101 protein-coding genes (1 of these 101 cut by a window edge) are annotated in these 113,389 nt (G+C 74.3%); 56 read left to right on the top strand and 45 right to left on the bottom strand.

Annotated elements, in window-relative coordinates; all coding sequences use genetic code 11:
- The 3 genes in view from AB0I29_RS14235 to AB0I29_RS14225 are tightly spaced (at most 49 nt apart) and all read right to left on the bottom strand, a layout consistent with a single transcriptional unit that may run on beyond the window.
- Positions 1 to 700, bottom strand: the 5' portion of a protein-coding gene (locus AB0I29_RS14235; protein ID WP_357482343.1) for a zf-HC2 domain-containing protein. The gene continues 134 nt to the left of window position 1, outside the view; only the first 700 of its 834 coding nucleotides appear in the window; its start codon is at positions 698 to 700; its stop codon lies off the left edge, out of view.
- On the bottom strand, positions 697 to 1,200 hold the full coding sequence (locus AB0I29_RS14230; RefSeq protein ID WP_285108170.1) for a sigma-70 family RNA polymerase sigma factor: 504 nt from the start codon (positions 1,198 to 1,200) through the stop codon (positions 697 to 699). Before AB0I29_RS14230 ends, AB0I29_RS14235 begins: the two co-directional genes overlap by 4 nt.
- Before the next feature lie 49 nt (positions 1,201 to 1,249).
- The gene (locus AB0I29_RS14225; RefSeq protein ID WP_357482340.1) at positions 1,250 to 1,933 is read right to left on the bottom strand and encodes a YceI family protein; all 684 of its coding nucleotides are present in this window, start codon (positions 1,931 to 1,933) and stop codon (positions 1,250 to 1,252) included.
- 231 nt (positions 1,934 to 2,164) lie between these two features.
- On the opposite strand from AB0I29_RS14225, the gene AB0I29_RS14220 reads away from it, so the two are divergent.
- Positions 2,165 to 2,641, top strand: coding sequence for an SRPBCC domain-containing protein (locus AB0I29_RS14220; protein ID WP_285108168.1), 477 nt, complete (start codon positions 2,165 to 2,167; stop codon positions 2,639 to 2,641).
- 17 nt (positions 2,642 to 2,658) lie between these two features.
- Here the strand turns inward: AB0I29_RS14220 and AB0I29_RS14215 are convergent, their stop codons facing one another.
- The 4 genes from AB0I29_RS14215 to AB0I29_RS14200 all read right to left on the bottom strand — a co-directional run bounded on the left by AB0I29_RS14215 (position 2,659) and on the right by AB0I29_RS14200 (position 5,446).
- Complete coding sequence (locus AB0I29_RS14215) at positions 2,659 to 3,858, bottom strand: MFS transporter (RefSeq protein WP_357482338.1); 1,200 nt, start codon at positions 3,856 to 3,858, stop codon at positions 2,659 to 2,661.
- A gap of 203 nt (positions 3,859 to 4,061) precedes the next feature.
- A complete protein-coding gene (locus AB0I29_RS14210; protein WP_357482336.1) occupies positions 4,062 to 4,607 on the bottom strand; it encodes a cysteine hydrolase family protein in 546 nt (181 codons plus the stop codon).
- A complete protein-coding gene (locus AB0I29_RS14205; protein WP_357482334.1) occupies positions 4,604 to 4,948 on the bottom strand; it encodes a hypothetical protein in 345 nt (114 codons plus the stop codon). The genes AB0I29_RS14210 and AB0I29_RS14205 overlap by 4 nt, the downstream gene beginning before the upstream one ends.
- Positions 4,949 to 5,026: 78 nt before the next feature.
- Positions 5,027 to 5,446: a GNAT family N-acetyltransferase gene (locus tag AB0I29_RS14200; RefSeq protein WP_357482332.1), complete on the bottom strand. Its 420-nt coding sequence runs from the start codon at positions 5,444 to 5,446 to the stop codon at positions 5,027 to 5,029.
- A 56-nt stretch (positions 5,447 to 5,502) separates the two neighbouring features.
- Between AB0I29_RS14200 and AB0I29_RS14195 the strand changes: the two genes are divergently transcribed.
- Positions 5,503 to 6,414 carry an aminoglycoside phosphotransferase family protein gene (locus tag AB0I29_RS14195; protein WP_357482330.1) on the top strand — a complete coding sequence of 304 codons (912 nt, stop codon included), beginning with the start codon at positions 5,503 to 5,505 and terminating at the stop codon, positions 6,412 to 6,414.
- A gap of 70 nt (positions 6,415 to 6,484) precedes the next feature.
- On the opposite strand, the gene AB0I29_RS14190 is transcribed toward AB0I29_RS14195, so the two are convergent.
- Positions 6,485 to 7,060: a shikimate kinase gene (locus tag AB0I29_RS14190; protein WP_285108161.1), complete on the bottom strand. Its 576-nt coding sequence runs from the start codon at positions 7,058 to 7,060 to the stop codon at positions 6,485 to 6,487.
- 128 nt (positions 7,061 to 7,188) lie between these two features.
- Here AB0I29_RS14190 and AB0I29_RS14185 point away from each other — a divergent pair, with 128 nt between their 5' ends.
- Positions 7,189 to 7,866: a DUF429 domain-containing protein gene (locus AB0I29_RS14185; protein ID WP_285108159.1), complete on the top strand. Its 678-nt coding sequence runs from the start codon at positions 7,189 to 7,191 to the stop codon at positions 7,864 to 7,866.
- Positions 7,867 to 7,873: 7 nt separating this feature from the next.
- On the opposite strand, the gene def is transcribed toward AB0I29_RS14185, so the two are convergent.
- A complete protein-coding gene (gene def / locus AB0I29_RS14180; protein WP_357482327.1) occupies positions 7,874 to 8,440 on the bottom strand; it encodes a peptide deformylase in 567 nt (188 codons plus the stop codon).
- 104 nt (positions 8,441 to 8,544) lie between these two features.
- On the opposite strand from def, the gene AB0I29_RS14175 reads away from it, so the two are divergent.
- A complete protein-coding gene (locus tag AB0I29_RS14175) occupies positions 8,545 to 9,375 on the top strand; it encodes a hypothetical protein (RefSeq protein ID WP_357482325.1) in 831 nt (276 codons plus the stop codon).
- Between the two features lie 40 nt (positions 9,376 to 9,415).
- Here AB0I29_RS14175 and AB0I29_RS14170 read toward each other — a convergent pair whose 3' ends face one another.
- Complete coding sequence (locus AB0I29_RS14170; protein ID WP_357482323.1) at positions 9,416 to 10,225, bottom strand: SDR family oxidoreductase; 810 nt, start codon at positions 10,223 to 10,225, stop codon at positions 9,416 to 9,418.
- Between the two features lie 92 nt (positions 10,226 to 10,317).
- Between AB0I29_RS14170 and AB0I29_RS14165 the strand changes: the two genes are divergently transcribed.
- On the top strand, positions 10,318 to 10,770 hold the full coding sequence (locus AB0I29_RS14165; RefSeq protein WP_357482321.1) for a MarR family winged helix-turn-helix transcriptional regulator: 453 nt from the start codon (positions 10,318 to 10,320) through the stop codon (positions 10,768 to 10,770).
- A 29-nt stretch (positions 10,771 to 10,799) separates the two neighbouring features.
- Here the strand turns inward: AB0I29_RS14165 and AB0I29_RS14160 are convergent, their stop codons facing one another.
- On the bottom strand, positions 10,800 to 11,972 hold the full coding sequence (locus AB0I29_RS14160; protein WP_285108151.1) for a UDP-N-acetylglucosamine--N-acetylmuramyl-(pentapeptide) pyrophosphoryl-undecaprenol N-acetylglucosamine transferase: 1,173 nt from the start codon (positions 11,970 to 11,972) through the stop codon (positions 10,800 to 10,802).
- 322 nt (positions 11,973 to 12,294) lie between these two features.
- Here AB0I29_RS14160 and AB0I29_RS14155 point away from each other — a divergent pair, with 322 nt between their 5' ends.
- Positions 12,295 to 12,828 carry a hypothetical protein gene (locus AB0I29_RS14155; RefSeq protein WP_357482318.1) on the top strand — a complete coding sequence of 178 codons (534 nt, stop codon included), beginning with the start codon at positions 12,295 to 12,297 and terminating at the stop codon, positions 12,826 to 12,828.
- On the opposite strand, the gene AB0I29_RS14150 is transcribed toward AB0I29_RS14155, so the two are convergent.
- Entirely contained in the window at positions 12,803 to 13,570 is a 768-nt protein-coding gene (locus AB0I29_RS14150) for an IclR family transcriptional regulator (RefSeq protein ID WP_357482316.1), read from the bottom strand. The genes AB0I29_RS14155 and AB0I29_RS14150 overlap by 26 nt on opposite strands.
- A gap of 90 nt (positions 13,571 to 13,660) precedes the next feature.
- On the opposite strand from AB0I29_RS14150, the gene hutH reads away from it, so the two are divergent.
- From hutH to hutI, 5 genes are all read left to right on the top strand, one after another.
- Entirely contained in the window at positions 13,661 to 15,271 is a 1,611-nt protein-coding gene (gene hutH / locus AB0I29_RS14145; protein WP_357482314.1) for a histidine ammonia-lyase, read from the top strand.
- 40 nt (positions 15,272 to 15,311) lie between these two features.
- Entirely contained in the window at positions 15,312 to 16,988 is a 1,677-nt protein-coding gene (locus tag AB0I29_RS14140; RefSeq protein WP_357482312.1) for a urocanate hydratase, read from the top strand.
- Complete coding sequence (locus AB0I29_RS14135; RefSeq protein WP_357482310.1) at positions 16,985 to 18,505, top strand: allantoate amidohydrolase; 1,521 nt, start codon at positions 16,985 to 16,987, stop codon at positions 18,503 to 18,505. The genes AB0I29_RS14140 and AB0I29_RS14135 overlap by 4 nt, the downstream gene beginning before the upstream one ends.
- Before the next feature lie 135 nt (positions 18,506 to 18,640).
- Positions 18,641 to 20,239, top strand: coding sequence for a formimidoylglutamate deiminase (locus AB0I29_RS14130; protein WP_357482308.1), 1,599 nt, complete (start codon positions 18,641 to 18,643; stop codon positions 20,237 to 20,239).
- The gene (hutI, locus tag AB0I29_RS14125; RefSeq protein ID WP_357482306.1) at positions 20,236 to 21,528 is read left to right on the top strand and encodes an imidazolonepropionase; all 1,293 of its coding nucleotides are present in this window, start codon (positions 20,236 to 20,238) and stop codon (positions 21,526 to 21,528) included. The genes AB0I29_RS14130 and hutI overlap by 4 nt, the downstream gene beginning before the upstream one ends.
- Positions 21,529 to 21,697: 169 nt before the next feature.
- Here hutI and AB0I29_RS14120 read toward each other — a convergent pair whose 3' ends face one another.
- From AB0I29_RS14120 to AB0I29_RS14105, 4 genes are all read right to left on the bottom strand, one after another.
- Positions 21,698 to 23,506, bottom strand: coding sequence for a beta-galactosidase family protein (locus AB0I29_RS14120; RefSeq protein WP_357482304.1), 1,809 nt, complete (start codon positions 23,504 to 23,506; stop codon positions 21,698 to 21,700).
- A 121-nt stretch (positions 23,507 to 23,627) separates the two neighbouring features.
- Complete coding sequence (locus AB0I29_RS14115) at positions 23,628 to 24,968, bottom strand: sugar ABC transporter substrate-binding protein (protein WP_285108134.1); 1,341 nt, start codon at positions 24,966 to 24,968, stop codon at positions 23,628 to 23,630.
- Positions 24,969 to 25,054: 86 nt separating this feature from the next.
- Positions 25,055 to 25,984 carry a carbohydrate ABC transporter permease gene (locus AB0I29_RS14110; RefSeq protein ID WP_285108132.1) on the bottom strand — a complete coding sequence of 310 codons (930 nt, stop codon included), beginning with the start codon at positions 25,982 to 25,984 and terminating at the stop codon, positions 25,055 to 25,057.
- A gap of 3 nt (positions 25,985 to 25,987) precedes the next feature.
- Positions 25,988 to 26,905: a sugar ABC transporter permease gene (locus AB0I29_RS14105; protein ID WP_285108130.1), complete on the bottom strand. Its 918-nt coding sequence runs from the start codon at positions 26,903 to 26,905 to the stop codon at positions 25,988 to 25,990.
- 130 nt (positions 26,906 to 27,035) lie between these two features.
- Between AB0I29_RS14105 and AB0I29_RS14100 the strand changes: the two genes are divergently transcribed.
- Both AB0I29_RS14100 and AB0I29_RS14095 read left to right on the top strand, forming a co-directional pair.
- Positions 27,036 to 28,073: a LacI family DNA-binding transcriptional regulator gene (locus tag AB0I29_RS14100; protein WP_357482301.1), complete on the top strand. Its 1,038-nt coding sequence runs from the start codon at positions 27,036 to 27,038 to the stop codon at positions 28,071 to 28,073.
- Between the two features lie 292 nt (positions 28,074 to 28,365).
- The gene (locus tag AB0I29_RS14095; RefSeq protein ID WP_357482300.1) at positions 28,366 to 29,124 is read left to right on the top strand and encodes a phosphatase PAP2 family protein; all 759 of its coding nucleotides are present in this window, start codon (positions 28,366 to 28,368) and stop codon (positions 29,122 to 29,124) included.
- 44 nt (positions 29,125 to 29,168) lie between these two features.
- Here the strand turns inward: AB0I29_RS14095 and AB0I29_RS14090 are convergent, their stop codons facing one another.
- On the bottom strand, positions 29,169 to 30,785 hold the full coding sequence (locus AB0I29_RS14090; protein WP_357482298.1) for a glycerol-3-phosphate dehydrogenase/oxidase: 1,617 nt from the start codon (positions 30,783 to 30,785) through the stop codon (positions 29,169 to 29,171).
- A 59-nt stretch (positions 30,786 to 30,844) separates the two neighbouring features.
- Complete coding sequence (locus AB0I29_RS14085; protein WP_357482296.1) at positions 30,845 to 31,489, bottom strand: TetR/AcrR family transcriptional regulator; 645 nt, start codon at positions 31,487 to 31,489, stop codon at positions 30,845 to 30,847.
- A gap of 90 nt (positions 31,490 to 31,579) precedes the next feature.
- Between AB0I29_RS14085 and AB0I29_RS14080 the strand changes: the two genes are divergently transcribed.
- The 4 genes from AB0I29_RS14080 to sigJ all read left to right on the top strand — a co-directional run bounded on the left by AB0I29_RS14080 (position 31,580) and on the right by sigJ (position 36,013).
- Positions 31,580 to 33,211 (top strand): FAD-binding oxidoreductase, encoded by a 1,632-nt coding sequence (locus AB0I29_RS14080; RefSeq protein WP_357482294.1) that lies wholly within the window; start codon positions 31,580 to 31,582, stop codon positions 33,209 to 33,211.
- Positions 33,212 to 33,220: 9 nt separating this feature from the next.
- Positions 33,221 to 34,192: a diacylglycerol kinase family protein gene (locus AB0I29_RS14075; RefSeq protein ID WP_357482292.1), complete on the top strand. Its 972-nt coding sequence runs from the start codon at positions 33,221 to 33,223 to the stop codon at positions 34,190 to 34,192.
- Between the two features lie 298 nt (positions 34,193 to 34,490).
- Positions 34,491 to 35,126 (top strand): carboxymuconolactone decarboxylase family protein, encoded by a 636-nt coding sequence (locus AB0I29_RS14070; RefSeq protein WP_357482289.1) that lies wholly within the window; start codon positions 34,491 to 34,493, stop codon positions 35,124 to 35,126.
- A complete protein-coding gene (gene sigJ, locus AB0I29_RS14065) occupies positions 35,126 to 36,013 on the top strand; it encodes an RNA polymerase sigma factor SigJ (RefSeq protein ID WP_357482287.1) in 888 nt (295 codons plus the stop codon). The genes AB0I29_RS14070 and sigJ overlap by 1 nt, the downstream gene beginning before the upstream one ends.
- 15 nt (positions 36,014 to 36,028) lie before the next feature.
- Here sigJ and AB0I29_RS14060 read toward each other — a convergent pair whose 3' ends face one another.
- Positions 36,029 to 36,790, bottom strand: coding sequence for a helix-turn-helix domain-containing protein (locus tag AB0I29_RS14060; RefSeq protein WP_285108112.1), 762 nt, complete (start codon positions 36,788 to 36,790; stop codon positions 36,029 to 36,031).
- A gap of 336 nt (positions 36,791 to 37,126) precedes the next feature.
- Here AB0I29_RS14060 and AB0I29_RS14055 point away from each other — a divergent pair, with 336 nt between their 5' ends.
- From AB0I29_RS14055 to AB0I29_RS14035, 5 genes are all read left to right on the top strand, one after another.
- Entirely contained in the window at positions 37,127 to 38,419 is a 1,293-nt protein-coding gene (locus AB0I29_RS14055; RefSeq protein WP_357482284.1) for a cytochrome P450, read from the top strand.
- A gap of 79 nt (positions 38,420 to 38,498) precedes the next feature.
- Positions 38,499 to 40,094, top strand: a complete 1,596-nt coding sequence (locus AB0I29_RS14050) for a Re/Si-specific NAD(P)(+) transhydrogenase subunit alpha (protein WP_357482282.1) — start codon at positions 38,499 to 38,501, stop codon at positions 40,092 to 40,094.
- A complete protein-coding gene (gene pntB, locus AB0I29_RS14045; RefSeq protein WP_285108107.1) occupies positions 40,091 to 41,527 on the top strand; it encodes a Re/Si-specific NAD(P)(+) transhydrogenase subunit beta in 1,437 nt (478 codons plus the stop codon). Before AB0I29_RS14050 ends, pntB begins: the two co-directional genes overlap by 4 nt.
- Before the next feature lie 174 nt (positions 41,528 to 41,701).
- Complete coding sequence (locus AB0I29_RS14040; protein ID WP_285108105.1) at positions 41,702 to 42,112, top strand: hypothetical protein; 411 nt, start codon at positions 41,702 to 41,704, stop codon at positions 42,110 to 42,112.
- Complete coding sequence (locus tag AB0I29_RS14035; protein ID WP_357482280.1) at positions 42,109 to 43,002, top strand: 2-dehydropantoate 2-reductase N-terminal domain-containing protein; 894 nt, start codon at positions 42,109 to 42,111, stop codon at positions 43,000 to 43,002. Before AB0I29_RS14040 ends, AB0I29_RS14035 begins: the two co-directional genes overlap by 4 nt.
- A gap of 18 nt (positions 43,003 to 43,020) precedes the next feature.
- Here the strand turns inward: AB0I29_RS14035 and AB0I29_RS14030 are convergent, their stop codons facing one another.
- Positions 43,021 to 44,487, bottom strand: coding sequence for a hypothetical protein (locus AB0I29_RS14030; protein WP_357482277.1), 1,467 nt, complete (start codon positions 44,485 to 44,487; stop codon positions 43,021 to 43,023).
- 53 nt (positions 44,488 to 44,540) lie between these two features.
- Between AB0I29_RS14030 and AB0I29_RS14025 the strand changes: the two genes are divergently transcribed.
- On the top strand, positions 44,541 to 45,893 hold the full coding sequence (locus tag AB0I29_RS14025; RefSeq protein ID WP_357482275.1) for a nucleotide disphospho-sugar-binding domain-containing protein: 1,353 nt from the start codon (positions 44,541 to 44,543) through the stop codon (positions 45,891 to 45,893).
- 35 nt (positions 45,894 to 45,928) lie between these two features.
- Here the strand turns inward: AB0I29_RS14025 and AB0I29_RS14020 are convergent, their stop codons facing one another.
- On the bottom strand, positions 45,929 to 47,374 hold the full coding sequence (locus AB0I29_RS14020; RefSeq protein WP_357482273.1) for a hypothetical protein: 1,446 nt from the start codon (positions 47,372 to 47,374) through the stop codon (positions 45,929 to 45,931).
- Between the two features lie 187 nt (positions 47,375 to 47,561).
- Here AB0I29_RS14020 and AB0I29_RS14015 point away from each other — a divergent pair, with 187 nt between their 5' ends.
- The 3 genes from AB0I29_RS14015 to AB0I29_RS14005 are packed head-to-tail and all read left to right on the top strand — an operon-like array spanning position 47,562 to position 52,070.
- Positions 47,562 to 49,064: a hypothetical protein gene (locus AB0I29_RS14015; protein ID WP_357482271.1), complete on the top strand. Its 1,503-nt coding sequence runs from the start codon at positions 47,562 to 47,564 to the stop codon at positions 49,062 to 49,064.
- Positions 49,061 to 50,671: a hypothetical protein gene (locus tag AB0I29_RS14010; protein ID WP_357482269.1), complete on the top strand. Its 1,611-nt coding sequence runs from the start codon at positions 49,061 to 49,063 to the stop codon at positions 50,669 to 50,671. The genes AB0I29_RS14015 and AB0I29_RS14010 overlap by 4 nt, the downstream gene beginning before the upstream one ends.
- The gene (locus AB0I29_RS14005) at positions 50,652 to 52,070 is read left to right on the top strand and encodes a hypothetical protein (protein ID WP_357482267.1); all 1,419 of its coding nucleotides are present in this window, start codon (positions 50,652 to 50,654) and stop codon (positions 52,068 to 52,070) included. Before AB0I29_RS14010 ends, AB0I29_RS14005 begins: the two co-directional genes overlap by 20 nt.
- A gap of 68 nt (positions 52,071 to 52,138) precedes the next feature.
- On the opposite strand, the gene mqo is transcribed toward AB0I29_RS14005, so the two are convergent.
- On the bottom strand, positions 52,139 to 53,632 hold the full coding sequence (gene mqo, locus AB0I29_RS14000; protein WP_357482265.1) for a malate dehydrogenase (quinone): 1,494 nt from the start codon (positions 53,630 to 53,632) through the stop codon (positions 52,139 to 52,141).
- A gap of 119 nt (positions 53,633 to 53,751) precedes the next feature.
- On the bottom strand, positions 53,752 to 54,591 hold the full coding sequence (locus AB0I29_RS13995) for a helix-turn-helix transcriptional regulator (RefSeq protein WP_357482263.1): 840 nt from the start codon (positions 54,589 to 54,591) through the stop codon (positions 53,752 to 53,754).
- Between the two features lie 210 nt (positions 54,592 to 54,801).
- Between AB0I29_RS13995 and AB0I29_RS13990 the strand changes: the two genes are divergently transcribed.
- Positions 54,802 to 55,761 (top strand): SDR family oxidoreductase, encoded by a 960-nt coding sequence (locus tag AB0I29_RS13990; protein WP_357482261.1) that lies wholly within the window; start codon positions 54,802 to 54,804, stop codon positions 55,759 to 55,761.
- An 81-nt stretch (positions 55,762 to 55,842) separates the two neighbouring features.
- Here AB0I29_RS13990 and AB0I29_RS13985 read toward each other — a convergent pair whose 3' ends face one another.
- The 7 genes from AB0I29_RS13985 to AB0I29_RS13955 form a co-directional block, all read right to left on the bottom strand.
- A complete protein-coding gene (locus tag AB0I29_RS13985; RefSeq protein WP_357482259.1) occupies positions 55,843 to 56,556 on the bottom strand; it encodes a maleylpyruvate isomerase family mycothiol-dependent enzyme in 714 nt (237 codons plus the stop codon).
- Between the two features lie 127 nt (positions 56,557 to 56,683).
- Complete coding sequence (locus AB0I29_RS13980) at positions 56,684 to 57,337, bottom strand: pyridoxal 5'-phosphate synthase (RefSeq protein WP_357482257.1); 654 nt, start codon at positions 57,335 to 57,337, stop codon at positions 56,684 to 56,686.
- The gene (locus tag AB0I29_RS13975) at positions 57,334 to 57,942 is read right to left on the bottom strand and encodes a TetR/AcrR family transcriptional regulator (protein WP_357482255.1); all 609 of its coding nucleotides are present in this window, start codon (positions 57,940 to 57,942) and stop codon (positions 57,334 to 57,336) included. Before AB0I29_RS13975 ends, AB0I29_RS13980 begins: the two co-directional genes overlap by 4 nt.
- 113 nt (positions 57,943 to 58,055) lie before the next feature.
- Positions 58,056 to 58,274 carry a hypothetical protein gene (locus AB0I29_RS13970; RefSeq protein ID WP_357482253.1) on the bottom strand — a complete coding sequence of 73 codons (219 nt, stop codon included), beginning with the start codon at positions 58,272 to 58,274 and terminating at the stop codon, positions 58,056 to 58,058.
- A 151-nt stretch (positions 58,275 to 58,425) separates the two neighbouring features.
- Positions 58,426 to 59,631 carry a GNAT family N-acetyltransferase gene (locus AB0I29_RS13965; RefSeq protein WP_357482251.1) on the bottom strand — a complete coding sequence of 402 codons (1,206 nt, stop codon included), beginning with the start codon at positions 59,629 to 59,631 and terminating at the stop codon, positions 58,426 to 58,428.
- A gap of 234 nt (positions 59,632 to 59,865) precedes the next feature.
- A complete protein-coding gene (locus AB0I29_RS13960) occupies positions 59,866 to 60,501 on the bottom strand; it encodes a GNAT family N-acetyltransferase (protein WP_285108475.1) in 636 nt (211 codons plus the stop codon).
- A 76-nt stretch (positions 60,502 to 60,577) separates the two neighbouring features.
- Positions 60,578 to 61,117, bottom strand: coding sequence for an N-acetyltransferase family protein (locus AB0I29_RS13955; RefSeq protein ID WP_357482248.1), 540 nt, complete (start codon positions 61,115 to 61,117; stop codon positions 60,578 to 60,580).
- A gap of 118 nt (positions 61,118 to 61,235) precedes the next feature.
- On the opposite strand from AB0I29_RS13955, the gene AB0I29_RS13950 reads away from it, so the two are divergent.
- From AB0I29_RS13950 to AB0I29_RS13935, 4 genes are all read left to right on the top strand, one after another.
- A complete protein-coding gene (locus tag AB0I29_RS13950; protein WP_357482246.1) occupies positions 61,236 to 62,624 on the top strand; it encodes a DHA2 family efflux MFS transporter permease subunit in 1,389 nt (462 codons plus the stop codon).
- 19 nt (positions 62,625 to 62,643) lie between these two features.
- The gene (locus tag AB0I29_RS13945) at positions 62,644 to 63,495 is read left to right on the top strand and encodes a siderophore-interacting protein (RefSeq protein ID WP_357482244.1); all 852 of its coding nucleotides are present in this window, start codon (positions 62,644 to 62,646) and stop codon (positions 63,493 to 63,495) included.
- A gap of 96 nt (positions 63,496 to 63,591) precedes the next feature.
- Positions 63,592 to 64,026 carry a VOC family protein gene (locus AB0I29_RS13940; RefSeq protein WP_357482242.1) on the top strand — a complete coding sequence of 145 codons (435 nt, stop codon included), beginning with the start codon at positions 63,592 to 63,594 and terminating at the stop codon, positions 64,024 to 64,026.
- The gene (locus tag AB0I29_RS13935; protein ID WP_357482240.1) at positions 64,023 to 64,550 is read left to right on the top strand and encodes an N-acetyltransferase; all 528 of its coding nucleotides are present in this window, start codon (positions 64,023 to 64,025) and stop codon (positions 64,548 to 64,550) included. The genes AB0I29_RS13940 and AB0I29_RS13935 overlap by 4 nt, the downstream gene beginning before the upstream one ends.
- A gap of 101 nt (positions 64,551 to 64,651) precedes the next feature.
- Here the strand turns inward: AB0I29_RS13935 and AB0I29_RS13930 are convergent, their stop codons facing one another.
- Complete coding sequence (locus AB0I29_RS13930) at positions 64,652 to 65,575, bottom strand: NADP-dependent oxidoreductase (RefSeq protein ID WP_285108485.1); 924 nt, start codon at positions 65,573 to 65,575, stop codon at positions 64,652 to 64,654.
- Between the two features lie 233 nt (positions 65,576 to 65,808).
- Entirely contained in the window at positions 65,809 to 68,445 is a 2,637-nt protein-coding gene (locus AB0I29_RS13925) for an ATP-dependent DNA ligase (protein ID WP_357482237.1), read from the bottom strand.
- A 111-nt stretch (positions 68,446 to 68,556) separates the two neighbouring features.
- Between AB0I29_RS13925 and AB0I29_RS13920 the strand changes: the two genes are divergently transcribed.
- From AB0I29_RS13920 to AB0I29_RS13895, 6 genes are all read left to right on the top strand, one after another.
- A complete protein-coding gene (locus AB0I29_RS13920) occupies positions 68,557 to 68,877 on the top strand; it encodes a glutaredoxin family protein (RefSeq protein WP_350224617.1) in 321 nt (106 codons plus the stop codon).
- A 56-nt stretch (positions 68,878 to 68,933) separates the two neighbouring features.
- Positions 68,934 to 69,740 (top strand): Ku protein, encoded by an 807-nt coding sequence (locus AB0I29_RS13915; RefSeq protein WP_357482235.1) that lies wholly within the window; start codon positions 68,934 to 68,936, stop codon positions 69,738 to 69,740.
- A gap of 123 nt (positions 69,741 to 69,863) precedes the next feature.
- Complete coding sequence (locus tag AB0I29_RS13910) at positions 69,864 to 71,531, top strand: metallophosphoesterase (protein ID WP_357482233.1); 1,668 nt, start codon at positions 69,864 to 69,866, stop codon at positions 71,529 to 71,531.
- Between the two features lie 9 nt (positions 71,532 to 71,540).
- Positions 71,541 to 72,281 carry a metal-dependent transcriptional regulator gene (locus AB0I29_RS13905; RefSeq protein WP_285108492.1) on the top strand — a complete coding sequence of 247 codons (741 nt, stop codon included), beginning with the start codon at positions 71,541 to 71,543 and terminating at the stop codon, positions 72,279 to 72,281.
- 78 nt (positions 72,282 to 72,359) lie between these two features.
- Positions 72,360 to 73,589 carry an MFS transporter gene (locus AB0I29_RS13900; protein WP_357482231.1) on the top strand — a complete coding sequence of 410 codons (1,230 nt, stop codon included), beginning with the start codon at positions 72,360 to 72,362 and terminating at the stop codon, positions 73,587 to 73,589.
- Positions 73,590 to 73,635: 46 nt separating this feature from the next.
- The gene (locus AB0I29_RS13895; protein WP_285108495.1) at positions 73,636 to 74,307 is read left to right on the top strand and encodes a vitamin K epoxide reductase family protein; all 672 of its coding nucleotides are present in this window, start codon (positions 73,636 to 73,638) and stop codon (positions 74,305 to 74,307) included.
- 172 nt (positions 74,308 to 74,479) lie between these two features.
- Here AB0I29_RS13895 and AB0I29_RS13890 read toward each other — a convergent pair whose 3' ends face one another.
- Positions 74,480 to 75,802 (bottom strand): alkaline phosphatase family protein, encoded by a 1,323-nt coding sequence (locus AB0I29_RS13890; RefSeq protein WP_357482228.1) that lies wholly within the window; start codon positions 75,800 to 75,802, stop codon positions 74,480 to 74,482.
- 130 nt (positions 75,803 to 75,932) lie between these two features.
- Here AB0I29_RS13890 and leuS point away from each other — a divergent pair, with 130 nt between their 5' ends.
- Together leuS and AB0I29_RS13880 are read left to right on the top strand one after the other, a co-directional pair.
- On the top strand, positions 75,933 to 78,890 hold the full coding sequence (gene leuS, locus AB0I29_RS13885; RefSeq protein WP_357482581.1) for a leucine--tRNA ligase: 2,958 nt from the start codon (positions 75,933 to 75,935) through the stop codon (positions 78,888 to 78,890).
- 152 nt (positions 78,891 to 79,042) lie between these two features.
- Entirely contained in the window at positions 79,043 to 79,921 is an 879-nt protein-coding gene (locus AB0I29_RS13880) for a DUF559 domain-containing protein (protein WP_357482226.1), read from the top strand.
- 63 nt (positions 79,922 to 79,984) lie between these two features.
- Here the strand turns inward: AB0I29_RS13880 and AB0I29_RS13875 are convergent, their stop codons facing one another.
- Positions 79,985 to 81,748, bottom strand: coding sequence for a helicase HerA-like domain-containing protein (locus AB0I29_RS13875; protein WP_357482224.1), 1,764 nt, complete (start codon positions 81,746 to 81,748; stop codon positions 79,985 to 79,987).
- 93 nt (positions 81,749 to 81,841) lie between these two features.
- Here AB0I29_RS13875 and AB0I29_RS13870 point away from each other — a divergent pair, with 93 nt between their 5' ends.
- Positions 81,842 to 82,723: a DegV family protein gene (locus AB0I29_RS13870; RefSeq protein ID WP_357482222.1), complete on the top strand. Its 882-nt coding sequence runs from the start codon at positions 81,842 to 81,844 to the stop codon at positions 82,721 to 82,723.
- 114 nt (positions 82,724 to 82,837) lie between these two features.
- Here the strand turns inward: AB0I29_RS13870 and AB0I29_RS13865 are convergent, their stop codons facing one another.
- A complete protein-coding gene (locus AB0I29_RS13865; protein ID WP_357482220.1) occupies positions 82,838 to 83,701 on the bottom strand; it encodes an alpha/beta fold hydrolase in 864 nt (287 codons plus the stop codon).
- A gap of 259 nt (positions 83,702 to 83,960) precedes the next feature.
- Here AB0I29_RS13865 and AB0I29_RS13860 point away from each other — a divergent pair, with 259 nt between their 5' ends.
- From AB0I29_RS13860 to holA, 6 genes are all read left to right on the top strand, one after another.
- Positions 83,961 to 85,052 (top strand): helix-hairpin-helix domain-containing protein, encoded by a 1,092-nt coding sequence (locus tag AB0I29_RS13860; protein WP_357482218.1) that lies wholly within the window; start codon positions 83,961 to 83,963, stop codon positions 85,050 to 85,052.
- Positions 85,049 to 87,631: a ComEC/Rec2 family competence protein gene (locus AB0I29_RS13855; protein WP_357482216.1), complete on the top strand. Its 2,583-nt coding sequence runs from the start codon at positions 85,049 to 85,051 to the stop codon at positions 87,629 to 87,631. The genes AB0I29_RS13860 and AB0I29_RS13855 overlap by 4 nt, the downstream gene beginning before the upstream one ends.
- Positions 87,632 to 87,920: 289 nt before the next feature.
- The gene (locus AB0I29_RS13850; RefSeq protein ID WP_357482214.1) at positions 87,921 to 88,655 is read left to right on the top strand and encodes a hypothetical protein; all 735 of its coding nucleotides are present in this window, start codon (positions 87,921 to 87,923) and stop codon (positions 88,653 to 88,655) included.
- A gap of 10 nt (positions 88,656 to 88,665) precedes the next feature.
- Positions 88,666 to 89,355 (top strand): hypothetical protein, encoded by a 690-nt coding sequence (locus AB0I29_RS13845; protein WP_357482212.1) that lies wholly within the window; start codon positions 88,666 to 88,668, stop codon positions 89,353 to 89,355.
- A complete protein-coding gene (locus AB0I29_RS13840) occupies positions 89,355 to 90,206 on the top strand; it encodes a neocarzinostatin apoprotein domain-containing protein (protein ID WP_285108602.1) in 852 nt (283 codons plus the stop codon). The genes AB0I29_RS13845 and AB0I29_RS13840 overlap by 1 nt, the downstream gene beginning before the upstream one ends.
- Before the next feature lie 106 nt (positions 90,207 to 90,312).
- On the top strand, positions 90,313 to 91,320 hold the full coding sequence (holA, locus tag AB0I29_RS13835; RefSeq protein WP_357482210.1) for a DNA polymerase III subunit delta: 1,008 nt from the start codon (positions 90,313 to 90,315) through the stop codon (positions 91,318 to 91,320).
- Between the two features lie 228 nt (positions 91,321 to 91,548).
- Here the strand turns inward: holA and rpsT are convergent, their stop codons facing one another.
- Positions 91,549 to 91,809 carry a 30S ribosomal protein S20 gene (gene rpsT / locus AB0I29_RS13830; RefSeq protein ID WP_026365415.1) on the bottom strand — a complete coding sequence of 87 codons (261 nt, stop codon included), beginning with the start codon at positions 91,807 to 91,809 and terminating at the stop codon, positions 91,549 to 91,551.
- Between the two features lie 243 nt (positions 91,810 to 92,052).
- Here rpsT and AB0I29_RS13825 point away from each other — a divergent pair, with 243 nt between their 5' ends.
- The gene (locus tag AB0I29_RS13825; RefSeq protein WP_285108519.1) at positions 92,053 to 93,174 is read left to right on the top strand and encodes an ionic transporter y4hA; all 1,122 of its coding nucleotides are present in this window, start codon (positions 92,053 to 92,055) and stop codon (positions 93,172 to 93,174) included.
- Positions 93,175 to 93,176: 2 nt separating this feature from the next.
- Here the strand turns inward: AB0I29_RS13825 and AB0I29_RS13820 are convergent, their stop codons facing one another.
- The 5 genes from AB0I29_RS13820 to AB0I29_RS13800 form a co-directional block, all read right to left on the bottom strand.
- Entirely contained in the window at positions 93,177 to 93,755 is a 579-nt protein-coding gene (locus AB0I29_RS13820) for a type II toxin-antitoxin system PemK/MazF family toxin (protein WP_357482207.1), read from the bottom strand.
- 117 nt (positions 93,756 to 93,872) lie between these two features.
- Positions 93,873 to 94,304 carry a type II toxin-antitoxin system PemK/MazF family toxin gene (locus tag AB0I29_RS13815; RefSeq protein WP_350224618.1) on the bottom strand — a complete coding sequence of 144 codons (432 nt, stop codon included), beginning with the start codon at positions 94,302 to 94,304 and terminating at the stop codon, positions 93,873 to 93,875.
- Between the two features lie 42 nt (positions 94,305 to 94,346).
- Positions 94,347 to 95,135 (bottom strand): alpha/beta hydrolase, encoded by a 789-nt coding sequence (locus AB0I29_RS13810; RefSeq protein ID WP_357482204.1) that lies wholly within the window; start codon positions 95,133 to 95,135, stop codon positions 94,347 to 94,349.
- Positions 95,136 to 95,254: 119 nt separating this feature from the next.
- A complete protein-coding gene (locus AB0I29_RS13805; protein ID WP_357482202.1) occupies positions 95,255 to 96,142 on the bottom strand; it encodes an aminoglycoside phosphotransferase family protein in 888 nt (295 codons plus the stop codon).
- 87 nt (positions 96,143 to 96,229) lie between these two features.
- Complete coding sequence (locus AB0I29_RS13800; protein ID WP_357482200.1) at positions 96,230 to 96,970, bottom strand: maleylpyruvate isomerase N-terminal domain-containing protein; 741 nt, start codon at positions 96,968 to 96,970, stop codon at positions 96,230 to 96,232.
- Positions 96,971 to 97,231: 261 nt separating this feature from the next.
- On the opposite strand from AB0I29_RS13800, the gene AB0I29_RS13795 reads away from it, so the two are divergent.
- The 6 genes from AB0I29_RS13795 (at position 97,232) to AB0I29_RS13770 (ending at position 105,201) form a co-directional block, all read left to right on the top strand.
- Positions 97,232 to 98,644: a hemolysin family protein gene (locus tag AB0I29_RS13795; RefSeq protein ID WP_357482198.1), complete on the top strand. Its 1,413-nt coding sequence runs from the start codon at positions 97,232 to 97,234 to the stop codon at positions 98,642 to 98,644.
- Positions 98,641 to 99,687 carry a hemolysin family protein gene (locus tag AB0I29_RS13790; RefSeq protein WP_357482195.1) on the top strand — a complete coding sequence of 349 codons (1,047 nt, stop codon included), beginning with the start codon at positions 98,641 to 98,643 and terminating at the stop codon, positions 99,685 to 99,687. The genes AB0I29_RS13795 and AB0I29_RS13790 overlap by 4 nt, the downstream gene beginning before the upstream one ends.
- Before the next feature lie 138 nt (positions 99,688 to 99,825).
- Positions 99,826 to 101,691 (top strand): translation elongation factor 4, encoded by a 1,866-nt coding sequence (gene lepA / locus AB0I29_RS13785; RefSeq protein ID WP_357482193.1) that lies wholly within the window; start codon positions 99,826 to 99,828, stop codon positions 101,689 to 101,691.
- Positions 101,692 to 103,092, top strand: coding sequence for a radical SAM family heme chaperone HemW (hemW, locus tag AB0I29_RS13780; RefSeq protein ID WP_357482191.1), 1,401 nt, complete (start codon positions 101,692 to 101,694; stop codon positions 103,090 to 103,092).
- 127 nt (positions 103,093 to 103,219) lie between these two features.
- Positions 103,220 to 104,164, top strand: coding sequence for a hypothetical protein (locus AB0I29_RS13775; protein ID WP_357482189.1), 945 nt, complete (start codon positions 103,220 to 103,222; stop codon positions 104,162 to 104,164).
- Between the two features lie 92 nt (positions 104,165 to 104,256).
- The gene (locus AB0I29_RS13770) at positions 104,257 to 105,201 is read left to right on the top strand and encodes a hypothetical protein (RefSeq protein ID WP_285108536.1); all 945 of its coding nucleotides are present in this window, start codon (positions 104,257 to 104,259) and stop codon (positions 105,199 to 105,201) included.
- Positions 105,202 to 105,260: 59 nt separating this feature from the next.
- On the opposite strand, the gene AB0I29_RS13765 is transcribed toward AB0I29_RS13770, so the two are convergent.
- From AB0I29_RS13765 to AB0I29_RS13750, 4 genes are all read right to left on the bottom strand, one after another.
- The gene (locus tag AB0I29_RS13765; RefSeq protein WP_285108537.1) at positions 105,261 to 105,770 is read right to left on the bottom strand and encodes a DUF4870 domain-containing protein; all 510 of its coding nucleotides are present in this window, start codon (positions 105,768 to 105,770) and stop codon (positions 105,261 to 105,263) included.
- 24 nt (positions 105,771 to 105,794) lie between these two features.
- On the bottom strand, positions 105,795 to 106,658 hold the full coding sequence (locus AB0I29_RS13760) for a DUF3097 domain-containing protein (RefSeq protein WP_357482187.1): 864 nt from the start codon (positions 106,656 to 106,658) through the stop codon (positions 105,795 to 105,797).
- A gap of 115 nt (positions 106,659 to 106,773) precedes the next feature.
- Positions 106,774 to 109,677 carry an AAA family ATPase gene (locus AB0I29_RS13755; protein WP_357482185.1) on the bottom strand — a complete coding sequence of 968 codons (2,904 nt, stop codon included), beginning with the start codon at positions 109,675 to 109,677 and terminating at the stop codon, positions 106,774 to 106,776.
- Positions 109,678 to 109,786: 109 nt separating this feature from the next.
- On the bottom strand, positions 109,787 to 109,972 hold the full coding sequence (locus tag AB0I29_RS13750; RefSeq protein WP_357482183.1) for a hypothetical protein: 186 nt from the start codon (positions 109,970 to 109,972) through the stop codon (positions 109,787 to 109,789).
- 388 nt (positions 109,973 to 110,360) lie between these two features.
- On the opposite strand from AB0I29_RS13750, the gene hrcA reads away from it, so the two are divergent.
- Genes hrcA through AB0I29_RS13735 form a run of 3 tightly spaced genes read left to right on the top strand, consistent with a single transcriptional unit; the run spans position 110,361 to position 113,314 of the window.
- Positions 110,361 to 111,380, top strand: coding sequence for a heat-inducible transcriptional repressor HrcA (hrcA, locus tag AB0I29_RS13745; protein ID WP_285108558.1), 1,020 nt, complete (start codon positions 110,361 to 110,363; stop codon positions 111,378 to 111,380).
- A gap of 37 nt (positions 111,381 to 111,417) precedes the next feature.
- A complete protein-coding gene (gene dnaJ, locus AB0I29_RS13740; RefSeq protein ID WP_285108560.1) occupies positions 111,418 to 112,539 on the top strand; it encodes a molecular chaperone DnaJ in 1,122 nt (373 codons plus the stop codon).
- 10 nt (positions 112,540 to 112,549) lie between these two features.
- Positions 112,550 to 113,314, top strand: coding sequence for a 16S rRNA (uracil(1498)-N(3))-methyltransferase (locus AB0I29_RS13735; RefSeq protein WP_285108562.1), 765 nt, complete (start codon positions 112,550 to 112,552; stop codon positions 113,312 to 113,314).
- The last annotated feature ends 75 nt before the right edge of the window (positions 113,315 to 113,389 follow it).

Here is a 113,389-nt window from a genome sequence, read left to right as displayed (position 1 = left end):
CGACCGTCCGCGCCCCGTCCCGCCCGACCAGCACCAGCTCGTACCGGATCGGCTCCGGCGGCACGTAGACGCCCTCGGGCGGCTGCTCCCCGGGATCCGGCGGGTAGTGGCAGCTCCACCGGAACTGGGTGCCCCAGGCGGTGGGCGTCGCCACCACCTCGGCGCGCATGTCCGCACCGGCCACGGGCCGCAGCTCGATGGTCCGGGCCGCGGCGGCGGTGGCCGACGGCGGGGCGGTGCCCCCGGCGTCGGGCACCCCGCCGTCCGGCGTGCCGAACAGGCCGCCCGCGGTGAGCACCGAACCGCCCACCGCCCCGGCGACCACGAGGGCGCTCGCGGCCACGGCACCCAGCGCCCGCCGCCGGAACCGGGACCGGCGGGCGGCGCGGGCGAGGCCCGTGAGCGGGACGACGTCCGCCGGCCGCCCGGGGGCGGGCTCGCCGGGCGGCGCTCCGCCGTCGGGCAGCCCGGCCGGCCCGGGTGCCTCGGCGACGAGCGCCTCCGCGTGCGCCGGGCTGATGGTGCCGAGCAGGCCCGGCAGGCCCGCGAGCTCCGCCACCGCCGCGCGGCACGCGGCGCACTCGGCCAGGTGCCGCTCGTAGGTGCGCCGGTCGCTCGGGCTCAGGGCGCCGAGCACGTAGGCCGCGTCCCACTCGGCGTAGCGGTCGCCGCCACCCCCTGACTCTGCCGCGGGGATCATGCCGTGACTCCTTTCTCCTGCAGCGCCAGGCGCAGCGCGCGCAGCCCGTAGTGCAGCCGCGACTTGACCGTCCCGGCGGGGACACCCAGCTCGGTCGAGAGCTCGGCCACCGAGCGGCCCCCGTAGTACGCGCCGACCACCACCGCCCGGTGCGACGGCGAGAGCGACAGCAGCGCGTCGGCCACCAGCCACGAGTCCAGCACGGACTGCGTGGTGTCGCGCTCCTCGCGGTCGGGCAGGTGCCCGGTGGAGCGCTCGCGGGTGCGGCGGGCGCTGCGGAGGTGGTCGACGGAGAGGTTCCGCGCCACCGTGAACAGCCAGGCGCGCACGGAGTCCTCCGAGCGTTCCAGCACCTCGGGGTGGCGCCACGCGCGCAGCAGGGTCTCCTGCACCACGTCGCGCGCCTCCTCCTCGTCGCCCGTGCGGCGCACGACGTACCGGTACAGCGCGTCGGCGTGCGTGTCGTGCACCGCCTCGAGGAGCTCGTCCTCGGCACCCACGAGCGGCTCCTTCCGTGTGTGTCGGCTACCCGGTCCGGTCGTTACCGCATCACTGGCCAGGGGCCAGCTGCAGCGAGAACTCGATGCTGCCCTCATCCTCCACCGTCACGAACCCCAGGTCCGGCGCCTCGACGCCGAAGTCCTCGAACGTGATCGGCACGCTGCCCACCACCTGCACCGGGTCACCGCTGGTCGCGTCACCCGCGACCTCGGCGTCGACCGTGGCCGGCTGCGTGACGCCGTGCACGGTGAGGTCGCCGGTCAGCTCCACCGACGTGGCGCCCTCCTCGATGGGCGCCGGCTCGGTCAGCACGAACGTCGCGGTCGGGAACTGGCCCACCTCCATCGCGGTGTCGCGGAAGTACCCGTCGCGGTTGGCCTCGTCGGTGGCGACGCTCGCGATGTCCACCTCGATGTCGGCGGCGGTGATCGCGCCGTCCGCGACGGTCACCGACCCGGTGACGTCCTCGGTGCGCCCGGTCACGGTCACGTCCTCGCCCTGCAGCACCTCCTCGACGCGGTAGCCGGCGAACGACCCGTCCGTCACGGTCCAGGTCCCGGCCGCCGCCTCGGCGTCGGGCAGCGGTGCCGCCGACGCCGCCAGGCTCGGCGCGTCCGCGGCGGCCTCGTTGGCCCAGTCCGCGTACAGGCCCGGTCCGAAGACCGCCGCCGCCCCGCCGATCACGACCACGGCCGCTCCGACGCCGATGCCTACCTTTGCCCCAGTGCGCACGCTCCGCCCCTCTCGTTCGCAGGCCGACCGGATATCGGCCTCTGCCCCTACTACGGGTGAAAGGGCGTACCGGTTCAATCGGACGGCGAAGAGGGGCACGGGTTCCGATGAGCCTGCGGCCCCGGTCCGGTCGATACTGACGGGATCGTGCGTCGCGCGGTCCGCCCGGGCACATCTCGCCCGAGCACACTCCGCCCGAGCACGCCTTGCCCGAGCAGACCTGGAGGCATCATGACCGACACCTTCGACGTCGACGTGACCCGCGACCTCGACGGACCCGTCGAGGCGGCCTGGGCCGCATGGAGCACCCCTGACGGCCTGCGCGCCTGGTGGGGGCCCGGCCCGTTCACCTGCCCCGCCGCCGAGGTCGACCTCCGGGTGGGCGGCCGCGCGCTGCTCGCGATGCGTGCCCCCGCCGAGTACGGCGGCGGGGATACGTGGTCCACCTGGGACTTCACGGTCGTCGAGCCGGTGCGGCGCATCGAGTACACGTTCCGGTTCAGCGACGCCGACGGCGTGCCGCAGGCCCCGCCGATGGACGACGTGCCTGCCGAGGGGCACCACGAGGTCGAGATCACCGGCCTGGGCGACGGGCGCAGCCGCATCCACATGGTCGAGCACGGGTACACCAGCACCGCGGCCCGCGACATGTCGCGGCAGGGGCTGGAGGCGTGCCTCGACAAGATGGCGCGGTACGTGGCGGGCTGACCCGTCGCGGCCGCCGGTCATGGCTGCACCGGTCGGCGGCGCGGCGCGCGGAGCAGGACCAGGGCGAGGGCCACGAGCAGCAGGCCCGCCGCCGGTGCCTGCGCGAGCGCGGCCGACGCGCCCCAGGTGTCGGCGGCCCGGCCCGCGAGCGACGCCGCCAGCGCTGATCCGGCCGCGCTGGCGGAGTTGTTCCAGGTGAACGCCTGCGTGAGGACAGATGGGCGGACCGAGCGCTCCGTCAGCACGGTGAGCAGCACCAGGGTCGGCGGCACGGCGGCCTCCGTGAGCACCAGGGCGACGCCCAGCCAGACGGCGGACGGCGCGAGCGGCAGCAGCGCGGCGGTCGCCGTCAGCCACCCGGTGGCCAGCACGAGCTGGAGGCGGGCCGGCGTGCGGCGGCGGCGCAGGCCGTAGAGCCAGCCCGACAGGAGGCCGGCCACGCTCCCGGCGGCGATGAGCGGCGTCGCCGCCCCGGGTATCCCGTGGCCGACGGCGAAGGCGGCGACCGCCACCCCCATCGTGCCGAAGTACAGGCCGATGGCCAGGTTCAGCAGCGCCAGGATCAGGAACGCCGGCGCCAGCAGGGCGGGCCGTTCGCCGCGGAACCGCCCGGCGCCCCGCCGCGGCGGAGGTGCGGTGCGGCGCTGCAGGGCCAGGGCCGTGCCGCCGGCGAGGATCAGCCCCGCCGCCAGCAGGCTGGCCGCCGTCGTGCGGCCCGCCGCGCCTAGCGCGGTGACCAGCACCGGCCCGAGCAGAAAGCTGGTGGCGTTGGCCAGCGACTCCAGCGAGAACGCGCTGGGCAGGTCGTCGGCGTCGCCGCGCAGCAGGTGCGCCCAGCGGGCGGCGGACAGGGCGCCGAGCTGGGGGACGGCCGCACCCGCACAGCCCGCGGCGACGACGGCCACGGCGGGCGTCGTCGACACGAGCACGCCCACGACGGCGGCGCCGTGGGCGACGAGGTACAGCGGGAGCACACGGGTCTGGCCGAACCGGTCGACCAGACGGGCGAGCTGCGGGCCGACAACCGCCTCGGCCAGGGCGAAGACCGCGGCGGCGAGGCCGGCCGTGGCGTACGAGCCGGTGCGGGCGTGCAGCAGCCACACCAGGCCGAGGCCCGTCATGGCGATGCCGACACGGCCGGTGGTGGCGGCAAGGAAGAAGGCGGCGGCGCCGGGCGCGCGCAGCAGGGAGCGGTAGCCGGAGGCGGCAGCAGACATGGATGTCCTTCGTCGCCGCCCGGCGGGAGGGGCCACCCGGGGTCGCCGGCGCCTGATGCTGCTTCGGGTGCGACCCGTGGCCCGCCAGGGGACATCCAGGACTGCGGTGGGACGGGACACGCGCCCCTGCCGCCGCCCCCGACACCGGGCGGTACACAACGTGGTGCCCGGGCCGATGCGGACCCGGGCGACTGCCAGGGACGTTAGCAGGCCTGCCTGGTCAGCGGAACCTCGTCGTGCCGGGCCACGCCGAACGTGCTGCCGGGGTATCGCAGACCGGAGAAGTACATGTTGGTGTGGGCCACGATCTGCTCGCCGGTGATCGGCACGCCGTCCCACTCGGTGTCGCGGGTGGTGTGCGCGTCGCTCACGAGGGTCACGTCGTAGCCGAGCGCGGCGGCCCGCTGCGTCGTCGTGCGGACGCAGAAGTCGGACTGCGCGCCCGTGACGACCAGCCGCGTGGCGCCGAGCGCGTCGAGGACGTCGCGGAGGTCGGTGTCGGCGAACGAGTCGCGGTAGGCCTTGTGCACGAGGGCCTCGTCGGGGCGGCGGGACAGGCCGTCCGCGAGGGCCCAGCCCGGTGTGTCCCGCTCCAGTCCCGGCTCGTGGTGCTGCACCCAGACGACGGGCGTCCCGGCGTCGCGGGCCCGCTCCACGAGGGCGGCGGAGCGGGTGACGACGCCGTCGGCGTCGAAGCAACCGTGGACGACGTCGGCCTGGAGGTCGATGACGAGGACGGCGGTGGTCATGAGCAGGCAACCTCGTAGAAGTCGTCGGGATCGGCGAAGGAGAACTGGTAGCAGATGGACTCGACCTCGCCGGTGTAGCCGCCCATCCAGTTCGTGATCTCGCGGGAGTACCTGACCACCACGTGGCCCGACGACTCCTCCACGACCGTCCCGTCCTCGATCGACTCCGGCACGGCCCGCAGGTGCAGCTCGTTGCGGTCCAGGTCGGCGAGGCGCCAGGCCCACCGGTCCTGGGCGGTGTCGAACGCGGCCGTGCCGATCGCGACGAGCAGGACGACGGCCGCGGTGAGCACGGCCGCCACGATCCAGCCCGCGCGGTGGCGGGGCCTCGGGGGCGTCATGGGTCGTATCGTGCCAGGTGAGCGGGCCGGCCAGGGCGAGCACGGTGCCGTTCACGGAGCGCGCGGTCCGACACGGTGCTACCGGGCCAGGCGCATCGCGATGCTCGCGGGCGCCGTCTCGACGAACCCGAGGCTGCGGTACAGCGGCCGGCCGGGCTCGTCCGCGTTGAGCGTGACGTACGGGTCGGCGGGCGCGCGGTCCGCGATCTGGTCCAGGAGCCAGGACATCACCCGGCGGCCGAGGCCTCGGCTCTGGTGCTGGGGCAGCGTCGCGACGTCGGCGATGTGGAAGTACCAGCCGCCGTCGCCGAGCGTGCGGCCCATCGCGACGGCCTGGTCCGTCGCCGCCTCGCGGACGTGGCAGAAGGCCCAGCTCGACGTCAGCGCGGGCGCGGCCTGCTCGGCGTTCTTGGGCGAGAGGCCGGAGGCGGCGCGCAGGTGCAGGTACTCGTCGACGCTGGGCGCGGTGGGGACCAGGAGGTACGGGTCGTCGCTCATGAGAGCACCCTAAGCGCGCGCTGCGGTGACGGGGCCGCCCGCTACCGTGGCTGCGCATGACGCATGCCGACACCGAGATCGACGCCGACCTGATCCGGGAGCTGCTTCGTGAGCAGCACCCCGACCTGGCGGAGCTCCCGCTGGAGCTCGGGGCGCGCGGCTGGGACAACCAGCTCTGGCGCCTCGGGGACGACCTCGCCGTCCGGCTGCCGTGGGCGACGGACTCGGCGGACGAGCTCCTGCGCAAGGAGCACGCCTGGGTGCCCGGCCTGGCGCCGGGACTCCCGCTGCCGGTCCCGGTGCCGCAGCGCCTCGGCGAGCCGGCCGAGCGGTTCCCGCGGCCGTGGATCGTCACCACCTGGGTGCCGGGTGCGCCCGCCGACCGGGCCCCGGTCACGCGGGGTGCCGAGGCGGCGCGGGTGCTGGGCTCGTTCCTGACCGCGCTCCATCGGCCCGCGCCGGAGGGGGCGCCGTCGGGCCGCGGTCGGGGCGGGCCGCTGGCCCAGCACACCGCGGGGTTCGCGGGGCAGCTTGCCGAGGCGGCGGAGCGGGGGCTCGTCGCCGACCCGAACGCCGTCCGCGCCGTCTGGGACGATGCCGTGGCCGCGCCCGAGTGGGCCGGGCCGCCGGTGTGGCTGCACGCTGACCTGCACCCGGCCAACGTGCTGACGGCGGACGGGACGTTCTGCGGAGTCATCGACTTCGGCGACCTGTGCGCCGGTGACCCGGCCTACGACCTCTCCGCGCCGTGGCTGCTCCTGCCCGACGGCGGGGTCGACGCCTTCCATGACTCATACCGGCCGGGTGTCGACGCCGCGACGCTCCGTCGGGCCCGGGGCGTGGCCGCAGCGAAGGCACTCGTCGGGCTGCTCATCGGGGAGGCCGGCGCGCACGGGCGGCCGGGCGGCAAGGCGTCGTGGGGGCCGCCGGGACGCGCGGCGCTGGAGCGGCTGCTGGCGACGGCCTGACGTGGGGCGCCGGCGCGCGGCGCCACCCGGCTGCCGGCCGCCCGCCCCGGCTGCCGGCCGCCCGCCGTCGTCAGGCGGCGAGCTCCGCCAGCAGGCGCTCACGCAGCCGCACGAGCTGGTCGGCCGACTCGGCGGGGCCGACGCCGTCGGTGTAGACGGTGGCGGCGGCGACCTCGCCGGCCAGCGGGTCCGCGACCCAGGCGGCGATCCAGTCGCGCCCCTCGATGATCCAGTCCTTGCCCCGGCCGGCGATCGCGCGCTCGCGCAGCACGGTCACCGACCGCTCGGGGTCGCGGCTGGGCAGCAGGTGGACGACGTCGGGGACCGGTGCCAGCGCCCGCCGCACCTGGTCGGCGTGCTCCGGGCCGGTGAAGCTGGTGTAGCCGGCGCCGAACGCGATGACCGTCTCCGGGTGGTCCTCGACGACGCGCCGCACGGCGTGGGCGCGGGCCGGCTCCCACTCGCGTTCGGCGGCGGCCCAGCCGACGGCGTCGTCCCGTTCGAGCAGGCGGCCCAGGTCCCAGCCGACCTCGGCGCAGTAGGTCCAGGCGATGTCGTCGATGTCCACGAACGGGAGCCCGATCCGCTCGGCGACGAGGGCGCCGAGCGTGGACTTCCCTGCCGCGAGCGGGCCGACCAGGATCATCGAGAGCCTCCCCTCTCTGGGTGAAATATCCCAGTATCACCCATAGGTCGGTCTCAGCTCCTGGAGGCGCTCCGGGGCTCCGGCCGCGTGCTCGTGCCCCGCGGCGCGATGTCGGCGACGATGGAGCGATGGTCCGCGTGCTGGGCGTCGACGTCGCGAAGAAGTACTGGGTCGCGGTCGCGAGCGACCTGCACGTGTACGCGGACCTGACGTTCACCGGCGTGCTCGCACAGGCCGACGTGGACGGTCGGGTCGAGGTGGTGGGCGTCGACATGCCGATCGGCCTGCCCGCCGGCATCGGATACCGCCGTGCCGACGTGCAGGCCCGTCAGGCTGTCGGGCCGCGGTGGCCGTCGGTGTTCATGACGCCGCCGTCCGCGGCACTGACGGCGGACACCTACGCCGCGGCGCTGGAGACGACCCGGCGGGTGACGGGCAGGGGCCTCAGCCGCCAGGCGTGGGCGCTCAGGCCGCGGATCCTCGAGGTGGACGACGTGGTGCGATCGGCCGGCCGGCGCATCGTGGAGGTGCATCCCGAGCTGTCGTTCGCCACCCTGGCCGGGCGTCACCTCTCGGCGCCCAAGTCGACGTGGGCCGGGCTGGAGGACCGGCGGGCCCTGCTCGCCGGGGCCGGGTTCGCGCTGCCGGCCGACCTCGGGCGTCCGGGGCAGGTGTCCGGACCGGACGACGTGCTCGACGCCGCCGTGGCGTGCTGGACCGCTCGCCGCGTGGCCGACGGCATCGCGCGGGTGTATCCCGACCCGCCGGAACGGCTCGACGGGATCGACGCCTGCATCCGGGCCTGACCGGCCGCTAGCTCGATCCGGGCCGGTGGTGGTCGAGGTAGTTCTGCGTGGTCGTGAGGCTGGTCATGTCGGGCATGCGGTCGAGGTACACCAGGCCGTCGAGGTGGTCGATCTCGTGCTGGAAGACGCGCGCCGCGTACCCGCTCACCTCGGTCGTGATCGTCTGCCCGGTCTCGTCGGTGTACCGGACCGTGATGCTCTCGGACCGGGGCACCTGGCCCAGGTACCCGGGAACGCTGAAGCAGCCCTCCCAGTCGAGCACCGTCTCGGCGGAGCGCTCCAGGACGGTCGGGTTCAGGATCTGGATGAGGCCGGTCTCGGGCCGGTCGGGGAAGACGTCGGTCCGGCGTACCTCGACGATCGCGGCCCGCACCGGTACGCCGATCTGCGGGGCGGCCAGCCCGGCACCGTTCAGCTCGCGCAGCCGGGTGGTGAGGGTCGCCAGGAGGTCGCGTGCGTCGTCGTCGGCGTCGATCTCCGACGTGGGGGCCTTCAGCCGGGGGTCGCCGATCGTGACGAGGTCGTCGTCGGCGACACCCTTGATCCAGGTGTCGTCGCTGCGGTGCTGGGTCACTCGATTCCTTCCGGGCCGGGCGTGGTTCCGCGCCACCGTACCCGCGGCATGGTTGCGTGGGGCGCATCCACGTGCGGCTCAGGCCGCATCACCAGGGGAGACACATGTCGGACGCACGCCGGGACCGGCTCGCCGGGCTCCTCGCCGAGGCCGCCACCCGGTTCGGCGTGATCCTCGACGGCGAGCCGGTCCGCGGGGCCTACGACCGGACCCTCGCCGTCCGGACGTCGGGCCCGGCGTGGCTGCGGGTCACGGCGCAGCCGCCCGAATGGGCCCGGGGCGAGATCTGGGACGGCATCGCCACCGCCACGGGCGAGCCGTTCGGCGACATCCCGATGCCCCGGCACCTGCGGTCCGCGGAGTGGGCCGCGCCGTGGGACGACGTCGACCAGGTCGTCCGGGCGGACCTCATGACCTTCGTGGACCAGCCGGCCGTGGGTACCGGCCTGGTGCTGGAGCACCCGGTCGACCTGCCCGACACCTGGTGGGCCGGGCTCCGGGCCGGGCTCGACACCCTGCGCCGGGTCGCGACCGAGCGCCGGGTCCTGGACCCCGACGCCGTCCGGTCCTCGATCCTGGCCCTGTTCGGCGTGGAGATCGACCTCGGCCGCGTCGAGTGGGAGGTCTCCCACGGCGACCTGCACTTCGGCAACCTCACCGCCCCGGGCCTGACGATCCTGGACTGGGAGTACTGGGGCCGGGCGCTCGCCGGGTACGACGCCGCCGTCCTCGCCTGCTCGGCGATCCTCCAGCCCGACGTCGCCGCCCGCGTCCGCGCCGAGTTCGCCGACGTGCTCGACACCTACTCCGGCGCCGTCGCCCAGCTCGCCGCCGCCGACAAGTACCTGCGCCTGGTCGGCATCGGCGCGCACCCGGAGATCGCCGTCCCGGTCCGGCGTCAGGCGGAGGCCGTCATCCGGGACCGGCTCGGCTGACCGGACGCGCGTGTGGGGGCTGGTCGCGCGGTGGGCGCCGTCAGGCTGCGGGCACGGGGCGGACGGCGTCGAGCCCCAGGGTGCGGTTGAGCTTCCCGGTGATCCGTGTGGTCGCGGTGCGCGGGAGGAACCGCGGGAGCCAGGACGCGACCTGGTTCAGCCGCCGGCCCGGGTACGACGAGCTCCTGCCCCGTGCGAAGTCGTCGAGGGTTCGGCGGGCCACGTCCTCGGGGGAGTCGAGGAACCGCGGGTTGACGGTGTGCGAGGTGCCCTCGAAGAACGCGGTGTCCGTCCCGCCGGGGTGCGCCGCCATGACGTGGACGCCCGTACCGCGCAGCTCCTCGGCCACCGCCTCCGTGAACGACAGCACGAACGCCTTGGTCGCGGCGTAGCCGGCCTGGAAGGGCATCGGCTGGAAGGCTGCCGTCGAGGCGACGTTGATGATGCCCCCGTGGCCCCGGGCCGTCATCGGGGTGCCGAGCCCGTGGGTCAGTGCCATGAGCGCCCAGACGTTGAGGTCCACCGCCGTCTGGGCGGGCGCGAACGGGCGGTCCAGGAAGGGGCCGGCCGGCCCCATGCCCGCGTTGTTGACGAGCAGGTCGACGGGTACCGAGTCGAGGTCGCGCAGGAGCGCGGCGACCTGGTCACGGTCCGTCAGGTCCGCCGCGTGGGTGGTCACCGCGACGTCGTGCCCGGCGCGGATCCGGGTGGCCAGCTCGTCGAGCGCCGGAGCCGAGCGTGCGACGAGCACGAGGTCCGAGCCTCGCCGGGCGAGCTCGGTCGCGTAGGCCGCGCCGAGCCCGCGGGAGGCCCCGGTCACGAGGGTGGTGGTGCCGCGGTAGCTGTACATGGTCCGCCTTCGTCCGTGAATGCTTCGAGTCTCGAAGTAGTTCGGACCCTAACACCTTCGAGTCTCGAACTAACAGAGGCTAGGATCGCCGGATGAGCCAGACCGATCTCGAAGCCGTCGTCCGGGCGAACCACGAGCTCTTCATGGTCACGGGCGACCGGGCGGCCGACGTGGTCGCACGGCACCGGCTCACGCTCCAGACGGCGCAGGCGCTGTGGGTCATCGACCCGGAGGAGGCGCCGCCGTCGATGAAGGTGATGAGCGAACGCCTGCACTGCAACGCGCCGAACCTGAGCTTCGTGACCAACCAGCTCGTCGAGCGGGGCCTGGTCGAGCGCGCCACCGACCCGCACGACCGCCGGTCGCGCGTCGTCGTCCTGACCGCGGAGGGCAGGCGCGTGCGCACCGAGATCATCGCCGGGACGCTGGACCGGACCCCGTTCGCCGGCTTGGACGCGGACGACCTGCGGGAGCTGGCGGGGCTCCTGGCGAAGGCGCTCGTGGCGCGGGACGACACGGCCGCCCCCGAGCAGGCCGCGGGCTAGCGTCCGGGCGGCTCAGGAACGCGAGCCGCTCACTTCCGCGGGCCTGCGACCTCCAGCAGCAGGTCCACGAGCCGCTCGGCGGCGTCGGGCACCCCGATCTTGCGGGCGGCGTCGGCCATGCGTTCGCGCCGTCCGGCGTCGTCCAGGAGCCCGGCCAGCGCCCCGCGGAGGTCCGAGAACGTGAGGTCGCCCTCCAGGGCGACGGCCGCGCCCAGGTCCTGCAGCCTGCGGGCGTTGTGCGCCTGCTCGTTCCCGGCGGACGACGCCAGGGGGATCAGCACCGCGGGCTTGCCCAGCGCCGTCAGCTCGGCGATGGTCCCGGCCCCGCTGCGGGAGATGACGACGTCGGCCAGGGCGAGCACGTCCGGCAGCTCCGCCCCGACGAACCCGAGCACGCGGTACCGCGCGGCCAGCTCCGCCGGGAGCGTGGCGGTGCGCTCGAACATCTCCTTGAGGTTGTTCGGGCCGCACTGGTGGATCACGTTCGCGCGCTGGAGCATCCAGGGCAGCGTCTCGGCGACCAGCTCGTTGATCTGCACCGACCCCTGCGCGCCGCCCGTGACGTACAGGACGGGCAGGTCGGGGTCGAACGAGTCGAGGCCCAGCGCGTCGACGGCCTTGAGCGGCTCGCCGGTCAGCACCTCGGCGCGCACCGGGTTGCCCGTCACGACGGCCCGCTCGCGCACGGCCTCCGGCAGCAGCTCGATGGTGGACGGCGACGACACCGCGACGCGTGTGGCCCGCTTGGCCAGCAGGCGGTTGGCCAGCCCGAGCCGCACGGTCTGCTCGTGCACCACGAGCGGACGGCGGGCCAGGCCCGCCGCGATGCCGACCGGGACGGCGACGTAGCCGCCGGTCGACAGGATCACGTCCGGCTTGAACTCGGCCACGATCGACCGGGCCTGCGCCACGCCGAGCGGCACCCGCGCCATGTCCTTCATGTTGCTGGCCGACAGCATGCCCAGCGGGTTGGCCGACCGGCGCAGCTTGCCCGTGGCCACCGGCAGGAACCGGATGCCCTCGGACGCCGTGACCCGGGCCTCCAGCCCGTCGGCCGTGCCCGCCCACAGGACGCTGACGGCGGTGCCCGACTCGGCCAGCCGGGCCTGCAGCGCGCGCAGCGTCGTGAGCGCCGGATACGTGTGGCCGCCGGTCCCGCCACCGGTGACGAGCAGTCGGAACTCGGACGGCTGTGAACTCACGAGACATCTCCCTGGACGGCAGCGGAAGGGGGCGTGATCCCAACTCTAGGGGGTCGACGGCGGTCGTCCGCTTCGCCAGTGAGGTACGGATAGTCGCAGTTCAGCGGCCCTCCTCGAAGGTCAGAGTTTCTCCTCTTTCAGCGCCCGCAAAGCGGAGAAACTCTGGCCTCGAAGGGGAGTGCGGGGAGCCCTCCGACGGCCCGCGGTGAGACGTAGATCACCGCGCCTCCAACCTCCGGCTGGCCGCCCGCGTGGGTCGGCAGGTGCGCCGACGACCGTCCGCACGAGGTGTGGTTCCGCCCGGGCCTCATACGATTCAACTGTGTCGCCGCTTCCGCCTCTTGCGGTCGTTCTGAACGGCGGGCCGTCGGCGGTCGACTGGATGATCGCGATCGGAACCCTCGCCGCTGTGCTCGTCGCGCTCGTGTTCGGCGGGGTCGAGTACTACCGGGGCACGGCCGACCGGAGAGAGCAGGCAACCGAGCGCCGGCGCGCACAGGCCACGCTCGTGAACGCCTGGCTCGAGGTGCACATCGAGCCGGATCCACCCGAGCTGCTCGCGGAGTACAGGATCCACAACGCCTCGGCGGCGCCCGTGTACGAGGTGGTCGTCTCGATCCCGGCGGGCTTCATGGGTGACGCTCCCCGCCTGGAACCGTGGGGCATGCTCACCCCGACGGACAGGCCGCGGGTCGTCGGGGAGCCGGAGGTCGTCCACTTCGCGGACGACCAGGACGTCCAGCTCGAGCTGACGTTCCGCGACGCCGCCGGCCTGTGGTGGAGGCGCGGCACCGACGGGATCCTGCACGAGCTGCCCGGTAACCCGCACGTCACCGCACCCCGAGCCGCCGGCTGACCTCGCGCGCCGCCCGGGTCGCCTGCTCCGCGAGGCCGGCCCGCGCGTCGTCGTCGTACGCCTCCGAGCGGAAGGTGATCGCGAGCCCGGCGACCGGGCGGCCCGTGTGGTCGACGACGGCAGCGGCCACCGACGCGAAGCCCGCCGTCACCTCGCCGTCCTCCACCGCGAAGCCGCGTGCCCGCGCCAGCCGCAGCACGTCGCGCAGCTCGCGCAGGGTGTGCGGTCCGGCGCCGGTCAGGTCGGTGAACGACCCCGGCGTCGGGTACAGGGCGCGCACCTGCGCGGGCGGCAGCAGCGCGAGGACCGCTCGGCCGCTGGCGGTGAGGTGGCTCGGGAGGTGCACGTCGACGTCGGTGACCAGGGGCGGGCGCCCCGCCGCCCGCTGCTCCACCAGGTACAGCACCTCCCGCCCGTTGAGGACGGCGAGGTGCCCGTTCTCGCCCGCGGCCTCCACCAGGCGGGCGACGACGGGCGCGGCCAGGCGGGTGAGCGGCGCCTGCCGGGTGTACGCGCTGCCCAGGCCGAGGGCCGCCACACCCAGGCCGTAGCGGCGCTCGTCGGGGAAGTGCCGCACGAAGCCCTCGTCGCCCAGCACCGACAGCAGGTGGTAGACGCTGGACCGGGGCACCCCGAGGCCGTGCGCGATCGCGCCCGCGGGGACCGGTCCGGGCTGCGCCGCGAGGAACGAGAGCAGCCGCGCTGTGCTCCGCGCGGCGGGAACGGCACTGCTGCCGGCCACTGTTTCCTCCCGGGTGCGTTGTCTCGTATCCCAGACTCTATCGATGCCCCCGCCCGCGCCGGAGGGGCCGGGGCGAGGTTCGATGAGCGCATGAGCACCCTGCACGACGCGGCAACGACGCCCGCCTCCGGCGCGGCCGGCACCGAGGAAACCACGCACGTCGTGCTCGACGGCACCCCGCTGACCGTCGAGCAGGTCGTCGCCGTGGCCCGCCACGGCGCGACCGTCGAGATCCACGCGAGCGCGCTGGCTCGCATGGCGCAGACCCGCGCCGTCATCGACGACCTCGCCCACGACGCCGCGCCACACTACGGCGTCTCCACCGGCTTCGGCGCGCTCGCGCGTCGGCACATCCCCGCCGAGATGCGGGCGCAGCTCCAGGTCAGCCTCGTGCGCTCGCACGCGGCCGGCTCCGGGCCGCAGGTCGAGACCGAGGTGGTACGGGCGCTGCAGCTCCTGCGGCTTGCGACCCTGGTCACCGGCCACACCGGCGCGCGTCCGGTCACGGCGCAGACCTACGCCGGGATGCTGAACGCGGGCATCACGCCCGTCGTGCACGAGTACGGGTCGCTCGGCTGCTCCGGCGACCTCGCGCCGCTCGCGCACGTGGCGCTCGCCGCGATGGGTGAGGGGCGCGTGCGGGTCGGGGCACACGAGGTCGACGCCGCCCGGGCCCTCGCCGACGCCGGGATCGAGCCGCTGGTGCTCGCCGAGAAGGAGGGCCTGGCTCTCATCAACGGCACCGACGGCATGCTCGGCATGCTCTGCCTCGCGCTCCACGACCTGCGGCGCCTGCTCACCACGGCCGACGTCGCGGCGTCCCTGTCCGTCGAGGCCCTGCTCGGGTCGGACGCGCCCTTCGCCGAGGACCTGGTCGGCCTGCGCCCGCACCCCGGGCAGGCGGCGTCCGCGTCGAACATGCGGCGCCTCCTGGCGGGTTCGCCGCTCATGGCGAGCCACCGCGAGCTGGACGACGCCGGAAATCCCGCGTGCACCCGCGTGCAGGACGCCTACTCCCTGCGGTGCGCACCCCAGGTGCACGGCGCCGCCCGCGACACCCTGGACCACGCCGCCACCGTCGCGGGCCGGGAGCTCGCCTCGGCGATCGACAACCCCGTCGTCACGTCGGACGGGCGGGTCGAGTCCAACGGCAACTTCCACGGCGCGCCCGTGGCCTACGTGCTCGACTTCCTCGCCATCGCGGCCGCCGACCTGGCGAGCATGAGCGAGCGGCGCACCGACCGGTTCCTCGACGTCGCGCGCTCCGAGGGGCTGCCCGCGTTCCTCGCGCACGACCCCGGCGTCGACTCCGGGCACATGATCGCCCAGTACACGGCCGCCGGGATCGTCTCCGAGCTCAAGCGCCTCGCGGTGCCCGCGAGCGTGGACTCCATCCCGAGCTCCGCCATGCAGGAGGACCACGTGTCCATGGGCTGGGCCGGCGCCCGTAAGCTGCGCCGCTCCGTGGACGGTCTCACCCGGGTGCTCGCGATCGAGGTGCTCACGGCCACGCGCGCCCTGGACCTGCGGGAAGAAGCCCCCGCGGCGGGTACGGCGGCGGTGCACGACGTCGTCCGCGCCGTCGTGCCCGGTCCCGGACCGGACCGCTACCTCGCCCCCGAGATCGAGCACGTGGTGGGGCTCGTGGCCGGCGGACAGGTCGTGGCGGCCGCCGCGGGCGCCGTCGGACACCTCCACTGAACCCGCCCCGACCTGCCGACCTGAGCCGAAGGAGACCCAAGTGAACCAGCCGTACGACCGGGGGACCCCCGTACCCGTCCGCGCCGCGCGCGGCACCACCCTGACCGCCCGGAGCTGGCAGACCGAGGCGCCGCTGCGCATGCTCATGAACAACCTCGACCCCGAGGTGGCCGAGCGGCCCGACGACCTGGTGGTCTACGGCGGCACCGGCCGGGCGGCGCGGGACTGGCCGAGCTACCACGCGATCGTCCGCTCCCTCACGGACCTGCGCGAGGACGAGACCCTTCTGGTCCAGTCCGGACGGCCCGTGGGCGTGCTGCGTACCCACGAGTGGGCGCCGCGCGTGCTCATCGCCAACTCCAACCTCGTGGGCGACTGGGCCACGTGGCCCGAGCACCGGCGTCTGGAGCAGCTCGGCCTGACCATGTACGGGCAGATGACGGCCGGGTCCTGGATCTACATCGGCACCCAGGGGATCCTCCAGGGCACGTACGAGACGTTCGCCGCGGTGGCCGCCAAGAGGTTCGGCGGCACGCTGGCCGGGACCCTCACCCTGACCGGCGGCTGCGGCGGGATGGGCGGCGCCCAGCCCCTGGCGGTCACGCTCAACGGCGGCGTGTGCCTCGTGGTCGACGTCGACCCGGCCCGCCTGCACCGGCGCGTCGAGACGCGCTACCTCGACGTCGTCGCGTCCTCGCTCGACGAAGGGGTCGAGCTGGCGCTGGCCGCGAAGAAGGACCGGCGCGCGCTGTCGGTGGGCGTGGTCGGCAACTCCGCCGACGTCGTGCCGGAGCTGCTGCGCCGCGGCGTCGAGGTGGACGTCGTGACGGACCAGACCTCGGCGCACGACCCGCTGTCCTACCTGCCGTCGGGGGTGGAGCTGGCGGACTGGGCCGCCGAGGCCGAGAAGGACCCGGAGGGGTTCACCGAGCGGGCGCGCGAGTCGATGGCCCGGCACGTCGAGGGCATGGTGGGCTTCCAGGACGCGGGCGCCGAGGTGTTCGACTACGGCAACTCGATCCGCGACGAGGCGCGCCAGGGCGGCTACGGCCGGGCGTTCGACTTCCCGGGCTTCGTGCCCGCGTACATCCGGCCGCTGTTCGCGGAGGGCAAGGGCCCGTTCCGCTGGGCTGCGCTGTCCGGGGACTCGCGGGACATCGCCGTGACCGACCAGGCCGTGCTCGACCTGTTCCCGGACGACGACCACCTCGGCCGCTGGATCCGCGCCGCCCAGGACCGGGTCGCCTTCCAGGGGCTGCCCGCCCGCATCTGCTGGCTCGGGCACGGGGAGCGCGACGTCGCGGGGCTGCGGTTCAACGAGCTCGTCGCCTCGGGGGAGATCTCCGCACCGCTCGCGATCGGGCGTGACCACCTGGACTCCGGTTCGGTGGCCTCGCCGTACCGGGAGACGGAGTCGATGGCCGACGGCTCCGACGCCATCGCGGACTGGCCGCTGCTGAACGCCCTGGTCAACACCGCGTCGGGTGCGACGTGGGTGTCGCTGCACCACGGCGGCGGCGTGGGCATGGGGCGCTCGATCCACGCCGGGCAGGTGTCCGTCGCGGACGGGACGGCGCTCGCCGCCGAGAAGCTCGCCCGGGTCCTGGCGAACGACCCCGCGACGGGCGTGCTGCGGCACGTAGACGCCGGGTACGACGACGCCGTCGCGGCCGCCGACCGCGGCGGGCTGCGGGTGCCGATGCGGGAGGGGGCGTGACGGGTCCGGGCTTGATCCGCGTCGGCGGGCTGCTGGAGGCGATCGCCGACGTCGGGCGGGCGCCGTCCGGCGGGTACGAGCGGTTCGCCTGGACCGTGCACGACCTGGCCCTGCGCGAGTGGTTCGCCGCCGAGGCCGCGGCGCGGGGGCTGGACGTGACCGTGGACCGGGCCGGGAACCAGTGGGCGTGGTGGGGCGACCCGGACGCCGAGGGGCCCGGCGTCGTGACCGGCAGCCACCTCGACTCGGTGCCCGGCGGCGGCGCGTTCGACGGCCCGCTGGGCGTGGCGAGCGCGTTCGCGGCGCTCGACGCGCTGCGGGCCGACGGCGTCGTGCCCGCTCGGCCGCTCGGGATCGTGAACTTCTCCGACGAGGAGGGCGCCCGGTTCGGGCTCGCCTGCCTCGGCTCGCGGGCGGTCACCGGCACCGTCGGGGCCGACCGGCTGCTCGCGCTGCGGGACCGGGCGGGGGACAGCCTCGCGGACGTGCTCGGACGGGTCGGCCCGACCGGCGGGGTGGGCCGGACGGGCGGGGTGGGCCGGACGAGCGGGGCTTCGGACGGCGGTGCGCGGCTCGACCACTACGGCCGCGACGACGACGCCCTGGCGCGGATCGGCGTCTTCGTCGAGCTGCACGTGGAACAGGGTCGGTACCTCGCCGACCTGCCCGCCGACGAGGCGGCACCGGTCGCCGTCGGCGCCGCGATCTGGCCGCACGGCCGCTGGCGCGTCGACCTCGCGGGCGAGGCCAACCACGCCGGCACCACACCGCTGGCCCACCGGCACGACCCGATGCTCGACCTCGCGCGCCTGATCACCGACGTCCGCGCCGCCGCCGAGCATGCCGGCGCGCTCGCGACGCTGGCCAAGGTCGAGGTCGAGCCGAACGGCGTCAACGCGATCCCGTCGGGGGTGCGTGCCTGGATCGACGCCCGCGCGGAAACGGAACGGGCCGTCCGTTCGGTGATCGGTGATCCGCCGAGCAGCGAACTGTCGGGCGGCGAGCTGTCGGGCAGCGAGCCGCCGGGTGTCGATCCGCCGAACGTCGATCCGCCGAACGTAGGAGTCGTCGGCGCATCAGGGCTCACGGAGCGAGCAACCCTACGTTCGACGGCCGACGGCGGGGCTGGGGTCGGTGAGAGGGGCTGGACCCGCGGCGGCGGGCGGGGGCTGGCCGGGTGGCGGCCCGTCGAGGAGTCCTGGACGCCGGCCACGGTCTTCGACCCGGCGCTCGCGGCGCGGCTCGCCGACGTCGTCGGGCGGCCGGGCCCCGCCCTCCCTGCGCCGGTGATCGGCACGGGCGCCGGGCACGACGCCGGCATCCTCGCGGCGGCTGGCGTACCCACCGCGATGCTGTTCGTGCGCAACCCGTCGGGGGTGTCCCACTCTCCGGCCGAGTACGCCGAGCAGGCCGACTGCGACGCCGGGGTCGAGGCCCTGACCGCCGTCCTGGCGGACCTGCTGACGGACCCGGCCCTGCCGCCGAGCCGAGTCGCCCCGCCGGGCCGACCGGGCTGACCAGGCCGACCGGGCCCGCCATGATCCCCTTCGAGGCCTGAGTTTCTTCGCTTTGACAGGGCCGAAAGCGAAGAAACATAGGCCTCGAAGAGGATCACCGAACAGCGAGAGAGCGTGGAACGTGAGAGGAGAGCCGTGACGAGCTTCTGGTGCGAGCGGGCCTGGCTGCCGGGGCCGGGCGCCTCGCCCGGTGGTGCACCGGGCGGCGCGCCCGGAGGTGCACCGGGCGGCGCGCCCGGCGGTGCGCCCGGCGGCGTCACCGGCGGCGGTCCCGGCGGTGGAACCGGCGCCGTGTCGGCCGGGTCCGGCGCCCCCGGCCACGTCGTCGGGTCCGTCCGGGTCGAGACCGCCGGCGGGCGGATCGTCGCCGTCGAGCCCGGCGTCCCGGCGTCGGACGGCGACGTGCTGCTGCGCGGCATCGTGCTCCCCGGGCTCGCCGACGCCCACTCGCACGCCTTCCACCGCGCGCTGCGCGGCCGCACCCACGCTGACGGCGGATCGTTCTGGACGTGGCGCCAGGGCATGTACGCCCTGGCCGCCGCCCTGACGCCCGACCGGTACGAACGCCTGGCCCGCGCCGTCCTCGCGGAGCTGGTGCTCGGCGGGACCACCGCCGTCGGCGAGTTCCACTACGTGCACCACCGCCCTGACGGGACGCCGTACTCCGCGGCGCAGGGCGGCCCGAACGCCATGGCCGAGGCCCTGCGTCGAGGGGCGCGCGACGCCGGCGTGCACCTCACGCTGCTCGACACCTGCTACCTGCACGGCGGTCTCGGCCCTGGCGGGCACGAACCGCTCGCGCCGGAGCAGGCCCGGTTCGGCGACGGTACGGTCGAGCGGTGGGCGGGGCGCGTGGACGCGCTGCGCGCCGCCTGGGCCGACGACGACCGCGTGCTCGTCGGCGCCGCCGCCCACTCCGTGCGCGCCGTCGCGCCGGCCGAGCTCGCCGCGGTCGCCCGCTGGTCCCGGGACGCCGGCGCGCCGCTGCACGTCCACCTGTCCGAGCAGCCCGGGGAGAACGAGGCGGCGCTCGCGGCCTTCGGCGTCACCCCGACGCGGCTGCTGCACGACGCCGGGGCGCTCGGTCCGGGCACCACCGCGGTGCACGCGGTGCACCTGACCGACGACGACGTCGCGCTGCTCGGCGCCTCGGGCACGGGCGTCTGCCTCTGCCCGACGACGGAGCGCGACCTCGCCGACGGCATCGCACCCGGCCTCCGGCTGCTCCGCGCGGGCAGCCCGCTGTCGGTCGGCACGGACCAGCACGTGGGCGCCGACGTGCTCGCGGAGGCGCGGGGCGTCGAGGAGCACGAGCGCCTCGCGGGCGGCCGGCGCGGCGCGTTCGACCCGGCGACCCTGATCGGGATGGCGACGTCGGCCGGGCACGCGGCGCTCGGCCGGCCCGACGCGGGCCGGATCGCGGTGGGCGCGCCCGCCGACCTCGTCGCGGTGCGCCTCGACACGGCCCGCACGGCCGGGACCGACCCCGCGCAGGTTGCCCTGGTCGCGGGCGCGGCGGACGTGTCGGACGTCGTGGCGGGCGGCGAGCTGGTGGTGCGCGACGGCGTGCACCGGGCCGGCGACGTGGCACGGATGCTCGCCGAGGCGGTCGACGAGATCTGGGCCGCGGCGGCGCGGGAGCGCGGCGCGGGTCGGCCCGCGGGGGCACCCGTACGCGGGCGCGACACCGCGAGGAGCACCGCACACGACATCACCAGGGGGAGCGACGCATGAGCGTGCTGCTGACGAACATCGGCGAGCTGGTCACCAACGACCCGGCGCACGGCGGGTCGGGGCCGGCCGAGGGCGGGACCGTGCCGGGCGGGCGAGGAACCGCGGCCGACGGGATCGGCGTCGTGCCGGACGCCGCCGTGATCGTCGAGGACGGGCGCATCGCGTGGACGGGGCCGGCGGCGTCGGCCCCGGCGGCGGACGACGTCGTCGACCTCGAGGGGCGCTGCGTGCTGCCCGGGTTCGTGGACTCGCACTCGCACACCGTGTTCGCGGGAGACCGGGCCGCCGAGTTCGCCGCGCGCATGACCGGCGAGCCCTACACCGGCGGCGGCATCGCGACGACGGTGGCCGCGACCCGCGCCGCGAGCGAGGACGAGCTCCGGGCGCGCGGCCGGGCGCTCGTGCGCGAGATGCTCGCGCAGGGCACCACGACCGTCGAGATCAAGAGCGGCTACGGCCAGGACGTCGCCACCGAGGCCCGCACGCTGCGGATCGCCCGCGAGCTCACGCCCGAGACGACGTACCTCGGCGCCCACACCGTCCCCGCCGAGTACACCGCCGACCGCGCCGGGTACGTCGACCTCGTGACCGGCCCGATGCTCGCCGCCTGCGCGCCGCACGCCCGCTGGGTCGACGTGTTCTGCGAGCCCGCCGCGCCCACGGCGTTCGACGAGGACGAGGCGCGCGCCGTCCTCCAGGCCGGGCTGCGCGCGGGGCTGGGCGCGCGGGTGCACGGCAACCAGCTCTCGGCCGGCCCGGGGGTGCGGCTCGCGCTCGAGGTCGAGGCGGCGAGCGTGGACCACTGCACCCACCTGACCGACGCCGACGTCGCCGCGCTGGCGGACTCGTGGAGCCCGGCGGACGGCGGGCCGGGCACCGGGCACGGCACCGTCGCGACCCTGCTGCCCGCGATCGAGTTCTCCACCCGGTCCCCGTACCCCGACGCCCGCCGGCTGCTGGCCGCGGGCGTGCCCGTCGCCCTGGCCACGGACTGCAACCCGGGTTCCGGCTACTCGTCGTCCATGCCGTTCGTGGTGGCGCTCGCGGTGCGCGAGATGCGGATGAGCCCGGCAGAAGCCCTCTGGTCGGCGACGGCGGGCGGGGCCCTGGCGCTCCGCCGGGACGACGTCGGACACCTGGGCGTGGGCGCCCGCGCCGACCTGACCGTGCTGGACGCCCCGAGCCACACCTACCTCGCGTACCGCCCGGGCGTCCCGCTGGTGCACCAGGTCTGGCAGGCGGGCGCCCGCGCCGTCGGACGAAGCAGCCAGCCCAGGCCGACCACCTGACGGGCTGACTCGGCCGACTGACTTGTCCGATCTGCCGCGGGGATACTCCCCTTCGAGACCTGAGTTTCTTGGCTTTGGGCGACCCGAAAGCGAAGAAACTTAGGTCTCGAAGAGGATGTCGACCCGCGGGGGCTGGTCGACGCCGGCCGCCGGAACGGCCGGCGGCGGCCTACTGCTCCGTGATGCCCAGGGCCGGCGCCGCCACGAAGCCTGCCCGCGCGTCGGCCGCGCCGTGGAGCTCCAGGAGCACCAGCTCGTTGCCGACGTCGCGCACCACCGGGCCCGGCACGTACAGCGTGTGCGTGGGGCCGAGGCTCCAGTACCGGCCCAGTAGCTCGCCGTTGACCCAGGCCAGGCCCTTGGTCCAGCCGTCGAGCCGGAGGAAGTGGTCGGCCCCGCCGACCGAGTCGAACGTGGCGCGGTAGAGCCCGGCCCCGACCGGCCGCACACCACGAGCCGCGACCGGCAGCGCACGCCCCGGCGCGTCGAGCGCCGCGCGCAGCAGCTCCGGGGCGTCCTCGACGCGCAGCGCGCCGGCCTCCCACTCGTCCAGGGTGCGGGTCGCCGTGCGCACCGGGCCGACGAGGCCCTTGGGCTCGCCGATCCGGGGCCCGTAGTTGACCCGGCCCTGGTCCTCCACCAGGAGCGTGAGGTCGCCCGCGCGGGCGGGCAGCGCGACGGCGAAGGTGTGGGACGCGCGGTCGAGCACCCCCACCTGCTCGTCGTCGACCAGCACGACGGCGCGGTCGCGCACCTCGTTGACGGTCAGCACGAGGTCGTCGGCCTGGATCCGGGTGCGGTAGACGGCGAAACCCGACCACAGCCGCAGGTCGTCGGTGGTGGGCGTCGACGTGAACGCAGCAAGGTCCTCGCGCAGCAGGCTCGGCAGCGCGTGGGCCAGCGGCACCTGGGCGGACAGGTCGACGTCCAGCACCGGCGCCGCGGCCGGCCCGTCGGCATCCGGCGTCCCGGCGTCCGGGACCGGCAGGTGCCGGGCGATGACCTCGCGCATCGCGTGGTACTTGGCGGTGGGCGTGCCGTCCTCGGCGAGCGGCGCGTCGTAGTCGTAGGACGTCGTGATGGGCCGGTAGATGCCCTTGTCGTTGGCGCCGCTGGTCAGCCCGAAGTTGGTGCCGCCGTGGAACATGTAGAGGTTCACGGACCCGCCGGCCGCGAGCAGGTCGTCCAGGTCGGCGGCGTTCGCCTCGGCCGGGGCGATGTGGTGCTCCAGGCCCCAGGAGTCGAACCAGCCGTTCCAGAACTCCATGCACATCAGCGGGCCGGTCGGCTGGTGCCGCCGCAGGATCTCCAGCCGTTCCGTGCTGCGCGAGCCGAACGTCGCGGTCTTGTGCAGCTCCGGCAGGCCGCCGCGGGCGAGCATCTCGTCGTCCGCCTGGTCGCAGGTGAACAGCGGCACGTCGATGCCCTGCTCGCGCGTGAGGTCCACGAGCGCGCGCAGGTACTTCTGGCGCTCCGGCACCGGGTCGTTCCCGTAGGCCCCGTACTCGTTCTCCACCTGCACCATGAGCACGGGCCCGCCGCGCGTCACCTGACGCTCGGCCACCAGCGGCAGCAGGTTGGCGAAGTACGTGCCGATCGCCGCGAGGAACCGCGGCTCGTGCCGGCGCACGCCCACCGCCCGGTCGGCGAACAGCCAGCCGGGCAGCCCGCCGCCGTCCCACTCCGCGCAGATGTAGGGACCCGGCCGCACGATGGCGTGCAGGCCCTCGGCGGCCACCAGGTCGAGGAACCGGCCGAGGTCGCGCCGTCCCGTCAGGTCGAACGTGTCCGGGTCGGGCGCGTGGAAGTTCCACGGCACGTACGTCTCGATGGTGTTCAGGCCCATGAGCCGGGCCTTGCGGATCCGGTCGGCCCACTGGTCGGGGTGCACGCGGAAGTAGTGCAGCGCGCCGCTGACGACCTGCATCCGCTCGCCGTCGAGCAGAAAGTCCTCGGGTCCGATCTCGAACGTGGCCATGTGTGGTTCCTCGGGGGGTGCGGTCGTGCGGCAGAGGCACGAGGCGTGGGGGTTGGGTGGGGACACGGGACGACGGCGGGGGGAAGGCCCCCCGCCGTCGTCCGGTCAGCTCAGCCGCGGCTCACTCGGAGACGGTGAAGCCCTGCTCGTTGCCGTACTTGACGATCGACTCCTGCCAGGCGCCCAGGCCGTCGGTCAGCGGCGTCGAGCCCGTGTAGGCCTGGCCCACGGTGTCGGGGAAGATGCTGTTGGCGTAGACCTGGTAGGGCAGGTACTGCCAGCCGGGGACGACGCCGGTGGCCGACGCCGAGAGCACCTCGTTGATCTTCTGCCCGCCGAAGTACTCGGACTCCTCGGCGAGGAACTTCTCGTCGGTGAGGTCGGCGAGCGTCGCCGGGAAGTTGCCGCCCTCCAGGCGGGTGGCGACGCCGTCACCGGCGTTCGCGTACTGGAGGAACCCGTAGGCCAGCGCCTTCTTCTCGCTCGCCTGGGTGATCGACAGCGCGGAGCCGCCGTTCTCGGCGGTCTCGGTGGCGCCCGCCGTCCACTGCGGCATGGGCGCGACGCGCCAGTCGCCGGACGCCGGGGCGGCGCCGGACTCCAGGTTCGCGGGCATCCAGGCGCCCGTCACCAGGGCCGCGATCTCGCCGCTGCCCAGGCCCTGGAACCACTCGTCGGACCAGGCCGGCACGTCGGCGACGAGGTCGTCGTCGAGCAGCTGCTGCCACATCTCGGCGAACTTGGTCGAGCCCTCGTCGGCCAGGTCCACGGTCACGTCCGTGCCGTCCACCGCGAAGGGGTGGCCGCCGGCCTGCCAGATCATCGACGTCGCGAAGCCGGCGTCGCCGTTGTCCGCGGTGATGTACGTGTTCGGGTCGGACTCGTGGAGCTTCTTGGCGGCGTCGACGAACTCGTCCCACGTGGCCGGCACCTCGACGCCAGCCTTCTCGAACGTCTTCGCGTTGTAGAACAGCGCCATCGGGCCGGAGTCCATCGGCAGGCCGTACACGGCGTCACCGCTGGTCACGGCGCCCCACGGGCCGGGGGAGTAGGTGCCGTCGAGCTCGCTCGCACCGTACGGCGCGAGGTCGGCCAGCGACTCGCCGATGGAGAACTGCGGCAGGGCGTAGTACTCCATCTGCGCGACGTCGGGCACGCCCGAGCCCGCGCTGATCGCGTTCTGCAGGGCCACGTAGTGGTCGTTGCCGGTACCGACGTTAGCCAGTTCGACGTTCACGTTGGGGTACTCGGCCTCGAAGTCCTTGACGACCTGGTCCAGCGTGGGCTCCCAGGCCCAGACCAGCAGGTCGCCGCCCTCCTCGAGGGCCGCGGAGACGTCCTCGGGGGAGACGGTCTCCGCGGCGTCGCCGCCGTCGGACCCCGAACCGCACGCGGTCAGGGTGAGCGCCAGGGCGCTCGCCGCGGCGAGCACGCCCAGGGCGCGGTGGTGGCGGATGGTCATGGTGGTTCCTCTCACTTCATCGTCAGTCGGATCTGTCTGGGGGGAAGGCTCTGGGGAGCCAGGCGGCACGAGCCGCCCGGCTCGGGTCACTCCTTGACGCTGCCGGCGGCCAGACCCGACTGCCAGTAGCGCTGCAGGAGCAGGAAGGCCACGATCAGCGGCAGGATCGTCAGGAGCGAGCCGGCGATGACGAGGTTGAAGATGGCCTCGCCGCCCGCCGTCGTCGCCTGGGCGTTCCACGCGTTCAGGCCCAGCGTCAGCGGGTACCAGTCCGGGTCGCGCAGCATGATCAGCGGCAGGAAGTAGTTGTTCCACGTCGCCACCACGGTGAACAGCAGCACCGTGACGATGCCGGGGGCCATCATCGGCAGGCACACCTGGAAGAAGGTGCGGGCCTCGCTGGCGCCGTCGATCCGGGCGGCCTCCATGATCTCGTCGGGCACGGCGTCGGCCGCGAAGGTCCACATGAGGTAGAGCCCGAACGGCGAGATGAGCGACGGGATGATCACCGACCAGGGCGTGTTGGTCAGGCCGAGGTTGGCGAACATGAGGAACGTGGGCACCGCCAGGGCGGTGCCGGGCACGGCCACGGCGCCGATGACGACGGCGAACACGGCGCGCTTGCCGGGGAAGTCGAACTTGGCCAGGCCGTAGCCCCCGAGCAGGGCCAGCAGCGTGGCACCGCCCGCGCCGACCACCACGTAGAGCAGCGTGTTGAGGAACCAGCGCCCGAAGACGCCGCCGTCGTAGGTCAGGACGCCGGTGATGTTGTCCCACAGGGCGAAGTCGCCGCTGAACCACAGGCCGAACGAGCTGAACAGGTCGGGCTGCGTCTTGGTCGCGTTGATCAGCAGCCACACCAGCGGGATCAGCGCGTACAGGCCGATCAGGGCGGTCAGCACCGTCAGCAGGACGCTGCGCGTGGGCCGGGCGTGCGAGGTGCGGCGGTTGTTGCGCAGGCGCGGAGGGGACTTGCGGGGGCGCACGGTGGGCGCGGTCATCAGGACGTTCGTCATGGCTCAGGCCTCCTTGCGCATGCCGCGCAGCTGCACCACGTAGGCCACGAGCATCGTGAGCACGCCCATGATGATCGCCACGGTGGCCGAGTAGTTGTACTGCTGGCCGGAGAAGGACAGCGAGTAGGCGTACAGGTTCGGGGTGTAGTGCGTCGAGATGTAGTTGGGCGACAGCGGCTGCAGGATGCTCGGCTCGTTGAAGAGCTGGAACGAGCCGATGATCGAGAAGATCGTCGCGACCACCAGGGCGCCGCGGATCGCGGGCAGCTTGATCGCCGAGATCACCCGCCACGGGCCGGCGCCGTCGATCTCCGCGGCCTCGTACAGCGAGGCGGGGACCACGCGCAGCGCCGAGTAGAAGATCAGCATGTTGTAGCCGACGAACTCCCAGGTCACGATGTTGCCGATCGCGGGGAGCACCAGTGCGGACGCCAGCGGGTCGGGGATGCTCGTGCCGAACAGGTCGTTGATGTTGCCGACCAGGCCGAACCGCTCGCCGTACATGAAGCCCCACATCAGGGCGGCGACGACGCCGGGTACGGCGTACGGCAGGAAGATCGTCAGGCGGAAGAAGTCGCGCCCGTACAGGCGGCCGCTGTCGATCGCGAGGGCGACCAGCAGCGAGATGCCGAGCATCACCGGTACCTGGACCAGCAGGAACAGCGTCACGCGGCCGGCGCCGTCCCAGAACTGCGGGTCGCTGAGCACCCGGGCGTAGTTGTCGAATCCTACGAACGACGTGCCGCCCACGAGCTGTGTCTGGAACAGGCTCAACCAGAGCGAGTAGACGATCGGCGCGAGGAAGACCAGGGCGAACACGGCCATGAAGGGTCCGACGAACCCCCATCCGGTCCAGCGGGAGCGGCGTCGTGCACGCCCCAGGGTCTTGGGCACGGCCGGCGGCGATGCGAGCGTGGTCAAGGGAAGTCGCTCCTTCACGAGTGAGGTCAGCATGTCGTCGTGTTGACGTAAACATGGTGACGCGGACTAGGGTGCTCGTGAGTTACCGGAGGTGTCAAGCGCACACCGGTGCGAGGCACATCACGAGGAGGTGGATGCCGTGGAGGGCAGAGGTCCGTCCCTGGGCGATGTCGCGGTGCTGGCGGGAGTGTCGACCCAGACCGTGTCCCGGGTGTCGATGGGGCTCGACAACGTGCGTCCCGCGACGCGGGACAAGGTGCTCGCCGCGATGGCGCAGCTCGGCTACGCCCCGAACACCGCGGCCCGGGCGTTGCGGTACGGGAGCTTCCGGACCATCGGCATGATCGCGCACGGGCTCGCCCGGACCGGCGAGTCGCGCACCATCGAGGCGGTGGTCGAGGCGGCGCGCAACGAGGGCTACACGGTCACGCTGATCGACGTCGAGAACCCGTCGTCCGACGTCGTCTCCGCCGCGGCGACCCGGCTCTCCCACCAGGCCATCGACGGGCTGGTGATCGTCCGGGCCGAGACCGTCACGCCCGACCGGCTCGCGCTGCCGTCCCGGCTGCCCGTGGTGGTGTCGGACTCGCGGTTCGTGGGCCACCACCCCGCCGTCGGCGCGGACCAGGTCGACGGCGCCCGGCAGGCCACCCAGCACCTCCTGGACCTGGGGCACCGCACGGTGCACCACGTGCGCGGGCCGGCCGGGTCCGCTCCCGCGCAGCTCCGTGAGGAGTCCTGGCGCGCCACGCTCGTCGCGGCCGGCCGCCCCGTCCCCGCGGTGGTGCCGGGGGACTGGACGGCGGGTTCCGGGTACGACGCCGGACGCCGCCTCGCCGCGGACCCCGGGGTCACCGCGGTGTTCTGCGCCAACGACGAGATGGCCGCGGGCGTGCTCCGCGCGCTGCACGAGGCCGGCCGCTCGGTGCCGGGCGACGTGTCCGTGGTGGGGTTCGACGGCATCCTGCTGGCCGAGTACCTCTGGCCGCCGCTGACGACGGTGGTGCAGGACTTCGGCGAGATCGGCCGGCGCCTGGTGGCCCGGCTGGTGAGCGAGGTCCGGGCCGGTGCGGGTGGTGCCGACGGTCACGGCGAGGATGCCGACCTGCACGAGGTGGTCCCGGTGGAGCTCAAGATCCGCGAGAGCACGGCGCCGCCGCGGGCGTGAGCCGGGGCCGGCGGGTGAACGTCGAGGTGACGCTGAGCACGTCCGTCGTGTCCGCGACGCGGCGGGACGGGCGGTCGTGACGGGCCCCGGCGGTCCGGCGTCATCGGGCCGCGCGCGCCTGGCCTGGGACGCTGTCCCAGGCGGACGGTATACGGTCACCCCTGGGTCGGTGTGACCGTGCCGGGATCGTTACCCGGAGCCCCTGCCGGACACGTATCCGGCACCGAACATTCACCCCGAAACCCGTAGGATCGGCTCGATGGCGCAATCAGAGGGCAGGGGTGTTACCCGAGTGGAGTCACACACGACAGGGGCTCTGCTCGACCCGTCGACCCGTCCGACCTGGCGCAGCTCCGTGGTCGCCGCCGTCATCGCCGTGCTGGTCTTCGCCCTCTGCATCTGGCAGGTCGTCGTCCGCGGGCCGTTCATCGCCTGGGACTGGCAGTTCCACTACTACGTGGACTCCCACCACCCCGTGGGCTGGGAGAAGATCTTCCTCGACATCGTCGCGAGCATCACGGGCGAGCGCATGTTCACCATCCCGATGGTGGGCGGCACGGCCCTGTACGTGGCCCGCAAGCAGGGCGGCCCGGGCTCGCTCCGGGAGATCTGCACGCGCCGCCCGGTGCTCGCCGTGGTGGCGGGCCTCGCGACCATCGCGCTGATCGGCTACGGCACCAAGTTCGGCCTGGGGCGTACCGGCCCCCACCACAACATGGACGTGCTGCACGCCGGCGGCCAGGCGTTCCCGTCGGGGCACGCGGCGAACACGTTCTTCACCGGCTTCTTCATCCTGTGCCTGCTGTTCACCCAGAACGGCCTGTATCCGAGCGTGTCCCGGCTGCGCAAGATGATCCCCGTGGTCGCCGTGATCGTGATGATCGCGGGCGCCCTCATGTCCTGGCTGGACTACCACTGGCTGAGCGACATCCCGGGCGGCTGGCTGCTCGGGTTCATCGCCTGCATGGTGGCGCTCTCCGTGCTGCGCGCCCCGCGCCGGGAACGAGAACCCGCGCCCGCGCCGCCGGGTGCGCCCGCGCCCCCGGCCTAGGACCGCGCCTGTCCGGCGCGGCCGCGCCTTCACGGCGGGGCGGCTCAGAGCCGCTTCAGTGCGTCCTCGACCAGCTCCCCGACGACGTCGCCCACCGCGGCCCGGTCCGCCGGCACCAGCCCGATCCGGGTCCGACGGTCCAGCACGTCGTCCGCGTCGAGCGCGCCCTCGTGGGTGACCGCCCACTCGATCTCGGCGCGCGTGACGTCCAGGTGCCCGGTGCCCGGGATGCCCTGCCCGACGACGTCCGACGCGCCCGGCAGCGCGGCGGCGGCCAGCACGTCGGGGGCCTCGGCGCCGTAGCGCGCGACGAGGGCGGGGGCGAGGGGCGGGGCCGCGACCTGCGTGGCCCGAGCCCCCGCCCGCGCCAGGGCATCGGCCGGCGGCACCGCCCGCGGCGGCGCGCCGACCAGGGGCAGGTCCGCCGTCCAGCACGGCCCCGCGGTGAGCCCGGCGTGCTTGACGGCCAGGTCGACGGCGTCCTCGGCCATGGTCCGGTAGGTCGTCAGCTTGCCGCCCAGCACGTTCACCGCGCCCGTCGCGGAGGAGACCGCCACGAGGTGCCTGCGGGAGACGTCGGACGAGCCGAGCCCCGGGCCGTCGCCCGGCCCGGCGGAGTCCACGAGGGGCCGCAGCCCGGCGAAGGCGCCCACGACGTCGTCGGGCAGCAGGGGGCGGTCCAGCACGCGGGAGACCGTGGCCAGCAGGAAGTCGATCTCGGGCCGTGTGGGCACGGGCACGTCCGGGACGGGGCCAGGGGCCTCCTCGTCGGTGAGGCCGATGATCACGCGCCCGAGCTGGGCCGGCAGCGCGAACACGAACCGGGAGGCGGACCCGGGCACCGGCACCATGAGGGCGCCCGCCGGGTCGCCCAGCCGCGCGGCGGGCACCACGACGTGCGTGCCGCGGCTCGGCCGCAGGCGCACCGACGGGTCCACGGTCCCGGCCCACACGCCCGTGGCGTTCACGACGACGCGGGCCCGCACCCGCAGACCGGCGCCGGTCAGCGTGTCCTGGAGGGTCGCGCCGTCCCCGTGCAGCTCCGTGGCCCGGACGCGCGTCAGGATCCGCGCCCCGCGCCCGGCGGCAGTGCGCGCCAGGGCGACGACGAGCCGCGCGTCGTCGACGAGCTGGCCGTCGTGCGCCACCCACGCCCCGTGCAGGTGCTCGCGCGCGACCGCCGGCACGAGCCGGGCGGCCTCGCCCGGCCGGGCCAGGCGCGGCGCGGGCAGCACGTCCGACGACGTCCCGGCGTCGCGCCGCAGCAGGTCGCCCAGCCCGAACCCGATGCCCGCCGTGAGGCCCTGCCGCGGCCCCACGCCCTGGGTGAGCGGCAGCACCTGCGGCAGCGCCCGGACCAGGTGCGGCGCGGTGCGGGTCATCAGCACGTGCCGTTCGCGCGCGCTCTCGCGGGCCACGCCGACGTCGCCCGTGGCCAGGTACCGCAGGCCCCCGTGCGCCAGCTTGGAGCTCCACCGGGAGGTGCCCCACGCCAGGTCCCGCGCCTCGACGAGGGCGACCGACAGGCCGCGCGCCGCGGCGTCCAGCGCCACGCCGGCGCCGGTCACCCCGCCGCCGACCACGAGCAGGTCCACCGGCTCGGAGGCGAGCTCGTCGAGCTCGCGCTCGCGGCGCCGGGCGGTGAGGGCGGTGCGCTGCATCGTTCTGCTCCCTGGTCGGGTCGGCTTCTGGGGTGGCGGGCGCCGGGCCGGCGCGCCGGTCAGGGGCGGAGGTACCCGTCCAGGGAGTGCGCGAGCTCGGCCCGCAGGGCGGCGTCGTCGATCACGGTGGTGACGGTCCGGTGCGAGAGCACCGCCGACTGGGAGATCAGCAGGACCATGACCGCCATGTCCGTGGCGGACCCGGCCCGGACCGTGCCGCCCTGCTGGGCCGCCGCGACCGCGGCGGCGAGCCACTCGAGGATCACGCGCTGCGACCGGCCGATCCGCTCGAAGGCGTACCGCGTGAAGACCTCGGGCTCCTCGGTCAGGAGGTGCCCGTAGACCGGGTCGGCCCGCAGCAGCTCGCCGAACCGCACCACCTTGTCGACGATCGTCGCGCGGTCGGCGGCCCGGGGACCGACGGCGGTGATCACGAGCTGGGCGCGGTGCGCGAGCAGGGCGCGCAGCACGTCGTCGGCGGACTCCCACCGGCGGTAGACCGTGGGCCGCGAGACGCCGGCCACGCGGGCGAGCTCCGTGACGGACAGGCCGCGGGTGCCGCGCGTGGCGACGAGCAGGGCGGCGGCCTCCAGCAGGCGCGCCTCGGTGCGGTCGGGGGCGGCGTCGGGGTCGCCGCCCGGGGTGTCGCCGAACGCGTCCGGTGCGGGCGAGATCCCCTCGGGGAGTGCATTACGAATTGTCATCTTGTGTAACACTGTAACGCGACGCCGGTCGGTGGCCAACACCGGACGCCGTCGACCACGACATGGCCGTCGACACGACACGGAGGACGCGTGAGCACGCTGCCGGAGAAGCCGCCGCAGGACGAGCGCATCGACATGCGGTGGGACGGCTGGGGCGACCCGGCGCGCGCCCACGGGCTGCCGGGCGGCGTGAAGCTCCTGCTCACGGCCGTGCTCGGCCGCACGCCCGCGCCGCCGCCCGGCCCGGACCTCGCCGACGTCACGATCAGCACCCCGCCCCTGCCCGGGGACGACGTCGCGGCGCTCGCCGCGGTCGTCGGCGCCGAGCACGTGGACACCGGCCACGACGTACGGCTGCTGCACGCGGGCGGCAAGTCCACGCCGGACCTGCTGCGGCGCCGGCACGCGGAGCAGGCGGCGCCGGGCGCCGTGGTGCGGCCCGGCTCGGAGGACGACGTCGCCGCCGTGCTGGCCGTCGCGGTGGGGCGCGGCCTCGCCGTCGTGCCGTTCGGCGGCGGCACCGCCGTGACCGGCGGCCTGACGCCGGACGCCGGGACGCACCGGGGCGTGGTCAGCCTCGACCTGCGCCGGCTCACCGGCCTGGTCGCCCTGGACGACGTCTCCCACGAGGCGACCTTCCACGCCGGCACGACGGCGCCCGCCGCCGAGGCCGCGCTGGCCCACCGGGGCTTCGAGCTGGGGCACTTTCCGCAGAGCTTCGAGTTCGCGACCCTCGGCGGGTTCGCCGCCATGCGCTCGTCCGGCCAGAACTCCGCCGGGTACGGGCGGTTCGACGCCATGGTGACCGGCCTGCGCGTGGTCACGCCCACGGGCACGCTCGACCTGGGCCGGGCGCCCGGCTCGGCGGCCGGGCCCGACCTGGTGCGCTGGTTCCTCGGCTCGGAGGGCACGTTCGGCGTGATCACCCGGGTGCGCCTGCGGGTGCACCCCGCGCCCGAGGCGCGCCTCTTCGACGCCTGGACCTTCCGCGACTTCGCCGCGGGCGCCGACGGCCTGCGCCGTGTGGCACAGCTCGGCACGGGCCCCACGGTGATCCGCCTGTCCGACGAGGAGGAGACCGCCGTCTCCCTGGCCCAGGTCGGCAACATCGGCAAGGCGCTGACCCGGGGCTGCTCCGCCGTCGTGCTGCACGAGGGGCCCGCCGACCTGGCCGCCGCGCGCCGGGAGGCCACCACGCGCGTGCTGCGCGAGGCGGGCGGCCGGCCCGCCGCCGAGAAGCTCGCCGCGTCCTGGGACCACGGCCGGTTCCGGGCGCCGTACCTGCGCGACGCGCTGCTCGCCGCCGGCGTCTTCTGCGAGACGCTGGAGACCGCCACCACCTGGTCGAACCTGCGCGCGCTCAAGGCGGCCGTCACCACGGCGCTGGCCGAGGGGTTCGACCGGGAGCACGCGAAGCACCGCATCCTGTGCCACATCTCGCACGTCTACCCGACGGGCGCCTCGCTGTACTTCACGGTGATTGCCGGGCTGGGTACCGACCCGCTGGAGCCGTGGGACCGGGTCAAGTCCGGCGTGAACGACGCGATCATGGCGGCGGGCGGCACCATCAGCCACCACCACGGCGTCGGCGCCGACCACGCGCCCTGGCTGGAGCAGGAGATCGGGGCGACGGGCCTGCGCATGCTCCGTGCGGTGCGGGCCGAGCTGGACCCGGCCGGGATCATGAACCCGGGCGCCCTGCTCGGAGACACCCTCGGATAGGTTGCGGCCATGACTGAGCAGGTCGGGCACATCGCGGTGCTCGTGAACCCCGCCTCGGGCCACGGTGTCGGGGCGGACAGCGGGCACGTCGCCGTCGACCGGCTGCGGGCCCGGGGCGCACACGTCAAGGTCTACCAGGGCGCGGACGAGCGCGAGACCGTCGAGCTCGGGCGGCAGGCCGTCGACGAGCGGCCCGACGTCGTCGTCGTGGTCGGCGGCGACGGCACGGTCTCGTCGGTGCTGGGGCCCGTGCTGGCCTCGGGCGTCCCGCTGGCCGTGATCCCCGGCGGCACGGGCAACGACCTGGCCCGCGAGCACGGCATCCCGCTGGACGACGCCGCGGCCGCCGCCGACCTCGCGCTCGACGGCGCCCGCCGCCGCGTCGACACGGGCACCGTCACGGCCGCCGACGGCACGGTGCGGCACTTCGTCACCGTGCTGTGCGCGGGCCTGGACTCGCGCACCAACGAGCGCACCAACCGGATGACGTGGCCCCGGGGGCCCGCCCGGTACCTGGCCGCCGTCTACATCGAGTGGCTGCGGCTGCGGCGGTTCGGGTACCGGCTGGAGCTGACGGGGGAGCCGGGCCCTGGTGCGGCCGCGCCGGACCGGCCCGCGCCGGGCGGGGCACCGGCGTCCGGCCTGCGCGTGCTGGAGCAGGACGGGTACATGCTCGCGATCGGTCTGACCAGGACCTACGGCGGCGGCGTGCCGATCTGCCCCGGCGCGGACCCGGCCGACGGCCTGCTCGACATCACGCTCGTCCAGGCGATGGGCCGGTTCCGGCTCCTCGCGTTCGACTCGCTGATCAAGGCCGGCACGCACGTCGAGCGGCCGGAGGTCACGACGCTGCGCGCGACCGCCGTCCGCCTGACGGCTCCCGAGGGCCTGGTCACGTACGCGGACGGCGAGCCCATGGGCCCGGTCCCGGTGACGGTGGCGGCCCACCGCGAGTCGTTGACCCTCTGCGTCCCGGCCTGACGCGGTGCCGTCCGGCCTGCCCGCCGACGTCGTTCCGGTCGGGCTGCCCTCGCAGCTCCCCTTTGAGGCCTAAGTTTCTTCGCTTTGAGGCAGCTCAAAGCGAAGAAAGTCGGGCCTCGAAGAGCACCTCCGACGGCGGGGCGACGGCGGGGCGACGGCGGGGCCGACAGCGGTCGGCCCGCGGGCCGGCGGCGGGCCGGCGGCGGGCTGTGACCTGGGTCACCGTCCGGCGATGTCACGTCCGCCGCTCGGGCGGTGTCTGGATGGGTCCTAGCCGAGTCGTCGAACGGAGCCGATCATGTCCAGCACGCCGAGGAGCACCGGGCGCAGCGCCGACAGCGCCGGGCGCAGAATCAGTACCCGGGTCGGCGGCGTCCTGCCGCGCACCCTGACCAACCGGGCCATGGCCGCGTTCTCCCGCCTGCGGTACGGCGCGGTGCTCGACCCGCTGGTCGCCGTCGGGCACCACGGCAAGGTGACCCGCACGTACGCCCTGACCGAGCTCGGCGTGGGTGGCTGGAAGGCGCTCGACCCGGGCCTGAAGTCACTGGCCGTCATGGCCACGTCCGTCCAGATCGGCTGCACGTGGTGCGTGGACTTCGGGTACTGGGAGGCGCAGCATCAGCACATGGACCCCTCGAAGCTGCACGACGTCCCCGTCTGGCGGACGAGCGAGCGCTTCACCGACCTGGAGCGCGACGTGCTGGCGCTCGCGGAGGCCGAGACGGCCACGCCGCCCACCGTCGACGACGAGCTGGCCGCGCGCCTGACCGACGCCCTCGGGCAGGAGGCGTTCACCGAGCTCGTCGCGATCGTGGCCGTGGAGAACCTGCGCAGCCGGATCAACGCCGCGATGGGGCTGAGCGCGCAGGGCTTCAGCGACCGGTGCGAGGTGCCGATGGGCGGTCCGCTCGCCCAGGTGGGAGAGGACTAGTGCCGGACGGCGCCACCCTGGCCTTCACCGACAACCGCCGCCTCCTGTTCACCGTCGCCTACGAGATGCTCGGCGCGGCCGCCGACGCCGAGGACGTGGTGCAGGAGGCCTGGCTGCGCTGGTCGGCGAAGGACCGCTCCGACGTCCTCGACCCGCGGGCCTACCTGGTGCGGATCACCACGCGCCTCGCGCTGAACCGGCTGCGCACGCTGCGCCGGGCGCGCGAGACGTACGTGGGGCCGTGGCTGCCCGACCCGATCCTCACCACGCCCGACGCCGCCCTGCCGGTCGAGCGCGCCGAGGAGGTGTCGCTGGCGCTGCTCGTGGTGCTGGAGACGCTGTCGCCCGTGGAGCGCGCGGTGTTCGTGCTGCGCGACGTGTTCGACCTGCCCTACCAGGAGATCGCCGGGGCGCTCGACCGCGAGGTCGCCACCGTGCGGCAGACCGCCCACCGGGCCCGCGAGCACGTGCGCGCCCGGCGGCCGCGGTACACGCCCGCGGGACCCCAGCACGCCGAGGCGACCGAACGGTTTCTCACGGCGTGCTTCACCGGCGACGTCGCGGGCGTGCTCGCGGCGCTCGCCCCCGAGGTGGAGCTCGTGACCGACGGCGGCGGCGTCGTCCGCGCCGCGCGCCGGATCATCCGCGGAGCCGACAAGGTCTCGCGCGCCCTGGTCGCCTTCGCCGGTGACGCGACCGTGGGGCGCATGGAGTGGGTCCCCGTGGAGATCAACGGGGCGTCGGGCATGCTCGCGCTGCTCGACGGCGCGCCCGCCATGGCGACCGTCGCCGAGTACGGCACCGGCGACCAGGACGGCCTGCTGGCGCGCGTCATGGTGTTCCGCAACCCGGAGCGCCTGGCCGGCCTGCGCCGGCAGCCGGGCTGAGGAGCCCCGCGGGGGTCAGGCCCCCGCGAGGTCTCCCGCCACCAGGCTCAGCTCCCGGCGGGCGTGCGGCGGCACCACCTCGCCCGGGATGCTCAGCCCGACGGCCCACGTCGTGTCGTCACCCGCACGGCGGGGGACGAGATGGGCGGCGCAGGCGATGTCGTTGCGGAACTCCCCGTGCTCCTCGACGACGGCGTCGGGGCGCAGGCGGGCGAGCTGGGCGTCGAGCGCCGTCATGTCGGCCGCGGTCCGCGGCGTGAACTTGCGCATCCCGGCGTCGACCACCAGCTCGTGGCGCTCGCGGCGGGACATGCCCAGCAGCAGCGCCTTGCCGAGCGCGGTGGCGTGCGCCGAGACGTCGAGCCCGCGCTCCAGGTCCTCGATGTACGGGGAGCCGGGGGCCTCCGCGTAGTCGACCACGACCACGCGGCCCGCGCTGATGCGGCCCAGGTACGCGCTGTAGCCGCTGCTCTGCGCGAGGTGGCGCAGCACCTCGCGGGTGTCGGGGCCGCGGCCGAGCGAGCCGAGCTGCTCGTAGAACCGGTGGCTCACCTGCTCGCCGACGTCGTAGGTGCCGTCCTTGAGCCGGGTCACGTAGCCCTCGTAGGCGAGCGTGCGCACGAGGTGGTACGTCGTGGAGAGGTTGAGGCCGCTCCGGCGTGCGATCGCCTTGACGGGCAGGCCCGGAAAGCGGGTGACGACCTCGAGGACACGGAAGGCGCGGGCAACGCTCTGTACCAGGTCGTCCGGGCGCTCCCGCTCGGAGTCCAGTGTCACGTGTCCCCCTTGCTCGTCGGAGGAGGCCGACGGTACCTGTGTGACGCTGCCTTTCGACTGTGCGCTGTCGAGGGTGAACGTGGTCCGAGAAGACTCGACAGGGTGGTTCGAGGGTGCGACAGTTTGTCTGCCCTCGCAGACATGGTAGCCACGGGTGTGGCCGAGGTCACGGTACAAGACGGCAACGTGGGTGGGTTCACCCTGGGCGATCGAGGACGACTGCACAGATACGGTGAATCAATGAAAATACACGAACTGGGTGATATCCGACAAGTCCCCCCGAGGCATCCGGGCCCTCCGCGCGGGCCGGAGCCGTCCCGCGAGAGGCCCGCAACCGTGCTCGACGACCTGTCCGACACCCAGGACCACCGCCCCTGGCGAGGCACGCGGCCGCTGCGGCTCGACGCCGTCACGCACCTGACGCCGCTGGTCCGGGCGTCGGGGCTGGCCGACCCGCGCGAGCTCTACGACGAGCTCGAGGCGCAGTGGGGCGAGGTGGCCCCGGTCGAGCTGGAGCCCGGGGTGCCCGCGTGGCTGGTCATGGGGCAGCGGCTCGTCTACGACATCATGCGCAACGAGCACGTGTTCGCCACCGACCCGCAGCTCTGGAACGGGCACGCGCGCGGCGGTCTGTCGCGGACGTCGGGCCTGCGCCCCGTGCTCACGTCGCACCAGCGGTTCTCCGCCAACCACGCCGACGGCGCCCTCCGGCAGCGCCTGCGCGTGCCCCTCGACGACGCGTTCGAGCAGCTCTCCGAGCCGCTCACGGCGGCGAAGGTGCGGTCCTTCTGCAACCTGCTCATCGACCGCTTCGAGGACCGCGGCCGCGCCGACCTGATGCTGGAGTACGCGTCGGTGATCCCGCTCCTCGTGGTCGCCGACATGATCGGCCTCGACCCGGAGGACGGGCAGCGCCTGTTCGACCTGACGCGCCGGATGGCCGGGGGCGGCACCGACTCCGCCGACGCCGTGCACGAGATGGACCGGATGCTCGGCGACCTCGTGGCGGTGCGCCGGCAGCACCCGCGGCGCGACCTGGCGAGCTCGCTGGTGGCCCACCCGAACATGCGGGACGACGTCGAGGTCACCCACACCCTGCTCGCCGTGGCCTACTCGGGCAACCTGACGCTGACCGCCTGGGTGGCGCAGACCCTGCTGCTGACCCTGGCGGACGCGCGGTTCTCGGGGCGGCTGCACGGCGGCCGCATTGACCTGGACAGCGCGATGGACGAGGTGCTGTGGCGCTCCACGCCGACGATCCACAGCCTGCCCCGCTTCGCCCGGCAGGACGTCGTGCTCGACGACAAGCTCGTCGCGGCGGGCGACCCGCTCGTCCTGGCGATCCACGCGGCGAACACGGACCCGCGCATGGACACCGGCGACCCGTGGGACCACGTGGGCAGCCGGGCCCACGTCTCCTTCGGCACCGGCCCGCACGCGTGCCCGGCGCCCCGCACGGCGCGCGTGATCGCGAGGATCGCCGTCGAGACGGTGCTGCGCCGCCTGGAGGTCGTGCTGCGGATCCCCGCCGCCGACGTCACGTGGGACCGGTCGCTGTGGATGCGCCAGCCGGTGAGCATCCCGGTCACCTTCCCGGTGCCGGTCGAGAAGGCCGCCGAGCAGGCATAGCACGCGACCCCTGCGCAGGTGGTAGTGCCCGGGCCGGGCGTCCCGGAGGTAGGTTGCGCCTGTGAGCAAGGAGGGTCACATGCGCATCGGCATACCGGACGACGGCGGGCCGCTCGTGCCCGCCACCCCCGCGACCGCCGGCCGGCTGGTCGGCCTGGGCTACGACGTGGTCGTGGCGGCGGGAGCGGGCGCGGGGGCGGGCTTCCCCGACGCCGCCTACGCGGCCGCGGGAGCCGCCGTGGTGCCCGGCGGCGAGGCGTGGGCCGCCGACGTCGTGGCGGTCACCCGGGCGCCGGAGCACCTCACCGCGCCCGGCCCGGCGGCGCTGCGGCCCGGGGCGGTGCTGATCGCCCAGATCGCGCCCGCCGCCCGGCCGGACCTGGTACGCGAGCTCGCGGCGCGCGGCGTCACCGCCCTGGCGCTCGACGCCGTGCCGCGCATCTCCCGCGCGCAGTCGCTCGACGTGCTGAGCGCGCTGTCGAACGTCGCGGGGTACCGGGCCGTCGTCGAGGCCGCCGCCGAGTTCGGCGGCATGTTCTCCGGCCAGGTCACGGCGGCGGGCACCACCCCGCCCGCGAACGTCTTCGTCATCGGCGCCGGTGTGGCCGGCCTCGCGGCCATCGGCGCGGCCGGCAGCCTCGGCGCGCAGGTGCGCGCCTTCGACGTGCGCCCCGAGGTGGCGGAGCAGATCGAGTCCATGGGCGCCACGGTGGTCCGGGCCGACGACGCCGCGCAGCAGGTCAGCGCCGACGGGTACGCCCAGGCCCTGACCGCCGACCAGGAGGCCGCGGCCCTGCGGGCGTACGCCGTCGAGACGGCACGGGCCGACATCGTCGTCACCACCGCGCTGGTGCGCGGGACCGCGCCCACCACGATCACGGCCGAGATGGTCGCGCGGATGCGGCCCGGCAGCGTGGTCGTCGACCTCGCCGCGCCCGGCGGCGGCAACTGCGAGCTGACCGTGCCGGGGGAGCGCGTGGTCAGCGACAACGGCGTCGTGGTCCTGGGATACACCGACCTGCCCGACCGCATGCCCCGGCACACCTCGGAGCTGCTCGGCACGGCCGTCGCCAACCTCGTCCAGCTCGGCACGCCGGAACGCGACGGCCGCCTCGCGCTCGACCCGGACGACGTCGTCGTGCGCGGCATGACCGTCGCCGCCGGCGGCGAGGTGCTGTGGCCGCCGCCCCCGGTGGCGGTGTCGGCGCCCGCCGCGCCCGTGCCGTCGGCCGAGGAGCCGGGCGAGCCCGCCGGGACCCCGGCCCGGGCGGCGGGCGGGGCTCGGGCGGCCGGCGGGGCGCGCCCCGCGCCGTCGTTCGCGCGCTGGGTGCTGGTCGCCCTCGGCGCCGTGCTGGCGGCGCTGGCCGTGGCGGCCTCCCCGCCGGACCAGGCGGCCCACTTCACCGTGCTGGCGCTGGCCGTGGTGGTCGGGTTCTACGTGATCTCGCACGTCAGCCACGCCCTGCACACCCCGCTCATGTCCCAGACCAACGCGATCTCCGGGATCATCCTCGTGGGCGGGATGCTCCAGATCGGCTCGGCGGACCCGGTGGTGACCACGCTGGCCGTGCTGGCCTCGGCGGTCGCGAGCATCAACATCTTCGGCGGGTTCCTCGTGACCCACCGCATGCTCGGCATGTTCCACCACAGCCCGGGCGAGGGGGACCGCCGATGAGCGTCGAGTCGGTGGTCCAGGCCGTGTACCTGGTCGCGGCGGTGCTGTTCGTGCTGTCGCTCGCCGGGCTGTCGAAGCAGGAGACGGCGCGGCGCGGTGTGCTGCTCGGCATGACCGGCATGGGGCTCGCGCTGGTGGCGACCGTCGCGCTGGCCCTGGACCGGTCCGAGCGGCCGGTGGGCGTGACGGCCGGGCTGATCCTGCTCGTGCTCCTGGTGGGCGCGGCGGTCGGCACCTGGCGGGCGCGGACCGTCGAGATGACCCAGATGCCCGAGCTCATCGCGCTGCTGCACTCGTTCGTCGGCGCGGCAGCCGTGCTGGTGGGTTTCGGCTCCTACCTGACCGACCCCGGGTCGGCCGGGTCCGATGGCACGGCCGGGGCGGACGGCGCCGGGGCCACCGTGCACCTGGTCGAGGTGTTCCTGGGCGTGCTGATCGGCGCCGTGACGTTCACGGGTTCCGTGGTGGCCTTCGGCAAGCTGTCGGCCCGGCTCCGCTCCTCGCCCCTGCTGCTGCCGGGCCGCAACTGGCTCAACCTCGCCGCCCTCCTGGCCTGCGGGGGACTGCTCTGGTGGTTCCTCACGGCGGGGGAGTCCGGCCTGGTGCCGCTGCTGCTCATGACCGTGGTCGCGCTGGCTCTCGGCTGGCACCTGGTGGCGGCGATCGGCGGCGGCGACATGCCGGTCGTCGTCTCGATGCTCAACTCCTACTCCGGGTGGGCGGCCGCCGCGGCGGGGTTCATGCTGGGCAACGACCTGCTCATCATCACGGGCGCGCTGGTCGGGTCCTCGGGTGCGATCCTCAGCTACCTCATGTGCCGCGCGATGAACCGGTCGTTCGTGAGCGTGATCCTGGGCGGGTTCGGCGCCGAGCCCGGCGTCGTCGCGCAGGGCGCCCCGGCCGAGCAGGGCACCTACCGGGAGACGACGGCGCTGGAGGTCGCCGACCGCCTGACCGCCGCCCGGTCGGTGATCGTGGTGCCGGGCTACGGCATGGCGGTGGCGAAGGCCCAGTACCCGGTCGCGGACCTCGTCGCCCGGCTCACGGCGCGCGGCACCACCGTGCGGTTCGGCATCCACCCCGTGGCCGGCCGGCTGCCGGGCCACATGAACGTGCTGCTCGCCGAGGCGAAGGTGCCCTACGACCAGGTGCTGGGCATGGACGAGATCAACGACGACTTCGCCACGACCGACGTCGTGCTGGTGATCGGGGCCAACGACACCGTGAACCCGGCCGCCCAGGACGACCCGGCCTCGCCCATCGCGGGCATGCCCGTCCTGGAGGTGTGGCAGGCTCGGGAGGTGGTGGTCTTCAAGCGGTCGATGGCCACGGGCTACGCGGGCGTGCAGAACCCGTTGTTCTTCCGCGAGAACACCGCGATGCTGTTCGGGGACGCGAAGGACCAGGTGGAGCTGATCGTCCAGGCCCTCTGACGGCGTCGGGCACCCTGGTTCCGGCCTGCGCCTTTTGCATTCCGGTGGTCATGTGTGGGTGAATTGAGGGTGACGCGCTCACACCGCGCGGTAACGAGTTGGTATAAAGGGGCGCGCCAGGAAAGTCCGGCGTAGTTCCCTCAGTGCGGAGGCCGAGTGTTGACACGCTCTCTCGTGACCGGAACGGCCGCGATCGTGGGGTTCCTGGTGCTTGTGGCGACCACCGAGCTCTTCTGGTTCGGGCCTCCGTCCGGCGCGCACAACGCCGGCGAGATCTTCGCCTCCGTCGGCGGTGCCACCCTCACCGTCCTCACCTGGGCGGTCGTCGGCTGGTCCGTCGCCCGGATCGCCCGCGCCCTGCGCCTGGCCCGCATCTCCGTGCTCGTGGGCATGGTGGCCCCGGTCGGCGCGATCATCGCCTTCACCCTCTCGGTCGACCTGGACGCGTGGTCCACCGGCTTCGGTGTGCTGGCGTTCGCGGCGGCGTCCGCCGGCGTGCTGGTGACGATCCGCCGCCGCAAGGCGGCCCGCCCCACCGCGATCCCCGGGTCGAAGGGGCACCCTCCGGTGCGGATGGCCGCGTGAGCGACGCGCCGGTCGCGGTGGTCGGCCCCGGCGCGATCGGCGGTCTCATGGCCGCCCTCATGCAGCGCGCGGGGCACGACGTCACGGTCGTCGCGCGCGAGCGGACCGCCGCGCACATCGCCGAGCACGGGCTCGACGTCGTCTCCGACCTCTTCGGGAGCTGGCACGCGCCCCTGGCGGCGTCCACCACGGTGCCGCCGGGCGCGCGCGTGCTCGTCGCGGTCAAGGCGGACGGCGTGGCCGCCGCGGCGGACCTGCTGCGTGCGGCCGACCCGGTCGAGGTGATCGCGCTGCTCAACGGCGTCGAGCACATGGTGCCGCTGCGCGCGTCGGCCCCCGGGGCGGCCGTGTTCGGCGCGACGATCGCCGGCCAGACGCGGCGCACGCCCGCCGAGGGCCCCGGCCCGGCGACCGTCACCCACTCGTTCGACCTGCTCACGGTCGTGGTGCCCGACGCCGCCGCCGACCTCGGCCTGACCGCCGCCCTCCGGGACACCGGGGCCGTGCTGCAGACCGGCGGCACCGAGGCCGAGGTGCTCTGGAAGAAGCTGCGGTTCCTCGCCGCCCTGTCGCTGCTGACCTCCACGTGGAAGACCGGGATCGCCGACGCGCTGGACCGCGACCCGGCGCTCACCGCCGGGCTCCTGGACGAGATCGCCGCCGTCGCCTCCGCCGAGGGCGTGCCCTCCACGGGTGCGGACCTGCGCGGCCTGCTGGCCGGGATGCCGCCGCTGACCGTCGGCTCGCTGGAGGCCGACCTGTCGGCGGGGCGGCCCGGCGAGCTCGACGCGATCGGGGGAGCGATCCTGCGCGCGGGCGCACGCCGCGGGATCGTGATGCCGGTGCTCACCGCGACGGTGGACAAGCTGGCGGCATCGGTCGGCCGCTAGGCCCGGCCTCGAAAGGGCTCACCAGAACCGGACCGGCAGCCGGTGCCGCGCGTACACGCTCTCGACCGCCGCGCGCACCTGCGCGGGGGTGCCCAGCCGCTCGTCGTCCAGCCCGAGCACCGCGAGCGTCGCGATGCCGTTGTGCTCGGACCACCAGGAGTCCAGGCCACCACGCATCTGCCGCAGCCGCCCGCGCGTGAGCCCCTGCGTCACGCCGCGCATGAGCACGCTGGAGGCGGGCGTGCCGAGCGGCGCGGCGAACGCCGTCGGCAGCCGGCCCAGGTTCGAGGCCAGGCACAGCGGCGCGGTGCCGTCGCGCGCCGCCAGCTTCGCGACGGCGTCCGGCACCATCTGCATGAGCGGCTTGAGCGGGCCCAGGGTGTCCACCCGCGTGCCGGAGGTCAGTGCCGCGAACTCGGCCTTGGAGCGGGCCCGGATCTGCGCCATGTCGGCCACCACTCCGGCCCGCTCGGGTGCGGGCGTCACGGTGGTGTCCACGGCGATGGACACCCCGGACGTCGCGTTGGACCGCAGGTCGCCCGGCTGCCGCAGGCTCACGGGCAGCGACACGCGCACCGGCATGCCCGCGCTCGCGGCGCCCGCGGCGAGCAGGATCTCCGTGCACACCGCGATGAGCAGGCTGTTCGCCGTGCCCCCTGCGGCATGGGCCGCGCGGTGCCAGGTGGAGGCGTCCGTGTCCACGACGACGATCGGTGGGTGGGCGAGCTCGGCGTCGTCGGGCCGCGGGGCGGGCCGGGGCCGGTCCCCGGACTGCTGCGCCATGAGCGGCGGTACCGGTCCCTGCCGCGCCATCCGGCGCAGGCCGCCCACGGCGGCGCGCGCCTGGTAGGTCGCGTCGCGCAAATCGGCCACGAGGCCCGTGCGGATCCGCTCGCCCTCCTTGGGCAGGCGCCGGCTGTCGGACGACGGCGCACCCTCGGCGTACCCGCCCGCGAAGGCACCCCGCGCCGCGGCTGCTGCGACGGCCGCCTCCAGGGCGCCCACGTGCATCCCGCCGTCGGCCACCACGTGCGAGGTGACGAGGCTGAGCAGGCTCCCGCCGCTCGTCGTCGGCGCGGCGGACAGCGCCCAGGTGGGACCGTGCTCCGGGTCCAGGCTCACCTGGGCCTGCTCGTCCGCCCAGGCGAGCACGTAGGCCTCGGGCACCGGCGCGGACCCGATGAGCAGGTCGGGCAGCGTGGTGGACGCCGACCACCGCGCGCGGGCGCCCGGGAGCCGGCCGGGCCGCACCACGCGCTGCAGCGGGCCCTCGGCCAGGCCGCGGTGCAGGGCGCGCAGCGCGTCGAGGTCGAGCGGCGCGGGCAGCCGCCAGACGGTCTGGTTGACCACGGCCACGCCGAGCACCCGGCGGGTGCGCAGGAACAGGTCGTCGTCGTAGGTCAGGCGGTTGCTCGCGGCGGGGGAGCTCGTGGTCGGCGGGATGGCGGGCTGGATGGCGGGCGGGCTGGTCACAGGGCTGGTCACTGGTTCTCCGGTGCCGGGCGGGCGGGTGGTCGGCGGGCGTGTAGGTTGCGCGCGTGCGTCATGTCATGGCCCTGGTGGGCAGTCGAGGAGATGTCCAGCCGGCCCTCGCGGTCGCCCTGGAGCTGCGCCGGCGTGGGCACGAGGTGGTCACCGGCGTGGCGCCGAACCTCGTGCCGCTGGCCGGCCGGCTGGGCCTGGACCCGGTGCCGCTCGGCATCGACTCCGCGGCCCTCCTGGGGTCCGACCTGGTGCGGCGCGACATGCGGTCCGCGCACCCGGTGCGCCGGGTGCGGGCGCTGCGCGCCGTGGCGTCGGCCGGCTGGGACGAGCTCCGCACCGGCCTGCTGGCACTGCTCGACGACGTCGGCGGCGCGGACACCGTGGTGACGGGCCTGCTGGGCCAGGAGGTGGCCGCCGCGGTGGCCGAGCGGCGCGGCCTGGCCATGGCGGCGCTGCACTACTGCCCGGTGCGGGCCAACGGCGTGGTGTCGCCCGTGAGCGGCGTGCGCGGACCGGGCGCGACCCGCGCCGTCTGGGCGCTGGGGGAGCGGGTGCGCTGGGGCCTGACCCGCCGGGCGGAGAACGCCCAGCGCGCCGAGCTCGGGCTTGGCGGCACGCGCGTGCACCTGCCCACCCGGCTGCGCGACGCCGGGGCGGTGGAGGTCCAGGCCTACGACCCGGCGCTCGCGCCCGGGCTGGCCGACGAGTGGGGGCCGGGCCGCCCGCTGACGGGCTTCCTCGCCCTGGACGATGACGCCCGCGCCCGGCTCGGGGAGGCCGGCGCGGGGTCGGGCGGCGGCCTCGACGCGGGGCTCGACGGGTGGCTGGACGACGGCGAGCCGCCCGTCTACGTGGGCTTCGGCTCCATGCCGGTGGCGGACCCGGCCGCGCTGGTCGCCGCCGTCGACGCCGCGTGCGCCGACCTCGGGGTGCGGGCGCTGGTCAGCGCGGGCTGGAACGACTTCTCGGGGGCTGCCGGCCCCGGCGGGCCGGGCGGCGCGGCCGGGCCGGACGGGGCTGCCGGCCCCGGGCCCGACGCGAAGCGCGTGCGCGTGGTCGGCGCCGTCGACCACGCGGCGGTGCTGCCCCGCTGTCGGGCGGCCGTGCACCACGGCGGTGCCGGGACGACGGCGGCGGCGCTGCGCGCGGGCCTGCCCGCCGTCGTCGGCTGGTACTCCGCGGACCAGCCGATGTGGGGCGACCTGCTGCGCGGCGCGGGCGTCGGCGTGGCCCGCCGCGCGAGCACGCTGACGCAGCCCGGTGTGCTCGCCGGCGCGCTGACCGAGGTGCTCGACGACGCCACCGCGGCCCGCGCCGCCGCGCTCGGGGCGCGGCTGGTGCCCGCGGACCGGGCGGTCGCGGCGGCGGCGGACGCGTTGACCCGGCTGTCGGACGACCGGGCCTGAGCCGGCGTCGCCCCCGCAGCGCCACGTGCGGCCTCTCACCACGGGGCCGCCGGCAGCTTCCAGGCCTCGGCCTCGGCCAGCACCAGGCGGCGCAGGGTGTCGGCGTCGGCCACGCGGTCGGGGTCGAGTGCGGCGACGCTGAGCGTCGTCGTGCGGCCCGCCGTGGTGCAGAAGGCGACCAGCCCGCCGCCCGCGGCGCGCAGCTCGGCGGCGGACGCGCCCTGGTAGTGCGACAGCGTGGCGACGGCGCGGACCGGGCCGCCCGCCGCCTGCGTGTAGCCCTCGGGCGGGCGGCCCAGGTTGGACGCCAGCGCGGCGGCGACCGGCGGCTGCGGCAGGCGGCTGACCAGGGTGTCCGGCAGCATCTGCACCAGCTCGAGCGGCACCGGGGCCACCCCGGGCTCCGCCTGCCCGACGGCGGTGTACGCCTCCTTGGCCGCCGCCCGGACCCAGCCGAGGTCGCGGTGGGCCAGCACGTCGGCGGGGATGGTGACGCGTGCGATCTTGGTCGAGTTGGCCCGCGGGTCGTCGGCGCCGCGGGTCGAGACCGGCAGCGCCACGGGCACGGGCTCGCCCGGGAACCGGCCGGTGGCGTGCACCAGGCGGGCGAGGAACGCGACGAACCAGGTGTTGGGCGTGCCGCCGTGGGCGGCGGCGGCCTGGGTCACCTGGTCGGCCGGGAGCTCGACGTGCAGCACGGGCACGCGCCAGCCGGCGTCGTCGGCGGGCGCGGGAGCCGGGCCTGCCGGGTCCGGCACCCCGGCGGGAACGCCGGGAGCGGGCTCGTCCGGCGGGGGCGGCACGGGCTCGTGCCGCGTGCCCGGCGCCCCGGCCTCGACCTGCGGGGCGGCCTCCTGCGCGGCGGCCTGCGCCTTCGCCCGGGCCTTGTCCCGGGCCCAGCGCGCGACGGCGGCGGCCTGCGCCGCGGCGTCGGCGGCGTCCGCGAGCAGCGCCCGCCGGCCGCGCTCGGGTGCGGGGACGACGATGGGCTCGGCGTGCGTCGCGGCGCGCACCACGGCGTCGATCAGCGCGGCGCCGTCGGCGACGGCGTGCGCGCAGGTGAGCGAGACGACCGACCCGACCACGGGCCCGGCGCCGCCGGCGCCCGGGCGGCCCGCGACGTCCGCGGCGGAGATCCGCCAGGAGAGGCCCCGAGCAGGGTCGAGCGGCACGTCGGCCTGGGCCTGCGCCCAGGAGCCCACGCCGCCCTCGGGCACGGGCGCCGTCTGCAGGTCCAGCACGGGCAGGGTGCCGGCGGGCGCCCAGCGGTGCCGCGCGCCGGGTACGCGGGCGCGTACCACGCGCCGGTGCAGCGCCCCGGCGGCGAGGCGTCCGGCCAGGTCACGCAGCCGATCGGCGTCGAAGGGGCCGTCGAGGCGCCACAGCACCTGGTTCACGGCGGGGCTCGTGCCGCCGTCGTGCCGGCGCAGGAACATGTCGTCGGCGAACTGCAGGCGCAGTGCGGGTGGCGGGTCCGTCACGCTCGTCTCCCCGGTCGGTTCCGGTCCCGGAGGGGACCGTGGGCTTCTGAAGCCCGACCATACCGGGCATTACGGGGGGACTAACTTTCACCCGGCGAATCCGGTATAAAGGTCGCCGCAAGGGGACCGCGGAACTCGTCCGACGTCGTGCTGGCCGTGCCCACAGACCGATCGAGGGACCGACCGCATGGAATACACCGAGCTTTCGGCCTACGACCTGCCCGCCGGGGTCGTGACGTCCTGGACGCCGCGGGCCGACGCCGGACGGTGGCAGCAGGACCCGCGCGACCTCTCCCCGGGGCACGAGGCGCACCTGCGCGACTCCGAGCCGGGCTCCTGGATCGGCTCGGTGCTGCGGGTCCCCGGGCCGTACGAGCCGGAGCCGCTGCGCCGCGCCATCCACGCCTGGGTGAGCCGGCACGAGGTGCTGCGCACCACCGTGACCCGCGACGCCGGCTCCGGCTGGCGGCGCGTGACCGCGCCGGCCGAGGCCGTCGCCGTCCGGGACCTCGTGGTGGGCGACCTGACCGCCGCGCAGGTCACGGCCCTGCTGCCCAGCCTGCTCGCCGACGTCTCGCCGACCGCCTGGCCGCACTGCGTCCTGGCCAGCGTCGTGCCGGAGCCGGCGGGCGAGGGCTCCGGGAGCCAGCCCGGCGCCGACGGCTTCGTGCTCGCGTTCGGCGCCGACCACTCGGTCATGGACGCCTACTCCCAGCTCCTCTGGTTCGAGGAGATCGTCTCCCTGTACGACGCCGCCCGCCGGGGCGTGCCCGACGCCGAGCTGCGCGCGCTGGAGGTGGGCTCCCACGTGGACTTCTCCGCCGAGGACCGCAAGCTCGCCATGACGCTCGCCGCCGACGGCGAACCCGTGCACCGCTGGCTCGACTTCCTCGGGCCGGACGCCACCTTCCCGCGCTACGGCGCCGAGGGCGTCACGCACCCGGCCGCCAACGCCGCCGAGGCCGCCCGCCCGCAGGCCTCCCGGTCGGCGTGGCTCGCCACCGCCGACCAGACCGACGACCTCAGCGCCCGCAGCCGGGCCCGCGGCGCGTCCGCCCAGTCCGGCGTGCTGGCCACGTTCGCGCACGCCGCGCGGCGGGTGCACGGGATCGACCGGCTCCGGTTCGTGCTGCCGATGCACACCCGGTACGCGCCGCAGCACGCCGCCGCGGTCGGCTGGTACGTGGGCCTGTGCCCCGTGGACCTCGACCTCGCCGGCGTGGACCCGGTGCTGCGCGAGGTCGACGCGGGCGGGGCCGGCGGGGGCCGTGCCGGTGCGGGCGGGGCCGGTGCGGGCCGGGTGGTCGACGGCAACGCGCTGACCGCCGCCGTCGAGCGTGCGCACGCCGCGGTCGCGGCGGGCAAGCCCCTGGTGCGGTACTCGTTCGCGCGCATCGCCGAGCTGGGCGGCATCACCGACGGCCCGCACCTCGCCGTCTCCTACGTGGACACGCGGTTCGTGCCCGGGGCCGAGCGGTGGAGCGCCTGGGACGCCCGCACCCTGCGCAGCCCCGCGTACGGCACCGACGAGCTCTACCTCTGGTTCCTGCGCACGCACGACGGCCTCAACGTCTCCACCCGCTATCCCGACACCCCGGAGGCGCACGCCGCGACGGACGCCCTGATCGAGGAGCTGCGCTCCTGCTTCCGGGCCTTCGGCACCGCCGGCCTGAGCGAGGCGGTCGCATGATCCTCGGCGCCCTGGGCACCTGGTCCCCGCGCGCCGGGCAGGTGGTGCACGTGCGGCCCACCGCGGCGGCGCTCGACGCGGCCCGGCAGGCTCCGGTGGACCCCGGGCCGCCGTCGTTCCTCCAGGGCGACCACCTGCGCGCCTTCGCGGCGCGCCGGGCCTCCGGCGGCCGGCACCGCGCGTGGACCGGTACCGCGTCCCGCCTCGACGGGCCGTTCGACGGCGCCGCCCTGGCCCGGGCCCTGACCCGGTTCGTGCGGCGGCACGAGGGCCTGCGCACCTGGTTCGACGTCGATGCCTGCGCCGACGGCGGCGACGCGGTGCGCCACCTGGTCCCGGCGGACGGCGTCGCCTTCGCGCCCGTGGACGTCCCCGCGCTCTCGCCCGTGCCCGGCATCCCGTGGGACGAGTGGGTGACCGGACACCTGAACGCGACCTTCGACGCCGCGTGCCGCCCCGACTCCTGGGCCCCGTTCGCGCTCGGCGCCGTCGTGACCGACGACGGGTTCGGGCTGTTCTGGGGCTGCGACCACGCGTTCACGGACGGCGGGTCGCAGCTCATGGTGCTGAGCGAGATCGAGGAGCTGTACGGGCAGGAGCTGGCGGCAGGGGACGCCGGGTCGGGCGACGCCGGGTCGGGCGACGCAGGGTCGGGCGACGGCGGTCCGGCCGCCGACGGCGCGCCCGGACCCGCGCGCCCCGAGCCCACGACCGCAGGGTCCTTCCTGGACCACGCCCGGGCCGAGCACGAGCTCGCCGCGGCGACCCCGGCGGACGCGCCCCAGATCCGCGCCTGGTCCGACGCCGTGACCGCGCACGGCGGCCGCCTGCCGCAGTTCGCGCTGGACCTCGGCCTGCCGCCGGGAGAGACCGCCCCGGTGAGGATCCGCTCCGCGACCCTGCTCGACGCCGCCGGCCTCGCGCGCATCGACGAGCTGGCCGCCGCGCACGGCGCCCGGTTCACCGGCGCGGTGTTCGCCGGGATCGCGCTCACGGACGCCCGGCTGACAGGCGCGGCCGACTGGTTCGGCGTCACCGTGGTCGGCACGCGCGGTCCCGGCTTCGAGACCACGCAGGGCTGGCTGTGCAACTTCGCGCCGGTCACGTTCCCGGTGCCCGAAGGCGGCCCGGCGTCCTTCGCCGCCGTCCTGCCCGCCGCCGACACGGCGTTCCGCCAGGCCCGGAAGGTGGCCGAGGTACCGGTGCACGCGGCGCTCGGCGTCATGCTGGCCGGCGGTGTGCTCGATCCCGCGTCCCTCGGCAGCCCGCAGCTCATCAGCTACCTCGACCTGCGGCGGTTCCCCGGCGTCGGGCGCCCGGCCTACGACAACGGCCTGCACTTCACGGGGGAGGGCCGCACCGCGAACGCGTCCCTGTGGGTCAACCGCGACCACGAGCGGCTGTACGTCGTCACGCAGACGCCGGACACCCCGGCGGCGCAGGCCGCCGTGGACCGCTACCTCGCGGAGCTGACGGCGACGTTCGCCGCTGCCGTCGCCGAGGCCGCCGCCGCGGGTGTCGCTGCGGGTCCTGATGCGGGTGCCGATGCGGGTGCCGCCGTGCGGGACGAGCACCTGGAGGCGACCGGTGCGGGTTCTCTCGGCTGACCTCTGGGAGCCGGCGCCCGGCCGGGTCCTCGCCTGGGACGTCACGCCCGGGGCGGGACGTCGTCCGGCCGCGGCGGCCCTGACCTGGAACCAGCGCAACCACCTCCTCGGCGCCGGCTCCGGCGAGCCGAGCGTGTGGATCACCGCCGCGTTCGACGTCGACGGGCCGATCGACCCCGGAGCGCTGGAGGCCGCCTTCCGCGACCTCGTGGCCGACCACCCAGGGCTGCGGGTCGAGGCGGTCCGGCGGCCCGCGCCCGAGCGGGTGGGCCTCGTGCGGCACGAGGTCGACGGCCTCGTCTGGCGGCGGCACGACGGACCCGTCACCCGCACGGTCGCGGAGACCCGCGAGCACCTGGCGGCCGAGCTCACCCGGCGCTGTGCGCCGTTCGGCTACCCGGCGTTCCTGCCCGCCGCGATCAGCCGTCCCGACCGCTCGACGATCGTGCTCGGGATGGACCACCTGCACACCGACGCCTGGTCCACCACCGTCGTGATCGACGAGCTGGCCGCCCGCTACGCCGAGCGCACGGGTGGCAGGTCCCCCGCGGAGGGGACCGGGCGCCTCGCCGGAGCGCCGTCCGGCGACACGGCCGGACGCCCGCCCGTCGGCGCCGACGACCCGCGCCTCGCGACCTGGCACGGGTTCCTGCGCGACCGCGGCTGGGCGCTGCCCACGTTCCCCCTGCCGCTCGGCGTGCCCGACGGCGAGCGGGTGCCGCAGCGCACCGTCGTGCGCCCGCTCGCCGACGCCGCGACCGCGGACGCCGTCGCGGAGCGCGCTCGGGCGGCCGGCGCGTCGACGTCGGCGGCCGTGCTGGTCACGCTGGCCCGAGCCGTCGCGGACCTCGGCGGCCCCGCCGTCCTGGAGACCCTGCTGCCGGTGCACACCCGCGACGACGCGGCGGCCCGCGGCGCCGTCGGCTGGCACACCACCACGGTGCCGCTGCGCATCGACTCGGGCGCCGGGGGCACTCCCGCGGGGGTTCGGCCCTGGGCCGTGCCTGCGGGCCCCGCCGTCCGGCACACCGTGCCCGACACCGCGCTGGCCGCGACCGGCAAGGCCCTGCGGGCCGCGCGCGAGCTGGCCGCGGTGCCGCTGGAGCAGGTGGTGACGTCGCTGCCCCAGCCGCTGCGGTTCCCGCGGACGGACATCTTCCAGGTGTCCTACCTGGACTACCGGCGCCTGCCGGGGCACGCCGCGGCCGCCGGACGGCGGGCCCACCACGTCTCGGCCGCCACCCGCGCCGACGACCTCCAGGTCTGGGTCTCCCGCTCGGACGACGGCATCGCCGTCCGCGCCCGCATGCCCCGCACCCCCACGGCGACGGAGACGATCGACGCCGTGCTGGACCGCTGGTCGGAGCTGCTGACGGAACACGCCCGAACGGAGGAGTAGTCGCTCTCCCAGGGCTGGGAAAGCGACTACGCCTCCGTTCGATGCTCCGGTGCGACCAGACCCGGCGCTCAGGCGCCCGCGGTGACCTTCTCGGCCGAGGTGAGCTGCGCGGCGTCGTAGTCCACGTCGCCGCCGAGGCTCGGCATCATCGAGGTGAGCTGCGGCTTCCACTCGGCGTACTTCGCGGGGAAGCAGCGCTCCAGCAGGCCGGTCATGGCGGCGACGGCGGTCGAGGCGCCCGGGGACGCGCCCAGCAGGCCGGCGATCGTGCCGTCCTGGGCCGCGACGACCTCGGTGCCGAACTCCAGCACGCCGCCCTTGCCCTTGACCCACTTGATGACCTGGACGCGCTGGCCGGCGGTGATCTTCTCCCAGTCGGCGGGCTGCGCCGTGGGCATGAACCGCTGCAGCTCGTGGAACTTGGTCTCCGGCGCGGCCGCGACCTGCCCGACGAGGTAGCCGGTGAGGTCGAGGTTCTTCACGCCGGCACCCAGCATCGAGAAGACGTTGTGCAGGCGCAGCGACGTGATCAGGCCGAGGTACTTGCCCTTCTTGAGGTACTTGGGGCTGAACCCGGCGTACGGGCCGAACATGAGGTAGCTCTTGCCGTCCACGATGCGCGTGTCCAGGTGGGGCACGGACATGGGCGGGGCGCCGACGTCGGCCTTGCCGTAGACCTTCGCGTGGTGCTGGGCCACGAGCTCGGGGTTCGCGGTGCGCAGGAACTCGCCCGAGATCGGGAAGCCGCCGTACCCGCGCGCCTCCTTGATGCCCGACGCCTGCAGCAGGGGCAGCGCGCCGCCGCCGGCGCCGACGAAGACGAACTTCGCGGTGACGGTGCGACGGCGGGTGCCGGCGTTCCAGGAGCGGTCGTTCAGGGTCAGGCGCCAGCGGCCGTCCCGGAGCTTCTTGAGCCCGCGCACCTCGTGGTTCACGTGCAGCTCGGTGTTGTGCGCGGTGGCGAAGCCGATCAGCTTCCTGGTGAGCGACCCGAAGTCGACGTCGGTGCCCGCGGCGGCGCGCGTGGCGGCGATGGGCTCGTCGGTGTCGCGGTCCAGCGTCATCAGCGGGGCCCACGAGCCGATCACGGCCGGGTCGGAGCTGAACTCCATGTCGCCGAACAGCGGGTGCGCGCTCAGCGCGTCGAAGCGGCGGCGCAGGAAGTCGACGTTCTCGGCGCCGCGCACGAACGTCATGTGCGGCGTGACGTTGATGAAGTCGGTGCCCTCCATCAGGCCCGCGGTGAGCAGGTGGTTCCAGAACTCGCGGGAGGTGTGGAACTGCTCGTTGATCTTCACCGCCTTGGAGATGTCGACGGAGCCGTCCTTGCGCTCCGGCGTGTAGTTCAGCTCGCAGAGGGCGGCGTGGCCGGTGCCCGCGTTGTTCCACGGGTTCGACGACTCGAGTGCCACCTCGTCGAGGCGCTCGTAGATCCCGACACGCCAGGTCGGCTCAAGGATCGTGAGCAGCGCGCCGAGGGTGGCGCTCATGATCCCTCCGCCGATCAGCGCGACGTCGACCTCTTCGGAGGGACGAGGGGCTGTCTGGAGGTAAGAAGTCACGCTCAGAAAGATAGCGCGCTTGTGAAAAGCGGAACGAGCGCTGTGGCATGAATCACGTGATGTGTACCGTGACCTCGCTCACGGTATGAGCGCTGACGGTGATGTCCGCTCTGCGCGAGTCAGCGCACCTCCTGCGGCCCGAGCACGGACAGCAGCCGCAGCTTCTCGTAGCTCTCGCTGCCGGGCAGGGCCGTGTACACGAGCAGCCGGTGCGACTGGTCCGGGTCGAGGAGGGACTGGCAGGTCAGCTCCAGCGCCCCGACCTCGGGGTGCACGAAGTGCTTCACCTCGTGCGGGCGGACGCCGATCTCGTGGGCCTCCCACACCTGGCGGAACTCCTCGCTGCGCTCCAGGAGGATCTCGGCGTACCGCGCGGCGCGCGAGCCCGGCCCGCGGACGGTCGCGATCTCGCGCAGTCCCGAGGCGAACATGCGCGTCAGGAACGGGTGCTCCTCGGGCGCGTAGAGCGCACGCGTGTCCGGGTCGGTGAACCAGCGGAAGCCGATGCTGCGCTCCGGCCCGGTGTAGCCGGTCGTCTCCCCGGTCAGGGCCACGCCTGTCGGCGTCTGCCGCAGGGTCTCGCCGAGCTCGGTGACGATCTCCGCGGGGGTGTCGTCGAGCCGGTCGAGGATGCGCAGCAGCCCGGGGCTGATGTGCTCGCTGGTGGTGCCGCGCACCGGCGGGTGGTGCCCGGCCAGCCGGAACAGGTGGTCGCGCTCGTCCAGCGACAGGTGCAGGCCCTGCGCGATCGACGCGATCATCTGCTCGGACGGTTGGGGTCCGCGCTCCCGCTCCAGCCGGGAGTAGTAGTCGGTCGACATGTTGCACAGCACGGCGACCTCCTCCCGTCGCAGCCCGCTCGTGCGGCGGCGCTGCCCCCGCGGCATCCCGACGTCCTCCGGCTGCAGCAGCTCGCGGCGTCGGCGCAGGAACTCCGCCAGCCCGGTGCGATCGATCACGGTTCCCCCTGTCTCGCGTACGGCTTCTTTCTACCCCGTGCCGGACGGCGGAGCCACGGCCCGCCGATCCCCCCGTACGGGGCGGACCCGTGACCCGGCGAGCCTGTGATCGCCAGGCCCTGGATAGGTCCCCGGCGTCCGCCCAGGATCGAGGTCGACGACGAACCGATCTCGACGAACTGATCTCGACCACACGAGGGAGAAGTGCCCATGTCACGCACACCGATCGACATCACCGTGCCGAGCCTGGCCGGGAAGCGCGCGCTGGTCACCGGAGCGAGCGACGGGATGGGGCTGGGCATGGCGACCCGGCTGGCCGCGGCCGGCGCCGACGTGGTCATGCCCGTGCGCAACCCGCGCAAGGGCGAGGCGGCGGTCGCCACCATCCGGCGCACGGTGCCCGACGCGCGGCTCTCGCTGCGCACGCTCGACCTGTCCTCCCTGGACTCCGTGGCGGCGCTGGGTGACACCCTGCGCGAGGAGGGCCGGCCGATCCACGTGATGATCAACAACGCCGGCGTCATGCGGCCGCCGACCCGCCAGACCACCGCCGACGGGTTCGAGCTGCAGACGGGTACCAACCACCTGGGCCACTTCGCGCTGGTCGGTCATCTGCTCCCGCTGCTGCGCGACGGCGGCGCGCGCGTCACCTCGCAGGTCAGCGTCGCGGCGCGGCGCGGCAGCATCAACTGGGACGACCTGAACTGGGAGCGCTCGTACGACGGCATGGACGCCTACGCGCAGTCCAAGATCGCGTTCGGCCTGTTCGGACTGGAGCTGGAGCGCCGCAGCCGGACCCACGGCTGGGGCATCACCAGCAACCTCTCCCACCCCGGCGTCGCGCCCACCAGCCTCCTGGCCGCGCGTCCCGAGCTCGGCCGGAGCACCGACACGCCCGCGGTCCGGCTGATCCGTGCGCTCTCGGCCCGCGGCATCCTGGTCGGTACCGTCGAGACCGCGAAGCTGCCCGCCCTCATGGCCGCGACCGACCCCGCGGCCAGGCCCGGCGCCCTCTACGGGCCGAGCGGCCCCGGCAACCTCGGCGGCCGGCCCGCCGAGCAGGCGATGTACGGGCCGCTGCGCAGCGCCGAGGAGGCCGCGCGCGTCTGGGAGGCGTCGGAGCGGCTCACGGGGGTCCGGTTCGCGGCGGCGGTGGGCGACAACTCGTGAGCCCGGCCGTCCTGCCGTCGCCGTGCCCGGACCGGTCGGACGCTCAGCTCTCCCGGGTGGCCTGAGCGTCCGACACGGTGCTCAGCGGGCGGGCGTCGACGACGGCCACGGTCCCAGCTCGGGCAGGTCGCCCGGCAGCGGCGTCGCCGGGACCCGTCCGGCCAGCCAGGCGGTGACGTCGCGCGGGTCGCCGGCGACGTCGTCCACGGACACGCCGTCGGGCAGCCGGACGGCCAGGAACTCGCGGAGGTGGGCGCACAGCGCGTCGTCCCACGTCTCGTACCCGACCTCCTGCGTGGTGCCGGCCAGCGCGTCGACCGAGTGGATGCGCACCTCGCGCCACCAGGCGAGCAGGCAGCCCGACAGCGGCCCACCGCGGTACCCGCTCGGGGCCTCCCACAGCGGCGAGCCGGGCTGCGGCCAGGCCTCGGCCAGGCTGTCGCGGAGGTCGCCGAGGACGGTCAGGTGCTCGGCCACGGTGCGTTCGGCACCCGCCTCGATCCCCGCGCTGCGGGCCTCCGGGCTGGCGTAGACCGGCACCACCTCGCCGCGCTCGGCGGCCCGCGCCTGCCCGAGCATCGCCGTGGCCAGGCCCGCGACGTGCGCGAGCACGTGCCCTCGGGTCCAGCCGTCCAGGGTCGACGGCCCGGCGAGGTCGTCGGCGGTCAGCCGCCCGACGGCGGACAGGAGCGCGTCCAGCCCCGCCGCCGCGTCGGCACGGGCGTGGGCGATCGGGCCGGTGCTCGGGCCGGTGCTCGCCGGGGTGGTCGGGGTGGTGCGTGGGAGGGTCGTCACGGGGGTATCCCTTCGTCGGGGCCGATCTGTTCGGCGGCCTGTCAGGCGTGGGCGCGTGTGTCAGACGCACAGGTCACCCGGGTGACCTGTATGTCTGACACGTCGGCTGAGGCGGGCGAGCGGGCGGTCAGGGCCACAGCAGGCCGGTCGACCAGCCGTCGGCCGTCGCCCGGTACAGCAGCCGCGCGTGCGGGCCGTCGTCCGGCGCCTGCCAGAACTCGACCTCGGTCGGCGCGAGCACGTACGCGGTCCAGTCCGGGGCAGCCAGGCCGGGGTCGGCGGTGACCGTGCGCAGCGCCTCGGCGAACGCGTCCGCGTACTCCTCCTGCGACCCGAGCGGCTCGCTCTGGTGGTTCACCAGCCCCGCGGCGCGCGACAGGTCCGGCCGTGCGAGGAAGTCCGCCCGGCTCGCCTCCGCCCCGGCCGACGCCGCCGTGCCCGTCACCTTGACCTGGCGGCCCAGCTCCGGCCAGAAGAACGTCAGCGCGGCGTTCGGGTTCGCCGCCAGGTCGCGCCCCTTGGGCCCCGTGGACTGCGACGCGAACCACCAGCCGTCCGCCGTCACGTCCTTGAGCACCAGCGTGCGGGCGTGGACCCGCCCGGCGGCGTCCGCCGTCGACAGCGTCGCGGCCTGCGGGGCCAGCAGCCCGCCGTCGATCGCCTGCTCGATCCACGTCACGAACAGGTCGTGCGGGGTGGGCGGGGCGGCCGCGGTGTCGAGGACCGGCAGCCCCGGCCGGGCAAAGGTGGGCAGCGCGCGCAGGCGCTCGCGGAGTGTCACGAGTTCTCCTTCTGGTTCAGGGGGTCCTGGTTCGGCGGGTCTTGGTTCGGCGGGTCCTGGTTCAGCAGGCCGACGAAGCCGCGCACCGCGGCGTCGAGCGCGCCGGGATCCCGCGTGGCCCGGGCCAGGACGTACCCGCCCTGGATGATGGCGAGGGCGGCGTGCGCACGGTCGCGGGCGACGTCGTCGGGCAGCCCGGTCTCGCGGAAGATCTGCGTGACGGCGCCGAGCAGCCGCACGAAGTAGGCGGTCACCACGTCGTGCAGGCCGTCGTCGTCCATCACTGCCTGGTCGGCGGTGAGGCGGCCGATCTTGCAGCCGGCCAGCGCCTCGCGCGGCCGTTCGAGGTAGGCGACGAGGCGTTCGACGGCGGGGGAGTCGCCGCCGAGCGTGCGCATCGCGCGCGTCAGCACGTCGTCCACGGTGGCGCCGACGGCGGTCACGGCGAGGTCGTGCTTGGTGGGGAAGTGGTGGTACAGGCTGCCCTGCCCGACGCCGGACGCCGCCAGCACGGCGCGCGGGCTCGTGGGCCCGACCCCCTGGGCGGCGAAGAGATCCTGCGCGGCGCCGACGAGCCGCTCACGTGCGGATGTGCTGCTGCTCATGCCTGCACCATACCTACCTCCAGGTATGGTGCCAACCTCGGACGGCCAGGGCATGCGTCGAGATCTGGTGGCGCACGGTCAGGTCCCGGTGCGGCCACCAGATCTCGACGACGTCAGAAGAGGGTGAGCACGCCCAGCACGCCGACCGCGAGGGCCAGGGCGAGCGAGACCCCGATGAGCACGCTGTGCACGGTGAGGAACGTCGTGGCCCGGCCGTCGGCGTCGCGCGAGCGGGGGTCGGCGACGATGCGCTGCCAGAACCGCGGCCAGATGAGCAGGTTCCACAGCGCGGTGACGATGAGTACGACGGACCAGGCGACAGGAATATCCACCCGCCGATTATCCGCCGCGCCGAACACGGCCCCGACGCGCCCCCCCGAGGGCGCTTGAGCACAGCGGTTGCTGCCAGGTGGACGCCGGTCGTGGCAGGAAATGCTGTGGTCAACACCGTCCCGGCCGGAGGCGGGCGCCGGCCGGCGTGGGTCAGAAGTAGTCGCGGACGTGGACCTGGCGGCCCGCGAACAGCGCGGTCAGGACGGCGTCGTGGTCCGCCGGGCCGGTGAGGTGGCCCGCGATCCGCAGGTTCGCCGCCGACTGCGCGCCCGAGTACAGCAGCGCCAGCCCGTTCGGGCTGAGCACAGGCCGCTCGTGGTGCGCGTCGTCGACGGCGACGTCGTCCCGCTCCAGATGCGTGACGCCGTCCGAGACCGTGAGCGTCCAGGCGCCCGCGAGATCCTCCGCGCCCCGGACGGCGAACGGCACGCGGGCGCCCTCCAGCGGCGTCGCGAGCCCGCCCAGCGCACCGGCCACGTCCAGGACACGCAGCATGTACGGGTGGGCGGAGTGCACGGTCGTGGTCAGGTCGGGCAGCACCAGCCACGCGGGATCCAGGCCCGACGTCGCCACGCGCGCCGTGCCGACCACCGTCGAGAAGCTGCCGAGGGTGCGCCACAGGGCCCGGGCGGCGTCGGGCGTCAGCGCGACGAGGTCGTCGATCTCCATGACCGTCGTGGCCGGTGTGTACCCCTCGCCGCGGGTCCAGCTCGCGAAGCCGACCACCTCGCCCGCGGTGTCGAGGGCCAGCGTGACGCCCGTGTAGTCGGCGAAGAACTTCTCCGGCGGGGTCCAGAACGGCTTCTCCGCCCGCGAGACCGGCCCGTTCTGTGCCGCGGCCCAGCGGCGGTGCACGGCGACGACGGCGTCGAAGTCGGCCGTCGCGGCCCGGCGGGTCACCACGCCGTCGGGCGCCGCCACCCGGTTCAGGTTCTGCAGCGGCACGTCGACGTCGTCGAACGAGCCGACCACCTCGTAGCCCATTCGGCGGTAGATGCCCGGCGCGGACGGGAAGAGCGTGGAGAGGACGTCGCCCTGCTCGCGGGCCTCGTCGAGCGCGGTGCGGAACAGGCGCGCGAGGTGCCCGGAGCCGCGCCGCTCGGGCTCGACGGCGACCCCCGCCACGCCCGCCGTCGGCACGCGCGCGCCGTGGAACCACGACGTGAACCCGTAGACGCGCAGGCGGGCGGCCAGCCCGTCGCCGTCGAACGCACCCCACTCCCGAAAGCCGGAGGCGGCCCACTCCTCTGCCGTCGGGACCGCGCGGCCCCCGGCGGGCACACCGAACGCCTCGCCGCCCAGCCGGGTGTAGTCGGGCTGGTCGGCGTACTCGATCCGGCGCACGGTGAGGGTCATGCAGGCGACCCTAGGCAACGGGTGAGGGAGCGGGCGAGCCCAAAAGAAGGACAGCTCAGGCTCTGCTTGTCTGGCGCCTGAGCCTGCGGCTCCGCTGCGGGCGCTGCCTCGTCCCTCGGCCCGCACCCTCCGCTGCGCCTCCGGCACAGTCTCTACGGATCGCGCCTGAGCCTGCGGCTCCGCTGCGGGCGCGTGCCTCGTTCCTCGGCCCGCACCCTCCGCTGCGCCTCCGGCTCAGTCGCCGAAGTACGCGACCTGGTCCTCCGCCGGGTGCGGGCGCAGCAACGGGGTGCGCGTGACCTCCAGCGGTTCGGGCGTGAGCAGGCCCTGCAGCTCGGCGTCGGCGGTGCGGTTGCCGGGGGCGAGGCCGTCGTCGGCCACGAGGTCGCGCTGGAACAGGACGGCGTCGCGCCAGGCGCCCAGCTTCCAGCCGATCTTCTCGAACGAGCCCGCGCGCTGGAACCCGACCGCCTCGTGCAGCGCGATCGCGGGGTCGTTCGGCAGCACGATGCTCGCGACGACGCGGTGGTAGCCGCGGCGCGCGAGCCGCGCCAGGAGCGCCTCGTACAGGGCGCGGCCTCCGCCGACACGCTGGTGCTCGGTCGCGACGTACACGTTGGTCTCGAGCGTCCACCGGAACGTCGGACGGTCCGCGAACGGCTTGGCGTAGGCGAAGCCCACGACCGTGCCGTGCGACTCCAGCACCAGCCATGTCTCGCGGCCGAAGAAGCGCTCGATGCGGCGCGTCATCTCGCGGGCGTCCGGCGGGCGGGTCTCGAACGTCGCCGCCGAGTCGGCGACGAAGGGGGCGTAGATGGCGGCGCAAGCTGCGGCGTCGTCGGGAGTCGCGACGCGGACGATGCTGTCCATGCACGGATCCTTTCGTGTTCCGTGCGGCCAGGATGATCGCAACACTGAATTGACGGCGACCGGCCGAGCGGGTAGATCAGCCGGGCTCGCCGGCGGGCGGCGCGTCCCCGAGCCCGGGCGCCAGGTCCTTCTGCAGCCGCATGACGTCGTGCCACCGGCCGTGCTTCCAGCCGATCTGGTGGAACGTGCCGACCACCTCGAACCCGACGGCGGTGTGCAGGCCCAGGCTGGCCTCGTTCGGCAGGGCCAGGCCTGCCACCAGCCGGCGGAAGCCGCGTGCGGCGAGCCGGTCGAAGAGCTCCTCGTACAGTGCACGGCCCGCGCCCGTCCGGCGTCGGCCCTGCTGGAGGTAGACGCTGGTCTCGGCCGACCAGCGGTAGGCCTCGCGCGGCGAGTAGGGCGCGGCGTACGCGAAGCCGACGACGTCGGTCGTGCCCGCCTCCAGGGCGACGAGCCACGCGTGGCCGGCCGAGTAGCTCGCGATGCGCCGCGCCATCTCCTCGGCGTCCGGCGGCTCGGACTCGAAGCTGATGTGGGTCTCGCGCACGTAGTAGGAGTAGATGTCGGCGCACGCCGCGGCGTCGTCGAGGGTCGCGGGGCGGATCGTCAGGTCCATGGGGCGATCGTGCCGGATGTTCGGGCGTGGTCGGGACACGACGGGGTCGAGGCCGGCTGCCTCGGGCGAAATCCTGGCGGCGGGGCGGTTGTCGGTGGCCGGGCATAGCGTGAGGCCCGTGACCACACTCCAGAGACGAGTCCTCGTCGTCGCCGTCCTCGGCTCCTTCGTGTCGTTCCTCGACGGCACGGTGGTGAGCGTCGCCCTGCCCGCGATCGCGGACGAGCTGGCGGGGCCCGGCATGGAGGCGCTGCCCCTGCAGCAGTGGGTCGTGGACGCGTACCTGATCACCCTCGGCGCGCTGATGCTCGTGGCCGGTTCGATCTCCGACGTCTACGGCCGGCGCCGCGTGCTGGCCGCCGGGCTCGTCGGGTTCGCCCTCGCCTCCATCCTGTGCGCCGTCGCGCCCACCGGTCCCTTCCTCGTGCTCGCGCGTGCCCTGCAGGGGGTGGCCGGTGCCCTGCTGGTGCCGAGCTCCCTGGCGCTGATCATCGCGACGTTCAGCGGCGAGGCGCAGTCCCGCGCGATCGGCCGGTGGACCGCGCTGACCACCAGCGCGATGATCGTGGGCCCGTTCGTGGGCGGCATGCTGGTGGACTTCGCGTCGTGGCGCTGGGTGTTCTGGATCAACGTGCCCGTCATCGCCGTGACGCTCTGGCTCCTGCGCGGCGTCCCCGCCGCGGAGGGCGAGCCGGGCCGGCACATCGACGTGCCCGGCGCGGTGCTGGCCGCGCTCGGCCTCGCGGGCGTGGTGTTCGGGCTGATCGAGGGGGAGCGGCTCGGCTGGACGTCGCCCGTCATCCTCGTCTCGATCATCGCCGGCGCCGTGATGCTGGTGGCGTTCGTGCTCTACCAGCGGCGGGCGGCGGACCCGATGCTGCCGCTGCGCCTGTTCCGGGCGCGCAACTTCGCCTGGGGCAACCTGGCCACCACGGCGATCTACGGCGCGCTGTCGCTGGGCGGCTTCGTGCTCACCCTGTTCCTGCAGCAGGTCGCGGGGTACTCCGCCACCGCGTCCGGGGTGGCGCAGCTGCCGACGACGATCGCGATGATCGCCCTGTCGGCATGGTTCGGCACGCTCGCCGGCCGGTACGGGCCGCGGCTCTTCATGACCGTGGGGCCGATCGTGGCGGGGGTCGGCTACCTGCTCATGCTCGCCATGGACGAGACCGCGTACTACCCCACGCAGGTGCTGCCCGGTCAGCTCGTCTTCGGGCTCGGCCTCGCGATCACCGTGGCGCCCCTGACGGCCGCGATCCTGGGCGCCGTCCCGACGCACGACGCCGGCATCGGCTCCGCCGTGAACAACGCCGTGGCGCGCGTGGCGGGCCTGGTGACCGTGGCGTTCGCGGGGATCATCACGGGCGGCGTGCTCGACGTCGCGTCGTTCCACCGGGCCCTCCTGGTGACGGCGGGCCTCCTGTTCCTCGGCGGGCTGCTGTCGCTGGTGGGGATCCGGAACGTGCGTGGAGTAGATCCCGACGCAAACCTGGTCAAAACCAGTTAGGTATGCCTAACCTCAGTGCATGGCATTCAAGGGGCGCAAGGCCGTCGACCCGCACGTCGTGATGGCCGAGGTCATCAGCACCAAGCAGGTCTCGCCGAACATGATGCGCGTGACCCTCGGCGGCGACGAGCTCGACCGGTTCACGCCCGCCGGCTACGACCAGTGGTTCCGCCTGTTCCTGCCGCGCGCCGGGCAGGACATGCTGCGCCTGCCCACGCGCACCTCCGGGCTCTGGTACGCCGAGTACCTCACCACGCCCAAGGCCCGCCGGCCGTGGGTGCGCAACTACACCGTCCGCGCCGCGCGCCCCGACCTGAACGAGCTCGACGTCGACTTCGTGCTGCACGCGGGGGACGACGAGGAGGCCGGGCACGACGGCGGACATGCCGTCGGGCCGGGGGCCGGCTTCGCCCAGGCCGCGGAGCAGGGCCTGCGCGTCGGCCTGCTCGACCAGGGCGTCGCCTACAACCCGCGGCACGACCACGACTGGACGCTCCTGGTCGCCGACGAGTCCGGCCTGCCCGCCGTCGCGGGCATCTGCGAGTCCCTGCCCGGCGACGCGCGCGGCCTCGCCGTCGTCGAGGTACCCACGGCCGCGGACAAGCAGGAGTTCCGCGCCCCGACCGGCGTCGAGGTGCGCTGGGTGGTGCGGTCCGACGCCAACCCGCACGCCGTCCCCGGGCAGGCGGCGCTCGCGGAGCTGTGCGCCCTGGACCTGGCGGGGTGCACCGGTGACGTGTACGCCTTCACGATCGGCGAGTCGGCGCTGGCCACGGGCGCGCGCCGGCACCTGGTGGGCGATCGCGGGGTGCCCAAGGCGCACGTCGACTTCGTCGGCTACTGGCGCCACGGCCGCTCGTCCCCGAGCTGAGCTCCGGCGCCAGGCCGGGCTGGTGCTCGCCTGCCGACCACCCAGCCGCGCGGTTAATGCGTTGGCGCGTGGGGGCGGCTGTGCCAGGGTCCCCGCATGACTTCCTTCGTCTCGCACGTGACCGTGGACTCCTCCGACGCGTACACGCTGTCCGAGTGGTGGAAACCGGTGCTCGGCTACCAGGACGTGCCCGGCGACCCGAACCTGCCCGGTCATGAGGAGTGCATGATCGTCGACCCCGACGGCGAGGGGGTGAACGTGCTGTTCGTCGAGGTGCCGGAGGCCAAGACGGTCAAGAACCGCGTGCACCTCGACCTGCGTCCGCGCGCGGACCTGCGCGACGTCGAGGTCGAACGGGTCAAGGCGCTCGGGGCCACCGTCGTCGACGACCACCGCGGGATCTACGGTCCCGGATCGGGCTGGGTGACCTTCGCCGACCCGGAGGGCAACGAGTTCTGCGTCCTGCGCTCGCGGGAAGAGGTCGGCGCCGCCGACCAGGCGGCCGCCCCGGCCGAACCCGCCGACGCATGAGCGACTGGACGATCCGGCCCGAGGCGCCGGAGGACTTCCCCGCGATCCGCACGGTGCAGGTCGCGGCCTTCGACGAGGACCGGGTCGCCGACGGCGTCGACCGCATCCGCGAGTCCTGGATCTACCGCCCGGCGCTCTCGCTGGTGGCGGTGTCCGACGGCGCGGTGGTGGGCCACGTCATGATCACCGGCTGCACCGTCACGGGCGAGGCCGGAGAGCGCGAGGTCGCGATGCTCACCCCGCTCGGCGTTCTACCGGAGCACCAGCGGCGCGGCATCGGTTCGGCCCTGGTCCGGGCCGTGCTCGCGGGTGCCGAGCAGGCGGGCGAGCCCTTCGTCGTGCTGGAGGGCAGCCCGGCGTACTACGGGGCGCTCGGATTCGTCGCGGCCCGCGACCACGGGATCGAGATGCAGCTGCCGGACTGGGCCCCGCCCGAGGCGGGCCAGGTCCACCTCCTGCCGGCCTACGACCCGGCCGACGCGAGCCTGCGCGGCGCGATCAGTTACCCACCGGTCTACGGCTGATCCCCACGCAGGCCCGGGCCTGGCCTGATCCCAGGCCTGCCTCCCTGCGGTCGGCAGTACTCGGGTGGCCGGCCCCCCGAGCCACCCGGCCAGGGGGAGGGTCAGACCCGGACCACGACCTTGCCGCGGGTGTGGCCGGACTCGTTGGCCCGGTGGGCGTCGGCCGCGTCGGCGAGGTCGAAGACCTGCGCCACCTCGACGGACAGCTTGCCGGCGTCGAACAGCGCGGTGAGCGCGTCGAGGTCGGCGGTCGACGGACGCACCCACACGTAGTGCCCGCCGTGCTCGGAGCGGGCGGTGGGGTCCGTGATCGAGGCGACCGTGCCGCCGTCGGCCAGGAGCTCGGTGCTGGCGGCGACCGTGCCGCCGCCCACGAAGTCCAGGACCACGTCGACGCCCTCCGGGGCGAGCGCGCGGACGCGGTCGGCCAGGCCGTCGCCATAGGTGACGGGCTCGGCGCCGAGGCCGCGCAGGAACTCGTGGTTCCGCTCGCTCGCCGTGCCGATGACGCGGGCGCCCAGCGCCCTGGCGATCTGCACCGCGAACGCGCCGACGCCGCCGGCCGCGGCGTGCACCAGCACGGTCTGGCCGTCCCGCACACCGGCCCGCTGGATCGCCTGGTAGGCGGTGAGGCCCGCGAGCGGTACCGCCGCGGCCTCCTCGAAGCTCAGCGACGCCGGCTTGCGCGCCAGGGTGCGCACGGGCGCGGCGACGAGCTCGGCGAACGTGCCGCCGTGCACGGTGTCCTTGCGCACGTAGCCGTACACCTCGTCGCCGACCTGGTACTCGGGGGTGTCCAGGCCCACCTGCTCGATGACGCCCGCGACGTCCCAGCCCGGGATCGCCGGCAGCTCCGCGTCGATGAGGCCCTGCAGGTAGCCCTCGCGGATCTTCCAGTCGACCGGGTTGACCGACGCCGCCCGCACTCGCACCACGACCGTGTCGGGGCCGATGTGCGGGTCGGGCTGCTCGGTGAGCTCCAGGACGTCGGCGCTGCCGAACCGTGCATACGTGATCGCTCGCATGCAGGCGACAACCTGCCTGGCGGACGCCGGTATTCCGCGCTCGCCGCACCGGCCGGGCACACACCGCTGTTGCATCGGTAATAGTGTGCCAAGCGCCCCGGGTCGCCCGACTTCGGTGCGCTTCTACCCAGCCATTGGGCCCGGAAACGACCTGATCACGGGCCCGATGACTGGGTAGAAACGCACTTCGCGGCACTTCGCGGCACTTCGCCGCGCTCGTCCGGCCCACGGCGTCACCCGTGACCAGGGGTGTCCACGACGACCTCCGCCGGCGTCTTCTCCGGACGCCAGCCCCGCCACACCGAGTGCCGCATGCGCCGCTCGCCCGACGCGCCGTCCGGACCCTCGGCCCAGTCCGCGTACGTCACCTCGCCCACCAGGCTGGGCGTGACCCAGCGGGCGTCCGAGGCGTCCTCCGCGGGCACGCCGGACACGCCCGGCGTCTTGCGCTCCATGCCTCGCAGCCGCGTGGTGATCTCCCGGCGCTCGCGCTCGGAGAAGCCCGTGCCCACCCGGCCGACGTAGCGCAGGCCGGAGTCGTCGCCGCTCGCGTCCGGCACCGCCATGAGCAGCGAGCCCATCACGGAGGCGTCGGCGCGGCCCGGCCGCCAGCCCACGACCACCACCTCCTGCATGGCCTGGTGCTTGATCTTGAGCCACTCGTGCGAGCGCCGTCCGGCGTAGGTGGAGGTGCGGCGCTTGGCGACCACGCCCTCCAGCCTGAGGGTGCGCGACGTGCGGAGGGCGGCCTCCAGGTCACCGTCGAACGCGGGCGGGAGGTGCACGGGTGCGCTCGGCGTGACCAGGGACTCCAGGAGCTCCCGCCGCTCGGTGTAGGGGCGGGCGGTGACGTCGTCGCCGTCGGCGACCAGCACGTCGAACAGCATGAGGTCCACCTGGACCTGGGCCTTGGCGCGTGCGACGTCGCGCTCCTTGCGCAGGTTGGCGCGGTGCTGGAGGCGGCGGAAGTCGGGGCGGCCGGCGCGGTCGAGGGCGACGATCTCGCCGTCGAGCACGACCGGCAGGCGGGCGGCGTCGACCTGGCCCGCGAGCGCGGCGAGCTCGGGGAACGTGACGGTGAGGTCCTGCCCGGAGCGGCTGACCAGGCGCAGGGTCTCGGGGTCCTGGACATGGGCGAGGGTGCGGAAGCCGTCCCACTTCATCTCGAAGGCCCAGTCGTCGGGCCGGGTGAGGTCGCCGGGTGCGGCGGCGGTGGCGAGCATGGGCCGACGCCGTTCGTCCCGCTGGGTGCCGGTCGTCCGGCTGGTCGTTGCTGTCGTGCGCGATGCCGGCGCCGCGCCGTCCGGTCCTGTGCCGTCCGCTCCGGTGCCGTCCGCTCCGGTGTCGTCCGGGGAGGCGGTGCTCGTGTGGCCGGCGGGACCCGGCGCGCCGGCGCCGTCCGGCTGGGCCTTGGTCAGGTGGATCAGCCAGTTGTTCTCGGCGTCGCCGTCGCGCCCGCCGGTGCGGATCAGGGCGAGCCGCCGGGCTCCGCGCTCGGCGGAGCGCAGCGTGACGATCACCTCGTCGTCGCGCCACTTCTCGAGCTCGTAGGTGCCGGAGTCCCAGATCGTGACGGCGCCCGCGCCGTACTCGCCGCCGGGGATGCTGCCCTCGAACGTGCCGTACTCGAGGGGGTGGTCCTCGGTCTGGACGGCCAGGTGGTTCTTCGCGGGGTCGGTGGGTTCGCCGCGGGGGAGGGCCCAGCTCACCAGGACGCCCTCGTGCTCCAGCCGGAAGTCCCAGTGCAGGCGGCGGGCGTGGTGCTCCTGGATGACGAAGGTGGGGGCGGCCTCTTGGTCCGCGTCGCCCGGGGAGGCCGCGGAGCCCGCGTCGCCCTGGCCGGCCTCGTCGTCCGTGCCGGACGGCGAGGCGCTGGTCGCGGGCCCGAACGGCTCCGGGGTCTTCGCCGGGTCACGCTTGGCGCGGTAGGTCTCCAGCTTCTGGAAGGTGGCCAGGCGCTCCGACGTCGGTTCCAGGGCGGCGAGGTGCCCCTCCAGCAGAGGTGCGAGGAGGTCGCCGTCGGCCGCGATGCGCGCGACCACGTCCTCGGGCGTGAGCTGGGCGAGGTCCGGGTCCTCCAGCTCCGCCCAGGTGCGGGGCGCGGCGACCCAGGGCCGGTCGAGCCCGCGCAGGGAGTAGGGCGCGATGGTGGTCTTGCTGCCGTTGTTCTGCGACCAGTCGACCAGCACCTTGCCCGACCGCAGGGCCTTGCTCATGTCGCTGACGACCAGGTCGGGGTGCTCGGCCTCCAGATACCGGGCGAGCTCGTGCGCCACGGCGGACACGGCGTCGGAGTCGAGCCGGGTGTCGGCCGCCTTGCCGAGGGCCGCGTACAGGTGGATGCCCTTGGACCCGGACGTGACGGGGTACGGCTCCAGGTCCATGCCGCGCAGGATCTCGCGGGCCCAGCGCGCCACCTCGGCGCACTCGGCGAGCCCGGCGCCGGGCCCGGGGTCGAGGTCCAGCACGAGGCGGTCCGGGTCGAGGCGCGCCCCCGTGCGGCCGAACTGCCACTGCGGGGTGTGCAGCTCCAACGTCGCGGTCTGGCCGAGCCAGGTCAGGGTCGCCAGGTCGTTGACCAGCACGTAGTCGTTGGCCGACTTCTTGTGCTGGATCGACCGGCGCTTGACCCAGTCGGGGGTGGAGGCGTCGAGGTTCTTCTGGAAGAACATCTGCCCGCTGGTGCCGTCGGGCCAGCGCTTGCGGGTCGCGGGGCGGTTGGCCGCGTGCGGCAGCAGCACGGGGGCCACCTCCGCCAGGTAGTGCAGCACCTCGCCCTTGGTGGTGCCCGACGCCGGGTACAGCACCTTGTCGAGGTTGCTCAGGCGCAGGCGGTGGCCGTCCACCGTGACCGTCTGCGTCGTCGCCATCCCACCATCGTGCCGCCGGTCGGCCTCGTGCGCTCGGAGTCGTGCCCGGAGTCGGCGAGATCACTCGAACGGTGTAGAGGCCGGGTGAAGAACTCCGCTAGGCTCCCGCGAGTGATTTCTGACATCTCGATCGACGTGTCCGTGGCGCCCCTCTCGGCTGCCGCCGCCGCTCCCTCGATCGGCCGGCCCGAGCGGCTCACCGTCTACGGCGCCGAGTGGTGCCGGGACTGCCGGCGCAGCAAGGCCGTGCTCGACGTCCGGCGCGTGGACTACGTCTACGTGGACCTCGCCGCGCACCCCACCCGGGCCGACGAGGCCGAGGCGCTGACCGGGCGAAAGACCATCCCGGTGCTGGTCTTCCCGGACGGCGAGCAGCTCGTGGAGCCCACCAACGCCGAGCTCTGCGCGAAGCTGGACCGCGCGGGCCTCTGACGCCGGCCCAGGACTAAACCTGGGCATGTCGTGCGCTTGGGGCGCACCATAGAAGGATGAGGGCGATCTGGAAGGGTGCCGTGACCTTCGGTCTCGTCAACGTCCCGGTCAAGCTGTACAGCGCGACCGAGGACCACGACGTGCCGTTGCACCAGGTGCATGACGCCGACGGCGGACGCATCAGGTACAAGCGCGTGTGCGAGATCGACGGCGAGGTGGTGCCGTACGAGCACATCGACCGGGCCTACGACGACGGTGAGCGCACCGTGGTGCTCACCAAGCAGGACCTCGCCGACCTGCCCGCCGAGCGGGACCGGGAGATATCGGTGGTCGAGTTCGTGCCCAGCGAGCAGATCGACCCGATCATGTTCGACCGGACCTACTACCTGGAGCCGGACTCCAAGTCCACGAAGGCGTACGTGCTGCTGCGCCGCACGCTGGAGGAGACCGACCGCACGGCGGTCGTGAAGTTCGCGCTCCGGCAGCGCACCCGGCTCGCGGCGCTGCGGGTCCGGGACGAGATCCTGGTGCTGCAGACCCTCCTGTGGGCCGACGAGATCCGCGAGGCCGCGTTCCCGTCCCTCGACGAGCCGGCGAAGGTGAGCGCCAAGGAGCTGACGATGTCGGCCCAGCTCGTCGGCAGCTTCGAGGCGGACTTCACGCCCGAGGACTACGAGGACGACTACCAGGTGCAGCTGCGCAAGCTCGTGGACGCGAAGCTGGAGGCGGGCGAGACCGTCGACACGGCGGCGACGTTCGGCGAGCAGGCCGAGGAGGAGGGCGAGGGCGCCGAGGTCGTGGACCTCATGGAGGCCCTGAAGCGCAGCGTCGCGGACGCCAAGAAGTCCCGCAAGACCGGCTGACCTCTCCCGCACGGCCGGGCTCGGCGCGGGGTCGGGTGGGGCGCGGACGAGTACGCCGTCGGACGGCGGCGTACCCGTCCGCGCGGCGGGTGGGTGCGGCGGACGCATGAAAAGGTAGAGGAGATGAGTCGTCCCAACCCGCCCCGCTGGCTGCGCTGGACCCTTGCGGGAGTGGCAGCCGCCCTGTTCTGCCTGATGTTCGGGATCACGACGGCGAGAGCCGACCTCAGTCTCGGCCCGCACGAGGCCACCTACGCGGTCACCGCGGACGACCAGATCGTCGCCGACCTCGGCCCGCTCGGCACGGTCGTGACCGACTCCCCGCTGCCCCTGACCCTCGGGGTGCGGATCACGGTGCACGAGATCCCCACCGACCTCTCGGCGGTGGACGCGGCCAGCTTCGACGCGCTGGCGGGCGACCTCGACGGGTACCTGCAGTTCTTCGACACCCCGCAGCGCACGGTGCGCACCGTGGCGTGGGCGCTGGCCTGGGACGCGCTGCGCGGGGCGGCCGCCGCGGCGGTGGTGCTGGTCGGGGTCGCGTTCGGTCTGCGGGCCCTGCTCGGCGTCGCCCGACGGCGGGAGCTCGCGCGCACCTTCGCGTCCCGCACCTGGGAGATCACCGCCGCCGGCCTCGTCGTCGTGCTGGTGGCCGCGACCGCCACGGCGAGCGCCGGGCCCGAGGAGCGGGCCGCGCTGCCGGCCTCGCCGGTGTTCGCGGGGACGGCCCTGGAGGGCGCCCGGATCACGGGCCGGCTGGCGGGCGTGATCGACACGTACAGCAGCCAGCTCGTGGAGACCTACCAGGCCAACGAGGTGTTCTACGCGGGTGCCCGGGAGAAGCTGCTGGCGGCGTGGGACGCCCGGATCGCGGAGCAGGAGGCGGCGCAGGGCGAGGAGGGGCCGACGGCGTCGGGCAGCCCGGAGGAACCCGACTACGTGACGTTCCTGCTGGTCTCCGACCTGCACTGCAACACGGGGATGACGCCGCTGATCCGTGACCTCGCGGACCGGCTGGCGCCCGACGTGATGCTCAATGCCGGGGACACCACGATCAACGGGACGAGCGTGGAGTCGGTCTGCGTGGACTCGTTCGCCTCGGCGGTGCCGGACGGCGTCCCGTTCGTCGTGTCGGACGGCAACCACGACTCGCGCCTGACGACGGCCACGGAGCTGGCCAACCGGCAGATCGTGCTCGACGGGGAGATCGTCGAGGTGGAGGGCGTGCGGATCCTGGGGGACCGGGACCCGCTGGAGACGCGGATCGGCGGCGGCACGGTGGTCGCGCGCGAGGAGACGCCCGAGCAGGCCGGCGAGCGTCTGCGGGACGTGGCGTGCGAGGCGGCCGGGGAGGCCGGCCTGGGCGGGTTCACGGAGGAGGACCGGGTGGACCTGCTGATGATCCACCAGCCCGCGGTCGGCGACGCGGCCCTGGAGTCGGGCTGCGTGCCGTTCCAGATCTCGGGGCACATGCACACGCGGATCGGCCCCGACGTGGTGGGTTACGGCGTGCGGTACGTGAACGCGAGCACCGGTGGCGCCACCAAGGGGAACACCTCGGTGGGTCCGCTGCGCGACACCTCCGAGATGACGGTGCTGCGGTTCGACCCGGAGCGGCGGCAGTTCGTGGACTGGCAGCTCGTCGAGGTGACGCCCGAGGGCGAGGCGGCCGTGAGCGAGCGTCAGGCGATCCCGCCGGCCGTCCCGCTGCCGGACGAGGTGCCCGGGGATGTTCCGGGTGACGTACCGGATGCCGGGCCCTCGCCGTCGTCGTCGGCGTCGGGCAACTAGGCTCGGGGCGTGGAGATCACAACCGACCCGGCCGAGCTGACGCCCGTCGCCCAGGACTACCTGAAGGCGGTGTGGTCGGCCCAGGAGTGGTCGGACGAGAAGGTGACCACCAAGCATCTGGCCGACCGGCTGGGCGTGGGCGCCTCCACGGTGTCCGAGACGGTGCGCCGGCTGAGCGGCCAGGGGCTGCTGGAGCACGAGCGGTACGGCGCGATCCGGCTGACGGACGAGGGTCGCAGGCTCGCGCTCGTGATGGTGCGCCGCCACCGGCTCCTGGAGACGTTCCTCGTGGAACAGCTCGGGTACGGGTGGGACGAGGTGCACGACGAGGCCGAGGTGCTGGAGCACGCGGTCTCGGACGTCTTCGTGGAGCGGATGGCGGCGCGGCTGGGCAACCCGTCGCGCGATCCGCACGGCGACCCGATCCCGTCGGCCGACGGCACGGTGGTGCGGCCCGACGCGGTGCCGCTGTCATCGATGCACGCGGGCGACGCGGGCACGGTGGTGCGGATCTCCGACGCCGACCCGGAGGCGCTGCGGTACCTCGCCGAGCTGGGCCTGGACCTGGACATCCGCGTGGAGGTCACCACGCGACGCGAGTTCGCCGGGACGGTCGCCGTGGCCTGGACCTGCACGCCGGCCCCCGGGGCCGACGGCGCGGCGGGTGGTGCTGGTGGGTCCGACGCCGACGAGCGGGTGGCCGATCTCGGCCTGCTGGCGGCCTCCCGCGTCTGGGTGGCGCAGGAGTAGGCTGCTCCCCGTTCTCTCGTGCTCGTCGCCGGTGTCGTCGACGGTTGACCGAATCGATACGACACTTCCGGAGACCTCATGGCGAGCAGTGCACCCCAGAACGCCCCGGACCAGGCTTCGGGCACCGGCTCGATGCGCCGCGCCGCACCCGCGCTCGTCGCGCTGGCGGTGGGCGGGTTCACCATCGGCACCACCGAGTTCGCCGCGATGGGCCTGCTGCCCGACGTCGGCCTCGACCTCGGCGCGACCGACCCGCAGGTGGGGCACACCATCACCGCGTACGCGCTCGGCGTGGTCGTCGGGGCGCCGCTGCTGACCGTGGCCGCGGCGCGGATGTCGCGCAAGCGCCTGCTGCTGGCGCTGATGGGGTTCTACACGGTGGCGAACGTGCTGTCCGCCGCGGCACCCGACATCGGCTGGCTCGTGGTCGGGCGCTTCTTCGCGGGGCTGCCGCACGGCGCGTTCTTCGGCGTCGGCGCCGCGGTCGGTGCCGCCGTGGCCGGCCCCGCCCAGCGCGGGCGGGCCGTCGCGACGATGATGACCGGCCTGACCATCGCGAACGTCGTCGGCGTGCCCCTGTCCACGTGGGTGGGCCAGGCGTTCGGCTGGCGCGTCTCCTACGTGCTGATCGGCGTGCTGGGCATCGCCACGCTCCTGGGGCTCTGGCGGCTGATCCCGGCCGGCGCGGGCGGTGAGGGCCGCTCGGTGCGCACCGAGCTGGCGACCCTGCGCAACGGGCCGCTGTGGTTCGCGTTCGTGGCCGGCGCGATCGGGTTCGGCGGCATGTTCGCCGTCTACACGTACGTGGCCCCCACCATGACGGGCGTGACCGGCCTGCCCGGCGGCGCCGTGCCGTGGGTGCTCGCCCTGTTCGGCGTCGGCATGACGGTCGGCACGCAGATCGGCGGGCGGCTGGCCGACCGGGGCGTGCTGCGCGCGGTCCTGATCGGCTTCGTGGCCACCGCGGCCTCCCTCGTGCTGTTCGCGCTGACAGGCGCCTCGGTGGTGCCAGCGCTCGTCTCCCTGTTCCTGCTGGGCGTCACCTCGCAGATGCTGGGGCTCGCGTTCCAGACCCGGCTCATGGACCTGGCGCCCGGCGCGCCGTCGCTGGGCGCCGCGCTGTGCCACGCCGGGCTCAACGTGGCCAACGGCGCCGGAGCGTTCCTGGGCGGCGTGGTCATCGACGCGGGCTGGGGCTACCTGGCGCCCGCGTGGGCCGGCGCCGTCGTCACCGTCCTGGGCCTCGGCCTGATCGTGGCGTTCGGGCGGCAGCGAGTGGTGCACCAGCCGACGGAGACCGCACTGTGACCCGGGTCTCAGCAATGTCCCAGACTGCGCCGGTAGCGTAGGGCGGGTGACTGAGACCGGGGCGACCACGACGTCGTCGGACAGCTCGATGGACAGCTCGCCGGACGGCGAGAACGAGGTCGCCACGTACGGACCCAAGCCGCTCGGCGGCCGGGCCGTGGCGCTGCTCCTGGTGGTGCTGGGCGCGGTCGGTTTCGCCGCGTCGTTCGCCCTGGCCTGGGAGAAGTACCTCAAGCTCCTCGACCCGGACCGGACGGCGTCCTGCAGCATCAACCTGTTCGTCGACTGCGGCGCAGCGATGTCGTCGTGGCAGGGTGCCCTGCTCGGCTTCCCCAACCCCTACCTGGGTGTCGCGGCGTTCCCCGTGGTGATCACCACGGGTGTGGTGCTGCTGGTCGGCGCCCGCCTGCCGCGCTGGTACTGGATGTCGCTCCTGGCCGGTACCGTGCTGGGCCAGGCGCTCGTGTTCTTCCTGATGTGGACCAGCTTCTACGCGATCGTGGCGCTGTGCCCCTACTGCATGGTCGTGTGGACCATCATGTGGCCGCTGCTCTGGTACCAGCTGGTGCGCGGCGTGCAGTCGGGCGACCTGCCCGCGAGCGCCGGCCTGCGGAACGCCATGGTGGGCAACCGGCACATCATCCTGGTCATCGGCTACGTCGCGGCCGTGGCCTGGCTGATGCTGGCGGTGGGCGGGCCCCTGATCGACTCGTTCTGACCGCTCCGCGTCGCGGGCCGCGGTCGACGCGGCACCTGTGGCCCGCGGGGCACGTCCCTGGAGGTGTGTTGCGCTGCGTGGACAGTGTCTACGCAGCGCAACACACCTCTTTGCCGTCTTCCCGCGCGGCGGGCCCGTGCGGGATCAGCGGCGCGGGTTCAGCGGCGCAGGTTCAGCGGCGCAGCGCCTCGCGCAGCACCCGGCCCTCGCTGGCCGACGGCGGCGCGTAGCCCAGCAGCGCCGAGATCGTCGGCGCGACGTCGACGTGGCGCGGGTCGCGCGGATGCGCCCCCGGGCGGACGCCCGCCCCGGCGAGGACGAGCGGGATGCGCAGCTCGGTGGTCGCGCCGTGGCGGCCGGCCGGGTCCGCGGGCGTGGCCCCGAACGACCAGCCGGGCATCGGCTCCACGAGCAGGTCGCCGTGGTTCGGGCTCATGCGCATCCGGCGCTGGTCGGCCTTGTCGAAGACGTTCCGCACCTGGGGGAGCGCCGTCAGCGCTCGCTCCAGGCGGCGGACGGCGGCGCGGTCGCCGGCCCGCTCGCAGACGAGGCGCACGTCGGCGACCCCGCCCACGACGATCACGACGTCGGTCCCGGGCGCGGGGGACTGTCCGCTGGTCAGGACCTGCGGGGTGAAGCCGGCCGCCTCGATCGCCGCGAGCCCCTCGGTGGCGAACCCCTTGTCGAAGGTGGTCATGCCGTGGTCGCCCGTGATGACGAACGCCGTGCTGTCGTGGACGCCGGCCTCCTTCGTGGCGGCGACGATGCGCCCGATCTGCCGGTCGATGTCCTCCAGGGCACCCGGGATGCGGGGGTCGGCGTCGCCGCCGTCGTGCCCGATCGCGTCGAGGGTGTCGCAGTAGACGGCCATGAGGTCGGGGATGCCGCTGGTCGTGACGAGCTGGCCGTTCGAGCTGACGGGCTCGCCGCGCAGCACGGACACGACGTCGTCGGTGCGGCGCGCGCAGTCGCCGCCGGGCTGCGTGTACAGGGCGTCGGGGTCGCCGAAGGTGACGCCGTGGTTCTGCAGGATGAACCACTGCGACGAGAAGACGGTGCCGCCCTGCTCCCGGATCGACTCCGCGACGGTCGGCACGGCGAGGTCGCGCTGCTGTCCCCGCGCGGTGTCGGTCGCGGGGTCGAACCAGTAGGCGGTGTTGTGGTGGGTCGCGGGCCAGGAACCGGTGGCGACGGACGACCACGACGGGTTGGTGATCGAGGTCATCACGCCGGTGGAGGTGGTCACGCTGCCGCGGCGCAGGAGGGCGCGCAGGTTCGGCATCTCGACGGTGCCGGGGGAGCCGGCGCCGTCGCGCACCAGGTCGAGGTACTCGACGTCGAACCCGTCCAGGGCGAGGAAGATCACGTGGTCGGCGTGGGCGGCGGTGCTGCTCCGGGCGTCGTCGTCGGGCAGCGGCGCGGCGGCGGCGGTCGAGGCCGTCCACAGGGTCGCGGCGGCGATGCTGGCGGCGAGGATCTTTCGCGACGAGGGCATCATGCGGACAATTCGAGCACCCGGGTGGAGAACTTCGGGGGAGGTGCGGGCGAATGTCGGATGAACGCCGGGGCCTGTGGACGAACGAGGGCCGCGCACCCGCACGGTCGGTAGACTCGGGCGGGTGACCATGCCCGACGCACCCGAGCGCACCACGTCTCCCGACGAGCCCCGTTTCCGCTACACCCCGACCCTCGCGCAGCAGATCGAGCTGCGCTGGCAGGACATCTGGGAGGAGCGCGGCACGTTCCACGCGGCGAACCCGCAGGGGCGACTTACGGGGCCGGGCGGGAGCCCGGCGGCGGGCGACCCGTACTTCATCATGGACATGTTCCCGTACCCCTCGGGTGCGGGCCTGCACGTGGGCCACCCGCTGGGCTACATCGCCACGGACGTGACCGGGCGCTTCCGTCGCATGCGCGGCGACAACGTGCTGCACGCGCTGGGCTACGACGCCTTCGGCCTGCCCGCCGAGCAGTACGCCGTCCAGACGGGCCAGCACCCGCGGACCACCACCGAGGCCAACATCGGCAACATGCGCAGGCAGCTGCGCCGCCTCGGCCTGGGCCACGACTCGCGCCGTACGTTCGCGACCATCGACCCCGAGTACGTCCGCTGGACGCAGTGGATCTTCCTGCAGATCTTCGAGTCCTGGTACGACGCCGACGCCGAGCGCCCCGGCCCCGTGACGGGGGCGGGCGACGGCCGCGGCCGGGCGCGCCCCATCGCCGAGCTGCGCGCCGAGCTGGCCGCGGGCACGCGGCCCGTCCCCGGGCACGACGGCGACAACGCCGGCGGCGCCGTCTGGGCTGCGCTGAGCGGGCCGGAGCAGCGCGACGTCATCGACGGGCAGCGGCTCGCCTACGTCGACTCCTCGCCGGTCAACTGGTGCCCGGGCCTGGGCACCGTGCTCGCGAACGAGGAGGTCACGGCGGACGGCCGGTCCGAGCGCGGCAACTTCCCCGTCTTCCAGCGCAACCTGCGCCAGTGGAAGATGCGCATCACCGCCTACGCGGACCGCCTCACGGACGACCTGGAGCTCATCGACTGGCCCGAGAAGGTCAAGTCGATGCAGCGCAACTGGATCGGCCGGTCCACGGGCGCCAACGTGCGGTTCGACGTCGTCGGCACCGCCGAGGGCGACCCGGCCGGCGCGGCGGGTTCGCTGGAGGTCTTCACCACCCGTCCGGACACGCTGTTCGGCGCCACGTTCATGGTGGTCGCCCCGGAGCACCCGCTGCTCGACGAGGTCCCCGCGGCCTGGCCCGACGGCACGCGCTCCGCGTGGACCGGCGGGTACGACACCCCGGTCGAGGCCGTCGCCGCCTACCGGCGCGAGGCGTCCGCGAAGACCGCCGTCGAGCGGCAGGCCGACGCCGGCAAGAAGACCGGCGTGTTCACCGGCCACCTGGCCGTCAACCCCGTCAGCGGCCTCCAGGTCCCGGTCTTCACCGCGGACTACGTGCTCATGGGCTACGGCACCGGCGCCATCATGGCCGTCCCGGGCGGCGATGAGCGCGACTTCGCGTTCGCCGAGGCCTACGACCTGCCGGTGATCTACACGGTCGAGCCGACCGGTGGCCTGCCGGAGGACCACACCGGTGCGTACGCGGGCGACGGCGTCGCCGTGCGGTCCGCGAACGACGAGATCTCGCTCGACGGCCTCGGCGTCGTCGAGGCCAAGGCGAAGATCATCGCCTGGCTGGAGAGCAAGAACATCGGCGAGGGCACCACCACCTACCGCCTCAACGACTGGCTGTTCAGCCGCCAGCGCTACTGGGGCGAGCCGTTCCCGGTGGTGTGGGACGAGGACGACCGCCCGGTGGCGATCCCCGACGCGATGCTGCCGGTGGACCTGCCGGACGTGCCCGACTACGCGCCGCGCACCTTCGACCCGGAGGACGCCAACTCCGAGCCCGAGGCGCCGCTGGGCCGCAACGACGACTGGGTGCACGTCACCCTCGACCTGGGCGACGGGCCCAAGAAGTACCGCCGCGACACCAACACGATGCCCAACTGGGCCGGGTCGTGCTGGTACTACCTGCGCTACCTCGACCCCGCCGAGACCTCGGCGGCGGCGCTGCCCGAGCTCGAGAAGTACTGGCTGGGGCCGCAGCACAACCCGACGTCGGGCCCGGCCGGCGGCGTCGACCTCTACGTGGGCGGCGTGGAGCACGCGGTGCTGCACCTGCTGTACGCGCGGTTCTGGCACAAGGTCCTCTTCGACCTGGGCCACGTCACGGGCGTCGAGCCATTCGGCAAGCTCTTCAACCAGGGCTACATCCAGGCTTACGCCTACACCGACTCGCGCGGCCAGTACGTGCCGGCCGAGGAGGTCGAGGGCGACGAGCAGTCCGGGTTCACCTGGCAGGGCCAGCCCGTCAACCGTGAGTACGGGAAGATGGGCAAGTCGCTCAAGAACGTCGTGACGCCCGACGAGATGTACGAGCAGTACGGCGCCGACACGTTCCGCGTCTACGAGATGTCGATGGGCCCGCTGGACCTGTCGCGCCCGTGGGAGACCCGCGCCGTCGTCGGGTCGCAGCGGTTCCTGCAGCGGCTGTGGCGCAACGTCGTCTCGGAGGAGACGGGCGAGCTCACCGTGACGGACGACGAGCCCGACACCGCGACCCTGCGCGCCGTGCACCGCACCATCGCGGACGTCCGCGTCGAGATGGAGAACATGCGGCCCAACACCGCGATCGCCAAGCTCATCACGCTGAACAACCACCTCACGGGCCTGTCGGCCGTGCCGCGCACGGCCGTGGAGCCGCTCGTCCTGATGACGGCGCCCATCGCGCCGCACATCGCGGAGGAGCTGTGGTCCCGGCTCGGCCACGAGGAGTCCCTGGCCCACGCGCCGTTCCCGGCCGCCGACGACCAGTACCTCGTGCAGGACACCGTGACCTGCGTGGTCCAGGTGCAGGGCAAGGTGCGTGCCCGGTTCGAGGTCGCCCCGGACATCTCCGCGGAGGACCTCGAGGCGACCGCCCTGGCCGAGCCGAACGTGGTCAAGTTCCTCGACGGCCGCGGCGTCCGCAAGGTGATCGTCCGCGCCCCGAAGCTGGTCAACATCGTCCCGGCCTGACCCCCCCCCGGCCCGGCCCGGGCCCGGCCCGTCTGCCGCTGAGTGCTGGATTTTCGCCCTTTTCTGTGTGCCAGAAGGGCGAAAGTCCAGCACTCAACTTTTGCCCCTGTGGATAGGCGGCAGGCGAATGAGACACCCTTCAGCATGAAAAGGTGTCATCCAATATCTTCACGGTCGGCGAGGCGCAAGGCCTCGATCTCACGCCGAAACAGATCCGCGCGGTCCGGTTCTCGACGCCGACCACCGGGGTCCGAGTAGCCGATCCTGATCCGTCCCTCATCGATCGTTGCCGTGCCATCGCGCGCGTCGTCCATCCCAACGCCGCATTCGCCCGGACGACGGCGCTCCAGCTGCTCGGCATCGATGTTCCCTGGCAGCTCGCGGATGATCCGGCGATCCACGTCGTGACGCCACGCAGGGGCGAACGGTCGCAGCGGTACCGGATCGCCGCGCACTTCTGCGGGCAGAAGCAACTCGACACGGTCGACCGGTTCGGCCTGCGGATCACGTCCGCGCCGCAGACCTGGCTTCAGGTGTCGCACCGCCTGGACCGGGACAGCCTGGTGGTGCTGGGGGACGCCATGACCCGCCGCAAGAACCCGGCCACGACGGTGGACGCCATGAGTGTGCTTCTGCGCGGGACCTTCAAGATGAGAGGTCTCACCCTTTGCCGGGAGACGATCGAGCTGATCCGGCCGGGCACCGACTCGTCGATGGAGACCCGGCTGCGGCTGATCATCCTGGACGCCGGTCTTGCGGCGCCGGTGGTGAACCTCCCGGTGAGGGACGACGACGGTCTGTTCCTCGCGCTGCCCGACCTGTCCTACCCGAGGCTCAAGATCGCCATCGAGTACGACGGCGACCACCACCGAACCGATCCCGCGACGTGGCGCCGCGACGTGGAGCGACGGCAGCTTCTCGAAGGCGCCGGCTGGCTGATCATCACGGCGACTGCGGACGACGTCATCCGCCACCCCGACAGGCTGCTCCGCCGTATCCGCGCCGCCCTGGAACGCCGTCGACTTCGTTGAGTGCGGGCTTTTCGCCCTTCTGGCACACAGAAAAGGGCGAGAATCCCGCACTCAACGAAGGGGTTAGCGCTTGCGCGTGCCGAAGAGGGAGCGGGTCAGCTCGCGGACCAGGACCGTCCCTGCCGTCTTGGCCAGCGACGTGACCACCCGGTTGCGGTCGCGGGCGGCCTGCTCCTTGTGCCGGGCCTCCGTCCGCTCCCGGGTCGCCGCCTCCTTCTCGAGCCGGGCGCGCTCCTTGGCGAGCTCCCGCTCGTCCTCGGCCGCGGTGGCCGAACCCTCGGCGGCTGCCTGCCCCGCGGCCTGCTCCTGCGCCTTCGCCTGGAGCAGCTCGAACGCGGACTCCGCGTCGACCGGCGTGCCGTACCTCGCCTGACCGGGAGAGGCGGCGACGACCTGGTCGATCGCGGCGTCCCCGGCCGGGTCCATCGAGGCCTGCGGCGCCCGCACCCGGGTCCACGCGACGGGCGAGGGCGCACCCTTCTCGGTCAGCACGGTGACCACCGCCTCGCCGGTGCCCAGCTCCTGCAGCAGGCGCTCCAGGTCGTACGGCGACGTCGGGAAGGTACGGGCGGCGGCACGCAGCGCCGTGGCGTCGTCGGGCGTGAAGGCGCGCAGCGCGTGCTGCACCCGGTTGCCGAGCTGGGCCAGGACGTCGGACGGCACGTCCTTGGGCGACTGCGTCACGAAGAAGACGCCCACGCCCTTGGACCGGATCAGCCGCACCGTCTGGACCACCTGCTGGAGGAAGTCCTTCGAGGCACCGGTGAACAGCAGGTGCGCCTCGTCGAAGAAGAACACCAACTTCGGCTTGTCGGCGTCGCCCACCTCGGGCAGGTCCTGGAAGAGGTCCGCGAGCAGCCACATGAGGAACGTCGAGAAGAGCTGCGGACGGTCCTGCACCGCGGGCAGCTCCAGCACGCTCAGCACGCCGAGGTCGCCCTTGGTCGTGATCAGGTCCGACGTCGCGAACGCGGGCTCGCCGAAGAACGCGTCGGCGCCCTGCCCCTCCAGCCCCACGATCTCGCGCAGGATGACGCCCGCCGTCGCCGCCGAGACACCGCCGATGCCCTTGAGCTCTCCCTTGCCCTCGTCCGAGGTCAGGTAGGCGATCACCGACTGCAGGTCCTTGAGGTCCAGCAGGGCCAGGCCCTTCTTGTCGGCCCAGTGGAAGATCAGCGTGAGGCTCGATTCCTGTGTCTCGTTCAGGCCCAGCACCTTGGACATCAGGAGCGGCCCGAAGTCGGTGACCGTCGTGCGGATCGGCACGCCCTTGCCGATCCCGCCGAGCGAGTAGAACTCGACCGGGTACTGGGTCGGCCTCCAGTCCTGCCCGATGCTGGCCGCGCGCTCCGCGACCTTCGGGTTGTCCGGACCGGGCAGGGCCAGACCGGACAGGTCGCCCTTGACGTCCGCCAGGAAGACGGGCACGCCGGCCAGCGACAGCCCCTCGGCCATGCCCTGCAGCGTCTTGGTCTTGCCGGTTCCCGTGGCGCCCGCCACGAGGCCGTGCCGGTTCAGCATCGAGAGCGCGAAACCGACCTGGACCTGCGGGTTCGGCGTGGCCTCACCGCCGGGCTCGCCCTCCAGGAGGGCGCCCAGCGGGAGCGTGGCCCCGGACGCGTAGCCCGCGGCGACCTCGGCCGCGTAGCCGTCGAGCGGGGAGTCGGGCGTTGCGGGTGCGGGTGCCGACGGCGGAGCCGCACCCTCGGGCCTGCCCGTCTCCGGGGCTGCGGGCGCGGCTGACCGTTCCGCCTCCTCGAGGGCCTTCTGGGCCGCCGCGGCGGCCTCGCGCAGAGCGGCGAGATCTGGCGTCGATGCATCGGGCATGTCTCGGATGCTAGGTCGGGCCCTGGTGCCGCGCGCGGGGAGGCTCCGGGCGTTTCGCCGTCGGGTTCCCCGCGCGGATAGAGTGTCGCGGTCATGCGCAACCGTCGTCGTCCTTCCCGCCCGGCACCCCAGGAGGTGCGGGTCGTCACCGACTCCACCGCCTGCCTGCCCGCCGGACTGCAGGGCGGCCCGGTCGTGGTGCCGCTGCGCGTCCTGGTGGGCGACGAGGCCTATGCGGAGGGCGAGGACATCACGCCCGACCGCCTGGCCCAGCTCGTCTCCGAGGGCGAGCAGGTGACCACGTCGCAGCCGTCGCCCGAGGCGTTCGCGGCCGTCTATCGCAACCTCGGTGAGCAGGGCGTCCGATCGGTCGTCTCGGTGCACCTCTCCGGTGCGCTGTCGGGCACCGTCGGCTCGGCGGGTACCGCCGCGGCACGGTCACCCCTGCAGGTGCGCGCGGTGGACTCGCGGACGGCGGCCGCGGGCCTCGGCTTCGCGGCCCGCGCCGCGGCCGAGTGCGCCGCCGCCGGGGCCGACGCCGCCCATGTCGCCGCGCGGGCCATCGAGGTCGCGGGGACGGCCCATGCCGTGTTCGTGGTCGACACGCTGGAGCACCTGCGGCGCGGCGGGCGGCTGTCCGGCCCGGCGGCCGCGCTCGGCACCGTCCTGGGCGTCAAGCCGATCCTGCGGCTGTCCGACGGCGCGATCGAGCTGGCCCAGCGGGTGCGCACCCGCGCGGCCGGCGCCGAACGGCTGCTGGAGCAGGCCGCCGCGTTCGTCGCCGAGGCGGAGCGGCCCGTCGTCGCCGTCCACCACTTCGGCGCGCACGACCGGGCGCTCGCCCTGGCGGGCCGCCTCCACACCCGTACGCGCGCGGACGTCGAGGTCACGCCGCTGAGCGCGGTGCTCGGCGTGCACGTCGGCCCGGGCACGCTCGCCGTCGTCGTCGCGGACCTGGGCGACCACCCGCACTGACGCGCCCGGCGCCTGCCCGGCGCCTGCCCGGCGCCCAGCTGCGGTCGGAAGAACGTCAGGTGGTCGGCAGCTCGGGCTGTCGATCACCTGACGCTGAACCGATCACGACGTCGCTCAGCGCGCCAGGACCTCGCGCAGCTTCGCCGCGAACTCGACCGGCTTGTCGGCGGGCTGGCCGTACTCCCCGCCGCTGAATCCGCCGTGGCCCCCGGGGAAGACGATCGGTGCGGCGTCGAGCAGCGCCTCGGTCGCACGGGCGGAGCGGCCCGTCAGCTCGTCGCCCGTGTCCTCTCCGACGGCGACCATGACCTCGGGCGTGCCGGCCCGGAGGGTCGCCCAGTCCGGCTCGTACTGCGTCAGGAGACGCATGTTGACGCCCAGCAGCAGGTCGTCACGTGTGCCGTCGTCCTCGGTCGGTAGGCCGAACACGGCCGGGTCCGGGTCGGGCTGGGCGACGTAGTCCGCGGTGAGCTCGCCCGTGGCCATGACCAGGGCGATGAACTTCGCCATCCCCGCCCCGAACCCCTTCGCCTGGTAGGTGTCGTGGATGTCGGTCAGGGCCGCGTCCACGGCCTCCCGGTCCGGGAGCACGCTGGGTAGCGGCGGTTCGTGCGCGACGACGGTCCGCACGTCTCCCGGGTGCGTCGCCGCGAGCTCGAACGCCACCAGGGCGCCGCCGCTGGAGGCGAAGAGGTCCACCGGGCCGCCGCCGACGGCCTCGACGACGCGGTGCACGTCGTCGGCGTGGTCCGCGATCCCAGGCGCCCCGGTGCGCGTGCTGCGCTCGACGCCGCGCGGGTCGTAGGTCACCACGGTGCGGTCGGTGAAGTGGCCGGCCAGCGTGGTGAAGCCCTCGGCGCCCATCGGCAGGCCGATCAGCAGCAGCGGCGGCTCGTCGGTGGGGGTCGTGGCCTCGCGCACGTCGTAGGTCAGGACGGCGCCCGGCACGTCGAGGGTGTGGGTCTTCTTGTCGGTCATGGTGCTCGCTCCTGGTCTGTTCCGTGCTGCCCGGGTCTGCGGGTGCCGTCCGGGTCCGCATGCGGTCGTCAGGTCCGACGACGGCGCCGGGGCGAACTCATCGGTGCGCCCGGACGAAACTCGTCGGCCGGGCACACAGACCCTCGGGACGGCGTCGTGCGGGTACGAGCCCGACCACAGAGGGCTCTTCTTGCTGTCTGTGCACAGGCAGGCGCCGGTGCCCGTCCGAGGGGTGCGCCGCGCGTCTAGCGTCCGGGACATGCAGCCAGAGACCGCGCAGCAGCGCCGCCCAGAACCCTGGCCGTTCGGCCCGGTGCGCGGGTCCGACGGTCCCGGACCCTTGCCCGTCGTGGAGTCGGCCGTGCCTGTCGTGGAGCTGGCCGTGCCGGCCATGACGTCGCCCGCGCCGCACCCGGACACCCCGTGGGCTACATCCCCGGCAGCCCCGAAGGCCGGTGGGGACGATGCCCGTACCGAGACCGACGACCTGGTGGCCCGTCTGCGTGCCCGTCGGTCCACCTCGGGCGTGGCCGCCGCCTACGCGGCGGCGCACGGCCATCCCGCCGACCCACGGGCCGAGCAGGGCGCCCGCCGGTGGGCTCTGACCGGCACGACGGCGGTCGTGGCGGTCGTGACCGTGCTGCTGCTGGGGCTCGGCGTGGCCGCACTCTCGCTGCGGGGCGGCGACGTCGTGGCCCTGGCCCCGGTCGCCGCCGACGGGGGTCCGGACGGCGGGTCGGCGCGCCCCGGGGCGGGCGGGGACGAGGTCGTGAGCGGGCCCGACCCGTCGTCGGAACCGGTCGGCTCGGGTGGCCCGGGTGGGTCGGGTGGCTCGGGCGAGCCAGGTGGGTCCGGCGCCGCGACCGGTACCCCGGGAGCGGCGGGCGGCGGCCTGCTCGTGCACGTGGTCGGCGAGGTGGCCCGGCCGGGCCTGGTCACCCTGCCCGACGGCGCCCGGGTGGCTGACGCCGTCGAGGCCGCCGGCGGCGTGACCCGCAAGGCCGACCTGGCCGCCGTGAACCTGGCCCGGGCGGTGGTCGACGGCGAGCAGCTGTACGTGCCGAGGCCGGGGGAGCCGGTGCCGGGAACGGCGGCAGCGGGAGCGGACGGGCCGGCCGCCCCGGGCGGTGGTGGCGGTGCCGGGAGCGCAGGCGGCGCCGTCGACATCAACACGGCGGACGCCGCCGGGCTGGAGGCGCTCCCCGGTGTGGGACCGTCGATCGCGCAAGCGATCGTCGAGTGGCGCGAGACGAACGGCGCGTTCGCGAGCGTGGACGAGCTGGACGACGTGCCGGGCATCGGCCCGGCCACCCTGGACGAGCTCCGCGACAGCGCGCGGGTGGGGCCATGACCGACCTGCGGATGCTGCCCGCCGCCCTCGCGGTCTGGGTCGCGGCCTGGGCGCTGACGGGCCCCGGGGAGCGCTGGAGCGGCCCGGCGGCGGGGCTGGTCGCGGTCGTGCTCGTCGCCGCGGGCCTCGGGATCGTGTTCGTGGGCGGTCCGGGTCGTGATGGCCTCCCGGTATCCCGCTCCCGACGGGCGATGACCGCCTGGCCGGCGGGGCACGGTCGGCGAACCTGGCTCGTCCTGCCGGACGGGCATCCGCAGCCGGGCCGAGACGCGCGGACAGCCCGGCCCACCCGGACAGCCCGGCCCGCTGCAGCGACCGTCCTGGTCGCGCACATCGCCCTCGCCGCGGCCTGCGTCCTCGGGGTCACGGCCTCCGCGCACGTCCAGCTCACGGGCCGCGCGCCGCTCGCAGGGCTGGCCGAGCAGCGCGTGACGGCGACCCTCGTCGGCGCCGTGGTCTCCCAGCCCGAGCCGTTCGCCTTCGCTCCCGGTGCCGGGCAGCACCGCTGGGTGCTGGCCGCGCGCACGGTGGACGCCCGCGGCGTCGAGTCGGCGGTGCGGGCCCACGTCCAGGTGCTGTCCGACGCCGTGCCCCGGTACGGGGCGACCGTGACCGTCTCGGGCGGGCTGCGCCCCGCCGACCCCGGCGCTGCGGAGACCGCCCGGCTGAACGCCGACAGCACCGCCGAGATCCGGGCCCCGCCGTCCGTGCTCCGCGTGCTCGACACCCACCGCACGGCGCTCCTCGACGTGACCGACCCGCTGTCCCCGCAGGCCCGAGGGCTGGTGCCCGGTGCCGCGATCGGCGACACCACGCGACTCCCGGACGACCTGTCCGAGGAGCTGCGCAGAACCGGGTTGTCCCACATCACGGCGGTGTCCGGGGGTCACTTCGCGGTGGTCGTCGCCGTCCTGACCCTGCTCTGCTCGGTGGCCCGGCTGCCGAGGCCGGTCCGGGTGCTCGTCATCGCGCTCGCGTCCTTTGCCTTCGTGCTGCTGGTCCGGCCCGAACCCGCCGTGCTGCGGGCCGCGGTCATGGCTGCGTTCGCCCTGACCGGAGTGGCGCTCGGCCGGCCTTCCCAGGCCGTCCCGGCGCTCGCGGCGTCGGTCGTCGGGCTGCTCGTGATCGACCCGTGGCTGGCGCGCTCCTTCGGGTTCGCGCTGTCGGCCGCGGCCACGGCGGGGCTCGTGCTGCTCGCGGCGCCGCTGGCCGCGCGGTTGGCGCCGTGGACAGGGGAGGCCCTGGCGTTCGCCCTGGCCGTGCCGCTGGCCGCGCAGGCCGCGTGCGGGCCGGTGCTGGTGCTGCTCGACCCGTCGGTGTCCACGGTCTCGGTGCTCGCGAACCTGTTGGCGGGGCCGGCCCTGGTCCCGGCCACCGTGCTCGGGCTGGTCGCCACGGTGCTCGCGCCCTGGCTCCCGGCCGTCGCCGGGCTCGTGGCCTGGGCGGCGAGCGGTGCCACCTGGTGGATCGCCGCGGTCGCGCACCGGTGCGCCGCACTTCCCGGCGCGACCGTTCCCTGGCTCGGTGGCCCGGCGGGTGCGCTGCTGCTGGCCGCACTCACCGGACTGGCGTTGTGGGCCGTGCTGCGGCGTGGCCCGCGCCGCGGTTGGCCCGAGTCGTGGCGCGCGACGGCTCGCTCCGGCCTGCACAAGGTCGTGCGTGAGACGCTGCGTGGGACCCCGCCTGACGTTCTGCGCGAGCCCCGGTCCGGCGGCTCGCGCTCGGCCCGTGCGCCACGACCGCTCACCCGGGCGCGCTTCCTCCTGCTCCTCGCGGCGGCCTCCGCGGCGGCGCTGGTCGTCGCCCTCGCGGTACCTCGGCTCGCGGCTCGCTCGGGCATGCCCGAGGACTGGCAGGTGGCGGCCTGCGACGTCGGGCAGGGGGACGCGCTCGCCCTGCGGACGGGTCCGGCGTCGGCCGTGGTCGTGGACGTCGGACCGGACGGTCCTGCCGCCGACCGCTGCCTCGACCAGCTCGGGATCACGCGGGTGGACCTGCTCGTGCTCAGCCACTTCCACGCCGACCACGTGGGCGGTCTTCGTCCGGTGCTCGTGGGGCGCGAGGTGGTCGCGGCGCTCGTGTCCCCGGTACCGGAGCCGGCCGCGAACGCTGCGGCCACCGAGACGGCGCTGACCGCTGCCGGCGTGCCGGTCCGGATCGCGGGGACCGGCGACCGAGGGGCCGTGGGGAGCCTCACCTGGCGGGTGGTGCAGGCGGGCGCCGGCACGGGTGCGAACGACTCGAGCGTGGTGCTCGCCGCCCGCGTAGGCGGCCTGGACGTGCTGCTGCTCGGAGACCTGGAGGACGCGGGCCAGGCGGCATTGGTCCCGCTGACAGGACGCTTCGACGTCGTGAAGGTCGCGCACCACGGGTCGGCGGTCCAGTCCCGGGCGCTCGCGGAGCGGGTGCGTCCGGCGGTCGCCCTGGTCTCGTCCGGCCGGGACAACGAGTACGGGCACCCGACCGACGAGGCGCTCGACCTGTACGCGGGCGTCGGCGCGGCGGTGGTGCGCACCGACGAGTGCGGAACCGTCGCGCTGGTCGTGCGCGGAGAGGAGGTGTCGCTGGCCGGTTGCTGAGCGGTCGGGGCACGGGGCGTTCGCCGAGCGTGCCGCACCACGACCGCGCGGCGGCACGAGGCCCGCGGGCGAACGGACGGCGACCCAGGGCGCGCCAGGTCCCGCCGCAGGCCACACGGGCACTGGTACACCACGGCGCGACACTTCGCGAAACGTTGCGGATCCTGACCACGGCCCTAACGTGGGGGGAGGACGGGTGAAGTTCCGTCAGCACGTACCAGGGGGCAACGTGGTCGAATCAACCCGAACCGCCCGGCGGCACCGCCGGATCATCGCGGTCACAGCGGCAGTGGCTCTCCTCGTTCCGGCGGCGGCGCTCAGCGCCGCGGGAAGGGACCAGGCGAGCGCACAGCTCCAGCTCCGGGAGGAACTGCTGGAACAGTCGGTGGTCACCGACGTCTCCGAGACCGACCAGGTGGTCCGCGTGGACACGACGCGAGACCGGGGGGCTGCCGCGGAATGGCTGGACGAGTCGGCCGAGGTGCTGGACGGCTGGACCGTCGTCGTGGCCGGGGCGGAGCCCAGGTCCGGCGAGGAGCGAGCGGCGCTGGACCAGGAGCAGTCGGCGGGCGACAGGGCGCCGGATGCCTCGTGCCCGGAGGTCCCGGAGGGCCCGCGGTCCGAGGACGGCTCGACGACGCCGGTCCTGGGCTGCGGTACCGGGCAGGACGTCCAGCTCACCGCGGGGGCGGCGCGTGCGACGCAGGGCGGTCCGTCCCGGACGCTGGGGAGCGCCGTCGACGACGTCCTGGCCTCCTACCTGCCGGGCGCGGACCTGCCGGCCACGAAGGTGCGGCTCAGCAAGGGGCACGCCACGGTCGACGTCGGCGCCGGCTTCGAGCAGGCGCTGTCGGACGCCGGGGTCTACCCGGGCGACGTCTGGCAGGCGCTCCTGTTCACGGCGTACAGCAACGGGTCCGTCGACTCGGTGAAGTTCACGCTCGACGGGGACTGTCTCGCCTTCGCGTACGCGACGGGCGGCGACATGTGCGCGTCGACCGACCTGCCGATCGATCTCGGCTGAGGGGGTGACGATGCGAAGGGCTCTTCGACGGCTCGTGTCGGTTCTCACCGTTGTCCTCGTGGGTGCCGGCGGGTTCCTGGCCGTGGCCCCGACGGCGGCGGCCGACGTGACCTACGTGCCGGACAACTGGAACGGCAAGGTGGTCTACCTGTCGCAGGCGTGCCACGACCGCGGGGACACCGTGTGCCACGACAACACGGGCTGCGACGGCTTCAGCGAGAACATCAACTCCTACAAGGTGGCGATGTCGACGATCAACGGCGGCAGCACGGACCACCTCAGCCTCCTCGAACGGGGCTACAAGGTGGTCCGGGGCAACGGGCTCACGCGGAAGAACATCGCCAGCTCGAACCGCGTGGGGGCGGACCTGCACATCCCGTTGCACTCCAACGCCATCAGCGCGTCCTGCGAGTCCGACAAACCGGCGTCGCGGTACGGCACGCACGCGATGTACGTGTCGAGTGCCGGCAAGGAGTGCGCGGCGAAGATCGTGCAGCGCGTCGGCGCGAGCAGCCCTGGCACCAACGACACCCGGCAGTACCGGACGGACCTGGGCGAGCTGAACCAGACCAACGCCGTCGCGTGCTATCTGGAGCAGGACTTCCACGTCTGGCAACGAGGGGTGAACTGGATGCGCGACCGCGACTCCTGGAGCTGGCGCCTGGCCATGGCCGTCGACGTGTACATGGGGTACCCGTGATGCGCGCCCGACCGTTCGCCCCGGTGGCCGTCGTCGCCGCGGCCCTGCTCGTGCTGGCCGGCTGCACGGCGGCCCCGACGGGCTCGGACACGTCGGGGCCGTCGCGCGGGACGGGGGCGACGACCGGGGCGAGCCCGTCGGCGTCGGGCGAGGCGGACGGCTCGGCCGAACCAGAGATCACCGTGCGGGCCGCCGGCGGCGCCTGGCTCGTGCGGGGCACGGGCTTCGCGGGCGGCAACCAGTACCTGGTCCAGTGCGTCGGCGGTACGACGACGGGGGCGAGCGCGCTCGACGAGTGCGACATGTCGACCAGCGAGCAGGTGGTCGCCGACGAGAGCGGCCGGATCTCCGCGACACGTCAGGCACGGGCATTCGTCAACGTCGGCTCGGTCTCCGAGGTGGACTGCACGGGCGATCCCTGCGCGCTGGCCGTCGCCGATCTGTCGGACCGGGTGCTCGCCGCGGCCCCGGCGCCGCTGCCGGGCGGTGCGGAGCCGCCGGACGCGCCCACGCTCGCGCTGTCCGAGCGGGAGCTCGGCGCCGACGACGGCCGCGTCACGGTGACGGGCAAGGGGTACGCCGCGGGTGCGACCGTCCGGATCGTGCAGTGCGCCACCACGTCCGACGGCGATGTGGACGGGGACAACTGCCTGTACGACGACGGGAAGCGCGTGATCGCTGACCGTGCGGGCACGCTGGTGGCGCAGCTCCGCGTGGTGCGGGAGATCGAGCTCGTCGGTGGGGGATCCGCCGACTGCGCCGATGCCGGCGCCTGCGTGATCGCGAACGCCTGGACCGACGGCGGGCGGATCGCCCTGGCCGACCTGGCCTGGGACCAGGACCGGGAGTAGGCCGGGGGCAGCAGACCGGGCACCGGCAGCGGGCAGGCACGGGCGCAGCGGGCCGCACATCTCCGCGTGACCGCCCGCTGTCGGTGGCGCGTGGCAGGCTGTGTCCGTGCCTCCCGCAACCAGACGCAGTACCGCCACCGCTCCCGCCGGCCGGAGCTGGGACGAGCCCACCGTGGCACCCGTCGTGCTGGTCCGTGGTGCCGAGCCGCTCCTGACCGAGCGTGCGGTGGACGGCGTGGTGCGGCTCGTGCGCGAGCGCGACCCCGACGTCGAGAAGGTGGAGCTGGAGGGGGCCACGTACGGCACGGGCCAGCTCATGGTCGCGGCGAGCCCGTCCCTGTTCGGCGAGGCCAAGGTGGTGGTGGTCCGCTCGACGGAGTCGGGCACCGAGGACCTGATGGCCGACCTCATCGCCTACGTCGGCGCGCCCGACGCGGAGACCACGGTCATCGTGGTCCACGGTGGCGGGCAGCGCGGCAAGAAGATGCTCGACACGATCACGGGCTCCGGTGCGCCGGTCATGGTGTGCGAGCCCGTGACGAAGGACGCCGAGAAGGCGTCGTTCGTGGTGGGCGAGTTCAAGGCCGCTCGCCGGCGGGCGGACGCCGAGGGCGTGCGCGCCCTCGTCGACGCGCTGGGCAGCGACCTCCGCGAGCTCGCGGCGGCGTGCGCGCAGCTCGTCGCGGACACCACGGGCACCATCACCGCCGCCACGGTGGACCGGTACTACGGCGGCCGGGTCGAGGCCACGGGCTTCCGCGTGGCCGACGCCGCGGTGGCGGGCGATGCCGGAGGCGCCGTCGCCCTGCTGCGGCACGCGCTGGACACGGGCCTGGACCCCGTGCCGATCGTCGCGGCCCTGGCGCTGCGCCTGCGCAATCTGGCCAAGGTCGCCTCGATGCGTGGCGGTGGGTTGTCAGCGCGGGACCTAGGTATGGCCCCCTGGCAGGTCGACCGCGCCCGCAAGGACCTGCGCGCCTGGACACCGGAGGGGCTCGCGACGGCGATCTCCGCCGTCGCGCAGGCCGATGCCGACGTGAAGGGCGAGGCGCGGGACACGGTGTTCGCCGTCGAACGCGCGGTCATGACCATCGCCCGCTCCCGCCGCGCCTGACCCGCGCGCCCGCCGCTGGCCGCGCCTGACCCGCGCGCCGCCCGCGCCGCCGGACGCCGGCCACGCCGTCACGATGTGCGCTTCTACCCAGTCATCGGGCCCGAAATCGGCCCTGTTCCGGGCCCAATGACTGGGTAGAAGCGCACCTTGGCGCGGCGTCCGGTCAGCGGTTCCGGGCACACGAAAGACGCCGCCCGCCCGAAGGCGAACGGCGTCCGACGAAGTGGCTCAGAGAGCGGCGACCGACTTCGCGATGGCCGACTTGCGGTTCGCGGCCTGGTTCGCGTGGATGACGCCCTTGGCGACAGCCTTGTCGAGCTTGCGCGACGCGGTGGCAAGGGCGACCGTCGCGGTCTCCTTGTCGCCGGCTGCGACGGCCTCGCGCACCTTGCGCACGTGGGTCTTCAGCTCCGACTTGACGGACTTGTTGCGCAGACGAGCCTTCTCGTTCGTCTTGATGCGCTTCATCTGGGACTTGATGTTTGCCACGAGTGGACTTCCTGGTGTGTTCGCCTTGCGGCGAGCGGATAGGTCGTAGAGGGCGGTCGCAGGTCCGGGACTGGGGTGGGGACCCGTGGAGAGGAACTGCGACTGTGCCCGCCGACCTGGGCGGACACGCGACCTCCAAGGTTACCAGAGGGTCCGGCCCCTCGTGGGGCGGCGCGGTGTGACACCGGCTACGGGCGGCCCGTCCCGTAAAGGGCTTCTGACGAGCCACCATAGAATCCGGCTATGAGTACCAGGACACTTCGGGGCCGTTTCCAATGGACCGTGGTGGTCCCCATCCTTGCCCTGGTGCTCCTCGTCGCGACGTGGAGCAACCACGAGCACCCGGTGACCCTCACGGCGATCGGCGCTGCGCTGGTCGGCGCCGTCCTCGCCGCGGTGCACCACGCGGAGGTCGTGGCCCATCGGGTCGGCGAACCGTTCGGCTCCCTCATCCTCGCGGTCGCGGTGACCGTGATCGAGGTGGGGCTGATCCTCATGCTGATGAGCGGCGGCAGCGACTCGGCCAGCACGTACGCCCGGGACACCGTCTTCGCCGCCGTGATGATCACGTTCAACGGCATCGTCGGCCTGTCCCTGCTCGTGGGGGCGGGCAAGCACCACCTGGTGAGCTTCAACGCCTCGGGCACCGGGTCCGCGCTGGCCACCGTCGTGGCGCTGGCCACGGTCTCCCTGGTGCTGCCAAGCTTCACCACGTCGGCGGAGGGCGGGGCGTACACCCCGTTCCAGCTCGGCTTCGCGGCCGTCGCGTCGCTGACGCTGTACGGGGCGTTCGTGTTCACGCAGACCGTGCGCCACCGCGACTTCTTCCTGCCCGTCGCCAGCGACAAGTACGGCCGGGTGACCGGCCTGCTCGACGAGGACGGCGACGACCACGCCGACCCGCCGCCCGTCAAGGAGGCGTGGTTCAGCGTCGCGCTGCTGATGGTCGCACTGGTCTCGGTGGTGTTCCTGGCCAAGATGCTCTCGCCCACGATCGAGCACGGCGTCGAGGCCGCGGGCCTGCCTTACACCGTCGTCGGCGTGGTGATCGCGCTGCTCGTGCTCGCGCCCGAGTCGATCGCCGCCGTCCGCAACGCGCTGCGCAACCGGGTGCAGATCAGCCTCAACCTCGCCTACGGCTCCGCGATGGCGTCGATCGGCCTGACCATCCCGACCATCGCCGTCGCGATGATCTGGATGGACGGGCCGCTCACGCTCGGCCTGGACCCGACCCAGATGGTGCTGCTCGCGGTCTCGGTGGTGGTGGCGATGCTGAGCATCGCCCCGGGCCGGGCCAAGACGCTCCAGGGCGTGGTGCACCTGGTGCTGCTCGCGGCGTTCCTCGTGGTGTCGGTCCAGCCCTAGGGTCAGAGCGCGGCGGCGACCTCGTCGAAGATCGCCCTGTCCAGGATCGCGCCCTCGCGGCGGACGGCGTCCGGGTGGATGCGGATCACGCGGTTGAGGCGCACCTCGGAGGGGCGGCCGGAGCTGTCCCAGGCACCGGTGCCGATGTCCATCCAGCGGCGGCCGGCGCGGGCCTCCTGCTCGGCGTCCCGGTCGTGGTCCTGGCTGGTGAGCTGCAGCGCGAGGAGCCAGGGCCCGTCGTTGCCCACGATCAGCACCGGACGATCCTTGCCCTGGCTGTGATCTTCCTCATACGGAACCCACGACCACACGACCTCGCCCGGGTCGGGCTCGCCGTCCAGCTCCGGGCGATAGACGGGCTTGACCTTGCCCTCGAAGTCGCCGGGGTAGCCGTCGGTCTCGGGGAGGTCGCGCCCCGACGGCCGGGGCGCCCGCGGCGTCGCCGCCGGGCGGTCGTCTGCGGACCGCTCGCCTGCGGGCCGGTCGCCGCCCGAGCGGCGTTCGTTCTGGTCGAGGGCGGTACGGGCCACGGCCTCGACGATGTCGCCGAGCAGCTTGAGCCACGGGTTCTGCTGGTTCACGCAGGGCAGGTTAGCCCGACGCCGGCCCGCGGGCAGGCGGGACGACGCCGGACGGCGCGCCGCACCGGCCGCGATCCGGGCGCCGTGGCGCCCGCGCACCCCGACCCGGGCGACAGATCAGGTCAGGTCGAGCGCCCGGTCCATGTACTTCACGACGTCGTTGAAGACGTCCTCGGCGAGCACGTCGCCCTCCCGGCGCACGTCGTCGGGGTCCACGCGGACAACGCGGTTGATCCGGACCTCCGACTCGCGCCCCGAGGCGTCCCAGCGGCCGGTACCGACGTCCATCCAGATGCGGCCGGCGCGTGCCTCCTGCAGCGCGTCCCGGTCGTGGTCCTGGCTGGTGAGCTGGAGGCCGAGCAGCCACGGCCCGTCCTTGCCCACGAGCAGCACCGGGCGGTCCTTGCCCTGGCTGTGGTCCTCCTCGTAGGGCACCCAGGTCCAGACCACCTCACCCGGGTCCGGCTCGCCGTCGAGCTGGGGGTGGTAGATCGGGTGCACCTCGCCCTCGTAGTCGCCGGGGTAGCTGTTCTCTGATGCGAAGGTCACGCCTGGAACCGTACCGGAACGGGTGAAGTGCGCATCCGAGACTTACCCGGCACACGCCCGCGCGAACTCCGCCAGCTCCGCCGCCATGGGTTCCGGCTCCCAGCTGTGCATGGCGCCCGGCATCTCCTTCTCGGTGCCCTTGGGCACCTGCGCCACGATGCTCGCCGCGGCCACGGGCATCTCCGGGAAGGTCTGCGTCCCGTACATCGCCAGCACCGGGACCGTGACGTCGAGCGTGCCGTCCTCCAGCGCGTGCTGCGCCCACGCCAGCGACTGGGCGTCGGCCCGGTAGGCGGCGACGGTGCTTGCCAGCACGGGCCAGTCCGGGGAGGCCTCCATCCCCGCGAGCCACTCGGGCGGCATGTCCTTCATGTAGTGCCGCATGGCGTTCTCGGTGTCGCCCGCGTCGAGCAGGCGCTCGATCTCGTCGGCCCACGCCTGCGTGGTCGCGGCGGGGTCGCCCAGGGGCGCCTCCCAGAGCGCGAGGCCGGTGACGGGCAGCCCCGCCGCGGCAGCCCGCAGGCTGACCGAGCAGCCAGACGAGTGCCCGACCAGCACCGCGGACCCGCCCGCGACCTCGATCATCGCGGCGACGGCCACCAGCTCGCGGTCCAGGTCGAGGCGGCCCTCGGCGGGGCTCTCCCCGCGGCCGAGGCGGTCGAAGGTGACGGTGGTGAGGCCGGCGTCGGCGGCCCGCCGGGCGGTCTCGGCGGTGATCGGGTCGTCGGCGCGGTCCGGTCCCGCACCCGTCACGAAGACGAGGGCCGGCCCGGTGCCGTGCAGGTCGTAGGCGACGCGGTCGCCCTGGCTGGTGGTCGCGTGGTCGGTCATGTCCGTCCGACGACGGAGGCGCGCGGAACTCATCGGTCGGGAGCCCGCGGCCCCGGCCTGCGCAGGTCCCGGCGTCCCCGGCCGGCGCCGGCCCCGGACGCAGCCCCCGACGGCGCCCGTCAGTCCGCCAGCACCGCCGCGACCCGGTCCTGGCACGCCCGCGCGAACTCGGGCCAGCGGTCCCAGTAGTACGGCAGCCCGATCACCGCCTGGACCAGCACCCAGCCGCGCCCGCGCGCCCAGGCGTCGGAGGAGTCGGTGAGCCCGTCGGCGGCCACCGCGCGGAAGGCCGCGCGCTCCTCGCCCGCGAACTGGGTCCAGGCGGGGATCAGGTCGGCGGCCGGGTCCCCGACGCCCACGCCGCCCCAGTCGATGACGGCGGTCATGCTCCCGCCGCGGGCCAGGAGGTTGCCGGGCAGCAGGTCGCCGTGGATCCAGTAGTTCTCGGTCGCCGGGCGGGCGGCCAGCGCCTGGTCCCACATCTTCGTCGCGGCGCGGCCGTCGATGCGGGTGCCGGACTCGGCGATGGCGGCGCGCACGCCGTCGTCCAGCCGGGCGAGCGGGACGCCGCGGGACGTGCCGTCCTTGACGGGACCGCCGGCGGTGCTCACGGCCCGCAGGGCCGTGACGAACTCGCCGAGCTGCCGGGCGGCGTCGGCTCCGAGCGCGCCGACGGCGGGGGACGCGCCGTCGAGCCAGGGTGTCACCGACCAGCGGAACGGGAAGCCCTCTCCGGGTTCACCGACCGCTTCCGGCGTGGGCAGCCGGAGCGGCAGGTGCGGCGCGAGGAGCGGGAGCCAGCGGGCGTCGTTGCCCGCCTGGTCCTGGGCCCAGCCGATCTTGGGCATGCGGACCAGCAGCTCGTCGCCGAGCCGGAACAGGTGGTGGTCGGTGCCGCCGGGCGGCCCGGGCGTCACGGGGAGGTGTGCCCAGCGGGGAAACTGGCTCGCGACCAGGCGACGGACGAGGTCCGGCGTGGAGACGACCTCGTCGTCGTGCAGGCTCATGGCCACACCGTGGCACCGGCGCGGTCCGGCGGGCCAGCGCATTTCGAGCGCACCGGACAGGGCAGCGCACCGGACAGGGCACGATCGCTACGGCACGATCGGCTGCGCCAGCGCCGCCTCGAGGTCGCCGCGGTCACCGGTGACCGTGAGCCCCGCCTCGTCCGGCGTCAGCCGGCGCCACAGCGTCAGCGCGAGCCCCTCGGCGGGCCCGGCGACGACGACGTCGGGCGCCACCTCGTCCGCGCGCTCGCCCGCGGCGCCGAGTACCCAGGTGGGCGCCCCGGCGAGGTCCGTCGCGACCAGCACCACCGGGAAACGGAGCGGCACCATGCGGTCCAGGCCCACCTGCCGGGGCTGGAGCACGCTCACCACCTCGTCGACCGTGTCGGCCCACACCTCCGGCGCCGCCCCGACGAGGCCCGCCCTGGCCGTGCCCGCGGAGGCGGCCAGCAGGTCGTGCAGGTGCACGAGCGTCTCGTGGGTCTGCCTGCGGTGCCAGAACCGCACCGGTCCGGGGCCCAGGGGCGCGGGGTGGGCCAGGACCCGGCAGTCGGCCTCGGGGTCGAGCTCGGACAGCGACCGGCGCAGCTCCGCCGCCTGCGCGGCGTAGTGCGGCGCCAGGTCGAACGGTCCGTCGCCCAGCGCCACGCCCTTGACCCCACGGGCGTTGCCCGCGGCCCAGTGGTGCACCTCCGCGATGTGCTCCACGAGCTCGCGCACGGTCCAGTCGCCGCAGGCGGGCACCCGCGCGCCGGCGTCGGCGGCGGGGATCGCGGCCAGGAAGTCGTCCTGGAACCGGGCCAGCAGGGCCAGGTGGTCGAGGGTCATGTGCGGAAAGGTACCGCGTGCCACCGACACGCCGTCCGCCGTCCCGCCGGTACGGACAAGCGCTCCGGATGACGACCTCCGCGCGCCGTGGAACCGTGGAACCAGCTCCGACGTTCTCCACGCGATGCGCGCCGCGCATCCGGTCCGAGACCCTCGGCCCGAGACACAACCGCACGATCACCAGTGAAGGATCATGGACCCCGACAGTCATAGTCCCGGCCCGAACGCACGTCTCCGCACCACCGAGAGGAGGTGGATGCGTTGACCTGGGTGATCTCCCTCCTGCTGGGGGTCGTGGTGATCCTGGTGATCACCGCCGTGACGGGGTACTTCGTCGCGCAGGAGTTCGCGTACATGGCGGTCGACCGCGCGCGGCTCGCCTCCCGCTCCGAGGCCGGCGACGCCGGGGCGCGGCGCGCGCTCGGCGTGACCCGGCGGACCAGCTTCATGCTGTCCGGCGCACAGCTCGGCATCACGGTCACCGGCCTGCTCGTCGGCTACGTCGCCGAACCGCTCGTCGGTGAGGCGCTGGGCGAGGCCCTCGGCGGCGTCGGCGTGCCGGTCGGCACGGGCGTCGCCGTCGGCACCGTCCTCGCGCTCCTGTTCTCGACGCTCGTCCAGATGCTGTTCGGCGAGCTCGTGCCCAAGAACCTGGCGATCGCGCGGCCGGAGCCGGTCGCGCTGTGGCTGGCCCGGTCCACGACGATCTACCTCGCCGTCTTCGGCTGGCTCATCAAGGTGTTCGACGCCGCGTCCAACGCGCTCCTGCGCCTGCTGCGCATCGAGCCGGTGCACGACGTCGAGCACTCGGCGACGGCCCGCGACCTGGAGCACATCGTCGCGGACTCGCGCGCCAGCGGTGACCTGCCCGGCGACCTGTCGGTGCTGCTGGACCGCATCCTGGACTTCCCGCGCCAGGACGTGGAGCACGCCATGATCCCGCGCGCCCGCGTGGGCGTGGTGCACAGCAAGGACACGCTCGCGCAGGTGCGCGAGCTGATGGCGGCGGGCCACTCCCGCTACCCGGTGGTCGACGACGACGGCGAGGTCACCGGCGTCGTGCACCTGACGGACCTGCTGTCCGCGCCGCCGGAGGCGACGACCGTCGCCGACCTGCTGCGCCCCGCGCTGGTGCTGCCCACGTCCATGGCGCTGCCCGACGCCCTGCGGGAGCTGTCGGCCACGCGCAACCAGATGGCGTGCGTCGTCGACGAGTACGGCGGGTTCGCCGGCGTGCTCACCGTCGAGGACCTCGCCGAGGAGCTCGTCGGCGAGATCACCGACGAGCACGACGACGAGATCGACCCCGTGACCGCGGCGTCGGACGGCGTCTGGGTCATGGCCGGCGACGTCCACCTCGACGAGGTGGAGCGGGCCGTCGAGCGCGACCTGCCGGAGGGCGACCACGAGACCATCGCGGGGCTGGCCATCGCCGTGCACGGCGCGCTGCCCGCGGTGGGCGACGTCGTCGACGTCGCGCTGCCGGTGGACCCCGCCACCCTGGTGGCCACGGACCCGCCGCCGCCCGAGGTGCTCCGCATCGAGGTGCTGGACGTGGAGCGGCACGTGCCGTCACACGTCCGGGTCACCGTGGTCGAGGCCGAGACACCCGAGGAGCCTGCGGAGACCCCCGCCGTCGACCACGCCGGTGCCGAGAAGGAGGAGACCCGATGAGCAACCCCTGGGTCGTCCTGGCCGCGACCGTCGTGATCATCGCGCTGAGCGCGTTCTTCGTGGCCGTGGAGTTCGCGCTCCTGGCCGCCAAGCGGCACCGCCTGGAGGACGCCGCGCCGACCAGCCGCTCGGCGCGGGCGGCGCTGCGCAGCTCCAGCGAGCTCACGGTGCTCCTGGCCGGCTCGCAGCTCGGCATCACCGTCTGCACCCTGGCGCTCGGCGCCATCACCAAGCCGGCCGTGCACCACTGGCTGACGCCGGTGTTCGAGACGTGGGGCGCGCCCTACTGGGCCGCCGACGTCGCGGGCTTCGTGCTGGCCCTGGTCATCGTCACGTTCCTGCACCTGGTCGTGGGGGAGATGGCGCCCAAGTCGTGGGCCATCGCCCACCCCGAGGCCAGCGCGACGATGCTGGCGCTGCCGATGCGGGCGTTCATGGTCGTGACCCGGCCCGTGCTCCTGGCGCTCAACGGCGCCGCGAACTGGTGCCTGCGCCGCGTCGGCGTCGAGCCGGCGGACCAGGTCGCCTCCGGGCAAGGCCCGGACGACCTGCGGCACCTGGTGGAGCACTCCGCCAGCGTGGGCGCCCTCGACATGGCCTACTCGGCGCAGCTCTCGGGCGCGCTCGACCTGCGCCGCCTGACGGTCGAGGACCTGCTGGCCGACCACGCGGCGCCGTCCGCCGTGGGGCACCACGCCACGGCCGCGCAGGTGCAGGAGGCGTCCCGCGTCTCCGGCCACCTGCGGATCCTGGTGCAGGGTGACGGCGGGCGGCCGGAGGGCGTGGTCCATGTCCGGGACACGCTCCTGCTGGCCGACGACGCGCCCGTCACGGAGGTCACCCGGCCCGTCTTCGAGCTGGCCGCGGACGTGCCGCTGCACACCGCGCTGACGAGAATGCGCGAGACGGGCAACCACCTCGCCGTCGTGCCCCGGTCGGACGCCGACGGGCCGGACGGACCCGCGGCGGACTTCGGCGTGGTGACCCTCGCCGACGTGCTGCGGCGCCTGCTGCCGCGCACCACGGCGGGCCAGCCCGTCTGACGAGGCGCGGGTGCGGTGCCGGGGAACAGCCCCGGCGCCGCACCCGGCTCGTACGGGACGTGGGAGAATGATGGTCGGCCCCCGCCCATCCCGGCCACGATCCTGACGACACCACCCTGACGACGGAGCGAGAACGCTTTGCCCATCCCCGGTCCTGCGCTCACGGCGCGCATCCAGCCGAATGCCACGGCGCCCGAGCTGATCCGCAACTTCTGCATCATCGCGCACATCGACCACGGCAAGTCGACCCTTGCCGACCGCATGCTCCAGCTGACGGGTGTCGTCGACGCGCGCGCGATGCGCGCCCAGTACCTGGACCGGATGGACATCGAGCGTGAGCGCGGCATCACCATCAAGTCGCAGGCGGTGCGCATGCCGTGGGAGCTCGACGGCACCCCGCACGCCCTGAACATGATCGACACGCCCGGCCACGTGGACTTCACCTACGAGGTCTCCCGGTCGCTGGCCGCGTGCGAGGGCGCCGTGCTGCTGGTCGACGCCGCGCAGGGCATCGAGGCGCAGACCCTGGCCAACCTGTACCTGGCCATGGAGAACGAGCTCGAGATCATCCCGGTCCTCAACAAGATCGACCTGCCGGCGGCGCAGCCCGAGAAGTACGCCGAGGAGCTGGCGAACCTCGTGGGCTCCGACCCGGCGGACGTGCTCAAGGTCAGCGGCAAGACGGGCGTGGGCGTCGAGGCCCTGCTCGACCGCATCGTGCAGCGCGTCCCGGCCCCGGTCGGCGACCCGGACGCCCCGGCGCGCGCCATGATCTTCGACTCGGTCTACGACACCTACCGCGGCGTGGTCACCTACGTGCGCGTGGTCGACGGCGACCTGAACCCGCGCGAGAAGATCGCGATGATGTCCACGCGGGCCACGCACGAGCTGCTGGAGATCGGCGTCAGCGCGCCCGAGCCGCACCCGACCAAGGGGCTCGGCGTGGGCGAGGTGGGCTACCTGATCACCGGCGTGAAGGACGTGCGCCAGTCCAAGGTGGGCGACACCGTGACCAACGCGGCCAAGCCGGCCACAGAGGCGCTCGGCGGCTACAGCGACCCCAAGCCGATGGTCTTCTCGGGCCTGTACCCGATCGACGGATCCGACTACCCCGTGCTGCGTGACGCCCTGGACAAGCTCAAGCTCAACGACGCCGCGCTCAACTACGAGCCCGAGACGTCGGTGGCCCTCGGCTTCGGCTTCCGCGTGGGCTTCCTCGGCCTGCTGCACCTGGAGATCGTGCGCGAGCGCCTGGAGCGCGAGTTCAACCTGGACCTCATCTCCACCGCCCCGAACGTCATCTACGACGTGACGATGGAGGACAACACCACCATCGAGGTGACCAACCCGTCGGAGTTCCCCGGGGGCAAGATCAAGGAGGTGCGTGAGCCCGTCGTCAAGGCCACGATCCTCACCCCGAGCGAGTTCGTGGGCGCCGTCATGGAGCTCTCGCAGTCCAAGCGCGGCGACCTGCAGGGCATGGACTACCTGTCCGAGGACCGCGTCGAGATCCGCTACCACCTGCCGCTCGCCGAGATCGTCTTCGACTTCTTCGACCAGCTCAAGTCCAAGACCCGCGGCTACGCGTCGCTCGACTACGACACGTCGGGCGACCAGGCGGCCGACCTGGTGAAGGTCGACATCCTGCTGCAGGGCGAGCAGGTCGACGCGTTCAGCGCCATCGTGCACCGGGACAAGGCCTACTCCTACGGCGTGATGATGACCGCCAAGCTCAAGGAGCTCATCCCGCGCCAGCAGTTCGAGGTGCCCATCCAGGCGGCCATCGGCGCGCGCGTGATCGCCCGCGAGACCATCCGCGCCATGCGCAAGGACGTGCTCGCCAAGTGCTACGGCGGCGACATCAGCCGTAAGCGCAAGCTGCTGGAGAAGCAGAAGGAGGGCAAGAAGCGCATGAAGAACATCGGCTCCGTCGAGGTGCCGAAGGACGCGTTCATCGCAGCGCTCTCCTCCGACGCGGCGGCCCCCAAGGAGAAGAAGAAGTAGGTGCCCGCACTTCCCCCCGGCATCCCCGTGCCCGACGACGGCGGGCTGCCCGCCTGGGCGCGCCCGTCGGAACCGGTCGTCACCGCCCAGCCGTTCGGCGTGTACGTGCACGTCCCGTTCTGCACGGTGCGCTGCGGGTACTGCGACTTCAACACCTACACGGCGTCCGAGCTGGGCGGCGGCGCCAACCAGGCGGCCTACGCGACCACCGCGCTGCGTGAGGTCTCCCTCGCGCGGCAGGTCCTGTCCGACGCCGGACGGTCGCCCGCCGCGGTCTCGACCGTCTTCTTCGGCGGCGGCACCCCGACGATGCTGCCCGCCGAGGACCTGGCCCGGGTGCTGACGGGGATCCGGGAGGCCTGGGGCCTGGCGGACGGTGCCGAGGTCACCACCGAGGCCAACCCGGACTCCGTCACGCCCGAGTCCCTGCGTGTCCTGGCCGACGCCGGGTTCACGCGGGTCTCGTTCGGCATGCAGTCGGCGGTGCCGCACGTGCTGGCGACGCTGGAGCGCACCCACGACCCGCTGCGCATCCCCGACGTCGTGCGCTGGGCCCGGGACGCGGGCCTGGACGTCTCGCTGGACCTCATCTACGGCACGCCGGGCGAGTCCCTGGACGACTGGCGCACCAGCGTCGAGGCGGCGCTGGCCACCGGCGTCGACCACGTGTCCGCCTACGCGCTGGTGGTCGAGCCGGGCACCAAGATGGCCGCGCAGGTGCGCCGCGGCGAGGTGAGCCTGCCCGACGAGGACGACCAGGCCGCCAAGTACGAGCTGGCCGACGACCTGCTCACCGCGGCCGGCCTGCGCTGGTACGAGGTGTCCAACTGGTCGCGCTCGGGCCGCGAGTGCCGGCACAACGTGGGCTACTGGCGCGGCGACGACTGGTGGGGCGTGGGTCCGGGCGCGCACAGCTACGTGTCAGCACCGACGGCGGGTGGGGCGCCCGTCCCGGCCCCGGGCCCCGACGAGACGCCCGCCGCCGAGACGCCCGCCGGCGTCCGCTGGTGGAACGTGAAGCACCCCCGCGCCTACGCGACGCGGCTGGAGGCCGGGCACAGCCCGGGCGCCGGGCGGGAGCTGCTCACGCGGGAGGAGGCGCACCTGGAGCGCGTCATGCTCGGTGTACGGCTGCGCGAGGGGCTCGACCTCGGCGTGCTCTCGGCGCAGGGCCGTACCGCGGTGGCGGGCCTCGTGGCCCGCGGCCTGCTGGACGGCCGCGCCGCCCTCGGGGTCGGCACGCCTGGCACCGGGACGCCTGGCACCGGGACGCCTGGTACGGCGACGCCCGGCACCGGCACGCCGGGTGCCCGTACCTCCGGCGCGGGGACCGCGCGCGCCGTCCTGACGCGCCGCGGGCGCCTGCTGGCCGACGCCGTCGTGCGCGACCTGACCGCCTGATTCGCGCCCCCTTTCGTCACGCAAAAGGTGCTTTTCGTTTGTTTGCGTGGTAGGCGAAATCGTCGATATCTTGTGCTGTTCATACCGTTACGAGGCGGCTCGGTCCCGCCTGACAAGGGGCACGCGCATGAGCAACACCTACGGCGGCTGGAACCCGCAGGATCCCTCCTCCGGACAGCACCCGGACCCCCGGTCGCAGGGCGGCCAGGCCCCGCAGCAGCCCGACCCGTACGGCCCGCGCGACCCGTACGGCCGCCCCGCCAACCCTTACGGCCGGCCGGACTACCAGCCCCCGCAGTACCCGCACGGCGGCTACCAGCAGCAGTACCAGACGCCGCCCCCGCAGCTTCCGGCGTACTCGCCGGTCCAGGAGCCGGAGCCGCAGCCCGACGACGCGCCCGCGACGATCGGTGGCGCGTGGCGTTGGGCCTGGGGCGCGTTCGGCACGAGCTGGGGCACCTGGGTGCTGATGAGCCTCGCGCTCGGCGTCGCGCAGATCGCGGTGGTCCTCCTGTTCAGCCCGTCCAGCATGGACGCCCTGTCGAGCTCCACCGACCCGGCGGCACTGGACGCCGCGTTGGCCGCGGGGCAGTCGTTCGAGGCCAGGGCGCTGGGCGCGGCGGGCACCGCCGTCAGCTTCCTGCTGCAGGCGCTCCTGTACGCGGGCGCGCTCGCCGCCACCCGCACCCGCAAGGTCCGGTTCCGGGACTTCTTCCTGCTGCGCGGCTTCGGCGGGCTGGTCGGGTACGCGCTGCTCGCGGGAGTGATCGGGTTCGTCGGCACCGCCGTCCCGGTGGTGGGTGGCCTGATCCAGCTGGTCTGCACGCTGCTCCTGCTCCCGGTGCCCTTCCTGCTGCTCAAGCGCGTGGGCTTCGGCCGTGCGCTCGGCGGGGGCGTCGGGTTGGTCCTGTCCCATCTCGGCGCGGCGTTCGCGTTCTTCGGCATCTTCGCCGGGCTGGCCGTCGCGTCGATCTTCACGTGCGGGATCGGCCTGGTGGTGGTCGCGCCGGCGATGCTCCTGCTGGGTGCCTACCTCGTCCAGCGGTGGACCGGGGAGCCGGTCCGGTCCTGACCCGCGGGTAACAACTCGGCAGTTGCACATGCGGACTTGCGGAGAAAAGGTGAAGGTGGCCTCGGATCACTGATCAGTGAAAAGGGGATCACATGAGCGAGAACACTCCGCAGAACCCGTACGAGCCGGGTGCCGGCGGTCCGACACCGCCGCAGAACCCGGCCGGCGGGCCGACGCAGCCGGGCGGGCCCGCGCAGCCGCCGCCGTACGGCGCCGGTCAGCAGTCGCCCTACGGCGGTGCCACCCAGCCTCCGCCCTATGGCGGGGCGGGTCAGCCGCCCGCCTACGGGGGTCCGGGCGTGCCCTACGGCACGCAGTCGTCCACGCCGTTCGCCGTCGGCGAGGCACTGAGCTTCGGGTGGCGCCGCTTCACGGGGAACTGGCTCTTCTGGGTGCTCTTCATCCTGCTCTCGTTCGCCGTGGGCGCCATCTTCAACGCCAGTTCGTTCGGTGACTACCAGGAGATCAACGAGGCCGCGATGCGCGGCGACATCAGCTCGTCCACGGCGACCGGGGTGTCGTTCGGCGGCTCGCTGCTCGGGCTGCTCGGCTCGCTGATCAACTCGATCCTCGGCGCCCTCGGGATCAACGCGGCCCTGCGTGAGGTCTCGGGCGAGAAGGCGACCTGGGGCACGCTCTTCAAGGTGAACAGCTACCCGATGATCATCCTGGCGGCGCTCCTGCTGCTGGTGGCGGGCTTCGTCGGCCTGCTCCTGTGCGGCCTGGGCCTCATCGCCCTGGCGATCTTCGCGCCGTTCACCTACCACAACGTGGTCGACCGCGACCTCAACGCGTGGGACGCCCTGACCGGCTCGTTCCGGCTGGTGGGGCAGAACTTCGGCGCGGTGTTCCTGCTGGAGCTCGCGCTCCTGGGCATCAACATCGTGGGCGCGCTGGTGTGCGGGCTCGGCCTGTTCATCACCATCCCGCTGTCGCTCCTGGCCCTGGCCTTCGCGTTCCGCCGGATCACCGGCGGACCGGTCGCGAGCGGCCCGGCGGTGGCCGGTCCGGGCACGGCGGGGCCCGCCGTCGCCTGAGCCGATCCGTCGATCGCCGAGTCAGCACACTGACTCGGCGATCGACGGATCGTTGCCGACTACTTGATGAAGCGGATGTTCACCGGGTAGCGGTAGGGCGCGCCCTTGCCGTTGGCCACGGCCGCCAGGATCATGAACACGATCGCGGCGATGAACGCGAGGTACACGATCCCGCCGATCCCGAACGTGATCGCGGTGATGATCGCCGCGGCGATCTGCGCGATGACCATGGTGATCTGGAAGTTCAGCGACTCCTTGGCCTCCTGGTCGACGAACTGGCTGCGCTCCCGGAGCACCAGCCAGATCACCAGGGGCGCGATGAACGACACCAGGAACGGGCCGATCTGGGCGAAGACCGTCCACATGCGCTCGTCCGACGGCGTGAGCGGCTGCGGCTGGTAGGGCCCGCTGTAGGCAGGGCCGGCCTGCGGCGGACCCTGGTAGGGCGACTGCGGCTGGGGCGTCCCGTAGGCCGGGGCGTCCTGCGGCTGCTGAGGTGCGGGGCCGGGCTGCTGGGGCGCCGGGCCGGGCTGCTGAGGAGCCTGCGGCTCCTGCGGGTTTTCGGACATATGACCAACCGTAGAGGCTGTGCCTTACGAGATGGTCACGAAATCGATAAGTTCTTCGACGCGGCCGAGCAGGGCCGGGTCGAGGTCCCGGAAGTCGCGCACGGTGCCCAGGATCCGCTGCCAGCCGCGGGCGACGTCCGCCTGCGTCTGCGCAGGCCAGCCCAGGGACCGCAGGATGCCGAGCTTCCACTCGGTACCGCGGTCGATCACGGGCCAGCGCTCCAGCCCGAGGCGCTCGGCGCGCACGGCCTGCCACACGTCCACGTAGGGGTGGCCCAGCACCAGCACCGTCCCCGGCGGGACGGTGCGCAGCGCCTCGTCGGTGAGCCGCTGTTCCTTGGAACCGGGCACCAGGTGGTCCACGAGCACGCCGACCCGGCGTTCGGCGTCGGGCCCGAACTCGGCCAGGCGCTCGGCGAGGTGGTCCACGCCGTCGAGCATCTCGACCACCACGCCCTCGACGCGCAGGTCGTCGCCCCAGACCTTCTCGACGAGCTCGGCGTCGTGCTTGCCCTCCACCCAGATGCGGCTGCCGCGGGCGACGCGCGCCCGGGCGCCGTGCACCGCGACCGACCCGGAGGCCGTGCGGGTGGGCTGTGCGGGGGCGCGGTTCACGACGGGTGCGGTGAGCTCGACGGGCTTGCCCTCGACCCAGAACCCCGGGCCGAGCGGGAAGGTGCGGGTCCGGCCGCGACGGTCCTCCAGGACCACCACGTGCATGCCGCCGGACTTCTCGACGCGCACCACCGCGCCGACCCAGCCGGTCTCGACCTCCTCGACCACGAGGCCCTGCTCGGCGGGCGTGGGCTGCGACGTCGGCCGCCGCCCTCGCTGCGCGCCAGGAAACTGGGGGGACAGGACATCGGACCCATACCGTTCGTCGAACACGTCGCGAGCCTAGGTCGCCCTACCCGTTGAGTGCTGGATCTTCGCCCTTCCGGAGTGTCATCGAGGGCGAATGTCCAGCACTCAACGACGGGTGGGGCGGTCGAGGCGAGCGGGATCAGCGGCTCGCGCGCAGCGCCGCCTCGGTGCGCGTGGCGACGCCCAGCTTCCTGAGGATCGCCGAGACGTGGACCGACGCGGTCTTGGCCGAGATGAACAGCCGCTCGGCGATCTGCCCGTTGGTCAGGCCCTCGGCCACCAGGGCCAGCACCTGCCGCTCACGGGCGGTCAGGGAGTCCGTCCCCGCGTCCGACGGCGGCGCGCCGGCCGCCCTGGCCGGTCCCGCCAGCCCGGTCCCGCCGTCGAGCAGCCCCGCCCGGGTCGACAGGTCCAGCGCCTGCCGCACCACCAGCCCCGCGCCGATCCGCTCCGCCTCCGTCACGGCCGTCCCGAGCGTGGTGCGGGCCCCGGCCCGGTCGCCGGCCTCCAGCAGCCGTGCGCCCTCGCGGTACAGCGCGTGGAGCCGCAGGTGGGCGGGGCCGGGCAGTTCTGCCGCCGCCGTCCACGGGCCGGTCCCGAGCTCCGCCTCGAACACCGCGGACCACACGGGGTACGTGGGCCAGTGGGTGCACCGGGCGAGCTCGACACGGTACGGGGCGTCGTCGACGTCCCGGCCCTGCTGCCGCAGCCGGGCGATCGCCCGGGCCGCCACCGCGAGCCGCGGCAGGTCATAGACCGGGATGTGCGGATCGTCCGGCGCGATCACCGCCGACACCCGCTCCAGGGCCTCGTCCGGCTCGTCGCGCAGCAGGGCCAGCTCCGCCCGGGTGGTCGCGACCCGCGACCGGATCTGCGCCTCCAGGCGGCCGAACCGGTCCCAGGTGGCGGCCCTGCGCCGCGCCTCGGCCTGCGCCTGCTCCACGAACCCGCGCCACATCGCGAGCCAGGTGCGGCGCTCGCCCAGGTACACGGCATAGACGCTGTCGTGCACCAGGGGGACCGTCCGCTCGTACCAGGCGGCGGCCTCGGCCCAGTCGCCCAGGTCGATCTGTGCCTCGACGATGTTGCCCTCGATCATGACGCGGGAACCCTCGGAGGCCCCGTACCGGCGGGCCGCGGAGACCCCCTCCTCCGCGATCTTCGCGGCGCCGGCCGCGTCGCCCACGGTGAGCAGCGCGTCCGAGCCGTTGATGTAGTACCGGCTCAGGCCCTGCCAGGCGTCGCCCGCGACCGCGCGCCCGCGCTCGATCTCCGCGAACCCGTCCATGTCACCGAGCTGCATGCGGCTCACCCCGCGCAGGTTCAGCGCGACCGCCCTGATCTCGTCGCTGCCGATCGCCGTCGCCGCCTCGTAGGCGGCGGTCGCCGACTCCATGCCCTCCTTCGACCGGCCGTCGAGCATCGCGCGGCGGGCGCGCAGGATCAGGAGCTGGCCGCGCACGGCGTCGTCCCGGCCCGGTTCGACGAGCGCGAGGGCCCGCTCGATGAGGCCCGGCCCCTCGTCGGAGCCCGCCTGGCCGGCGATGAGCGCGGTGTCGCTGAGCGCGCGGGCCAGCCCGACCGGGTCGTCGTCGGGCCATTCCGCGACCGCCTCGTGCGCCACCGCGAGGGCGCGGGCGGTCCGGGTGGAGCCCCGCAGCGACTCGGCGACGGTGCGCAGCAGCTCGTGGTGCGGCAGGCCGGCCACGGCCTCGGCGTCGGGCACCTGCTCCCAGAGCTCCAGCGCCCGCTCGCCCAGTGCCACCGAGGCGGCGGACGCGGCGTCGGCCGCCGCGGCGTTGTGCCCGGCGACGGCGGCCGCCAGCGCCTGGTCGAGCACTCCCGCGCGCCACCAGTGGTCGGCGATCCGGGACAGCTTGGCCACCGACCGGGCGCCCGGCGGGTAGGCGCGCTCCAGCACGCGCGCGTACGCGGCGTGCAGCCGACGTCGCTCGCCCGGCAGCAGCTCGGCGTACACGGCCTCCTGGACCAGGGCGTGCCGGAACGTGTAGCCGACGTCGGTGACCACCAGCACCCGCGCGTCGACCGCCTCGCGAGCGGTCTCCTCGTGGTCGGGCCCGTCCGCCGCGGCGTCGGCCAGCACCGCGTCCAGCACGTCGTAGCGCACCCGGGGGTTGGCCGCGACGACCCGGCACAGCGCCTGGGCCCGGCGGCTCAGGTTCCAGTAGCGCAGCAGGAGGATGTCGCGCAGCGAGTCGGGCAGGTCGGTGCCGAGAAAGCCGACCAGCTCCTCCACGTAGAAGGGGACGCCCTCGCTGCGGTCGGCCAGGTCGGTCAGGTCCGCCAGGTCGACCAGGTCGTTCAGGTCGGTCAGGTTCCCGGGAGCGCCGCCGAGCCCGGTGCCCGGGCGGGCGGGCTCGGCGAGCAGGTCCCGCGCCATCTCGCGGACCTCGTCGGCGCCGAGCCGGGACAGGTCGAGCCGCGTGGCGAGCCGGGCGCGGTCGAGCTCCGCCATGACGGTCCGCAGCGGGTGCGCCCGGCCGACGTCGTCGCTGCGGTAGCTGAGCAGCAGCAGGAGGCCGGACGGCGCGGTGCGGGCGAGGCGCACGGCGACGGCGCGCGTGATGTCGTCGGACCAGTGCAGGTCCTCCAGCACCACGACGAACGGGCGCTGCGCGGCGAGCGCGGTGAGGAGGTCGGTGAGGACCTCGGGGATGCGGTCGGCCCCGGCGTCGGACGCGGGCGCGAAGAGCTGAGGGGTCACCGCGGCGAGCGCGCCCGCCGCGGGTCCGGCGGCGGCGACGGCGGTCTCGGGGCCCACCGCCTGGACGATCCCGTGCAGGAGGCCCGCCAGCGCCGCGTAGGGGACCGGGCCCGAGCCGGAGTCGGCACACTGGCCGACGATCACGTGGGCGCCGTCGGCCCGGGAGGTGAGCTCGTCGAGCAGCCGGGTCTTGCCGATGCCGGCCTCGCCCGCGACGACGACCGTGCGGCTACCGCCCGAGCGGACGTCGGCGAGAGCGGCCTCGAGCGCGCCGAGCTCAGGGGCTCGGCCCACCAGGCGGGCACGGGGGACCGGCATGGGCTCATCGTTCCATGCCGGTCCGTGGTCGTTCCGTCCTTTTCCGTCGGCCTGCCCGCTGCTTCCATGGGCCTGCCCGCCGCCCGGCACGGTCACCCTCCCCGCGGGATCAGGCGACGCGCGGCCGGACGGCGTCGGCCGCCTTGGCACGGGCACCACGCTCGGCGGTGCGCTGCGCGGCGGCCTGGCGGCGAGCCGCGTCCTTCTGCTCCCGGGCCACGCGGGCCCGCTCGTTGCGCTGGTCGAGCTCCCGCTCGTTGCGGCGGTACTCGGCGTAGTCCGAAAAACCGAACATGGTGGTTCCTCCCGGTGTCACCGCCGGCCCCTCGCCGGCGGTGATTCCAGGTTCGTCTGTGAGGTACGTCGCGCGGATCGGGCGGTCGCCGCATCTTTCGCGATGGGTTCGCGGTGCGGGGTGGGCGCGCCTAAGGCATCGCCCTATGCTCGGTGCTCAGCCCTCGGCGAACGGTAAGACCTGCAGGTCAGCCGCGTGTTCGACGGGGTGGGACGGCGCGGCCGGCCCGGGTGCGCGCGGAGCGCGGCGGGTCGGGGACCCGGCGGGTGGCGCGCGCCGCGTAGGATTGGCACTCGGTTGGTGAGAGTGCTGGAAGGCAGTGTCGGTGAGCGGGCCGGAACCCGGGCGCACGTCCCGGACGTTCTACCTGGGGACGGAGGTGAGCGCGGTGAGCGAGGAACGCAGACTCGATGTCCTGCGGGCCATCGTGGAGGACTATGTCCGCACACGGGAGCCCGTCGGTTCGCGCATCCTCACGGAGCGCCACCAGCTCGGCGTCTCCCCGGCCACGGTCCGCAACGACATGGCCGCCCTGGAGGAGGCCGGGCTCATCGCCCAGCCGCACACCTCGGCGGGGCGCATCCCCACCGACAAGGGCTACCGCCTCTTCGTGGACCAGCTCGCCGAGGTGCGGCCCCTGTCCGTCCCGCAGAAGCGGGCCATCGAGACCTTCCTCTCCGAGGCGGTCGACCTGGACGACGTCGTGGCCCGCGCCGGGCGGCTCATCGCCCAGCTCACCGGCCAGGTCGCCGTGGTGCAGTACCCGTCGCTGCGCCGGTCCGGGCTGCGGCACCTGGAGCTCGTGCCGACGGCCGAGGGGCGGCTCCTCGTCGTCGTCATCACGGACACGGGCCGGGTGGAGCAGCGCTTCCTCGACGTGCCGGTCGACCTGGACGACGGCACGCTCGGCGAGCTGCGCGCCCGCCTGAACGCGGCGACCGCCGGTCGCCGGCTCGCCGACATCGGTGACGCGTTCGCCGGGGTCGCCGAGGCGATGCCGGCCGAGCACCGCCCGCTGGCGACGGCCGTGGCCGAGGTGGTCACCGCGGCGCTCGCCGAGGAGAGCGAGGAGCGGATCGTGCTGACCGGCCAGGCCAACCTGGCGCGGTCCGGCATGCGGTTCGAGCAGGGCCTGCGGCCCGTCCTGGAGGCGCTCGAGGAGCAGGTCGTCCTGCTCGGCCTCCTCACCGACATGACCGACGACGCCAAGGTGGCGGTGAGCATCGGGCACGAGAACCGGCTGGCGGGACTGGCGGAGACCTCCGTCGTCACGTCCGGCTACGGCTCGTCCGACGGCGACACCGTCGCGATCCTGAGCTCGATCGGCCCCACCCGTATGGACTATCCGGGCACCATCGCCGCGGTCCGCGCCGTCGCGCGCTACCTGTCGCGAGTGCTGCCCGGCTGACCCGAACTTCCACAAACCTCCCCACAAAGAGAGACCTGTGACCGACTACTACGAGATTCTCGGTGTTCCGCGCGACGCATCGCCCGAGCAGATCAAGAAGGCATACCGCAAGCTGGCCCGCGAGCTGCACCCGGACGTGGCCGGCGACGCGGGCGAGGACCGGTTCAAGGACGTCGCGCGCGCGTACGAGGTGCTGTCCAACCCCGACAAGCGCCAGCAGTACGACATGGGCGTCGACCCGACGTCGCCCGGCGGCGGCGCGGGCGGCGGGTTCGGCGCCGGGTTCGGGTTCCAGGACATCTTCGAGACCTTCTTCGGCGGCGGGCAGCCGACCGGCCCGGTCCCGCGCGCTCGGCGCGGCAACGACGCGCTCGTGCGCCTCGACCTCGACCTCGCCGAGGCCGTCTTCGGCGCCAAGCGTGAGATCCAGGTCGACACCGCGGTGGTCTGCAACACCTGCGGCGGCGACGGCGCGCGGCCGGGCACCCACGCCCGCACCTGTGACGTCTGCCAGGGCCGCGGCTCCGTGCAGCGGGTCGCCCGCTCGTTCCTCGGCCAGGTCATGACCAACCAGCCGTGCTCCGCCTGCGGTGGCTTCGGCACCGTGATCCCCGAGCCCTGCACCGACTGCTCCGGCGAGGGCCGCGTGCGCTCGCGGCGCACCGTCGCGGTGAACGTGCCCGCCGGCGTCGACACCGGCACGCGCATCAAGCTCTCCGCGCAGGGCGAGGTCGGCCCCGGCGGCGGCCCCGCCGGCGACCTGTACGTGGAGATCCGGGAGCGCGCGCACGACACGTTCGTGCGGCGCGGCGACGAGCTGCACTGCACCCTCCAGGTGCCGATGACGGCGGCCGCGCTCGGTACCGTGCTCGAGCTCGACACGCTGGACGGCCTGCAGGAGATCGACCTGCGCCCGGGCACGCAGCCCGGCCAGGTCATGACGCTCAAGGGCCTCGGCGTGGGGCACCTGCACTCCAACGGGCGCGGCGACCTGAACGTGCACATCGAGGTCCAGGTCCCCACGAGCCTTGACGAGGAGCAGACCGCGCTGATGCAGCAGCTCGCGGCGCTGCGCGGCGAGGAGCGGCCCGAGCCGCGGCTCGCGACGGTCCAGGGCGGCGTCTTCTCGCGCCTGCGCGACAAGCTCAGTGGGCGCTGACCGCGCACCCATGAGCGCGCCAGTCTTTCTCGCCGAGGCGTCCGCCACCCACCCGCTGTCCGGGTACGGCCCAGGCGCGCTGTACGTGCTCGACGGCGCCGAGGGCCGGCACGCCGGCGTGGTCCAGCGGCGCGGGCCGGGGGAGCGGATCGACGTGGTCGACGGCGCCGGCGTGCGCCTGCGGACCGTCGTCGAGGCCGTGCACGGCGCCGAGGTGCACCTGCGCGTCGAGCAGGCCGTCGTGGAGCCCGTGCCCGACGTCGTCGTGACGCTCGTCCAGGCCCTCGCCAAGGGCGACCGCGACGAGATGGCGATCGAGGCCGCCACGGAGACCGGGGTGGACGCGATCATCCCGTGGCAGGCCGAACGGTCGGTGGTGGTCTGGCGCGGGGACCGCGCCGCGAAGTCGCGGGCCCGCTGGGTCAGCACCGTGCGGGCCGCCACGAAGCAGGCCCGCCGGGCGCGCATCCCCGACGTCGACGTGTCCCTGAGCACCAAGCAGCTCGCGGCCCGCGCCCGCGAGGTGGTCGCCGCGGGCGGCGCGGTGGTGGTGCTGCACGAGGAGGCCACGACCGGCCTCTCGGCGGTCCCGCTGCCCGACGCCGGCGCCCTGCTCCTCGTCGTCGGACCCGAGGGCGGGATCTCCGAGGCCGAGGTCGCCCTGCTCACGGAGGCGGGCGCGGTCACGGCCCGCCTGGGCCCCCACGTCCTGCGCACATCGACGGCGGGCCCGATAGCGATAGCCCTGCTCAGCGACCGCCTGGGCCGCTGGTGATCCTTCGTTGAGTGCGGGATTTTCGCCCTTTCAAAGCCGTTGTTATTGCGAGAGAACCGCCCACAAACTACGGTG

The sequence above is a fragment of the Promicromonospora sp. NPDC050262 genome (assembly GCF_040655935.1).
In the GTDB taxonomy this organism is placed as follows: Bacteria; Actinomycetota; Actinomycetes; order Actinomycetales; family Cellulomonadaceae; genus Promicromonospora.
This window is presented reverse-complemented; position numbering and strand designations above follow the sequence as displayed.

What these genes read in the sequence shown, in the direction of transcription:
- AB0I29_RS14220 (WP_285108168.1), top strand. Translation starts at nt 2,165, where the DNA reads ATGACCGACACCTTCGACGTCGACGTGACCCGCGACCTCGACGGACCC.
- AB0I29_RS14215 (WP_357482338.1), bottom strand. Translation starts at nt 3,858, where the DNA reads ATGTCTGCTGCCGCCTCCGGCTACCGCTCCCTGCTGCGCGCGCCCGGC.
- AB0I29_RS14210 (WP_357482336.1), bottom strand. Translation starts at nt 4,607, where the DNA reads ATGACCACCGCCGTCCTCGTCATCGACCTCCAGGCCGACGTCGTCCAC.
- AB0I29_RS14205 (WP_357482334.1), bottom strand. Translation starts at nt 4,948, where the DNA reads ATGACGCCCCCGAGGCCCCGCCACCGCGCGGGCTGGATCGTGGCGGCC.
- AB0I29_RS14200 (WP_357482332.1), bottom strand. Translation starts at nt 5,446, where the DNA reads ATGAGCGACGACCCGTACCTCCTGGTCCCCACCGCGCCCAGCGTCGAC.
- AB0I29_RS14195 (WP_357482330.1), top strand. Translation starts at nt 5,503, where the DNA reads ATGACGCATGCCGACACCGAGATCGACGCCGACCTGATCCGGGAGCTG.
- AB0I29_RS14190 (WP_285108161.1), bottom strand. Translation starts at nt 7,060, where the DNA reads ATGATCCTGGTCGGCCCGCTCGCGGCAGGGAAGTCCACGCTCGGCGCC.
- AB0I29_RS14185 (WP_285108159.1), top strand. Translation starts at nt 7,189, where the DNA reads ATGGTCCGCGTGCTGGGCGTCGACGTCGCGAAGAAGTACTGGGTCGCG.
- AB0I29_RS14175 (WP_357482325.1), top strand. Translation starts at nt 8,545, where the DNA reads ATGTCGGACGCACGCCGGGACCGGCTCGCCGGGCTCCTCGCCGAGGCC.
- AB0I29_RS14170 (WP_357482323.1), bottom strand. Translation starts at nt 10,225, where the DNA reads ATGTACAGCTACCGCGGCACCACCACCCTCGTGACCGGGGCCTCCCGC.
- AB0I29_RS14165 (WP_357482321.1), top strand. Translation starts at nt 10,318, where the DNA reads ATGAGCCAGACCGATCTCGAAGCCGTCGTCCGGGCGAACCACGAGCTC.
- hutH (WP_357482314.1), top strand. Translation starts at nt 13,661, where the DNA reads ATGAGCACCCTGCACGACGCGGCAACGACGCCCGCCTCCGGCGCGGCC.
- hutI (WP_357482306.1), top strand. Translation starts at nt 20,236, where the DNA reads ATGAGCGTGCTGCTGACGAACATCGGCGAGCTGGTCACCAACGACCCG.
- AB0I29_RS14120 (WP_357482304.1), bottom strand. Translation starts at nt 23,506, where the DNA reads ATGGCCACGTTCGAGATCGGACCCGAGGACTTTCTGCTCGACGGCGAG.
- AB0I29_RS14115 (WP_285108134.1), bottom strand. Translation starts at nt 24,968, where the DNA reads ATGACCATCCGCCACCACCGCGCCCTGGGCGTGCTCGCCGCGGCGAGC.
- AB0I29_RS14110 (WP_285108132.1), bottom strand. Translation starts at nt 25,984, where the DNA reads ATGACGAACGTCCTGATGACCGCGCCCACCGTGCGCCCCCGCAAGTCC.
- AB0I29_RS14090 (WP_357482298.1), bottom strand. Translation starts at nt 30,785, where the DNA reads ATGCAGCGCACCGCCCTCACCGCCCGGCGCCGCGAGCGCGAGCTCGAC.
- AB0I29_RS14085 (WP_357482296.1), bottom strand. Translation starts at nt 31,489, where the DNA reads ATGACAATTCGTAATGCACTCCCCGAGGGGATCTCGCCCGCACCGGAC.
- AB0I29_RS14075 (WP_357482292.1), top strand. Translation starts at nt 33,221, where the DNA reads ATGACTGAGCAGGTCGGGCACATCGCGGTGCTCGTGAACCCCGCCTCG.
- AB0I29_RS14070 (WP_357482289.1), top strand. Translation starts at nt 34,491, where the DNA reads ATGTCCAGCACGCCGAGGAGCACCGGGCGCAGCGCCGACAGCGCCGGG.
- AB0I29_RS14050 (WP_357482282.1), top strand. Translation starts at nt 38,499, where the DNA reads ATGCGCATCGGCATACCGGACGACGGCGGGCCGCTCGTGCCCGCCACC.
- pntB (WP_285108107.1), top strand. Translation starts at nt 40,091, where the DNA reads ATGAGCGTCGAGTCGGTGGTCCAGGCCGTGTACCTGGTCGCGGCGGTG.
- AB0I29_RS14015 (WP_357482271.1), top strand. Translation starts at nt 47,562, where the DNA reads ATGGAATACACCGAGCTTTCGGCCTACGACCTGCCCGCCGGGGTCGTG.
- AB0I29_RS14010 (WP_357482269.1), top strand. Translation starts at nt 49,061, where the DNA reads ATGATCCTCGGCGCCCTGGGCACCTGGTCCCCGCGCGCCGGGCAGGTG.
- AB0I29_RS13990 (WP_357482261.1), top strand. Translation starts at nt 54,802, where the DNA reads ATGTCACGCACACCGATCGACATCACCGTGCCGAGCCTGGCCGGGAAG.
- AB0I29_RS13975 (WP_357482255.1), bottom strand. Translation starts at nt 57,942, where the DNA reads ATGAGCAGCAGCACATCCGCACGTGAGCGGCTCGTCGGCGCCGCGCAG.
- AB0I29_RS13965 (WP_357482251.1), bottom strand. Translation starts at nt 59,631, where the DNA reads ATGACCCTCACCGTGCGCCGGATCGAGTACGCCGACCAGCCCGACTAC.
- AB0I29_RS13960 (WP_285108475.1), bottom strand. Translation starts at nt 60,501, where the DNA reads ATGGACAGCATCGTCCGCGTCGCGACTCCCGACGACGCCGCAGCTTGC.
- AB0I29_RS13955 (WP_357482248.1), bottom strand. Translation starts at nt 61,117, where the DNA reads ATGGACCTGACGATCCGCCCCGCGACCCTCGACGACGCCGCGGCGTGC.
- AB0I29_RS13945 (WP_357482244.1), top strand. Translation starts at nt 62,644, where the DNA reads ATGGCATTCAAGGGGCGCAAGGCCGTCGACCCGCACGTCGTGATGGCC.
- AB0I29_RS13940 (WP_357482242.1), top strand. Translation starts at nt 63,592, where the DNA reads ATGACTTCCTTCGTCTCGCACGTGACCGTGGACTCCTCCGACGCGTAC.
- AB0I29_RS13935 (WP_357482240.1), top strand. Translation starts at nt 64,023, where the DNA reads ATGAGCGACTGGACGATCCGGCCCGAGGCGCCGGAGGACTTCCCCGCG.
- AB0I29_RS13930 (WP_285108485.1), bottom strand. Translation starts at nt 65,575, where the DNA reads ATGCGAGCGATCACGTATGCACGGTTCGGCAGCGCCGACGTCCTGGAG.
- AB0I29_RS13925 (WP_357482237.1), bottom strand. Translation starts at nt 68,445, where the DNA reads ATGGCGACGACGCAGACGGTCACGGTGGACGGCCACCGCCTGCGCCTG.
- AB0I29_RS13915 (WP_357482235.1), top strand. Translation starts at nt 68,934, where the DNA reads ATGAGGGCGATCTGGAAGGGTGCCGTGACCTTCGGTCTCGTCAACGTC.
- AB0I29_RS13910 (WP_357482233.1), top strand. Translation starts at nt 69,864, where the DNA reads ATGAGTCGTCCCAACCCGCCCCGCTGGCTGCGCTGGACCCTTGCGGGA.
- AB0I29_RS13900 (WP_357482231.1), top strand. Translation starts at nt 72,360, where the DNA reads ATGGCGAGCAGTGCACCCCAGAACGCCCCGGACCAGGCTTCGGGCACC.
- AB0I29_RS13890 (WP_357482228.1), bottom strand. Translation starts at nt 75,802, where the DNA reads ATGCCCTCGTCGCGAAAGATCCTCGCCGCCAGCATCGCCGCCGCGACC.
- leuS (WP_357482581.1), top strand. Translation starts at nt 75,933, where the DNA reads ATGCCCGACGCACCCGAGCGCACCACGTCTCCCGACGAGCCCCGTTTC.
- AB0I29_RS13875 (WP_357482224.1), bottom strand. Translation starts at nt 81,748, where the DNA reads ATGCCCGATGCATCGACGCCAGATCTCGCCGCTCTGCGCGAGGCCGCC.
- AB0I29_RS13870 (WP_357482222.1), top strand. Translation starts at nt 81,842, where the DNA reads ATGCGCAACCGTCGTCGTCCTTCCCGCCCGGCACCCCAGGAGGTGCGG.
- AB0I29_RS13865 (WP_357482220.1), bottom strand. Translation starts at nt 83,701, where the DNA reads ATGACCGACAAGAAGACCCACACCCTCGACGTGCCGGGCGCCGTCCTG.
- AB0I29_RS13860 (WP_357482218.1), top strand. Translation starts at nt 83,961, where the DNA reads ATGCAGCCAGAGACCGCGCAGCAGCGCCGCCCAGAACCCTGGCCGTTC.
- AB0I29_RS13855 (WP_357482216.1), top strand. Translation starts at nt 85,049, where the DNA reads ATGACCGACCTGCGGATGCTGCCCGCCGCCCTCGCGGTCTGGGTCGCG.
- AB0I29_RS13845 (WP_357482212.1), top strand. Translation starts at nt 88,666, where the DNA reads ATGCGAAGGGCTCTTCGACGGCTCGTGTCGGTTCTCACCGTTGTCCTC.
- AB0I29_RS13840 (WP_285108602.1), top strand. Translation starts at nt 89,355, where the DNA reads ATGCGCGCCCGACCGTTCGCCCCGGTGGCCGTCGTCGCCGCGGCCCTG.
- AB0I29_RS13825 (WP_285108519.1), top strand. Translation starts at nt 92,053, where the DNA reads ATGAGTACCAGGACACTTCGGGGCCGTTTCCAATGGACCGTGGTGGTC.
- AB0I29_RS13810 (WP_357482204.1), bottom strand. Translation starts at nt 95,135, where the DNA reads ATGACCGACCACGCGACCACCAGCCAGGGCGACCGCGTCGCCTACGAC.
- AB0I29_RS13805 (WP_357482202.1), bottom strand. Translation starts at nt 96,142, where the DNA reads ATGAGCCTGCACGACGACGAGGTCGTCTCCACGCCGGACCTCGTCCGT.
- AB0I29_RS13800 (WP_357482200.1), bottom strand. Translation starts at nt 96,970, where the DNA reads ATGACCCTCGACCACCTGGCCCTGCTGGCCCGGTTCCAGGACGACTTC.
- AB0I29_RS13790 (WP_357482195.1), top strand. Translation starts at nt 98,641, where the DNA reads ATGAGCAACCCCTGGGTCGTCCTGGCCGCGACCGTCGTGATCATCGCG.
- AB0I29_RS13775 (WP_357482189.1), top strand. Translation starts at nt 103,220, where the DNA reads ATGAGCAACACCTACGGCGGCTGGAACCCGCAGGATCCCTCCTCCGGA.
- AB0I29_RS13770 (WP_285108536.1), top strand. Translation starts at nt 104,257, where the DNA reads ATGAGCGAGAACACTCCGCAGAACCCGTACGAGCCGGGTGCCGGCGGT.
- AB0I29_RS13765 (WP_285108537.1), bottom strand. Translation starts at nt 105,770, where the DNA reads ATGTCCGAAAACCCGCAGGAGCCGCAGGCTCCTCAGCAGCCCGGCCCG.
- AB0I29_RS13755 (WP_357482185.1), bottom strand. Translation starts at nt 109,677, where the DNA reads ATGCCGGTCCCCCGTGCCCGCCTGGTGGGCCGAGCCCCTGAGCTCGGC.
- AB0I29_RS13750 (WP_357482183.1), bottom strand. Translation starts at nt 109,972, where the DNA reads ATGTTCGGTTTTTCGGACTACGCCGAGTACCGCCGCAACGAGCGGGAG.
- AB0I29_RS13735 (WP_285108562.1), top strand. Translation starts at nt 112,550, where the DNA reads ATGAGCGCGCCAGTCTTTCTCGCCGAGGCGTCCGCCACCCACCCGCTG.